This is a genomic window from Citrobacter sp. ANG330 (genome assembly GCF_047467925.1).
In the GTDB taxonomy this organism is placed as follows: Bacteria; Pseudomonadota; Gammaproteobacteria; order Enterobacterales; family Enterobacteriaceae; genus Citrobacter_A; species Citrobacter_A amalonaticus_G.
Window position 1 is genome coordinate 913,324 of record NZ_JASJUI010000001.1, and the last position, 115,343, is coordinate 1,028,666.

Genomic DNA, 115,343 nt, shown 5'->3' on the forward strand with positions numbered 1-115,343 from the left:
TTCTCTCGACCAGTGAACCCTGCCCGATGTGTGCTTTTGCCATTGCCTGGTCTGGTATCAAAGAAATAGCCTATGGCTACTCGATTCAGGATGCGCTGGCTCAGGGACGCAGGCGTATTTTATTCCTCTGTACCGAGGCTTTTGATAAAGCAGGAATGGATATTACCGTGCATAAAGGTGTTCTGCAGCGGGAATGTTCAATTCTCTATCGCGCGGATGTTCGACATGAAATCAACAATCTTCGCGCCGCGACCGATGACGATCTCAGGGCGCTGAATGCGGATTCGATTGCCCGTCGAACGGCCTGGTACAGTGAAAATGGCGCGATACTGCATACTGAACAATGCACTCTGTTAGAGGCGGCCCACCATTTGCTGGTAACCCGATTTCACGCCGCGGAGGAGGAGATGCCGGTTGTGGCGAAAAGTGAAAAACAGATTACGTTCCATTCCATGAATTTTTGCCCTACGCTTGAAGCATGCAAAATATTACGTCTGGACACACGGCACGTGTGCAAACTTCTTAATGAGGATTCCACAAACAGACTGGTCAAAAATATAGATCGCAGACTTCGCTTCTCGCGAAATTACGCCAGTCTGCGCCCCTATACGCCTTTTTGCGAAGAATTTATCTCAATTGAAGATTGATAGTTAAGTGGTTCCATAGTGTGGTAGACAAAAAAACATCACGGTAAAATATCTTCTCACTGTTTTCGATCGCCAGTTTTAGACGCCCGCCTTGCTGGCCGGGCGTCGTCTGGCTTAACGTACTATTTCTCGGCGCATTTTCCGGGTCGCGTAAAACGCATCCGCACTCATCCAAAGCTCATAAGTCGTATCATGATTTTTGCGATTTTTGAGCTCGCGTAGCGTAATACCGCGAATCTTCCCTTCGTTTACCAACCGGGTTACCTCCCCCGTACTGAGTCGTAACTGCTTTTTCATCACCGACATCAGACTGACCTGAAAGGCCATCGTTAACCTGATACTCACCTTTACCTGCTGATGCCGGACAAGCGTTATCCGCCACTGTTCACGAACGTTAAAATCCGGAACCCCGGAGAGCTCGGCGTTATTTCGCTTCAGGATTTGGCGATCGTGGGCGAAAAGCTGGATCGCTCTTGCGTCATTGGCAACGATCCGCGCATAAAGCTCGCGGTCAATGCGGCTGACAGGAAGACGTGAGAACAGGCTGATGTTCCAGGTGTAATCGCAATACAGGCATTTGTAGATGCTCCAGACATCCAGCTGCTTCTTTTGCGAATTCATTCTGAAAGCCCCGGAAGGGACGAAATCGCGCTTAATATTGCAGGCAGGACAGCGCTTTGCGATGCGCTGATAGCCCACGGGACTGACGGTCCATGTGACGTGCATGTTGACCCTTTTTTAACCCATACAAAAACGGGTTCGTCCTGAACGAACCATGAATTTTGCTATGCGAAAAATATTTGACGATATTTTTCAGTGGGTTAACAAAAGATTTCCAGCACAACCATCCCTTGGGTTATCGATGAGACAGTAAGACTAGCAGACCTTTATTTTCTCAATACATAAGTCAAATCAATATTTGTGACACAACTGTCAGGGTTATTTGATCTGACATCGGATTCTTCTCGAAAAATAGCCGTATATTCATTCATCACCCCCAGAGATAAGGAGCGCCAGATGTCACAGCAAGAACAGTTCTGCCACGCATGCGGAATGCCGCTTTCCGCGCCCGACGCCAAAGGCGCGAGCGATAAATACTGCGCCTATTGCAGTGATGCCGAAGGGAATCTGAAGCCCTGGGATGAAGCCGTTTCCGGTCTGGCGGGATTTCTGGATTCCTGGCAAAAAGTGGGCCCCGAGGAGTCACGTAAGCGCGCGATCCGTTACCTGACGTCGATGCCCGCCTGGGCACACAAAGCGGAAGACTAAACCGCTGATGCCAACCCAACGGTCGGATGCCGTCGTCATTCTGCATGAAATCTACGGCATCAATGCGCATATACATCGCACCAGGGAGATGTGGCGGGCGCGGGGTTTCGACGTCTACGCCCCCGCACTTTTTCCACATGACGCGCCGTACAGCTATACGCAGCAGGATGAGGCGTATCGCAATTTTTCAAATCACGTCGGTTTTGATCCGCAACCGGTTTTAAAATTGCTTGCCACACTGCGCACGCAACATCGCAAACTGATTGTCATCGGCTACAGCACCGGAGCAACGCTGGCATGGCGAGTCGCCGGAAGCGGTTTGTGTGATGGGGTTATCTGTCATTATGGCTCACGCATTCGTCAGTACAGCGATGAGTTACCACACTGCCCAGCGCTGATGATCCTGGCCCGCCACGAGCCGTCATTCGATCCTACGGCGCTTCAACAGAAGCTGGAAACATTGCCCCTGGTGCAATGCCATATGTTCGATGCGCAGCACGGCTTTTGTGATGCAGACAGTCCCGGATACCTTGCGTGGCAGGCACGCCATGCTGTCGCCGATGCCATCGCTTTTGTCGACGCGGTCTGCGGGTAGTCGGTTGGATAGAATTCAGTAAGATACAAACCATCGGTTCCACGTTGTACTGTGAGTTCAATGGTTCGCGTGACGGGCGTATCGCTGCAGTAAAACAAGAAAAGCGTCGATCTGATTGTTAGCGGAAATAGCCAGATCGGCAAATACCGATCCGGCCCTTTATATCAGAGAACTTTACTTAAAAATTCAGCCGTACGTGGATTCGCTGGCGACGTAAACAGCACCTCAGGCGTTCCCTCTTCCTGGATAATGCCGTGATCGATAAAGATGACCCGATCGGCCACTTCACGGGCGAACCCCATTTCATGGGTGACGATCGCCATAGTCATTCCTTCATTGGCCAGGTTCTTCATGACTTCCAGCACATCTCCGACTAACTCCGGATCCAGCGCCGAGGTTGGCTCGTCAAACAGCATGATAGAGGGGTTCATTGCCAGCGCACGGGCAATCGCCACGCGTTGCTGTTGACCACCCGACAGGCGTGAAGGCCAGGCGTCGCGTTTATCGCTTAATCCAACTTTTTCCAGCAGCATTTCTGCCCGGCAGATCGCATCGCGACGCGAGAGTCCCAACAACATTTGCGGCGCCATCATCAGGTTGTCCAGCACCGTCATGTGCGGAAACAGATTAAAACGCTGGAATACCATCCCCACGCTTTCGCGCATTTTATTGAGATCGGTTTTGCGATCGTGAACGGCAAAACCGTTCACCAGCACCTCGCCTTCAGTGACCGTTTCAAGCGCGTTCATGCAGCGCAAAAAGGTACTTTTGCCGGACCCAGACGGACCGATGATACACACCACCTCCTGCGGTTTGATATCACAGTCAATCCCGCGCAGAACGTGGTTATCACCAAAATGTTTATGTAAGTTTTTAATGTGGATCACTTTTACCAAACCTTTTTTCCAGACGGTTAACCAGCTGCGCCAGCAGGAAGGTGAGTACCCAGTACACCAGTGAAATGGTCAGGTAGGGTTCCCAGTAGGTGGCATAAGCCCCCGAAACCGTTCGCGCGGCGTAGGCCAGATCGGCAAGTCCGATCGCCGAGGCGAGTGAAGAGTCTTTGACAATGGCAATGGCGTTGTTGCCCAGCGGTGGAAGAATCCGGCGGAAAGCCTGTGGCAGGATAACTTTGCGCATGGTTTTCCACCATGGCATTCCCAGCGCCCGCGAGGCCTCCATCTGACCGGGATCAATCGACTGGATCCCCGCCCGGAAGATCTCGGAAACATAGGCCCCGGCATTCAACGTGATCGCCACAATACAGGATAAGAAAGCCCCGTAGCCCGAGCGCAATTCGCGGGCAAAATCGGCGCTCATCAGCCCGCTGGTGACCAGCATTCCGTCACGGGGATTGATGAACAGCGGCACCAGCGCAAAATGGACGACCATGATCTGGACAAACAGCGGCGTTCCGCGAAAGGCGCTGACATAGAAACGAACGGGATATTGAACACAATAGCGGAGCGCGTATTTCCAGAAACCGTGCTCGGCTTTCGCCATGCGGCCCAGTCCCAGCGTCAGCCCCCAGAGTGTGCCAAGACAGACACAGATGATGGTGCATTTTATGGTCATCCACGCGCCTTCCATAAATAATGGCGCATACTCCTGGATGATTTCCCAACGAAATCCCGTCATGGTTTTCCCCTGCAAAAAAGCTGACACAGACCGCGTGTCAGCCTAAAAATAAATGAATAACGCAAATTACTCTGACGGAAGCGTCGGGACTTCGCTGTCAAACCAGGTTTTATAAATTTTATCGTAAGTACCGTCAGCGATGATTTTCTTCAATCCTGCGTTAATCTTCTGCTGTAATTCGGTATTCCCTTTAGCGACCGCAATACCAAAATACTGACGCTCAAACTTGGCATCCGGAACGAGCTTGAACTGTTTTTCCGGATGCTGCTTGATGTAGTATTTCACCACGCCGACATCGCCCACTGCCGCGCTGACGCCATCTTCAAACAACTCCTGCAGCATTAACGGCGTATTGTCGAAACGCTTAATCGCAGTGCTGTTTTTCCCCAGAACGCCGGAAACCACAATGTCACCGGTGCTGGAGTTAACGACGCCCACTTTTTCCGTTTTCAGCGAATCCAGAGAACTCACTTTTGAATCAGCCGGAACGACGATCGACTGTTCGGCCGGGAAGTAAGGGAGAGAAAAATCAACCATCTGCTTACGTTTATCCGTGATGGTGATCCCCGAAATAATGATGTCACGATCCCCGGAGCCCAGCGTCGCGAAGATCCCTTCCCACGGCGTATTGACCAGTTTGACATCAAAATTTTCTGCTTTAGCGATGGCTTTAATAATATCGATATCAAAGCCTTCCAGTTCCTTCTGGCTGTTTTCAAACTCAAACGGACGATAAGTGCCGCCCGCGCCGACCACGTAGGTTTCTTGTGCTGCAAAAGCGGCCCCGGTCAACGCTATCATTAAACATCCTGCTTTTATCCACTGACTGAACATTCCCTTCTCCTGTTATTTTTATGCACATTTACTGCATAAAAATACCCAAACTGATTTCCTTATGCAATCACTATCTGATCCACGGTTTGCCTTGCGGGATCCCCGCTTAGCTCACCGCATTCACGGTCTTTGCGCCTTCCTGCGCCATCGCCGCAAACGCCCTGGCGGCAGCGGTTCGCCAGGCTCCCTTGCGCTGCATTAATACGGCCGTGCGTTCGAGCAGTTGTGGGGTCAGTGAAATAGCCCGCAGATCGTTGCTTTGCCCGGCGACAGGCGCAGGCAACAACGTGGATAATCCGGTCCGGCGCACCAGCTCCAGTACGGCGCTGATGGAGTTGACCTCCATGAGGATCTGCGGTCGCAAACCTGCCTGACGGCAATACCGGTCAATCTGTTCCCGGGTCGCAAATTCCGCGCTCAATAAAATCAACTTTTCACTATTGAGCACGTGCAAATCCACCGACGCCTGCGCCGCCAGCGGGTGATTTTCTGCCACGACCAGGGCCAGGTTTTCAGTCAGCAATGGCTGTACATCGATATCCGCAGAGTGGACTTCCTCAAACGCAATACCGACATCCAGTTCATCGTTGACCAGCATCTCTTCGATTTTGTCCTGCGAGCGTTCCTGTAGCTGTAAAGTTACATTGGGATAGCGGGTATAAAATTCAGCCAGTAGCGGGCCGATAAACCAGGCGGTGAAGGTGGGCGTGACCGCTACGCGCAGAGAACCCCGGCTCAGATCCTCCACATCATGCATGGCGCGTTTGCCCTCTTCCAGCGCCCGTAGCGCGCTACGCGCATAGCGCAGATAAACCTCTCCCGCATCGGTCAACCGGGTCTTACGCCCGCTGCGATCAAACAACTGCACGCCCAGCATTTCCTCCAGTTGCCGGATTTGCTGCGAAAGCGCCGGTTGCGAAACATGCAGCGCCGCCGCGGCACGGGTGAATCCGTGATGCTCCGCCACGGCAAGAAAGTAGTAGGTATGTCGATCCAGCATCGCTCTGACTCATAAGATTATCCAATGGACTTTATTATAAATGAGTCTTTTATCTTATGAAACGAAGCGCGTAGCCTGTGTTCATCGCATAGCGAGACAGAGGATTATTCGTGAAAGAGATTATTGATGGCTTCCTGAAGTTTCAGCGTACAGTATTTCCTGAACGTGCCGCACTATTCAGACGCCTTGCCACTTCGCAAAACCCCCGTGCGTTATTCATCTCCTGTTCGGACAGTCGTCTGGTTCCGGAACTGGTTACGCAGCGCGAACCAGGCGATTTGTTCGTGATCCGCAACGCCGGCAATATTGTGCCGTCATACGGTCCGGAACCCGGCGGGGTAACCGCCTCGGTGGAGTACGCCGTCTTGGCGCTTCGCGTCACCGACATTGTTATCTGTGGTCATTCCGACTGCGGCGCGATGACCGCGATTGCCGGTTGTCACTGCCTGGACGCTATGCCCGCCGTCGACCACTGGTTGCGCTACGCGGACTCCGCTCGCGTGGTTAACGAGTCCCGTGAACACGCCTCTTTGGCCGAGAAAACGGCCTCAATGATACGTGAAAACGTCATTGCACAACTCGCCAATATTCAGACCCATCCCTCCGTACGCCTCGCGCTTGAAGAAGGGCGCATTGCACTCCACGGCTGGGTCTATGATATCGAAAGCGCAGACATTGCCGCTTACGACGGTGCCAGCGGACGGTTCGTTTCACTGGCAGAAAAGCCGAATACCTGCGCCATGCCTTACCGCCAGTCATCTGCAGCCTGAGCTATTTTTAACGTATCAATGAGGTTCTATTATGATTCAGTCACAAATTAACCGTGATATTCGCCTGGCCCTGGCCGACCAGATCCTGCTGAGCAAAGCCAAAAAAGACCTTACGTTTGCCCAACTTGCGGACGGCACGGGGTTATCCGAAGCCTTTGTCACCGCCGCGTTGCTTGGTCAACATGCCCTTCCAGGCGATGCTGCGCGCCTCGTCGGCGAGAAACTGGCGCTGGATAGCGATGCGGTACTGTTGCTACAAACTATCCCACTGCGCGGCAGTATTGACGATCGCGTACCGACAGACCCGACGATGTACCGTTTCTATGAGATGTTGCAGGTTTACGGCACCACGCTAAAAGCGCTGGTTCATGAAAAATTTGGCGATGGCATTATCAGCGCGATTAATTTCAGGCTGGATGTAAAAAAAGTGGCGGACCCGGAAGGCGGCGAACGCGCTGTGATTACTCTGGATGGTAAGTATTTACCGACGAAGCCTTTTTAATCCAACAGCACGGTACGCGCAGGCGTATCGTTCTTCTTTTCTCTGCTCACAGGAGTAAAGCATGTCTGTACATGATAACTATCTGCAACAGGCGCTGGCTCTGGCTGCCCGTAACGTTGAACAGGGTGGACGCCCGTTTGGCGCGGTCATTGTCCGCAACGGCGACACGGTCGCCGAAGCTGTCAATACACTGCACCTGGATGATGATCCCACCGGACATGCGGAGCTTAATGCCATTCGTGCGATTGCTGCCCATTCCGGCAGCGCGGCCCTTCGGGAATGCGTGGTTTACGCCAGCGGACAACCGTGCCCGATGTGCCTTAGCGCAATGTATCTCACAGGCGTGAAAGAAGTCTGGTTCGCTAACAGCAATGATGATGGCGAAATGTTCCGTCTCTCTACGGCCGCCATTTATCAGCAGCTACAGCAGCCTCTCGATCAGCAAACCCTGCCCGTTCATCATCTTCCGCAGCCCGATGGGCTGACAGTTTATCAACGCTGGGCTGAAAAACAGTCATGAACAAAACTCCCCGCATTGGCCTGATGCTGATGATTCTGGTTCTGATTGGCCTGAATATGCGTCCGCTGCTGACCTCTGTCGGCCCACTTCTGCCCCAGCTGCGCGCCGCCAGCGGCATGAGCTTTGCCATGGCGTCGCTGCTCACGGCGCTACCGATGATCGCTATGGGCGCGCTGGCACTGGCCGGAGGAGTGATCACTCGTCATATCAGCGAGCGTTTCAGCGTCGCCCTAAGTTTGCTGATGGTAATGGTCGGCGCATTGCTTCGTGAGCTGGCCCCGCACAGCGTGGTACTGCTCAGCAGCGCCCTGCTGGGCGGTATTGGTATTGGGATCATTCAGGTCGTCATGCCCACGGTGATTAAGCGTCTTTTTCATCGTCGCATGCCGCAAGTGATGGGACTCTGGTCGGCGGCACTGATGGGCGGAGGAGGACTCGGCGCCGCACTGACGCCGTGGATCGCGCAGTACAGCGAACTCTGGCATCGCTCGCTGGCATGGTGGGCTCTACCCGCGCTGATAGCCCTGGTCGGCTGGCTGGCACAAGGTCGATCGACCCGGATGCCCTCACCTGATCCGAAAAGTGCTGCCGTGCGTGTTGTACTCAACCCGCGCGCCTGGACGCTGGGGCTTTATTTTGGCGTGATTAATGGCGGTTATGGCAGTCTGATTGCCTGGCTGCCGCCGTACTATATTCAGTTAGGCGAAAGTGCACAGTTCAGCGGTACATTGCTGGCACTGATGACCGTCGGTCAGACTGCGGGAGCGTTGATATTGCCGATGCTCGCGCATCACCAGGATCGCCGTAAACTGTTGCTTTTCACGCTCGCCTTACAGATGCTCGGCTTTTGTGGTTTTATCCTCTTGCCTATGCAACTGCCGATTCTCTGGGCCGTGGTTTGTGGTATCGGCCTGGGTGGCGCATTTCCTTTATGTCTGGTGCTGGCGCTCGACCACGCCCGACATCCGGCGGTATCCGGTAAATTGGTCGCTTTTATGCAGGGTATTGGGTTTATTATCGCCGGCCTCTCTCCCTGGCTCTCCGGACTCTTGCGAAGCCTGAGCGGTAATTTTCTACTCGACTGGACGTTCCACGCCCTTTGTGTGGCTGGACTGATGACGCTGACGCTGCGTTTTGCGCCCGCGCGCTATCCACAGGAGTGGTCAGTTGCTGAATAAGACGGAAAGGAAAACAGAGGGATACTCCGGGTCGTTTTCATGGGTTCTGACGACGAAAGTGCCAGTCAACTGGCACTTACCTCTCGGATGCGATAACCCAACATAAAAAAGCAATAAGTGAAATTAATGATTTATGCCGGACCCATTAACGCTTACCGTAACCCACCATAAAACGAATGATCAGCCCGCAGGCAGGTGAAAGAAAAAGAAACAATCCTGTGACCATTTCATCACCTGCAGTCAACCACATCGTGGTGTAGTATATCAGCACCGCCAGAATGGCCATGCCGACAAACGCGCTAATCGCTGATACCCAACCCAAAACCTGGGCAATATAACCACTGACGCCCAGCATACTTGCGAGCAGAAAGGCTAAAAAAAAGATCATCGCCGTACCTCCTTTTTGCATGAGCTTCTTACGTAAACCCTTACTCTCCTTATACTTTTAATCATAAACTAAAGCGCCACCCCCGGCAAATATCACAACCTTTTTATAACAAACGTAATTATACGAATATTCCGCATTGTGCTTTTCTAACCTTATTGAAAACAAATAATTAAAAAACACGTTATTATTTTTTATACACGATGCAAATATTTACGCTTCTTGATTAATTATTTGTGGCTGACATTAATCTCCTGGTGGTACATTATATATCCAGCATTCATGCCCCACGTGGTTTTATCCTGACGCAGCTTTACACTCTTTGCAGGAACCATTGTCGTACATGATGGCCTAATACATTGAGTGTACCGCGTGGATAAAACGTCTTCTGCGATACAACCATGCGTATCAAAAGAAGGTGTTTATGTTCCCTAAATGCAAATTCTCTCGCGCGTTCCTGCATCCGCGCTACTGGCTCACCTGGTTTGGTCTCGGTGTGCTCTGGTTACTGGTGCAACTTCCTTACCCTGTGCTGTGCTTTCTCGGCACCCGTACGGGTATGCTGGCGCGCCCTTTACTGAAGCGTCGCGAATCCATCGCCCGTAAAAACCTCGAGCTCTGCTTCCCGTCTTATTCTCAGGAGCAGCGAGAAAAGATGATTGAAGAGAATTTCCGTTCTCTCGGCATGGCGCTGCTGGAAACCGGCATGGCCTGGTTCTGGCCTGACCGTCGCGTACGTAAATGGTTTGATGTTGAAGGACTGGATAACCTGCAACGCGCGCAGGCGCAAAACCGCGGCGTGATGGTAGTCGGTGTTCACTTTATGTCACTGGAACTGGGTGGCCGGGTAATGGGCCTTTGTCAGCCGATGATGGCGACCTATCGTCCACATAACAATCCATTGATGGAGTGGGTACAGACCCGCGGACGTATGCGTTCAAATAAAGCGATGATCGGCAGAAACAATCTGCGCGGCATCGTCGGCGCCCTGAAAAAAGGGGAAGCCGTCTGGTTTGCCCCCGATCAGGATTACGGTCCGAAAGGCAGTTCTTTCGCGCCGTTCTTCGCCGTTAAGAACGTGGCAACCACTAACGGCACCTATGTGTTGTCGCGCCTTTCAGGGTCAGCCATGCTCACAGTGACGATGGTCAGAAAAGCCGGTAACAGTGGTTATCGCCTGTATATCTCGCCTGAGATGAAAGGCTACCCGACAGATGAAAACCAGGCCGCCGCCTATATGAACAGAATTATCGAGAAAGAGATCATGCGCGCGCCCGAGCAGTACCTCTGGATCCACCGCCGCTTTAAAACCCGTCCACTGGGTGAAGCTTCGCTTTACATTTAAAAAGGCCGTAAGGCCTTTTTTATTGTCTGCCATCCACCAATAACCTTGATTACATGGCGGTTTTTATCTTTCCTTTTTTCACTGCCCGTCGCGTCGCTCAATATTGATTTATTCCCCTCTGAAATTATACTGTCGCCGAATCACGACACCTGTAAGTTACTAAAAGTAAATAAGAAAATGCCTCTTGTCTCGCCTGATTTTTAGGCGTACATTAGCGCCGTCTGGAGCAATCAACGCACAGAATTCTGAGGTGATGCCGCAAACGAAATGAGGAATATTCCGGGTTTCGTTTTTACCGGTATCAGCTCTCTATAATCAGATGAGATGAAATTCATTCAGGCGTATCAGTCATTACGCGGAGAGATGAAAGTGAAATATTTCTTTATGGGCATTTCTTTTATGGTCATCGTTTGGGCCGGTACGTTTGCCCTGATGATCTAAAGACAATAATGCAGCAAAAACAGGAGCCATCGGCTCCTGTTTGCGTTTAGATGGGCAATGCTTTTACTCGAGGGTTTCAGAGGCTGACTTCGTTCCTGCAGGCAGCAAACCATCGGCGCGAAACATTGCTTTAATCCCTCTGATCGCCTGCCGGATACGATCGCGGTTTTCAATCAGGGCGAAACGCACGTGGGTATCACCGTAATCACCAAAACCAATTCCGGGCGACACACACACTTTAGCCTCGTTCAGTAGCTTTTTCGCAAAATCCAGCGACCCCATTCCGGCATACTGTTCCGGGATCTTCGCCCATACGTACATCGAAGCCTTCGGCATTTCGACCATCCATCCGGCCTCATGCAGCCCTTTCACCAGCACATCCCGGCGACGCTTATACTGCTCAGCAATATCGCGTACGCACTGCTGATCGCCTTCCAGCGCCGCAATAGCGGCTACCTGCAGCGGGGTAAATGTGCCGTAGTCATGATAGCTCTTGATCCGCGCCAGGGCATTTACCAGCGTTTTGTTGCCAACCATGAAGCCAATACGCCAGCCAGCCATATTGTAGCTTTTCGACAGGGTGAAAAACTCCACCGCCACGTCGCGGGCGCCTGGCACCTGCATGATGGACGGTGCTTTCCAGCCGTCGTAAACGATATCGGCGTAAGCCAGATCGTGCACCACCAGCACATCGTAACGCTTCGCCAGTGCGACCACTTTCTCGAAAAACGCTAACTCAACGCACTGCGCTGTCGGGTTAGACGGGAAACCGAGGATCATCATCTTCGGCTTCGGATAACTTTCGCGAATCGCGCGTTCCAGCTCATTGAAAAAATCGATACCTTCCACCAGCGGAACAGATCGCACCTGAGCGCCAGCGATCACCGCGCCGTAAATATGGATGGGATAGCTGGGGTTTGGCACCAGCACCGTATCACCATGATCGAGCGTCGCCAGCATCAGGTGTGCCAGCCCCTCTTTTGAGCCGATGGTGACAATCGCTTCAGATTCAGGATCGATGTCGACGTCATAACGTTCCTGATACCAACGGGAGATAGCCCGACGCAAACGCGGAATACCGCGAGAAGTGGAATAACCGTGCGTATCCGGGCGCTGCGCCACGGTGCACAGTTTTTCAACGATGTGAGGCGGCGTTGCGCCGTCCGGGTTCCCCATGCTGAAATCGATAATATCTTCGCCGCGCCGACGCGCAGCCATCTTCAGTTCAGCGGTGATGTTAAAAACGTAAGGGGGGAGACGATCAATACGCGTAAAGCGACGTTCAGGGCGAGAGTCAGCCATAGTTTCCTCAGATTCACGTTAGCGCCCGGACCGTCCGAGCGACGCTGCCACGGTGTGGCATGTCTAGAAAATAGCCTGATTAAAATCCTTCTGTCGAGAGGGAAAGGAAAATATTTTTTCGTTTCACAAAAGAGGCAAATTATTTTTAAAAGAGGAAGTGATTCATTTTCATCATCGTTAAATATCACTTTTTCATAACAGTCTGTTGTTATGATTGTAACCATGAAAGCTGATGTTTTATGAGATGTATTGTAAATACACCAATCGCCAGGCAATCCCCTTTTAAAAACAGGGTTTTTCCTCATTAGCGGAACGACCTCAGCAGACTGGTCATCCGCCCTGCGGTTACCTATCATAGTACTTTCACTTTTTGGCAAGAGTCCCCTCGTGCACGAAATATTTTCCATGCTGCTGGCCGTATTTGACCGGGCAGCGCTGATGCTTTTTTGCCTGTTTTTTCTCATCCGCATCCGCCTGTTCCGCGAGCTGCTGCATAAGTCTGCCCATACGCCAAAAGAGCTGCTCGCTGTTACCGCCATTTTTTCGATGTTTGCGTTGTTCAGCACCTGGTCTGGCGTTCCGGTTGAGGGTTCGCTGGTGAACGTGCGAATTATTGCCGTGATGTCAGGCGGGATCCTGTTTGGCCCGTGGGTGGGGATTATTACGGGGGTGATTGCCGGGACACACCGCTATCTGATCGACATTGGCGGCGTGACGGCGATCCCCTGCTTTATCACCAGCATTCTGGCAGGTTGCCTTGCCGGCTGGATTAACCGCAGGATCCCGAAAGCGCAGCACTGGCGCGCCGGGATTTTAGGCGGCATGCTTTGCGAAACGCTGACGATGATCCTGGTTGTCCTCTGGGCGCCAACCACTGAACTGGGGCTGGATATTGTCTCGAAAATCGGTATTCCGATGATTCTGGGCAGCGTCTGTATCGGGTTTATCGTGTTGCTGGTACAAAGCGTTGAAGGAGAAAAAGAAGCAAGCGCCGCACGGCAGGCTAAGCTGGCGCTGGATATCGCCAATAAAACCCTGCCCCTGTTTCGCCACGTTAACAGCGAATCGCTACGCCAGATCTGCGAAATCATTCGTCATGATATCCACGCCGATGCGGTTGCCATCACCAATACCCGGCATGTGCTGGCTTACGTCGGCGTCGGTGAAGTGAACTACCGCAACCATGATGATGTTGTCAGTCCGACCACCCAGCAGGCGATCAATTCCGGTAAAATTATTATTAAAAACAATGATGAAGCGCATCGCACGCCGGAGATCCACTCCATGCTGGTCATTCCCTTATGGGAAAAAGGCGTGGTGACCGGCACGCTGAAAATTTACTACTGTCACGCCCATCAGATCACCTCGTCATTACAGGAGATGGCCATCGGCCTGTCGCAAATTATCTCAACCCAGCTCGAGGTATCCCGTGCCGAGCAATTACGGGAAATGGCAAATAAGGCAGAGCTACGTGCACTGCAAAGTAAAATTAATCCTCATTTCCTCTTTAACGCCCTGAACGCGATTTCGTCATCGATTCGGCTTAATCCGGACACTGCCCGTCAGCTCATTTTTAATTTGTCGCGTTATCTGCGCTATAACATTGAGTTAAACGATGACGAGCAGATCAACATTAAAAAAGAGCTGTACCAAATCAAAGATTACATCGCCATTGAACAGGCCCGCTTTGGCGACAAGCTGACCGTTATTTATGATATTGATGAAGAGGTCAACTGCGTCATCCCCAGCCTGTTAATACAACCGTTAGTGGAAAACGCGATTGTTCACGGCATTCAGCCCTGCAAAGGGAAAGGTGTGGTGACCATTAGCGTCGCCGAGTGCGGCAACCGGGTGCGCATTGCCGTAAGGGATACGGGTCACGGTATCGATCCGAAAGTGATTGAGCGCGTGGAATCCAACGAAATGCCTGGCAATAAAATTGGTCTGCTTAATGTCCATCATCGCGTTAAGTTGCTGTATGGTGAAGGTCTGCATATTCGCCGCCTGGAACCCGGCACCGAGATCGCTTTTTATGTACCCAACCAGCATACGGCGACCACTACGCCCGCCACGTTATTGCTATAAGCCGGAGTAACACTGTGAAAGTCATCATCGTTGAAGATGAATTCCTTGCCCAACAGGAACTCAGTTGGCTGATAAAAGAACATAGCCAGATGGAAATTGTCGGGACGTTTGACGACGGGCTGGATGTGCTGAAGTTTTTGCAGCATCAGCGCGTCGACGCTATTTTTCTCGATATCAATATCCCGTCTCTGGACGGCGTTCTGCTGGCGCAAAATATCAGTCAGTTTGCTCACAAACCGTTTATTGTTTTTATTACCGCGTGGAAAGAACATGCGGTTGAAGCGTTTGAACTGGAAGCGTTTGACTATATTCTTAAACCGTATCAGGAATCACGGATCGTCGGGATGCTGCAAAAACTGGAGGCGGCCTGGCAGCAGCAACAGTCTGGCACCACAGCGGTTGGGCCCGTGACGCGTGAAAACGACACGATTAATCTCATCAAGGATGAGCGGATCATCGTCACACCGATCAACGATATTTATTACGCCGAAGCGCATGAGAAAATGACGTTTGTCTATACGCGGCGGGAATCGTACGTGATGCCCATAAATATCACCGAGTTCTGCAATAAACTGCCGCCCTCGCATTTCTTCCGCTGCCACCGCTCGTTCTGCGTCAACCTGAATAAAATTCGCGAGATCGAGCCGTGGTTTAACAATACCTATATTCTACGCCTCAAGGATCTGGAATTTGAAATTCCCGTCAGCCGCAGCAAGGTGAAAGAGTTCCGGCAGTTAATGCATTTATAGTGCGCTGCCGGGCAGCGCAAAAATCAGACTTTGAGCATTTTGACCGTAGACTCGATATCAATCTCATCCTCCGAGAAGATTAACGTCGTGCCCTGGAAGGTGGTGATCGCCAGTTTTTTTACCGTGCGCATTTCACCCGGTTTCACGGTAGTTTTCGGCCTGATGCTGCTCATCAGCAGCCCGACAGAGAGCACCGCATTCTCTTTATCAATCGGCGTGTCGGCCGGGACCTCTTCGCTGAACACCACGAAGGATTTAATCGAGGTAAGTTTCAGGCGTTCGCCCGCGATATAGATATATTTGCTGTCCGGTACGACCTTTACCGCATAGGCAGAAAGCCCTTTATTGTTAGTGGTCGGTTCAAAGGTTACCGCCGCATCTTTTTTGATCAGTTCAGGGTTGGCAACCTTAATCACATGAAAATAGCGGTTATCGCCGTTCTCATCTTTGATAAATCCAAAACCTTTATCTTTAAACCACGTTGTGATTGTTCCGTTCATCGCCATTACCGTCTGGTTAATCCACTCAAATTTTTGCAGCGCGCAGTGTAAAGCACAATGCCTGCGCAGGCCACGTCTTTGGCTTAAGTCTGGATGATAAATGTCAGCGACGCGAGGGAAAGTGACGTCGCCATCATTCGCCGGTCGGCTGGAAATGGGTTATCATCCGTCCCCACTTTCTCGCCGGGCAGCCTGATGTCTACGATTATTGATACCTTTATCGCCCCACCGTGTAACGACAAGATAGAGACGCTCTATCAGGACGATCACCTGGTGTTGATCAATAAACCTGCCGGGCTGCTCAGTCTTTCTGGGAAGAATCCGCAAAATCTCGATTCGGTACACTATCGGCTGGTTCAGCAATATCCTGGCTGCACGCTGGTCCACCGTCTGGATTTCGGTACGTCCGGACTGATGGTCGTGGCGCGTAATAAGGCGGTCAATGTCGCCCTCTGCCACCAGTTCAGCCAGCGCACCGTCCGTAAGGTCTATAGCGCATTGCTCTGCGGACATCTGAACACTGACGAAGGGGTGATTGATGCGCCGATAGCCAAAGATCCAGCGCGGTTTCCGCTCATGTCGATTTGCCCGAACAATGGCAAACCCGCGCGATCGCGCTATCAGGTGGTTGAGCGCGTTAATCAATCCCTCGCCGACGGGGCCACACTGCCGTTGACGCGGGTCCAGCTCACGCCGGAGACCGGACGCACGCATCAGTTACGCATTCACTGCCAGCTATTGGGACACCCTATTCTGGGCTGCGACCTGTATGGCGGTCGCCTGCTACCCGGTACAGAACAAACCACACGGCTGATGCTACACGCCTGCGAATTACACTTTACTCACCCCATTAGCGGAGAGTGTATTAACGTGCATCACAGCGCGCCGTTCTGAACACGACTTACCACATCAAATCATCAGGCACTTTAAAATCAGCATACGGATCGTCTTCATCCTGCTCTTCCTTACTCAACGCACTGTGCAATACGATGCTGGTTGCGTCGCGCTGCGCAATTTTATCGGCGACGCTGGCCGGGATAATCGCGTATTCGCTCTCGCCGCTGTTATCGGTAGATAAACGCGCAATGGCCAGACGTCCGTTGATCAACTGCGTCTGGGTCAGCTTATCGACGTAGATTTTCTTGATGAGATTGTTATCGGTGAAGTTAAAGCCAATATCGCCTTTTGCGACAGTGATGCGATTCATTTCAATAAGTTGCTTCACCTGGGCTTTAAATTCTTTCGCCAGCGTCGCCTGCCTTTGCTGCTCACTGAGCTGTTTATCACGCTCAAGCTGCGCCTTTTTATTTTCTTCGACCGCCTCTCTTGCCTCACGGGCCTGTACGCGTGATTTTTTGGCCGTTCTCTGCACTTTCGCCATTTTTTTGCTGGTTACTAAACCCGCTTTTAGCATCTGCTCTTGTAAGGTAAGTTTCGTCATTGTCGCTTCTGAGTCTGATGAATGATAAGTGGGATTATACCTGTAATTGACCAAACCGCGTGAGGCTCGCGGTTTGGTCGTTTAATGTGGCTTAAAGAATCTGGCCTAAGGTCTGGCGCAAATGCGCGCCGGAGCCGAGCAGACCGGGGTTGTCGTGAACAATCAGATAGACGGGAATGTCCTGAACGTAGGCCTTGAAGCGACCTTTATCTTCAAAACCGCCGCGGAAACCCGAGGCTTTGAAGAACTCCAGGAAGCGCGGCACGATGCCACCGGCAATGTAGACGCCGCCAAAGGTGCCAAGCGTTAACGCCAGATCGCCGCCAAAACGTCCCATGATGACGCAGAACAGCGATAACGCACGACGACAATCCGTGCAACTGTCGGCCAGCGCGCGTTCGGTAATGTCTTTTGGTTGCAAATTCTCTGGCAGACGTCCGTCAGATTTGACGATCGCACGATACAAATTCACCAGCCCCGGACCAGAAAGTACGCGTTCCGCAGAGACGTGACCAATCTCGGCACGCAGTACCTCCAGGATGATCGCCTCTTCTTCGCTGTTCGGCGCGAAATCTACGTGACCGCCCTCGCCCGGCAGGCTGACCCAACGTTTATCGACGTGGACCAGATGCGAAACCCCCAGCCCCGTGCCCGCACCGTAAACCGCAATAGGTTTCCCCTCAACCGGTTCCGCGCCGCCAAACTGGATCAAATGCTCTTTTTTCAGCATCGGGATCGCCATCGACACGGCAGTGAAATCATTGATGATTTCCAGATGACTGAAACCAAGATTCTTTTTCATCTCTGCAATAGAAAACGCCCAGGTGTGGTTGGTCATGGCGACCCAGTCACCCGTAATCGGGCAGGCAATTGCGATACAGCCCGCGTCCACTTTCACCTTGTGTTCATCGAGATAAACACGCACAACAGCCTCCAGGCTGGGATAGTCCAGACCAGAATAGGTTTTGGCCTGCGAGATTTCTCCGCTGTCGATATCGCACAGAGCAAGACGGGCATTGGTGCCGCCGACATCACCCACTAAAGCATACTTTGTCATTCTTCTACTGCTCCGCTAAAGTCAAAATAAGTCTTTGCCACACTGTAAATATACGGGGGCATAACAACAATCTCAGAAAAGCGAGTCCCCTGAAAATATCGATCCAGGTCACACAATAACTTTATCGTTTCAGCACCATTTGCAGCGATGCCATCCGGTTGACGCGGCAAACTAACGCAAGCCACGGCCTTAAGGAAAAAAAACATGCTCCATCCGCGAGCCAGAACCATGTTGTTATTGTCGCTTCCCGCTCTGATCCTGGGAGTTGCCTCCAGTTTAGTCCTGATTGTGGTCATGAAGTTTGCCTCCATTTTGCAGGGCGTACTCTGGCAACACCTGCCGGGCAGTCTGGGGATCGCTGCCGATTCTCCCCTCTGGATCATACTTATCCTGACGCTAACCGGGGTGCTGGTCGGTCTGGTGATTCGTTACAGCAGCGGACATGCGGGTCCTGATCCGGCCACTGAACCGCTGATCGGCGCGCCAATTTCACCCGCTGCGTTGCCGGGTTTAATCATCGCGCTGGTGCTGGGTCTGGCGGGGGGCGTCAGCCTAGGTCCCGAACATCCGATTATGGCTGTTAACATCGCGTTAGCCGTGGCGCTGGGTCGTCGGTTTTTCCCACGAATTGGCGCCCTCGACTGGACCATTCTGGCTTCCGCCGGCACCATCGGCGCACTGTTTGGCACACCGGTCGCCGCCGCGCTGATTTTCTCGCAAACCCTGAGCGGCTCTAACGATACGCCGCTGTGGGATCGCCTCTTTGCGCCGTTAATGGCGGCAGCGGCAGGTTCACTGACCACCAGCCTGTTTTTTCACCCGCATTTCTCGCTCCCGATCGCCCACTACACCCAAATGCGCATTGTGGATATTTTCTCCGGGGCCGTGGTAGCGGCGATTGCTATTGCGGCCGGGATGGTGGCGGTCTGGTGCTTACCCCGATTGCACGCTTTACTGCACCGCCTGAAAAATCCGGTGCTGATCCTCGGCGCCGGGGGATTCCTGTTAGGGCTACTCGGCGTAGTGGGTGGGCCGTTAACACTGTTTAAAGGCCTGGACGAAATGCAGCAAATGGCGTTCAGCCAGACGCTTGGCACAATGGATTTCTTTATGCTCGCGGTGATTAAGCTCGCCGCGCTGGTCATTGCTGCAGCCAGCGGTTTTCGCGGAGGACGGATCTTCCCGGTGGTATTCGTCGGCGTGGCGTTAGGGTTGATGCTGCACGCCCACGTTGATGCTGTTCCGGCGGCGATTACCGTCTCCTGCGCGATTCTGGGTCTGGTTCTGGTTGTCACCCGGGACGGCTGGCTCAGCCTGTTTATGGCTGCAGTAGTGGTGCCGGACACCACCCTGCTACCGCTGCTGTGTATTGTGATGCTTCCGGCCTGGCTGCTGCTGGCGGGCAAACCGATGATGATCGCCAACCGGGAGGATAAATAGTCAACCGCTGTTACGTGACTCCAGCGCCTGGGTGACTTTACATAACAGGACGGGTAAGTCGGCTTTCGGCAGCACGACCTCAATCAGCGAGAGCCGTTGTGGACGCGCCAGCCGGGCCAGCACCTCCTCGAGCTGAACGGCCTGCGTCACCCGCCAGCATTCGGCCTGATCCGCAAGGCTGAATGCCCGAGGGATCTGCGTCCAGTTCCACGAAGCAATATCGTTGTATCGCTGTTTCTCTCCGTGGATCGCACGCTCGACGGTATATCCGTCGTTATTGAGCACCAGAATCACCGGCGTTTGCCCGTCGCGCAACATGGAGCCGATTTCCTGGATGGTCAATTGCGCCGCACCATCGCCGCTTATCAGGATAACCCGACGCTCAGGCGCCGCCGTCTGCGCGCCAAACGCGGCGGGCAGCGAGTAGCCTATCGAACCCCAGAGCGGTTGAACCATCAGTTCCGCCCCCGTGGGCAACGACAGAGACGCCGCCCCAAATGCCGCCGTTCCCTGATCGGCGATGATCAGATCGCCGGGTGCCAGCGCCTGCTGCACGGTATACCAGAAGTTCTCCTGAGTCAGTGGTCCTCGTTCGATGTGCGAGGGTACGGTCGCAGGTTTAGCGGGCGGCGACGCAAAAGAGAGTTCCAGACACAGCTCACGCAACGTGGTGACCGCCTGCTCCATAGACAGACCGCTGAACCAGGTTTCCCCCACCCGCGATGCCTGCGGCTGCACCTCAATTGTGCGTTCCAGCGCCAGTTGCTGGGTAAAGCCAGCCGTCAGCGTGTCGACAAATCGGGTTCCCACGCAAATCGTGATATCCGCCTCTTCTATCGCCTGACGGACTTCGTCGCTGCTGGCCCCCCCGCTGTAGGTGCCGACAAAACCCGGTTGCTGTTCGTCGAAAAGTCCTTTCCCCATCAACAGGGTGGCATGGGCTAAGGGCGTCTCGGCCATCCAGCGTTGCAGGACTGGTTGTAGACCAAAACGATGGGCGAGAAAATCTGCCAGCAGCGCCACGCGCGGACTGCTGATCAGCTTTTGTCGGGCATGGTAACGAAATGCCGTGACTACATTCGCCTGAGATTCCGGCACTGAAATATCCAGCGCTGTCGAAGGAGGCGATGCCGGACGTTTCGCCACATCCGCAGGCAGCATCAGGTAACCCGGACGATGGGCGGTCAACATCGTGTACAGTACACGGTCGATCTCATGACAGGCATTTTGCTCATCCAGCAGCGCGCTGGCCGCACAGAGGGGCTGGCTCATCCGGTAGAAGTGCTGGAAGTCGCCATCACCCAGCGTGTGGTGCATCAGTTCCCCACGACGTTGCGCCCCGCGACACGGAGCACCAACGATATGCAAGACGGGAACATATTCCGCATAACTGCCCGCCAGGCCATTCATGGCACTCAGCTCTCCTACGCCGAAAGTGGTCAGCAACGCGCCGGTTCCGGCGACCCGGGCATAACCGTCCGCTGCATAGGCGGCGTTAAGCTCGTTCGCACACCCGACCCAGCGCACCTGTGGATGGCCGATGACATGGTCAAGAAACTGCAAATTGTAATCGCCCGGCACGCCAAACAGATGCCCGATACCACACCCAGCCATTCTGTCGAGCAGGTAATCCGCAACGGTATAAGGGGTTTGCATGACAGCTTTCCTTCTGACGATAACCTCATGTTGAGTATTGAAGAAGCATCCGGGCTGTCCAGAAAGAGGCGGCAATGAGGGTGGAAAGCAGAATTTACAGCGTCCGGAGTGAAAATGGCATTGATAAATGACGAGTGTAAACGTATACACTGGAGAGCTGAATTCACTGCGAGGGAAGACAATGGTTTACCAGCCTGATGAAAATCGCTATCAGAAAATGGTGTATCGCCGCTGCGGTCAGAGCGGCCTGAAGCTACCCGCTATTTCGCTTGGCCTGTGGCATAACTTCGGCGATACCACCCAGGTAGAAAACAGCCGGGCCCTGCTTCATCGCGCGTTTGATCTGGGGATCACTCATTTCGATCTCGCCAATAACTATGGCCCTCCGCCGGGTTCAGCGGAACGTCACTTTGGCCGCCTCCTTCAGGAAGATTTTTTGCCCTGGCGCGACGAACTGATCATCTCCACCAAAGCGGGTTATACCATGTGGGATGGCCCTTACGGCGACTGGGGATCCCGCAAGTATCTGATTGCCAGTCTGGATCAAAGTCTGAAGCGGATGGGGCTGGAGTACGTGGATATTTTCTATCACCACCGTCCCGATCCTGACACGCCTCTGCAAGAGACAATGAAAGCGCTGGATCACATCGTGCGTCAGGGAAAAGCGCTGTATGTCGGGATTTCCAATTACCCGGCTGATCGCGCCCGTGACGCTGTCGATATTCTCAACGACCTGGGCACACCGTGTCTGATTCACCAGCCCAAATATTCAATGTTTGAACGCTGGGTAGAGGACGGATTGCTGACGATGTTGCAGGAAAAAGGAGTCGGCAGTATCGCGTTTTCACCGCTGGCAGGAGGACAACTCACCGATCGCTACCTGAATGGGATCCCTGCAGACTCCAGGGCCGCAAGCGGAAGCCGTTTTCTGAATCCGGATCAGCTTACCGCCGGGAAGCTGGAGACCGTGCGCCAGCTCAATGCGCTGGCTGAAAAGCGGGGACAAAAACTGTCGCAGATGGCGCTTGCTTGGGTACTGCGTAACGACAACGTCACCTCAGTGCTGATTGGCGCCAGTAAAACCGCGCAGATTGATGATGCGGTCGGCATGCTGGCAAATCAACATTTCACCGACCAGGAGTGCGCCGACATCGACAACATTCTGAACGGCATGCGCTAAGCGTTTTTTTAGCAATTCGTGCTCTCATTCATGATTTAAGAGTTAAGGCGATGAAATGGGGCTTTACGGCCCCGTAATATTACGTTAACAGGCCGATTACGGCTTCGATCGTGAAGGAGATAAAGAATGTTCAGGTCACTGATTCTTGCGGCAGCCCTACTGGCTTTTACACCGCTTGCCGCAAATGCGGGCGAAATCACCCTGTTGCCATCGATAAAATTACAAATTGGCGATCGCGATAATTACGGTAACTACTGGGACGGCGGACACTGGCGTGACCGTGACTACTGGCATCGCAATTATGAATGGCGTAAAAATCGCTGGTGGCGACATGACAATGGCTATCACCGTGGCTGGGATAAGCGTAATGCTTACGAGCGCGGATACCGCGAAGGCTGGCGCGATCGCGACGACCATCGCGGGCGCGGAAAAAAAGGCCACGGTCACCATCATTAAAAAAAGAGCCTCCGGGCTCTTTTTTTATGGTCAAATCCTGCGCTTTTTATCCTGCACCATTTGCCCTTGAGCAAAAAACTCCTGAACGTATCTTATCCTCATGAAAGTTCACGTCAGGATTAACTTATGAATGCTAATTTTAAGAATGAAATTCAGACATTCGGTCGATCGCTGTTATTGCCGATTGCCGTACTGGCGCCCGTGGGAATGGTCATGGGAATTAGCTCTGCGTTAGGCCAGAGCTATATGATAGAAAAACTCCCGTTTCTGGGGAACGAACTATTTAAAGCCATCCTTTCTTCGCTGGGATTAATCAGTAGCGTGGTATTCAGCAATATCCCATTATTATTCGCGATGGGTGTGGCATACGGCATGTCTAAAAAAGAGAAAGGAATTGCGGTTTTTGCTTCCGTGGTTGCTTATCTGACGCTACTTATCGCTATGCACGTTCACCTTAAACTGGCCGGTACGCTGGCGAAAGATGATCTGGCATTCGTTGGGCAAGGAATGGTACTCGGTATTCAGACGCTGAAAATCGAAGCGCTGGGCGGTATTATTGCCGGATTGCTGGCAGCCAAAATCACTGACCGATTTTACCGACTACAACTTCCTCTCGCCTTTGCTTTTTTTAGCGGTAAGAAATCCGTTGCGATTTTAGCCATCGCCTTTGCCATCCCCGTGGGATTAATTATTCCCTTTATCTGGGATCTGTTTACTGCCGGTATGCGTGCTATTTCTACTATTATGATGGCGCCCAATATTGGAGCCGGAATTTACATGACGCTCAACCGTCTGTTAATTCCCTTTGGTTTGCACCATGTACTGAGTTCTACCGTCCGCTTTACCGCGGCTGGCGGCACCTATCTCATTGACGGACAAACGTACGTCGGCATTTTGCCAGCGATTAATAAGATCCTGTTTGAGCTTGGCCCTTCTCATCCGGCCTGGAAGGAATATATGCCGACGCTCACCAGTTATCTGGCGTCATCACAAATGCTCACCACGCTGTTCCGCGTGCCGGCGATTGGTCTGGCGATGTACCACATGGCCTATTTTAAGAATAAGAAATTTGCCAAGGGGATGATTCTTACCGTGGTGCTCACCGCGATGCTGGGGAATATCACCGAACCGCTGGAGTTTTCCTTCCTGTTTATTGCTCCACAACTGTTTATTGTTTATGCCCTACTCTGCGGCTTACTGACTATTCCACTGCAAATGCTGGACGTGTCTATCGGCTATATTCGCGGCACGATCTTCGACTTCGGTATTTTTGGTCTGATGTATGAACATACGCACTGGGTGAATTTACTGCTCCTCGGCGCCATTAACTTTGTCGTTTTCTACGTGGTTTTCCGCTTCGCTATCGCTCGCTTTGATATAAAAACACCGGGACGCGAAAGTGAAACGTCAGACAGTACCTTGCTGAATAATAAAGAGTACGACAAGGTCGCTGAACTGGTCATTCAAGGATTGGGCGGAAGCGATAATATCAAACACGTTGAAAACTGCGTGTCGCGTTTACGTGTCGATGTAAAGGATCAGAAAAAAATGGATATGACCGTGCTGAAAGAATCGGGATCGCTGGGCACCTTTATCCCCTCCAGCAACCATGTCCATGTGGTCTTTGGTCCACACGTCGAATTTGTCCGCAACGCGGTAGATGACCGCCTTGTCGGCGCGAAATAAGCTTAAGGAGACAGGAATGCGCGCACTGTATGATTCAAAAAGTAAAACCATCGACGATCGGGGAATGAAAACGCTGCTCGCTCAACCCGCGCGAGTCCAGTCCTGGCTGGATGTCGAAGCTGCCCTGGCGCTGTCTCAGGCCGAATACGGGATGATTCCCACCCGTGCGGCAGAAAATATTGCCGCCAACTGTCGCGTCGATAAAATCGACCTGACAGAAATGGAACGCCTGCTCCGTGAGATTGGGCACGGCTTTGTCCCGGTGATCAAAGTGCTGGTGAAAGCCTGCGACAGCGAAAGCGGGAAGTATGTGCACTATGGCGTCACCACCCAGAATATCCAGCAAACTGCGCAGCTTTATCTGGCAAAGCAATTCGACGACATTCTGCAGGGGTTTTTGAACGATATTCTGCGCAACCTGGCGAAGATGGCCGCCGATCATCAGGCGACCCTGATGCCAGGGCGCACCCACGGTAAGCATGCCTTACCCATTACCTGGGGCTATAAGGCTGCCGTATGGATTGACGAACTGTTGAGTGCTCAACAGCGCATGCAGGAAGCTGAAAAACGCGTTTTCACGGTGATGATGGGGGGCGCGGTCGGGGCATTTCACGCCACCGGCGAAACAGGACGTCGGGTGCAGGATCGTGTCGCACAGCGGTTGGGAATGCACTCCATGGCGATCCCTTCGCGTAACTCCCGCGTTTATCGTACGGAATACATCAGCAATTTGTGCCTGCTCGCCACCACGCTGCATAAAATCGCCGAAGAGGTGTATCAGACCTCCAGCGAAGAGTTCGCTGAAGTCTCTGAAGCATTCACCAAAGGAACGGTTGGCAGCAGCACTATGCCGCAAAAAGTGAACCCAAAACTGGCTAAAGGGATTATCGCCAATGCGCAGAAATTGTATTCCGTGCTCACCTCCTGCCTGTATGTCAGCCCTCGCCCGTTTGAAGCGGACAGTTCCGCCTACTTTATCTTCGATGGCAATATTCAGGAGAGCATGGAGCTCATGGCGGAAATCGTGATGCGCGCGGAAGAGCTGACCCGCTCGCTGGTGATTAACCCTGAACGTATGCGACAAAACGTCCATTTAACCCACGGGTTGATCAATAGCGAAAAAATCATGATGCAACTGGTGGAGCGACTGGGCAAAGACGTCGCGCACGAGCGCGTGTATCAACTGGCGATGCGCAGCACTCATGAGGGATTGCCCTATGCCGACGTGCTGCGTGCAGACGCCCTGATTCGCCAGAATTTTAACGATGAAGAAATTGACGCGCTGCTCGACCCTGCCCACTACATCGGTTTATGTGCAGAAATCGCTGCCGAAACCGCAGCGCGCGTGTGGGAGAAAGAAGATGGCTAATCCCCTGCTCTCTCTGGCAAGTGACCGTATTGTCACCCCCGATGGTGTAAAACGCGGCTATCTTCACATCGAGCGGGGAAAAATTGTTGGCCTGGATAATACCCCCCGCGGCCAGGTGGTTGATTACCAACATGCGATGCTAATGCCGGGTTTTGTCGATATCCACGTCCACGGTTGGGGAAGAGGCTCATTTGCCTGGAAGGGGGAGCGTCACTCTTTACAGGCGATGAGCCGGGATCTGGTTAATGCCGGCGTCACTGCCTGGCTCGCCACATCCGCAACCCAGCCAGAAGCGTTCTTACTGGAGAGCCTGTCCACGGCCGCAGACTGGATTACGCAAGCAAAAGCAGAAGACGGTGCTGAAGCCGTGGGCATTCATATGGAAGGACCGTTTATCAATGCCAAATATAGCGGAATGCAGCGCAAGGAAGCGATCCAGCCCCCCAGTATCGAGGGCTTTGAACGCTATCAGCAAGCTGCTCAGGGGCATATTCGCTTAATGACTCTGGCGCCAGAATTGCCGGATGCGCTGCCGCTGATCCGTCATTTGCGCCAGGCTGGCGTCATGGTATCCGCAGGGCATACCGATGCGACGTTTGACGAAACCACCCGAGCAATTGAAGCAGGATTAAGCCACTTTACCCATGCCTTTAGCGCCATGCGTGGATTACACCATCGCGAGCCTGGCGTGGTCGGCGCGCTGATGTATCACCAGGACACCTTCGCCGAAGTAGCGAAACAAAGCGGCATCACCCTGCGCCCGGAAGTGTTCGATATTCTCTATCGGCTGAAAAAAGATCGTCGTCTGGTCATGGTCAGCGATTGTCTGGGGTATGTGGATTTCCCGGAAGGGTTTGAATTTCACCATTACCTGCGTCAGGAGACGTTTCGTATTCGCCATCATCTTCTGGAAATTACCGATCGCGACGGGAATAGCCGCACGGTGTCGCCCGATGACTGGGCGGACGTCTGTACACTGGAGATGAGCTTTCTGGATTCCGTGAAAAATGTGGTTGATCGCCTGGAGAATAGCTGGGTTTCCGTGGCGCAGATTGCCTGCCTGAACCCGGCGATTCTCGCTGGTGTTGAACAGCGTAAAGGCAGCCTGACGCCCGGAAAAGATGCCGATATTCTGGTCCTGAATGAAACAGTAAATCTGGAGGCCGTCTGGTGTCGCGGCGTCTTACAGCCACTGGCTAAATAAACACGTCACCATAATGGCGTTCGAGGAAATCTCTGAGCGCCTCAGGACTCATGCCCTGTACCTGCTGAACAAACTGCTCAGCGGGTATTTTTTTGCGCGTAGAAGGAAGCCCGCGTTCACGTAACAGTAAGAAATCATCCTGCGTCAGCCAGAAATTGACTTTCACGTAATCCAGCCCGGCGTACTTCAGATGGCTGGAAATTTTATTGGTAAAGGTAATCAGCAGGTCAAATTCCAGATGCTGCAACTGTTCAATTTCATTGATGTTAATACAGACCGGGATATCAATATGAAAACGTGACAGCAGGACTTCCTTAAAGTACCCCACCTTACTTTCCGATGAGTTAGTAACGATGATGACCCGTTTTTTAGGTTCACTCACCACCCGATTTTTAAGCTCATATTTTTTCGTGATCAACACCAGCGTCGCCAGATGAATGGGGGAAAACGCGGTTTGCCAGCTTTTTTCGATTTCGCTTATTGCATGCTGTACATCAGCCCAAAGCGCCGGGTAGCGATTCTCAACGTTGTGAAGCTTTTTATCATCAAACCAGAGATGAAATTTATTCTGAATGATGGCGGCATAGATGAAGTTATACATCTCCGCAAACCAGGCGCGTTGATTGTAAATGGGGTTTTTCAGGCAACGGGATAAACGTTCACAGGTACGTTTAACATGTACAACGAGTCGGGCATCGTAGAGAGTAAACGGGCGATGCGTAAATGTCAGCGAAGCGATCAGCAGATCCAGACAGCGATTTTCCTGCGGGTCAGTCATGACCTCAAAAGGAAACGTCGTTAGCATCTGTGTCGCCGTACTCGCTTTGATCACATGTCCCCGGCGGATACGGTGTAACGCGAGGCTCAGATACACCAACAGATATTTTCGCCCATTGTATCCCAGGGTGTTAACTGGCCGAATCACATCCTCATAATAGCGTGCCGCCTGGGTAATATCCGTAGCGCATTCGTGCAAAAACTGTTCGGCAATCGAACGGCTGATCGGCTCATTCGCCTGATGGGCGATCAATTGATGATTTTCACCAATCTCAACGGTTTTGAGAATCGACATGCAGACGGCCAGTCGCAACGAGAATTCATCGCCGACCAGCCGGGAACCGATTCGTGGAATGCTTTGTACCGCCAGACCATGCGCCTGAACCAGGCGCAGCATCACCGGGTTATCATTTTTTACCGTCCCGGCGCTGACATAAAACTTTTTGTAGTACTCGTTTTTATTCACCACATCATGCAAACAGAGCGTGACCAGGAGATCCCTCACCCGCTCTTCCGCCGTGGTGATATAGCGATTAAAACGCACGCATGCTAAAAATTGCCGGTATTCGCTATAGCCAATACGGGTCGTAATAAACTGATTATCCTGATGGAGCTGAACAGGTTCCGGTAACAGCTCATTGAGCTCTTTCATCGTACGTTTTAGCGTAGAGAGCGTTTTACCAAAACGCTGAACCGCCTCGTCAATTGACAGCGGGCTGTTATCCTGCAGATATTTGAGGAAAGAGAGATCAAAGTGATTCATGAACGCTCGCCGGTGATGAATGCAGGTGACAGCATAGCGGAAATGGAAACGTGAAACCGTGAGCTGCTGCGGGTCGCGACCGGCAGATTACAGTCCTAGCGCTGTCCCAACCAGCAGCCACAGGTTCAACGCCACCACCAGCGCCACGATCATCCAGCCGATATGTTTTACCCAGCGGGTATTGACCAGCTCGCCCATCAGAGTGCGATCGCTGGTGAAAATCAGCAGCGGCACCAGCGCCAGGGCGATACCAAAACTCAGTAATACCTGGCTCATCACCAGGATGCGTGTCGGATCCAGCCCCAGCAGAATCACAATAAATGAAGGCATCATCGTGATGGTACGGCGGACCCATAACGGAATATGAAAACGGACAAATCCCTGCATCACAACTTGACCCGCCAGCGTCCCCACCACCGTTGATGACAACCCGGCCGCGACCAGGCTCAGGCCGAATACCGTCGCCGCCGCGTGGCTCAATAACGGTTCGAGCGTCAGATAAGCCTGATCCAAATCGGCAACGCCGGTGTGACCACTAAAGTGAAACGCCGCCGCGGCAGTCGCCATCATCGCCAGATTGACAAACCCCGCAATGGTCATGGCGATCGCCACATCCCATTTTGTTGCCGCGTAGCGCTGTTGACGGGTACCGCCGTGCAGATGTTGCGTTAACGACGAGTGCAGATAGATAACGTGCGGCATGATAGTAGCACCGAGTACCCCTGCGGCCAGAAACACCGCTTCAGAGTTGGGCAAACTGGGGATCATCATGCCCTTACTTAATTGCGCGAAGTTGGGCTGGGAAAAAATCAGCTCGACAATATAGGCCATGGCAACAAACAGTAGCAGCCCGCCGATCACTTTTTCCAGCGGCTTTTGTCCGCGCCGCTGGAGCATAAGGATCAGGAAGGTGGCGATCCCCGTCAGCACCGCCCCCTGCAATAACGAAACGCCAAGGATCAGTTTGAACCCTATCGCCGCACCGATAAATTCGGCGAGATCGGTCGCCATGGCGATGATCTCCGCCTGCACCCAGTAGAACCAGACCACCGGGCGCGGATAGCGATCGCGAATTTGTTCGGCGAGATTTTTGCCGGTGGCAATCCCAAGCTTGGCGGATAACACCTGGATCAGCATCGCCATCAGGTTTGCCCAGACCACCACCCACAGCAGCTTATAGCCAAAACTGGCGCCAGCCTGAATATTGGTCGCAAAGTTGCCGGGATCGATATAGCCGATAGCCGCGATGAACGCAGGTCCCATTAATGCGAGCCTCAACTTGCGCGCTGCTCTGCCACTGCTACTCTCAACGCGATCGTTTGTCATCTTCTGCCTCGGAAACATAGCCTTTGCTATGTTTTATGTTATGCCTGATGAGAATGGTTATCAAGTGCATGAAAAAGAGGTAACCTTGATTTCTCTTATAGGCGGGAACGATTAAAGAGTGTGGGTACAGGAAATGCGCGTGGCATGTTTAATAATTGTTATTATATTAGCACAATAAATTAACTATTTACTTTCGCATTAGGCATAACAGAAGTGTATGCCGGATCACTATTTTTGAATCTCGTCACAGGTCCTGATTATAGTGTGTGTTAGATCTCGTTTTCTTTGCACACGTTGCATAGAATGTGCACGAAAACTTAACCTGCCTCATATTTGGAGCAAATATGGACCGCGTCCTTCATTTTGTCCTGGCACTTGCCGTTGTTGCGATCCTCGCATTGCTGGTAAGCAGTGACCGTAAAAAAATTCGCATTCGTTATGTCGTTCAACTGCTTGTTATCGAAGTGTTACTGGCGTGGTTCTTCCTGAACTCTGACGTCGGCCTCGGCTTCGTGAGAGGCTTCTCCGAAATGTTTGAAAAACTACTCGGATTCGCCAATGAAGGGACGAACTTCGTCTTTGGCAGCATGAATGATAAAGGGTTGGCTTTCTTCTTCCTGAAAGTTCTCTGCCCTATCGTCTTCATTTCAGCCTTGATCGGTATTCTGCAGCATATTCGCGTGCTGCCGATTATCATCCGTGCCATTGGTTTCCTGTTATCCAAAGTTAACGGCATGGGCAAACTGGAATCCTTCAACGCCGTTAGCTCGCTGATCCTCGGTCAGTCCGAAAACTTTATCGCGTATAAAGATATTCTCGGCAAAATGTCCCGCAATCGCATGTACACTATGGCCGCGACGGCAATGTCCACCGTTTCCATGTCTATCGTCGGTGCGTACATGACCATGCTGGAACCTAAATACGTGGTTGCGGCGCTGGTACTGAACATGTTCAGTACCTTTATCGTGCTGTCGCTGATCAACCCATACCGCGTTGACGCCAGCGAAGAAAACATTCAAATGTCCAACCTGCACGAAGGCCAGAGCTTCTTCGAAATGCTGGGTGAATACATTCTGGCGGGCTTCAAAGTTGCGATTATCGTTGCGGCCATGCTGATCGGCTTCATCGCCCTGATCGCCGCGCTGAACGCCCTGTTCGCCACCGTAACCGGTTGGTTCGGTTACAGCATCTCCTTCCAGGGCATCCTGGGCTACATTTTCTACCCGATTGCCTGGGTGATGGGTGTGCCGTCCAGCGAAGCGTTGCAGGTAGGCAGTATCATGGCGACCAAACTGGTTTCCAACGAATTCGTGGCAATGATGGATCTACAGAAAATCGCCGCCACGCTCTCTCCGCGCGCGGAAGGTATTCTCTCTGTGTTCCTGGTTTCCTTCGCTAACTTCTCGTCTATCGGGATCATCGCAGGCGCGATTAAAGGCCTGAACGAAGAGCAAGGTAACGTCGTGTCCCGCTTCGGTCTGAAGCTGGTTTACGGCTCTACGCTGGTGAGCGTCCTGTCTGCATCGATCGCCGCACTGGTTCTGTAAGACAGTACTGACATAAAAACGGGGAGCACATCCCCGTTTTTTTATACCTGTGATTCCCCTAACGGCCTCGGTCGTCCAATCAGATACCCCTGCAGGTAGTTTACCCCCAGACTCAATAGCAACTCCCGCTGCGCAGGCGTTTCAACGTATTCCGCCACCACACTTAACGACTTCGCTTTTGCCAGATCGGTTATCGATTTAACAATCATCGCGTCCAGCGAATCGGTCAGAATATCTTTTACGAACACGCCGTCGATTTTGATGATGTCAGCCTGCAAACGCTTCAGGCGCTCGTAATTAGCATAGCCAGTACCAAAATCGTCAATCGCAATCCGGAAGCCGAATTTATGCAATTGTTCAATGTTCTGCATGCTGGTTTCCGAATTGGAAAATGCCTGCTCTTCGGTGATCTCAATGATCACCGTTTCCGGGGCGATACCATAGCGGGTGAACAGGCGAATAATGCGCGGCGCCGTCTCTTTTTGCAGCAAGGTCAACGGCATGAGATTCACTGAGAAAAGCGGTCCCGCCTCACCAGAAGGATGCGCAGATAGCCAGGTCAACAAGGCTTCCACCACCTGCAGATCAAAGCGGGCGCTGAGGTTAAATTGCGCGATAAGCGGGATGAACTGGTCCGGCGTCATAATACCTTCATCGCTTTTCAGCCGCGCCAGAATCTCGTCGTACCCTTTGCCGTGAGAGTCGCGGATAGGCTGCGCGTAAAGCAGGAGATCCCCGTTATCGAGCGCTTTACGAATTTTATTGAGCAGCAACACCCGTTCTGTCGTCTGACCCGTTGCCACTTCCTGACTTTGAGTCAGCGCCAGCACCCGGTGATTCGTGCAGGATTGTTCCGCCAGCCAGCTCAACTGCCCCAACAAAGGCTGCAGCGTCTCCTGCTTCCCATCCCATTGCCCCCAGGATGCGCCGTAGCCCATATCCAGCCCGGTGTTGTTCCAGTAAATTTTACGGCTGTTCAGCAGGTCGAGCATATGCTGCAGTCGGCCGTCCGTCTCTGGCCCGTTGAGCACCAGTAATAATTCACTACCAGGCAACTGGAAGATTTTCTCATCCTCGAGCATCAGCGGTTGCAGCATACGGTGCACCGTTCGTTTGCTATGTACCCGCATTAACATGCCGTAGTGACGGCTCAAAAACTCCAGATTCTCCAGTCGCAAGCAGCAGACACTCTGCCCGGACTCTTTTTGCAGGAACTGTTCCAGCGCGCGCAGATTCGGCAAACGCGTTAACGGATCGGTAAGCGCTTGCATATGCCAGCGGCGATTAAGCCATTCACTGCGCTGATAGATACGCATCATGTACAGCAGGCAGATACTGAACGACACAAGTACCGACAGGATGAACGCCAGCGAGTACTCCGATCCCACCCCTTGCAAGAAATTACGGTTGTAAGTCAGCAGGAACAGCGTCGAAATCGCCCAACTCAGATTCAAAAATGGATAGGTGAGTTTACCCACGCCGGTGGTGAAAATAATAAAGAAGACAGGAACCAAATACCCTGCAATGTAGTTGCTATCCAGCGGAGAACACATAATGACAAGAAGGGCCGAAATACATGCCAGCCAGCTGACGGTAAATAAGCGCTTTTCTTTATCGAAACACGGTGCAATGTCTCTGCGCCAGAACGTTCGGGCATACCGGGGATTCACAATCATCCGCAGCGGATAATAAAACAGCATGGTGAAGATCAGCGCCGCCGAGATCAGACTCAGAATATCGACAATCGTAAAGATGGCGACTGCCGCGCCAAAAAAGGTCGACACCGCAACCGGAAAGTCGAGATAGTTCCCGGCAAGATACATGCTGATCTTCATCCCGACGGGAGCCACAAAGCCAAACCAAATCACCCTGCGCCAGATATTGCGATCGGGCAAGCCGTAACGCCAGCGCGGTCCAATATGCCAGCGAGCAAGCGCGCTCGTTCCCAGTACGGCAAACATCTGACAAAAGAGCAATACGATACCTTGCGCAAACGGCAGATGAAGATTCCAGTGATTGGTCAGGTATAACGCCAGCACGATTGGCAGAACGGCGCGTCGGCCAAACAGCAGCATCATTGACAGCAGCACGCACAGCGGTAGCCACGAGAGATAGATATCGCTGGAATCCACAATGGTCCGGGGAGAAATCAAACGTGAAAACTGGATGGCTGCGATGGAGAGCACGATCGCAAGAGCGAATATTCTTATATTATTTATCAGGTTGCGCTTGGGTGGCATGAATTGACTGCTCTCACGGAACGAACTATTTGTCACACGAATGATAAGTTTATTCGCACCGCGAAGCAAACCTATACCCGCCAGATAAATCCACCGAACTTGTGAGCATAAACTCTGGCTTAATAGAAACTGTATTACAAAAATGAAAGGCGTGCAGGGATAAAAAAACCCCCGCTTCACAGCGAGGGTTCTGAATGTGGTGGAGCTAAGCGGGATCGAACCGCTGACCTCTTGCATGCCATGCAAGCGCTCTCCCAGCTGAGCTATAGCCCCACGATGCGTTTACGTTCCAAAATTGTTGGGTTCAATTTTTGGTGGAGCTAAGCGGGATCGAACCGCTGACCTCTTGCATGCCATGCAAGCGCTCTCCCAGCTGAGCTATAGCCCCATAACGTAAAGCTTGTCGAGTTGACGGGCGGCATCATATGAATTCCCTTCGCATGTGTCAACGGCAAATTGAAGACGCCGATTCTAATCGCTGAAAAAGCAGACAGATGAAGAACAATGCGCAACAACTCGCATTCAGTAGTTAAACACGTCACGGTTTCCACTAAAATGGTGCTATAAAATGAACCACTAATTAACCACACGACTATTCAGGGAATCTTTATGTTCAAGGAACGGATGACGCCAGAAGAACTCGCCAATCTGACGGGTTACAGCCGACAGACCATTAATAAATGGGTGCGTAAAGAGGGTTGGGCGACATCACCAAAACCAGGCGTCCAGGGCGGTAAAGCACGGCTGGTGCATGTTAACGAACAGGTTCGTGAATATATCCGCAGCGCAGAACGCTCGGCGGATGGGCTGTCTGACTCTTCATTCCAGCAAGGCGATGCTTCGCTGGAAGCACTCCTGATCAAGCTGGTGAAAGAGATGACGCCTGCTGAACAAAAACACTTTACCTCTTTGCTACTGCGGGAAGGGATTACCGGTTTATTACAACGCTTAGGCATCCGCGACAGCAAATAATATGAAAAGATTACGCAGCAAAATGACCACCGAAGAGCTGGCGGAATGTCTTGGGGTCGCTAAACAAACCGTGAATCGCTGGATCCGCGAACAAAAATGGGAAACGGAGAAATTTCCCGGTGTGAAGGGTGGACGAGCGAGACTTGTCCATATTGATTCACGCGTTCGGGAGTTTATCCTCAACATCCCCGCTTTTCGCAATCATTCTGCATTTTATCAGGCTGAAGAGTCGCTCGCGGAATATAACCCTGACGTGCGAAATCCTGCTTACCGGCAGATTATCAGTGCTGTTGAAAACATGTCCGTCGCAGAGCAGGAAAAGTTGGCGCTGTTTCTTTCGCGTGAAGGCATCCGGGGTTTCCTCAACCGTCTTGGTCTGAACGATCCCGAATAGCACGCATAAAAAACGGCAGGGTCTCCCCTGCCGCCCTGTTAATACATTACTCTCTTACTGTTGAGCTTCACGTTCCGCAATAAAAGCCAGTGCCTTATTGATACGCTCAATACTGCGAGTTTTACCAATCGCATGCACCGTCACGTCTAAGCCCGGAGACTGGCCCGCACCGGTTACCGCAACGCGCAGTGGCATACCGACTTTGCCCATCCCCACTTCCAGCTCATCGGCGGTCGCCTGAATGGCATGATGGACGTTTTCAGCCGTCCACTCAGTAATCGCAGCCAGTTTGTCACGCACCACTTCCAGCGGCTGGCGCGCAACCGGACGCAGGTGTTTTTTCGCGGCATCGGCATCAAACTCGGCAAAATCTTCATAGAAGTAACGGCAGCTCTGCGCCATCTCTTTCAGTGTTTTGCAACGCTCGCCCAGCAGTTTCACCAGTTCAGCCAGCTGTGGGCCGTTACGGGTGTCGATGTTTTCCTGCTCGATGTGCCACTGCAGATGTGTTGCCACATACTCCGGCGCCAGCGAATTAATGTAGTGATGGTTCAGCCACTGCAATTTTTCCGTGTTGAACGCACTGGCGGATTTGCTGACCGCACCAAGGGAGAACAGCTTGATCATCTCTTCACGCGTGAAGATCTCCTGATCGCCGCTGGACCAGCCCAGACGCACCAGGTAGTTCAGCAGCGCTTCCGGCAGATAGCCGTCATCACGGTATTGCATCACGCTCACCGCGCCGTGACGTTTGGACAGCTTTTTACCGTCGTCGCCGTTGATCATGGAGACATGGGCATATACCGGCACTGGCGCATTCAGCGCTTTCAGAATATTGATCTGGCGCGGGGTATTGTTGATATGGTCTTCACCACGAATGACGTGAGTAATCTCCATATCCCAGTCATCCACGACCACACAGAAGTTATAGGTCGGGGAACCGTCGGTGCGGCGGATAATCAGATCGTCCAGTTCTTGGTTGCTGAATTCGATCGGCCCACGGATCTGATCGTCAAAAATAACAGAACCTTCCTGCGGGTTGGCAAAACGGACAACGCAAGGCTCATCTTCAGCATGATGTTCGTGACCATGACGGCACCGCCCGTCATAGCGCGGCTTTTCGCCCTTCGCCATCTGCTCTTCACGCAGGGCCTCCAGGCGCTCTTTAGAGCAGTAGCACTTATAGGCCGTGCCCGCTTCCAGCATCTCATCAATCACGGCGTTATAACGATCGAAACGTTTAGTCTGGAAGTACGGACCTTCGTCCCATTCCAGGCTCAACCAGTTCATACCGTCCATAATAGCTTCGATAGCTTCCGGCGTGGAACGCTCGAGATCGGTGTCTTCAATACGCAGCACAAACTCACCGCCGTGATTACGTGCAAAAAGCCAGGAATAGAGAGCAGTACGCGCACCACCGACGTGCAGATAACCTGTCGGGCTTGGCGCGAAGCGGGTTTTGATTTTCATGAAATGGCCTTACGTTTATAAAGATGCCGACAACCGGCAAATCCGGGAAAAATGGAATGGCCGATATTCTATCACTGTGAGGTAAATCCTCAATCTTGTTACCGGGTAAACGCCGCGTATAGACGTTTTTGTTTAGAAATCATGCGTCAGAGACCGTTTCACGATCGTTTTGCTTAAAATTACGACGAACAAACAATTTCTTTAGAAAATGCGTTGACTCATTTTCAACTCTCCCTATAATGCGACTCCACACAGCGGGGGTGATTAGCTCAGCTGGGAGAGCACCTCCCTTACAAGGAGGGGGTCGGCGGTTCGATCCCGTCATCACCCACCAACTACTTATGTAGTCTCCGCCGTGTAGATAAGAAATTGAGAAGTGGGTGATTAGCTCAGCTGGGAGAGCACCTCCCTTACAAGGAGGGGGTCGGCGGTTCGATCCCGTCATCACCCACCACTTTCTCGCCAGCTAAATTTCTTATTGTGAAGTACCGAAGTGGGTGATTAGCTCAGCTGGGAGAGCACCTCCCTTACAAGGAGGGGGTCGGCGGTTCGATCCCGTCATCACCCACCACTTCGGGTCGTTAGCTCAGTTGGTAGAGCAGTTGACTTTTAATCAATTGGTCGCAGGTTCGAATCCTGCACGACCCACCAATGTAAAAAGGCGCCCTAAAGGCGCCTTTTTGCTATGCGCAGAATATAACGATTCGAACCTGCTGCAGATTTGGGGAAGTTCATGCCGAATCAAGCACGCGGTAAATTTTAAAAATAAAATAAATTCAGAATAAAAATAAGTTGCGCAAAATATAGCCTTCCTTGGGGAAATACTTTCCCTGTCTGTCCATTCCATTGATATCCATCAAAAAAAACAGCCCGGAAAGAGAGTATTCCGTTTCATACAATAACAGCTGTTATTATTCCATTCGGTATTGTGTCGCCAGGTTCGCTTTATCCTCCGCCGCACTATCGGTTCCCGCAGGATACTTTTATCTGCATCAGGGAGGTCATTGTGGCTTTAAAAGGACTGCGCTTTACGCTGGACGTGGACGGGTTGGGGCAAAAAACCTTCGCCGTGGTGAACTTTGTGCTCAAACAGCGCCACTCATTCCCTTTTGTACTGGATATTGACATCGCCAGCGACTCTTTCGGCGAAATGGCTGAAAAGCTACTGGAAAAGAAAGCCACTCTGACTATCTGGCAGGGTGATACCCCGCAGCGCCATGTCAGCGGAATCGTCACCCGCTTCGGGATGAAAGAGTACAACGGCTGGCAGATGTGCTACAGCCTGACCATTACTCCGCCCCTCTGGCGCAGCGGATTGCGACAGAATTTTCGCATCTTCCAGCAACAGGACATTCAGACCATTTCCGCCACACTGCTGGAGGAGAACGGCATTACTGACTGGAAGCCCTGGTTTTATGAGGACCACCCGACACGAGAATTCTGTGTCCAGTATGGCGAGACGGACCTTGCGTTTCTGACCCGGCTGTGGTCAGAGGAAGGTATTTTCTTTTTTGATCGTTTTGCTGCTGACAGCCCGGCGCAGACGCTGACGCTATGCGATAACGTTGCCGGATTATCCGATGTCGGTGAACTGCCGTTCAATCCAAACTGTTCATTAGAAATTACCATTCCGTGTGTCAGTACCTTCAGTTACCAGGCGCAAATCCGCCCCTCTTCCGTAGAAACCCAGGACTACACCTTTAAAGTGCCGCAGTGGCCTGGCTATTACGGGCATCCCGGTGAGAACCTGAACGGACAAGGGAAGCAGTATGAAGTCTTCGACTGGCCGGGTCGTTTTAAGGATGAGCAGCACGGGCAGGATTTCGCCCGCTATCAGATAGAGGGCTGGCGCAACAACGCGGAGACCGCCACCTGTATCAGCAACTCTCCCCTGCTGTGGCCGGGGGCAATCTTCAGCCTGACCGGACATCCGGTAAGCGCGCTTAACCAGAAATGGCAGGTTGTCAGCAGCGTTCTGACGGGAAAACAGCCACAGGCGATGAAAGGCGGACGGGGTATGGGTACCACGATGGATAATCACTTTGAAGTGATCCCTGCCGACAGAACCTGGCGACCGCAACCCTTGATGAAGCCAAAAGTGGACGGCCCGCAAAGCGCCATCGTCACCGGGCCGCCGGGCGAGGAAATCTTCTGCGATGAGCATGGCCGGGTGCGGGTGCGTTTTCACTGGGACCGTTATCACAGGAACAATGAGGACAGTTCCTGCTGGATAAGGGTGTCGCAGGCATGGGCGGGGGCCGGGTTCGGCAATCTGGCCATTCCGCGCGTGGGTCAGGAGGTCATCGTGGACTTCCTCAATGGCGACCCCGACCAGCCCATCATTATGGGTCGGACCTATCACGACGATAACCGCTCCCCCGGCAGCCTGCCCGGCACTAAAACACAGATGACCATTCGCTCAAAAACCTATAAGGGCGGCGGGTTTAATGAACTGCGTTTTGAGGATGCGACCGGGCAGGAGCAGGTGTATATCCATGCGCAGAAGGACATGGACACCGATGTACTGAATAACCGCACCACTGACGTGACGGCAAACCACCGGGAAACTATCGGCGGTAACCAGCTTATCACCGTGAAGCAAAACCAGATACAGACGGTAGTGCAGAACCAGAAAGAGATCGTGGGCCAGAATCAGAGCGTCACCGTGGGCATGAATCAGGCAGAAACGGTGGGGATTGTCCGCGCCCTGAGCGTGGGAGTGGCATACCAGACTACGGTGGGGGGAGTGATGAACACCTCGGTGGCGCTGATGCAATCCTCACAGGTCGGTATTCAGAAATCCCTGCTGGTGGGTAAGGGGTATGACGTCAGCGTGGGGGAAACCGTCAGCTTCACGGTAGGCAAAACCCGGACAGAAAGCGCCGGAAAGGTGGCTGTGTACTCAGCCGGAGAGCATCTGGAGTTACGCTGCGGACAGGCGCGGCTGGTGCTGACGCAGGACGGCAAAATCTTCCTGAACGGCACGGCAATTAATCTTCAGGGTGTACAGACCATCAGCGGCGACGGGCCGATGATTAACTGGAATTGCGGCGCGACGGAAGACCCGCCGAAAGCGCCGCAAGAAAGCAGCAGTCAGCCGCCGGATATACGGCAGTACTGAGTCAACGGCTGCGCATTTGCGTTTATGTAAAACGAAAACAGTAAATTCACCAATTCAGAAGGATTTGACTATGAGCGGAAAACCGGCCGCGCGTCAGGGCGACGGCACCATGAAGGGCGGCCCGATAATCCAGGGCTCGGCGGGCGTGATGATTGGCGCACCTACCGGTGTGGCCTGTTCGGTCTGCCCCGGCGGCATGACCTCCGGCAACCCGGTCAACCCGCTGCTGGGTGCCAAGGTACAGCCCGGCGAAATGGATTTTGCCCTACCCGGCCCGTTGCCGTTTGTGCTCTCAAGGACTTACAACAGCTACCGGACGAAAACGCCTGCGCCAGTGGGGGTTTTTGGCCCCGGCTGGAAAGCCCCCTTCGATATCCGCTTACAAATCCGCGATGAAGAACTGATACTCAACGACAACGGCGGCAGAAGCATTCACTTTGACCCGCTGTTTCCCGGAGAAACTGCCTTCAGCCGCAGCGAGTCGCTCTGGCTGGCGCGCGGCGGCGTTCCGGCGCTGCATGAAAGCAACCCGCTGCACAGACTCTGGCAGTCGTTGCCGGAAGACATCCGCACCAGTCCACACGTGTATCTGGCGACCAACAGCGTTCAGGGACCGTGGTGGATTCTGGGCTGGTCTGCACACGTTCCCGCGCCGGATGAAATCTTACCCGCCCCGCTGCCACCGTACCGGACGCTGACAGCACTGGTGGATAATTTCGGGCGTGCCATGGTTTTCCATCGGGCTGCGATCGGTGAGACCGTCGGAGAAATCACCGCCGTGACAGACGGCGCAGGTCGTCGCTTCCGCCTGATGCTGACCACACAGGCGCAGCGGGCGGCACAGTACCGGAAGCAGGCCGCCGCCAGTGGCACAAAACCCCTTCCCTTCCCGGACGTACTGCCCACCACAGCTTACGGCGCGGACAACGGCCTGCGCCTGGCGGAAGTATGGCTGACGCACGACCCGGCATATCCGGATAATCTGCCCGCCGCGCCGCTGGCGCGTTACGACTATTCCCCGCATGGCGAACTGGCAACGGTATACGACCGCAGCGGCACGGCAGTACGCCATTTTACGTATGACCCGCCGCATCCGGGACGCATGGTGGCACACCGTTATGCGGGCAGACCGGAGATACGCTATCGCTATGACATCGCCGGGCGGGTGACGGAACAGCGTAACCCGGAGGGATTAAGCTATACCTATGCGTATGAACAGAACCGCATCACCATTACCGACAGCCTGAACCGCCGGGAAGTGCTGCACACCGAAGGCGAAGGCGGGCTGAAGCGGGTAGTGAAACAGGAACGCGCTGATGGTAGCACCATTCACAGTGAATACGACCCGGCAGGGAGACTTATTGCGCAGACCGATGCAGCGGGCCGCAAAACGGAATACCGCCTGAGTCCCGGCTCTGGCCAGTTGAAGGAAATCATCAGGCCAGACGGCAGGCGTACTGAATTTTACTACAACAGCCAGCGCCAGTTGACGGACACCGTGTACCCGGACGGCCTGCAAAGCCAGCAGGAATACGATGCTCAGGGCAGGCTCACTGCCGAAACCCTGCGTGACGGCACCACCACCCGCTGGTTTTATGACAACTCTCACAGCAAATTACCGGTGGCCACCGAAGACGCCACCGGCAGCCGGAAACAGATGACGTGGAGCCGCTACGGGCAGCTGCTCACCTTCACCGACTGCTCCGGCTACCAGACCCGCTACGAATACAACCGCTTCGGGCAACTGACCGCCACACACCGGGAGGAAGGCCTGAGCCTGCATCAGGTTTATGATAATCGCGGCAGACAGGTCAGCCAGAAAGACGCGCAGGGCCGGGAAACGCGCTACGAATACAGCCTGGCAGGCGACCTGACAGCAGTCATCTCCCCGGACGGCAGCCGCAGCGACACCACCGTTGATTTATGGGGGAAGATCCTCAGCATCACGCAGGACGGTCTGACGCGCCGGGTGGAATATGATTCCGCAGGCCGCATAACCCAACTGACCAACGAAAACGATAGCCACACCACCTTCGCTTATGACCTGCTGGACCGGCTGGTGCAGGAAACGGGTTTCGACGGCAGGACGCAGCGTTATCAGTACAGTATTACCGGACAGCTTATCCGCAGCGAGGATGAAAGCCTCGTCACCCTCTGGCATTACGATGCATCCGACCGCCTGACGCACCGCACCGTCAATGATGAGCCGGCGGAACAGTGGACCTACAACGCGCGCGGCTGGCTGACCGAAGTCAGCCATCTCAGCGACGGCCACCGCGTCGCCGTGCAGTATGAGTACGATAAACAGGGCCGCCTTACCAACGAACGCCAGACGGTCCATAACCCTGAGACGAATGAACTGCTCTGGCAACACGAAACCCGGCACGATTACAGTGACAAGGGACTGCCGGACCGCGTGACGCCGGATACCCTCCCCCCGGTGGCGTGGCTGACGTACGGCAGCGGGTATCTGGCCGGGATGAAACTCGGCGACACGCCGCTGGTTGAGTTCACCCGCGACCACCTGCACCGCGAAACGCAGCGCCGCTTCGGCGACTATGAACTGACCACGGCATACACCCCGGGCGGTCAGCTACAGAGCCACCACCTCAGCATTCACCAGCTTAACCGCGACTACACCTGGAACAGCGGCGGACAGCTGGTCCGTATCAGCGGACAGCATGAGCAGCGGGATTATCAGTACGGCGACGCCGGGCGGTTGCTCGGCACACACATTCAGTCGCCCCACCACGACCTGGCGCAGTGGACGTTCACCGACCCGGCGGGCAACTGGACAACGGAACGGGATAAATACCCGATGCTGCCGGAACGCTTCCCGGATAACCGCATCAGCCAGGATGTGGAGAACTTTTATCATTATGACGAACACGGCAGGCTGACGGAGAAAAACGAGCGCCGGATACACCCGCACGGCAGCGTCGTACATCACTACCGCTACGATAACCAGCACCGACTGGTGCACTACCGCCGGATGCAGGCAGGCAACGTGCTGACGGAAAGCCGTTATCTTTACGACCCACTGGGCCGCCGCGTCAGTAAACGGGTGTGGGCATGTACGGTATATCACGATGGCTCGTGTTCACAGCCGGCGCTGCAGGAAACCGTGTGGTACGGCCAGGATGGCGATAAACTGACCACCACGCAGACGGACAAAACACGTATTCAGACGGTGTACCAGCCGGGGAGCTTTACGCCGCTCATCCGTATTGAAACGGCAACCGGAGAGCTGGCAAAAGCAGCTCGTCGCACGCTGGCGGAGAAATTTCAGCAGGAAGCAAACGTGACCTTCCCGCCGGAACTGGTGGCGATGGTGGATAATCTGGAAGCGGAGTTACAGCACGGGGAACTCAGCGAAGCCAGCCGGGCGTGGCTGGCACAGTGCGGCCTGACGCCGGCGCAGATACAAAACCAGACAGAGCCGGAATACACGCCGGAACGCAAAATCCACCTGTACCACTGCGACCACCGGGGCCTGCCGCTGGCACTGATTGACATTAAAGGACAGATTGCCTGGCGCGCAGAATTTGATGAATGGGGAAATATGCCGCGGGAAGATAATCCGCATAACCTGGAACAGCTCATCCGCCTGCCGGGGCAGCAGTATGATAAAGAGACAGGACTGTACTATAACCGACATCGTTATTACGACCCGTTACTGGGCCGGTATATCACTCAGGATCCGATAGGGTTACGAGGCGGGTGGAATCTTTATAAATATCCAGTGAATCCAGTATTAGCTATAGATCCCTATGGGTTAAATAACCTGGATGTTATTGTTAATAATAATGGGATAGGTCATGTTGGTTTGCATATGGGAAGTGGTGATAACGAGTTATTATATGATCCTGGTGGATCTTATATGACCCCCGAAGGAATACCATCGGGAAGTGGTGGTACTTTCTTGGGAAGTGACGCTAATTTGAATAATTTTTTAAAATATCAATTTGAAGATGGTTCGGATGTTAACGTTTATAGTTTCGAAATAACTCCAGATGAGGACAAGAAAATTAGAGAGGCTATAGATGAACAAGGTGGATGTTCACCATTTTTTTGTGCATCATGTTCCAGTAGTGTTTTAAATGGCATTGGCCCTTTTAAAAACCTAGGGAAAATTCAGACGCCGTGGGGAATGAAAGATGCTATGTCAAATATCCGTTACCCTAAGCCAAATAAACCATGGGGTTCATGGTTTATATCTCCAGCATATTAGTCGGTGTTAATTATGAGAATAGCACGCCTATCTTTACTTATTTCGTCAATAATTATTCATTTCTTTATTGTGAAGACATATGTGTTTAAAACATTAAATCATTACACTTACGATTACTTGACGGTATTTTATGTTTTGTTTTTGATTTCTGGAATTACGTTTTTTTTGAAGAAAACTATATTCATGGATGCGGTTTTCTGTGTTATCACTCCTTATGTTTCATCAGTGATAAGTTTTTTTTATGTTTCTATAAAAACATCACCTCATGTTGTAATAAATGATTTGTGGTCGAGTATTATAATTGGTTCATTATTGCCATATATTGCATTATATGCTTGGTTTTTGTCGGCAGTCTTGATTGTTGAGCGTTTGGGAATATACTATATGTGCAAATTCATTAAGAACTCCTGAATTCGAATTACAATGTACTCATGTGAACCGGACAACAAAATGAGAATACGGCTATACCTCCAATCCGTAGGTTGTGGGGAATCAACGTATCCAGATGATAACAATTTTTTACCAGGAGATATCGTTACTCTTGGAAGAGGTATGACCGGTGTTGTTGTATGTAATTTTGAGAGCAAAGAGTTTGCCAGAGGTTTCGATAAAGATGAATGGAGAGATTTCAAAACGGGGATAATGGTGAAATCTCCACAAGCTGGACTTGTATATTATGCAGAGGATTGTAATGATTTAAATCTTGTCAAAAGAGGTACAATACGCTCAGGCGGAGCCTGAGCCGTAGGAGTGATCCGTGCCATGTCTCCGCTGGTATTTATTAACTTGCAGTAGAACATTTTGGTAAGGATGCATATGATGCTGCGCAGCAAGAAGCTAAAGCAAGGGAGCAATAAAGATGATACCTATTAAAAGTATATTCTTAATATTTTTTCTATAACTGATAACAATCAGTTATCCATATAACTCACTTGAATATGAGAGAAATTTTTCTTTAAGTTCTGTTGCTAGTTTTCCTGTGACGATAAATGCACTGAAGGACAGATGGTTGTTTTGCGAAAAGAGTCTTAATGGATCTGCGTGTAAACAAGAATATATCTAAGAATGCAAAAATGTGACGCTTAAAGATCGAGGCGAAGCCCTTAGTTTAGCTGTAGGCAGGGCTAATAATGAGGCAGTCTATTTCTTGGTTAATGCAGCTAAAACTGATGTTAATGGGGTTACAGATGGAGAGTATCCCGCAACACCTTTAATGATTTCGGCCTATTGTGGTACTCATGAGCTTCAAGAAATAACTGGATTTTTAATTTCTCACGGTGCAGACATCAATAAAAAGACAACACCTACTCCATTTGGTACAGTTCTATTAACTGCTATCTGGAAAAATAAAATAGAATTCTCGAAATTTTACTCAGAATGGAACCGCTCCTCCAGTAACTATATATGGAAAGAAAGATGACTATGCGTGCAAATATGCTATACAAAAAAGCAGGCCGAGGTTGTTCCATATACTTCTAACTACTGTTCCATTACCGAACAAGATCCCAATTGGCTCCATGAGGCTGGACACCTCATAATTTGTTATAAAATATCAGCATATTATTGCGGGGAGTTAATGATAGCCAACAAGAATATATAAAATCACCTAAAACATTACACAATCCGAATATGCGCCCATAAAATAGATTCATATTTATCCAATAACTCCTTTCTTACATTAAATTTAAATTGCTCATGTTTTTTATAGCTGCTTAATTTTTCATACTCCATAAGATCATGTTTTTTCAGTAGCCAGTAGTCAGCAATCATTGCTGCCTGTTGCTCCATAGAGTAAAAAATAAAATGGGGTTCTTCAAGATCATATGAATCCCAGTGTGTTGATTCATAGGTATTATCATGAAAAGAAGAGTCATGCCGATAATATTGCCAGACAAAAGACATAGCAAATATAAATAAATGAGGATATTTTACAGAATCATGGTAGTCTGTATAATTAGCTGAAAAATCAGATTGATACTCGTTTATACTCAAAAGAATTTCACCATTTCGGGTATTGGTTATCACTTTAGATTGATACCTTGAATGATTGTGGTCACAGTATATTTTTACTCTGTCGTAGTTAATGATATTTTTAAATAGAGATTGCGCCAGCTTTAACTCTCCGGAGGTTAACGATCTGAATAATACAGGATCAGCCCCAGAAGATAATCCTGGCTCTGTAAATAGTTCCTGACAGTCTCTCAGAATAGCGTCTTTGTGATCAAAAGAAGAGTTTCTTAATATCCTTTCGCACATAATAACCTCCATTTAATTTACTTCAGCATACGCCCCGAACGGAAAAATTCAATAAAAAAGAACAGATTTAAGTTCCACCTGGCGCACCTAATTTACTACATTTTCGTTTAAAGAAATTGTGAGTAATCCTTGCGGACATTAGTTCAAGCATATATCCCCAGTCTCCCAGCATCACCATCAACAGCATCGGATCTCTCGGTGATGCTATACAACGATTGCTCCACTGCCAGATGTCCTGGCATCACAACCGGGATCATTTCGGGTACGTTGAAGCCAAAAAGTAGGCGATGTCCCCGTTACGCCGTTAAGGCATCAATCATGTGTTCCAGTGCAGGTGTCGCCTGTTGCTGGTCATACACAATGTACAAATCAGCCGGAATACGCTCTTCTAATGGACGGAATACCACACCAGGCCAGTTCATCTGCGCATAGCTGTCGGCAATCAGCGTAATGCCAATTCCCATACTGATCATCGCCAGTACCGTTTGTGGCTCCATTACTTCGCGAATAATCATCGGAGAGAATCCGGCGCTCTGGCAAACGCGTTGCAGGAATGCCCAGTCGGTATGAATGGAAGGCATGGTGACGAAATATTCGTTACGCAGGGCTTCTAATGGTACAGCCTCCCGCACAGTCAGTGGATGACCTTCCGGCATCGCAACCAGAAAAGAGGATTCATGCAGTCGCAGGCTGGTAAACCCAGGAGCCGGTTCCGTTGCCATTCGCCAGATGCCGGCGTCAAGCTCACGCCGCTCAAGCATAGCCATTTGCATCGCGGGCATATTCTCGCGGAACATCACCTCAACGTTGGGATTGTCCTTCAGGAATCGTCGCATTACCGGGCGCATTTTTCCCCACATCGCCGTACCGATCACCCCCAGTTCGATCCGCCCTGCCTCACCGCGCCCAATTTGTTCGACGCGTGCTAACACCTGGCTGGCGCTGGAAAGCAGACGCCGTGACTCTTCCATCAGGATTTTCCCCGCATGGGTCAACGCTACGCTGCGCGAATGGCGGATAAACAGCAACGTGCCGAGCTCCTGTTCCAGCTCCTTAATATGAATACTCAATGGAGGCTGCGACATATTCAGACGAGCAGCGGCGCGTCCAAAATGCAACTCTTCGGCAACAGCAAGAAAATAACGCAGTAACTTGAGATCGATACGAGGCGTGCGTTCCATGGGTAATGCGCTCCTGAGGGGAAAACGAATGCGCCAAATTACCACATTGCATTACAGAACAGGAACGGCGGGCAGCATACGCCCGCCGCAAAGGAGAATTAACGGGCCAGCGAGGGCTGCGCCTGCTTTTCAGGTTCATGCTTGTACTTAAAGCACAGCGCAAAAATCACCGCCAGCGCCAGGGCATACGCCGCAAAGACCAGCCAGATGGTTTGCCAGTCCTTCACGCCATCCACTGAGAAGTAATCCACTGCCATACCGCTCAGGATGGAGCCGACCCACGCGCCGACACCATTAACCATCGTCATGAACAGCCCCTGCGCACTGGCACGAATTTTCGAATCCACTTCCTGTTCAATGAAGACCGAGCCTGAAATGTTGAAGAAATCGAATGCGCAACCGTAGACAATCATCGACAGCAGAAGCAGGATAAAACCGAACGGCGACGGATCGCCAAAGGCGAAGAAACCGAAGCGCAGTGTCCACGCCAGCATGCTCATCAGCATGACCGTTTTGATGCCAAAACGTTTGAGGAAGAACGGGATAGTCAGGATAAAGCCCACTTCCGCCATCTGCGAGACGGACAGCAAGATGGACGGGTATTTCACCACAAAGCTTTCAGCAAACTGCGGATCACGGGCAAAGTCGTGCAGGAAGGGATTACCGAAAACGTTGGTAATTTGCAGCACCGCGCCCAGCATCATGGCAAACAGGAAGAAAATCGCCATCCGCGGATTTTTGAACAGGACAAACGCATCGAGCCCCAGTTTACTGGCAAACGACGCACTCGCTTTCTTCTCGGCGACCGGAATTTTCGGCAGCGTAAGTGCGTAGGCAGCCAGCAGCAGCGATGCGCCAGACGCAATGTACAGCTGCGCACTACTCAGCTCCAGCCCCATCAGACTGACGGTCCACATCGCGACGATAAAGCCAATTGTGCCAAAAACGCGAATAGGCGGAAATGCCGTCACCGGATCCTGCCCTGACTGCGCCAGACAGGAATAAGAGACACTGTTGGAAAGCGAAATAGTCGGCATGAAGGCCATTGCGTTGATCAACATTACCCAGAACATGGTGTCCGGGTCAGTTACCGTTGTCGCATAGAGCAGCGCGCCCGCGCAGAGCAGATGACAAAGCATATAAGCGCGCTCTGCACGTAGCCATTTATCGGCAATAATCCCCATGATGCCGGGCATAATAATCGCCGCCAGCCCTTTTGAGCTATACACCATGCCAACATTGGCACCGGTAAAATGAAGGGTGTTAATCATGTATGAGCCCAGGGTGACCAGCCAGCTTCCCCAGATAAAATATTGCATAAACGACATGATCTTTAATCGGGACGCAATACCCATTTTTTTCTTCCTTGCCGTAGAGTACGAACCCCGCCTGCTGGCGGGGTCATTATTATTATCTGTCTCAGGCCAGTTTGCGCAGGAACCCGCAAATCAGGTCGATAAAGTTCTGTCGTGAAAGTTCAGCCGCCGCCAGGGTTTGCGCGTGTGAGAGTTTCACATCCCCCAACCCTTCCGCCAGATTGGTGATCGCCGACACGGCAACCACTTTCAGTCCGCAATGGCGCGCGGTGATAACTTCTGGCACCACCGACATCCCCACCACATCGCCGCCAATAATCTGCATCATGCGGATCTCAGCGGCCGTCTCAAAGTTAGGGCCTGGATAAGAAACAAAAACGCCTTCATTCAGGGTGAAGCCTTCGTCAGCGGCAACGGTCTGCAAAACCGCACGATAATCAGCATCGTAAGCATTCGCCAGCGAGAAAAAACGCTCGCCAAAGCGCTCATCGTTCGGGCCAACCATCGGCGTCCCAGGCATGGTATTGATATGGTCACTCAGCGCCACCAGGCTCCCAGGCCCCACTTCCGGACGCAAAGACCCCGCCGCGTTGGTACAAAACAGCAGTTCGCAACCTAAAAGCTTCATGGTGCGAATGGCATCGGTCATAACGGTCATACCTCGTCCTTCATAGAAGTGTCCGCGCCCTTTCATACAGGCAACGGGAACCCCGGCAAGATGACCGAGCACTAACTCGCCCGCATGCCCATGAACGGTACTCACCGGAAAACCGGGCAGCTTCTCGTAGGAAATTGCCACCGCATCTTCTATTTGCTCAGCCAGCGCGCCTAAACCCGACCCAAGAATAAAGGCCACGCGCGGCGTAAAACCAGGTTTGTAGCCGCGGATAATATCAGCACTGTTCCAGGGATTCTGGGAAAAAGGGGTATCAGTCATAAGATGTCCTTAAAATCGGCGAGTTGATATGTAGGGGGTAAATAAGGGTTATAGCGAGAGTACGCAATCGATTACCAATACACTTTTTCCTGCCGATCGATAGCAAATTTATATTGATAGCGTTTTTCACAACTCAGGGAGAAGGTAAACATCACTGCCAGAAATGGCAGGGCGTACTCAAGGTCTGCAATTTTGTGCCGATATCCTGGTTTTCATGGCAAAAGGAAAACACGATGACGACCATCAACGTCTCAACCCCTTCCGTACAAAGCGGCGGTGGGGCCAAAGCCGCCTCCGGTAATAGTATTGCTGCCCAAATCGCGCAGATTGCGGAGAAAATTACCCAACTGACGCAAAAGCTCAAAGAAATACCAGACGGCAGCGGCAGTACGGAAGATAAGAAAAAGCAGCAAGAAATGATCCAGACACAGATCAAAGTGTTGCAGGCACAGCTTGCACAGTTACAGCGCCAGCAGGCCGAAGAGGCTCAGCAAAAGCAGGAGCAAGCCCAGGTTAACGTGCAAGGCGTTAATTATCCTTCCGACGACCATCAGATTGATATCTATATTTGATAAAGCGGATCCTGCGCACGTAAAGCGGTTAGTTCATTCGCCTGGGTGCGGACCACTTCCCACAGCGCCTGGGCGGCTGTTGACAGGGAGCGATTCTTGCGACGCGCCAGCATCAGTTGCCTCTCCACCACCGGCGTCAGTCGCTTCACCTGCAAGTGACTCCCCTGCGGCAGCGGTAACGCCAGCGCAGGCAAAATGCTAATGCCTATTCCTGCCTCCACCATCGGAAACAGCGTCGCCGGATGCCCAATCTCCTGCACAATATTGGCCTCTATTGCAAAATGCGCGAGCGCCGCGTCAATGAGCGGTCGACTCCCCGACGCGTAATCCTGTAAGACCAGCCGTTCCTGCCGGAGATCCTGCCAGTTCACCCATTCCCGTTTCGCCAGCGGGTGTGACTCATGGCAAAGCAGGAGAAAAGGCTCGGAGAGCACAGCTTCACATTGCAGATCGCTCACCGCGCCTGGATCAATCACAATGCCAAAATCCACTTCGCCCTGGCGGATACTTTCCAGCACCCACTGCTGCGGGCGATCGTGCAGGACAAAATCGATCGCCGGATAGCGCAAGTTACTTTGCGCTATGCATTGCGGAATGAGGTGAGCGGAGATCGTCTGGCTTGCCGCCACGCGGACCGTACCGGTGAGTTGCGTTCCCACCCTGCCCGCTTCCCGCAGCGTGATGTGCAGCTCATCCAGCAGTCGCTCCAGACGGCCCGCCAGTTGTTGACCGGCGTCCGTCAGCACCACTTCTCGCGTCGTGCGATCCAGCAGTTTGACGCCCGTCTGGCGTTCAAGCTCTTTAATACTGTGGCTCACTGCCGATTGACTCAGGCCAATACACTCCCCAGCACGGCTAAAACTTTTTTCCTGAGCTACAGTGACAAACACCCGAAGTTGACGCAGTGAATAATTCATCGATTCGATTCATATATAGATGCAATAAATCAATTTTATTTCTCAAAATGAAAAACGCAAAATGGTGGCACTGAATTGCTGGAGTTGTTATGAATATTTTTCGTATCCTCGATCCGTTTACCCTGACCCTGGTTACGGTCGTTCTGCTGGCGTCATTTTTTCCCGCTGAGGGAGATTTTGTGCCTGTTGTTGAAGGCATCACCACTGCCGCCATTGCGCTGCTGTTCTTTATGCACGGAGCGAAACTCTCGCGCGAAGCCATTATCGCGGGCGGTAGCCACTGGCGGTTGCACCTGTGGGTGATGTGCAGCACCTTCATTCTGTTCCCGGTGCTCGGCGTATTGTTTGCATGGTGGGCGCCGGTCAACGTTGATCCGATGCTGTACACCGGCTTTCTGTATCTGTGCATTTTGCCTGCCACCGTCCAGTCGGCGATTGCCTTTACGTCTCTGGCGGGCGGTAACGTTGCGGCGGCGGTCTGCTCAGCATCGGCCTCCAGCCTGTTGGGGATTTTCCTCTCGCCGCTGTTGGTTGGTCTGGTGATGAATATTCACGGCGCAGAAGGCAGCCTTGAGCAGGTCGGCAAAATCATGCTGCAACTGCTGCTGCCGTTTGTGCTCGGGCACCTTTCCCGCCCGTGGATCGGCAAGTGGGTCGCGCGAAATAAAAAATGGATTGCAAAAACCGATCAAACGTCGATTTTGTTGGTGGTCTATTCCGCCTTCAGCGAAGCCGTGGTTAACGGGATCTGGCACAAAGTGGGTTGGGGATCGCTGTTGTTTATCGTCGTGGTCAGCATCGTACTGCTTGCCATTGTGATAGCCGTGAATATTTTTGTGGCACGCAAATGCGGCTTTAACAAAGCGGACGAAATCACGATTGTCTTCTGCGGGTCGAAAAAGAGTCTGGCGAACGGCGTGCCGATGGCCAACATCCTTTTCCCTACGTCCGTCATTGGGATGATGGTCTTGCCGTTGATGATCTTCCACCAGATCCAGTTGATGGTCTGTGCGGTGCTGGCGCGTCGCTATAAGCGCCAGACCGAACAGTTACAGGCGCAACAGGACAGCCGCGCCGCAAAAGCTTAAAGCGGGCGTTTCAAGGGCTGAACCAGTTGGCTCAGCCCTTCGGTTTTGATTAGCAGCGTAATTTGCATCAGCTCGCCCAGTTTGCCCGCCGGGAACTCTTCCTTACGGGCAAACCACAGCAGATACTCTTCCGGCACGTCTATCAGCCGACGCCCTTTATATTTACCAAACGGCATCACCGTGTTGGCAATTTCAACGAGCTGCTCTTTTTCCATCTCAGACACCCAGCAGGCGGAGCATTTCCGCTTCGTCAATCACTGCAATCCCCAGCTCCTGCGCTTTTGCCAGTTTGGAACCGGCCGCTTCGCCGGCGATGACCAGATCGGTCTTCTTCGAGACGCTGCCCGCCACCTTCGCGCCAAGTTCGACCAGCCGCGCTTTGGCGTCATCCCGTGACATCTGGCTCAGGCTACCGGTCAGTACAATCGTCTTTCCGGCGAAAGGACTGTCAATCTCATCAGCATTGATTACCACCGGTGCAGGCCAGTGAATGCCTTCAGCCAGCAGTTGCGCAATGACATCGCGATTGCTCTCTTCAGCAAAGAAATTGAACACATGGGTGGCGACCACAATGCCCACATCCGGGACTTTTTGCAGCTCTTCAATGGAGGCGGCTTCCAGCGCCTCCAGAGTACCGAAGTAAGCGGCCAGACCGGCGGCCGTGGCCTCTCCAACTTCACGGATACCGAGTGCATACAGGAAACGGGCAAAGGTGGTGGATTTCGATTTTTCCAGCGCATCCACCACGTTTTGTGCCGACTTTGGTCCCATCCGGTCAAGGCCGGTCAGTTTACCGGCAGTCAGCCGAAACAGATCCGCCGGCGTATGGACATACTCTTTCTCAACCAACTGGTCGATAATTTTGTCGCCCATCCCGTCCACATCCATCGCGCGACGAGACACAAAATGCTTGAGAGATTCTTTACGCTGCGCGCCGCAAATGAGTCCGCCAGTACAACGGGCCACTGCCTCGCCTTCCACGCGCTCAACGTCTGAACCGCATATCGGGCAATGCGTCGGAAATTCTACTGGCCGCGTATTTTCCGGACGTTCGGAAAGCACCACGTTAACCACCTGCGGAATAACATCGCCGGCACGGCGAATCACCACCTTATCGCCAATGCGCAGGCCAAGACGCTCAATTTCATCGGCATTGTGCAGCGTGGCGTTACTCACCAGCACGCCCGCGACCTGTACCGGTTCAAGACGCGCAACGGGGGTAATCGCCCCGGTACGCCCGACCTGGAACTCCACGTCACGAACAAAGGTCATCTGTTCCTGCGCCGGGAATTTAAAGGCCACCGCCCAGCGCGGTGCACGCGCGACATAACCCAGTTGCTCCTGCAGCGCCAATGAATTGACCTTAATCACCACGCCGTCAATATCAAAGCCCAGCGTTGGGCGATCCGCTTCCACCTTGTGGTAAAACGCCAGCACCGCCTCCGGTGAATCACACAGGGTTACGCGGTCGCTGACCGGCAGCCCCCATGCTTTGAACTGCAGCAGGCGACCGAGATGAGTATCCGGCAATTCGCCGCCTTCCAGCACGCCAACGCCATAGCAGAAGAAAGTGAGCGGTCGCTTCGCGGTAATGCGCGGATCGAGCTGGCGCAGCGAGCCTGCCGCCGCGTTGCGCGGGTTAGCAAACAGCTTACCGCCCGTACGGCGAGCATCTTCATTGATCTTCTCAAAACCCGCCTGCGGCAGAAACACTTCGCCACGCACTTCCAGGCGTGCCGGAATGTTATCGCCGTGAAGTTTCAACGGAATGGCGCGGATAGTGCGCACATTAGACGTAATATCTTCACCGGTCGTACCGTCGCCGCGGGTTGCCGCGCTTACCAGTACGCCATTTTCGTACAGGATGCTGACCGCAAGGCCGTCCAGTTTCAGCTCGCAGCACCAGGTGAGCTTATCGCTGCTCTTTAAACGGTCCTGCACACGCTTGTTAAACGCCAGAAAACTCTCTTCATCAAAGACGTTGTCCAGCGACAACATCGGAACTTCATGACGAATCTGGCTAAAAGAGGCCAGCGGTGCGGCACCCACACGCTGCGTCGGAGAGTCGGGGGTGATCAGCTCCGGGTGTTGCGCTTCCAGTTCACGCAGTTCGCGCATCAGGCGGTCATATTCTGCATCGGGGATTTCTGGCGCATCCATCACATGGTAAAGATACTCATGATGGCGAAGCGTGGTTCGCAGTTCGGTCAGTTGTTGTTCGATTGATTCCATATCGCACCATCAATGATAAAAAACCCCCGACAGGCGGGGGTTCAGAAAGAAAGTTGTCGTGCATTGAGTGTATCAGGCGTTCGCTTCTTTCACTTCGCGGATGCGATCCTGATATTCTCTCAGTTTTTGCGGCGTCATCATCCGACGCTGATCGTCAAGCACCACGCCGCCCACTTCATCGGCAATATGCTGTGCGGATTGCAGCATCAGTTTAAAGTTTTGCAGTTCGTCGCCGTAAGACGGCACCTGCATGAAGATGGTCACGCCCGGCGTGGTGAAGTCGACCATTTCTGGATCAAACGTACCCGGGTTAACCATATTCGCCAGGCTGAATAACGCCGGGCCGCTGCCGTCCGGGCTCAAATGACGATGGAAAATACTCATATCACCAAATTTGAAACCGGCCTGCTGAATGCTGTTAAGCAGCACTTCACCATTCAACTCGCTGCCATGATGGGCAGCGACGTTCATGATGATCACCGCTTCTTTACGCTGCGGTTTTTCCGGGGCAGGCGCTTCTTCAACGACGGGTTCAGGCTGCGGCTCGACAACCGGTTCTGCGGGCTGGAAAGCCTGCTGCGTCGGCTGTGGTGCAGTCGGCTGAACGGGCTGAACCTGCGGCGCGACGGGTTGTTGCTGAACCGGCTGCGGCTGAGGCACAGGTTGCTGTGGCGCAGGCTGATGCACCGGTTGCGGCTGAGCGGATTGCTGCGGCTGGTGTACCGGCTGCTGCGGCGGACGTTGGGCATGCTGCGGCTGTACCGGCGCTTCAGACGATGGCTGAACCGGCTGACGCGGCTGTGCCGACGCGTACGGCGGCTGGTACTGGTGTTGCGGCGACTGGCGAGGAGCTTCATGCTCCTGCGGGTTGCCAGGGGCATGATTCACGCGGTGAACACGAACTTCACCCACGCCTTCGTCTGCTTCAACATCCTCGTCATACAAGTCGTCGTCGCGTTTTGATTTCATGCGTTTCAGTGGACGATCGCGGAACATAGAAGATCGTTCTTTACGGCTGGTCCAGAAACCATGTACCAGTAAAGCGATTATGGCGATCGCGCCAACAATGATTAATATCAGACGCAAATCCTGCATCATTATATTCTCTGTTGTTCTAACACCTTGCCACCACGGCAAACATTTACTCACTAAGAGTATTTGCCGATTACGTCAAGTGCAAGTGTACTCTTAGCTTTCACCGCATAAAGATGAACGAAATCGTGCTTTTTGCTGTTTTTTCGAACATTTCCGAACTGTTCTGTGTGCGATAACCCGGTAAGATACCCGTGTTCGCTTAGGACTTATACGAAAAGGAGCATGTCCTGACTATGGTGTCATCATCTGTCACTGCACCACGCAGCGGTTTTTACTACTTCGCTCAGGGATGGAAACTGGTTTCGCAACCGGGGATCCGTCGCTATGTCATTTTACCGCTACTGGTCAACATTCTGCTAATGGGCAGTGCGTTCTGGTGGCTGTTCACACAGCTGGATGTCTGGATCCCGTCGCTCATGAGCCACGTCCCGGACTGGCTGCAATGGCTGAGCTATCTGCTGTGGCCCGTCGCGGTCATTTCTGTGCTGCTGGTGTTTGGCTATTTTTTCTCGACCCTGGCCAACTGGATTGCCGCGCCGTTTAATGGGCTACTGGCGGAGCAACTGGAAGCGCGACTCACCGGTGCAACGCCGCCGGACACGGGCGTTCTGGGGATCATGAAAGATGTGCCGCGGATTATGAAACGCGAATGGCAAAAGCTGGCCTGGTATCTGCCTCGTGCCATCGTACTGCTGATCCTTTACTTTATTCCCGGCATTGGGCAAACCGTCGCCCCCGTACTGTGGTTCTTGTTCAGCGCCTGGATGCTGGCCATTCAGTATTGCGATTATCCGTTTGATAACCACAAAGTGCCCTTTAAAGAGATGCGCACCGCCCTGCGCTCCCGTAAAGTGACCAATATGCAGTTTGGTGCGCTCACCAGCCTGTTTACTCTGATCCCAGTGCTAAACCTTTTCATCATGCCGGTGGCGGTATGTGGCGCCACGGCGATGTGGGTGGATTGCTATCGTGCTAAGCACGCGTTATGGAAATAACGAAAGTTTGTGTAAATAAGAGGTTGTTTATAACGCCTCTTATTCCATACTGATACCCATTATTTCTTCATAGCATATAGATATGCGAAATCCTTACTTCCCCATATTCGTCTGAAGGGTATGCTGGGAAGGTATCCCAATTTCATACAGTTAAGGACAGGCCATGAGTAAGATTTTTGAAGACAACTCGCTGACTATCGGTCATACGCCGCTGGTTCGACTGAACCGTATCGGTAACGGACGCATTCTGGCGAAGGTGGAATCACGTAACCCAAGCTTCAGCGTGAAATGCCGTATTGGTGCCAATATGATTTGGGATGCTGAAAAACGCGGCGTGCTGAAACCGGGCGTCGAACTGGTTGAACCCACCAGCGGCAACACCGGTATCGCGCTGGCCTATGTCGCTGCGGCACGTGGCTACAAGCTGACGCTGACCATGCCGGAAACCATGAGTATCGAACGTCGCAAGCTGCTGAAAGCGCTGGGCGCGAATCTGGTGCTGACCGAAGGCGCGAAAGGCATGAAAGGCGCGATTCAAAAGGCGGAAGAAATTGTCGCCAGCGATCCGGAAAAATATCTGTTGCTTCAGCAGTTCAGCAACCCGGCTAACCCGGAAATTCACGAAAAAACCACGGGTCCGGAAATCTGGGAAGACACTGACGGCCAGGTTGACGTTTTTATCTCCGGCGTGGGCACTGGCGGTACGCTGACCGGCGTCACCCGCTACATCAAAGGCACTAAAGGCAAAACGGACCTGATTACCGTTGCAGTAGAACCCACAGATTCACCGGTTATCGCCCAGGCACTGGCTGGCGAAGAGCTGAAGCCTGGTCCGCACAAAATCCAGGGCATCGGCGCCGGTTTCATTCCGGGCAACCTGGATCTGAAACTGATCGATAAAGTCGTGGCGATCACGAATGAAGAAGCGATCTCCACCGCTCGTCGCCTGATGGAAGAAGAAGGTATCCTGGCTGGGATCTCCTCCGGTGCCGCGGTTGCTGCCGCGCTTAAGCTGCAGGAAGATGAAACCTTTACCAACAAGAATATTGTGGTTATCCTACCGTCATCGGGTGAGCGTTATCTGAGCACCGCACTGTTTGCCGATCTCTTCACAGAGAAAGAACTGCAACAGTAATGCCAGCATGTTAATAACGCGTAAAAAAGCACCTTTTCAGGTGCTTTTTTGTGGCCTGCTTCAAATTTTCACCCCACCTGCCATTGCTTCACCCCGCCAGGTCTGGTATTTAACCTGATTAATTATTTTGAAGCGCGAAATTAATCGTTACAGGAAAACTGCTGGCTGAATCGATTTTATGATTTGGTTCAAGTATTGATTTAGCGGCATAATGTTTAATGACGAGCGAAACGTCAGCGGCCAGAGGTTGCCTGCAACGGATTGCGTCAAACACCTGGTGTGTCGCGCCCGTTTACGCCGGCGCTAACAATACAGGCTAAAGTCAAACCGCCAGGCTAGACTTTAGTTCCACAACACTAAACCTATAAGTTGGGGAAATACAATGTTCCAGCAAGAAGTTACCATTACCGCTCCGAACGGTCTGCACACCCGCCCTGCTGCTCAGTTTGTTAAAGAAGCGAAAGGCTTCACTTCTGAGATTACTGTGACTTCCAACGGCAAAAGCGCCAGCGCGAAAAGCCTGTTTAAACTGCAAACTCTGGGTCTGACTCAGGGAACTGTCGTCACCATCTCTGCAGAAGGTGAAGATGAGCAGAAAGCCGTAGAACATCTGGTCAAGCTGATGGCGGAACTGGAATAAGTTTTTCCGGGTCCTTTTAAAAATCAGTCACAAGTAAGGTAGGGTTATGATTTCAGGCATTTTAGCATCCCCGGGTATCGCTTTCGGCAAAGCACTTTTGCTGAAAGAAGACGAAATCGTCATTGACCGGAAAAAAATTTCTGCCGACAAGGTTGATCAGGAAGTTGAACGTTTTCTGAGCGGTCGTGCCAAGGCATCTGCACAGTTAGAAGCGATCAAAACGAAAGCTGGTGAAACGTTCGGTGAAGAAAAAGAAGCCATTTTCGAAGGGCATATTATGCTGCTCGAAGATGAGGAGCTGGAGCAGGAAATCATAGCCCTGATTAAAGATAAACACATGACGGCTGACGCAGCTGCGCATGAAGTTATCGAAGGTCAGGCCACTGCCCTGGAAGAACTGGATGATGAATACCTGAAAGAACGTGCGGCTGACGTACGTGACATCGGTAAGCGCCTGCTGCGCAATATCCTGGGGCTGGCAATTATCGACCTGAGCGCAATCAAGGACGAAGTAATCCTGGTTGCCGCTGACCTGACCCCGTCCGAAACCGCACAGTTGAACCTGAACAAGGTACTGGGTTTCATTACCGACGCGGGCGGCCGGACTTCCCACACCTCTATCATGGCGCGTTCTCTGGAACTGCCAGCCATCGTGGGAACCGGTAGCGTCACCTCTCAGGTGAAGAACGATGACTATCTGATTCTGGATGCCGTAAACAACCAGGTTTACGTCAACCCGACCAACGAAGAAATTGAAAAACTGCGTGCCGTTCAGGAGCAAGTTGCCACTGAGAAAGCGGAACTGGCGAAACTGAAAGATCTGCCGGCCATCACCCTGGATGGTCATCAGGTTGAAGTGTGCGCTAATATCGGTACCGTGCGTGACGTCGAAGGCGCAGAGCGCAACGGTGCGGAAGGCGTGGGTCTGTATCGTACTGAATTCCTGTTTATGGATCGCGACGCGCTGCCGACTGAAGAAGAACAGTTTGCAGCGTACAAAGCCGTGGCTGAAGCCTGTGGCTCTCAGGCGGTGATCGTGCGTACCATGGACATCGGCGGCGACAAAGAGCTGCCGTACATGAACTTCCCGAAAGAAGAGAACCCGTTCCTGGGCTGGCGTGCCGTGCGTATCGCGATGGATCGTAAAGAGATCCTGCGCGATCAGGTTCGTGCCATCCTGCGTGCGTCTGCTTTCGGTAAACTGCGCATTATGTTCCCGATGATCATCTCTGTTGAAGAAGTTCGCGCGCTGCGCAAAGAGATCGAAATTTACAAGCAGGAACTGCGTGACGAAGGTAAAGCCTTTGACGAAACCATCGAGATTGGTGTGATGGTGGAAACACCGGCTGCGGCGACTATCGCGCGTCATTTAGCCAAAGAAGTGGATTTCTTTAGTATCGGCACCAATGATTTAACGCAGTACACTCTGGCAGTTGACCGTGGTAATGATATGATTTCACATCTTTACCAGCCAATGTCGCCATCTGTCCTGACGCTTATCAAGCAAGTTATTGATGCTTCTCATGCTGAAGGTAAATGGACTGGCATGTGTGGTGAGCTTGCAGGCGACGAACGTGCTACACTTCTGTTGCTGGGGATGGGTCTGGACGAATTCTCTATGAGCGCCATTTCTATCCCGCGCATTAAGAAGATTATCCGTAACACGAACTTCGAAGATGCGAAGGTGTTAGCAGAGCAGGCTCTTGCTCAACCGACAACGGACGAGTTAATGACGCTGGTTAACAAGTTCATTGAAGAAAAAACAATCTGCTAATCCACGAGATGCGGCCCAATTTACTGCTTAGGAGAAGATCATGGGTTTGTTCGATAAACTGAAGTCTCTGGTTTCTGATGATAAGAAAGACACCGGAACTATTGAGATTGTTGCACCGCTCTCTGGTGAGATCGTCAACATCGAAGACGTACCGGATGTCGTTTTTGCTGAAAAAATCGTGGGTGATGGCATTGCTATCAAACCAACTGGTAACAAGATGGTTGCACCGGTTGACGGTACGATCGGCAAAATCTTTGAGACCAACCATGCGTTCTCTATCGAATCCGATAGCGGTATCGAACTGTTTGTTCACTTCGGTATCGACACCGTTGAGCTGAAAGGCGAAGGCTTCAAGCGCATCGCTGAAGAAGGCCAGCGTGTGAAAGTGGGTGACCCGGTTATTGAATTCGATCTGCCGCTGCTGGAAGAAAAAGCCAAGTCAACCCTGACTCCGGTTGTTATCTCCAACATGGACGAAATCAAAGAACTGATCAAACTGTCCGGTAGCGTGACTGTGGGTGAAACCCCGGTTATCCGCATCAAGAAATAATTCTTGCCGCAGAGAAAAATGGCGCCTTCCGGCGCCGTTTTTTTATCTACCGGATGGCAAAACCCGCCTGATGGCGCTGCGCTTATCAGGCCGACGAGATATCGGCCCCGTAGGCCGGATAAGGCGCTTACGCCGCCATCCGGCATCAGTTTGCGGTTACAGCGGTGAGGTCACCGGGCGATAACACTTTTCACGCATCAGAATTTTCATCCCTTCCGGCCCGCTCTCCAGCATCCGCTTCTCTGAATCAGAAACCTGCAGTTCACACTGATAGCCGCCCGTGATGCCAAACATCGCGCGCGCCACGCAGATATCTTCCAGCGCATTCAGTCCGCTGGTTTCAAAATGCCCCACGATACGTCCCTGCTGGCGAACCACTAATCGATAACTCTTCATCGCGCCTCCCCTGCCGGAGGCAGTATCAGTTCGTCACAACCGCATTGCTGCGTCCAGGTCATCACTTCCAGCACGCGTTCCGCAGCCTGCTGTGTTGCCTGCGTCAATGATTTCCCCAGCACGATGCCACTGATCAGTTCGGCACAAAACAGATCGCCGGTCCCTTTCAGATCGGTTTCCACCCGCGGGTGCTCAATCACATCCCGCGTTTGGGCCGTGACCACCGCTACATTGATGGTTTCACTGTCCTGTCCTGGCGCGCTGGTGATGACAATCCACTTCAGCGTGTCGGTCAGCAGCGATCTCGCCGCGATAACAGCCTCCTCCAGCGTGCGACACGGCATACCGCTGAGCATCTCCAGCTCAAAAACATTCGGCGTCAGCCCCTGCGCCAGCGGCAGCAGGTGATGTCGATAGGCATCCGGTATCTCAGCTTTTACATACATTCCGCTGTCGGTATCGCCAATCACCGGATCGACCAGAACAGGAATATCCGGATGGGTTTGACGAACGTTTTGCAACCATTGCGCCAGTAGCGCGATTTGTTCAGCGCTGCCCATATAACCGGTGGTCACGGCCTTTAGCTCGCGCAGCGCATCACGCTCGCTTAACGCCAGCAAATAGCCACGGAACCAGTCTGCCGGAATGACACCCCCATAAAACGTGTCATAGTGCGGAGTATTACTGAACAGGACGGTAGGCACCGCCGTCACCCGCAAACCCTTTGCTTTGATGGCTGGCACAGCGATGCTGTTGCCGACGCTGCCATACACCACCTGTGACTGAACGGCGACAATATCGGTCTGTAACGCCCGATGCTTATCGTCGAAGAGCACTGACTGAATATCACTCTCCTGCCCCATAGTCTTCTCCTCTCACTGGACAGCGGGCGGGTGCCTCACTATTATCGTCATATGCTAAAATTCATTTTGTCATAGGTCAATAATGATCGACGGAAAAACCGCCAGCGAAATCTTTGACAGTATACGTCGGCACGTCACCAGCGGCGTGTTGCCTGCAGGTGAAACATTGCCGCCCGTGCGGGAACTGGCGGCACAGCTCAACGTGAATCGCAATACCGTCGCGGCGGCCTACAAACGGCTGGTTACTTTTGGACTAGCGCAAAGTCGTGGCCGCAATGGTACGGTCATAAAAAGCGCCTCTCCTCCCATCGCGCGCGAAGGCGGCGACCCACATACGCCATTGCGCGATCTCTCCAGCGGAAATCCTGATCCCGCTCGCCTGCCGGACCTGAGCCGTTATTTTGCAAAATGTCATCACGGCCACCGCCTGTACGGTGACGTGCCGGTTTCCCCGGAGCTAAAGCGCTGGGCCACACAGTGGATGCAGGATGCCGTTCCCGCTGCGGGTGAAATTGATATCACCAGCGGCGCGATTGACGCCATTGAACGCCTGTTGAGCGCGCATCTGCTGCCCGGCGACAGCGTGGTGGTTGAAGACCCCTGTTTTCTGAGCAGCATCAGTATGCTGCGCTATGCCGGTTTCAGCGCCAGCCCGGTGAGCGTCGACAGCGAAGGAATGTTACCTGAAGGGCTCGAACAGGCGTTGAGTAATGGCGCACGGGCGGTGATCGTCACGCCTCGGGCGCACAACCCGACGGGATGCAGTTTAAGCGCCACACGCGCTGGCGCATTACAGGCAATCCTTGCGCGATATCCCCAGGTACTGGTGATCGTTGACGACCACTTTGCGCTACTTTCCGCCTCCGCATGGCATCCGGTGATTGCGGCGGAAACGCTCCACTGGTCGATCGTTCGGTCAATGTCGAAAACGCTGGGTCCGGATCTGCGCCTTGCTATTGTCGCCAGCGATCCCGCGACCTCGGCAAAGTTACGCCTGCGCCTTAACTCCGGTAGTCAATGGGTCAGCCACATTTTGCAGGATCTGGTTTACGCTTGTCTGACGGATCCTGTCTGGCAGAAGACCCTGACGGAATCCCGCCAGTTTTATGCCGATCAGCAGCGCAAACTGGCGCAGGCACTGCGCACGCAAGGCATCCACAACTTTTTCCCCGGCGATGGCCTGAACCTGTGGTTAGCGCTTGCCGAAGCCAGCCAGAACGTTGCATTTGCGCTGGCGAAATCCGGCTGGCTGGTGCGTGAAGGCGACGCTTTCGGCGTTAACGCGCCCGCGCAGGGTCTGCGTATTACCCTTTCCACACTCAATGACAGCGATATCAACCGCCTGGCCGCCCATATTTATCAGGCGCTGAGTCAATAACAGGAGAGCATCCGTGCACGTCCATTTTATTATTCACGAATCATTTGAATCGGCAGGCGCTTATTTGCCGTGGGCTGAAACACGCGGTCACCACATCACCTGGACCCGCGTCTACGACAGCGAACCGGTTCCGGCCAACGCCGATGGCTTTGATATGCTGGTCGTATTTGGCGGCCCGCAGTCACCGCGCACCACGCTTGCAGAGTGCCCTTATTTTGACTCAAAGGCTGAACAACATCTGATCAACCAGGCCATCTCGGCGGGTCGGATCGTGGTCGGGATCTGTCTGGGTTCGCAGTTAATTGGCGAAGCGCTGGGAGCAAAGGTCTGCCAGAGTCCGGAAAAAGAGATTGGTCACTATCCCATTACGCTGACCGAAGCAGGAAAACAGCACCCGTTGCTTGCCCACTTCGGCTCTCCGCTGACGGTCGGCCACTGGCATAACGACATGCCAGGGCTTACCGATCAGGCCACGGTGCTTGCCACAAGCGTCGGCTGTCCACGGCAGATCGTGCAATATGGCAACTTTGTCTACGGCTTCCAGTGCCACATGGAATTTACCGCCGGGGCGGTGGAAGGGCTGATTCAACACTCTGAGCCAGAGCTGGCGGAAGCCAAAGGGAAGCGCTTTATTCGCTCAAAGGCGGAAATGCGCGAATGGGATTATAAGGAAATGAATGAAAAACTCTGGCAGTTTCTGGATCTGCTGGTGAAAAAACGTCAGGGTTAATCCATATGCCCGGTCATCGCCGGGCAATGTGGTTAAATTCCCGCGCCCTGGCTGAAGTGCTCTTCGCCAAACACGCCGGTGGAGAGATAACGATCGCCGCGATCGCAGATTATCGCCACCACCACCGCGCCCGGATTCGCTTTCGCAATCTGTATCGCACCGGCGACGGCACCGCCTGAGCTGACGCCACAGAAGATCCCTTCACGTACCGCCAGCTCGCGCATGGTGTTCTCCGCGTCTCGCTGGTGAATATCCACGACCTGATCGACAAGCTGAGCATTAAAAATGCCCGGCATGTATTCCGCAGGCCAGCGGCGGATCCCCGGAATACTGCTGCCCTCTTCCGGTTGCAGACCCACAATAGTGACCGCGCTGGCCTGCTCACGCAGAAAACGCGATACGCCTGTGATGGTGCCGGTGGTGCCCATGCTGGAAACAAAATGGGTGAGACGTCCGGCCGTTTGCCGCCAGATTTCCGGCCCCGTAGTGGTGTAATGCGCGTACGGGTTATCAGGGTTATTGAACTGGTCCAGCAGCTTGCCTTCGCCGCGTTGCGCCATCTCCAGCGCTAAATCGCGCGCCCCTTCCATCCCCTGCTCTTTGGTCACCAGAATCAGTTCGGCGCCATAGGCGCGCATCGCGGCGCGGCGTTCCTGACTCATGTTGTCAGGCATCAGCAGCTTCATACGATAGCCTTTCAGCGCGGCAATCATCGCCAGCGCAATGCCGGTATTACCGCTGGTGGCTTCGATTAACACGTCACCCGGTTTAATCTCGCCGCGTTTTTCTGCTTCAACAATCATCGATAACGCGGCGCGATCTTTCACCGATCCCGCCGGATTGTTACCTTCCAGTTTGACCCAAATTTCACTGCCATTATCCGGTGTCAACCGTTGCAGCTTCACCAGAGGCGTATTACCAATTGTTTGTTCTAATGTGTTCACAATGTCAGTCCAGAACCCAGGCCTGATAAACCCAGCGCCATCAGGCAAATGTGTATTGCCGGATGGTGGCATAACTGCCTTATCCGGCCTACATAAAAAACGCCCTGAGCTTACGCTATTTCTGCAAAAACGACATCATCATGACGTTCAATACGCTGATTGCCGTTATACAACCGGGCATTTTGCAGCCCGACAAACAGACGTTCACCGCGCACCGGGACATCATCGCCCTGCATGACGACCGTCAGCGGTTCGTGATACCACCCGAGCGGCTGCACAACTAATTGGGTGTAATGGCCTTTCGGACTGGCTTCGATGACCTGCACCGGCAGCGGAGAATCCAGACTGGTACGACGGCTGATATCCACTTCCCAGGGACGCAGGAACAGATCGACCGGTCCCTGATATCCCGGCGTATAGCCCAGCGGCCAGCGGTGTGCGCCGACATGGAACTGTCCGCCGCGGATCGTGCCCTGCAGACGGTTAACTTCCCCCATAAACTCCAGCACGAAGCGGGTCGCCGGTTCACGCCACACCTGATCCGGCGCATCGGCCTGTTCAATATTGCCCTGGCTCATCACCACCACGCGGTCCGCCACTTCGGTGGCCTCTTCCTGATCGTGCGTGACAAAGACGCTGGTGAATTTCAGCTCTTCATGCAGTTGACGCAGCCAGCGCCTGAGCTCTTTACGCACCTGGGCGTCAAGGGCGCCGAACGGCTCATCCAGCAGCAGAATTTGCGGCTCTACGGCTAAGGCGCGGGCCAGCGCGACACGCTGCTTTTGCCCTCCCGACAGCTGTGCCGGGAAGCGATCCGCCAGGTGAGCCAGTTGCACCATCTCCAGCAGTTTCATCACTTTGGCTTTAATCGCAGACGCATTTGGGCGCTCGCGACGCGGCAGTACGCTCAGGCCAAAAGCGATATTGTCAAATACCGTCATGTGGCGAAACAGCGCATAATGCTGAAAAACGAATCCCACTTTACGATCGCGCGCATGCAGGCGGCTCACGTCAGTGCCGTGAAAGCGAATATGCCCGCTGGACTGGTGTTCCAGCCCGGCGATAATGCGCAGCAGCGTGGTTTTACCTGAGCCGGACGGCCCCAGCAGAGCGACCATTTGACCGGAAGGAATATCCAGTGAGATATCGTTCAGCACCTGGGTGCGACCAAAAGACTTCTTAATATTGGCAATCTCAATACTCATGATTTTCCTCCTGTTGCGCGCGTTTTTCCTGGTTCTCCAGGCGCCATTGCAACATGCTCTTCAAAAACAGGGTAACAATCGCCATCAGCGTCAGCAGCGCCGCAGCGGTAAAGGAGCCGACGGCATTGTAGTCCTGCTCCAGTAATTCAATCTGTAGCGGCAGCGACAGGGTTTCACCGCGAATCGAGCCGGAAACCACCGACACCGCGCCAAACTCGCCAATCGCACGGGCGTTAGTTAAGACGACGCCGTACAACAGCGCCCAGCGGATGTTCGGCAGCGTTACGCGGCGGAACATTTGCCAGCCGGAAGCCCCCAGCAAAATCGCCGCCTCATCCTCGTGGCTGCCCTGACTGAGCATCACCGGCACCAGTTCGCGCACGACAAACGGACAGGTCACGAAGATGGTGACCAGCACCATCCCCGGCCAGGAGAACATAATTTGCAGGTTATGTTCATCCAGCCAGCCGCCCAGCGGCCCGTTAGAGCCGTAGAACAACAGATAAACCAGCCCCGCCACGACCGGCGACACGGCAAAGGGGATATCCAGCAGCGTCAGCAAAAGTTGCCGCCCCGGAAAGTTAAAACGGGTGACCAGCCAGGCGAGTAAAATGCCAAACACCAGGTTCACCGGTACCGCAATCAGGGCTATCAGCACCGTCAGCCAGATAGCGTGCAACATATCCGGATCGGCCAGATTTTGCAGCACAGGCATCAGCCCCTTGCTGAACGCCTGGATGAAGATATAAATCATCGGCACCAGCAGAATGAGCACGGAGACGATCATGCCGGTGCCAATCAGAAACCATTTTCCCCAGTTGATACGGGGCGCGTCATAGCGCTTCAAGTGAGTAACGTCCGCCATTAGTGACCTACCACACGCCGGCCAAAGCGACTTTGCAGGGTATTAATTGAAAACAGCAGTAACAACGATGCCGCGAGGATCACCGAGGCAATCGCGCTGGCGGCAGGATAATCAAACTCCTGCAAACGGATAAAAATCATCAGCGAGGTGACTTCCGTTTTCCAGGCAATGTTACCGGCGATGAAAATGACCGCGCCGAACTCGCCAAGGCTGCGGGTAAACGACAGCGCGACACCGGCCACCAGCGCAGGCGACAGTTCCGGCAGCACCACTTTGCGAAAGCTTTGCAGGCGCGTGGCGCCCAGCGTTTCCGCCGCTTCTTCGTATTCTGGCCCAAGCTCTTCAAGCACCGGCTGAACGGTGCGCACCACAAACGGAATGCTGGTAAACGCCATAGCCACGGCGATGCCAAGCCAGGTGTAAGTGACTTTAATATCAAACTTCGCCAGCCATTCGCCGTAGAGACCGTTAACGGAAAACAATGAAGCCAGCGTCAGGCCTGCCACCGCCGTGGGCAACGCAAACGGCAGATCCATCAGCGCGTCCAGCAGCGTCCGGCCCGGAAAGCGGTAACGGGTTAAGATCCACGCCATCAGCAGGCCAAACACGCCGTTAAAAATTGACGCCACAAACGCCGACAGCAGCGTCACCTTGTACGCGGCGACCACCTGCGGATTGGTGATCACATCCCAGTATTGCGCCCAGCTCATCTCAGAAAGCTGTACCACCAGCGCGCTGAGCGGCAGCAGCAAAATCAGGCAAACGAACAGCAGGCTGGTGCCCAGGCTTAAAGTAAAGCCGGGCAACACACGCCGGGAGGAGACGGCAAACATTACTTACGCCCCGCCGCCAACAGTTTGTCCAGCTCACCACCGCTGGTGAAATGGGTTTTCATCACCTCAGGCCAGGAGCCAAATTTCTCTTCCACGCGGAACAGTTCGGTCTGTGGGAATTTATCTTTCAGCTTGTCCATCACCTCCGGGTTGTTCACACGGTAGTAGTAGTCTGTGATGATGGTTTGCGCCTGCGGGCTGTACAGCCAGTTCAGATAGGCTTTTGCCGCTTTTTCGGTGCCGTTGGCCTGCACATTTTTATCCACCCAGGCAACCGGGAACTCAGCCAGAATATTGGTTTTCGGGATAACAACTTCAAAACCCTGCGCTTCATACTGTTTGCGAATGTTGTTCACTTCAGATTCGAAGCTGATCAGCACATCGCCTAGTCCACGTTCAGCAAACGTCGTGGTCGCACCGCGACCGCCGGTATCAAACACTTCGACGTTCTTCAGGAACTGAGTCATGAACTGTTCAGTTTTGGCTTTATCGCCGCCATCCGCTTTATCCGCTGCGCCCCACGCCGCAAGATAGGTATAACGCGCATTGCCGGAGGTTTTCGGGTTCGGGAAAATCAGCTTTACATCAGAACGGACCAGATCGCTCCAGTCATGAATGTTCTTCGGGTTGCCTTTACGTACCAGGAATCCCATCGTGGAGTAAAACGGTGAGCTGTTGTTCGGCAGACGGATTTGCCAGTCAGCCGGGAGAAGCTTTCCTTTGTCATGCAGGATCTGTACATCGGTCACCTGGTTGTAGGTCACCACGTCGGCTTTCAGGCCCTGTAAAATCGCCAGCGCCTGCTTTGAGGAACCCGCATGCGATTGTTTGATGGTCAGCTTATCGCCGTTGTTATCTTTCGCCCATTGCTGTTCAAACGGCGGATTCAGGGCGGCAAACAGCTCGCGAGAGACGTCGTAGGAGCTGTTTAACAACTCCGTCGCCTGCGCCTGACCGACCAGTAACAGCGACGCCATCAGCGTCAGATATCTTTTTTTCAGTAAGTTAACGGCCATTGCGCACCCTTATAAATTTGATGACTTTCTATTAGCCATAATATTTATAACGAGTGTGAAAGGAGTAACGGTTTTATATACCGTTTGATGATTTGTAAGTTGAAAAGGGAATAAGAGAAAACCCCTTCTGATGGCCAGAAGGGGTTATGCGGTCGTCAGATACCGACGCTGACGGTCTCCGGCAGGGTACTGCCACCGTCAATCACGTTTTGCGTGCCCGTGAGGTAGCTGGACTCATCCGACGCCAGGAAGGCGGCCAGTTCACCCACTTCCAGCGGGCAGGCCAGTCGACGCAGCGGGATCGCCTTCGCCATTTCGGTCAGCACCGCTTCCGGATCGTCCGGGTTAGACTGTTGTGCAATGCTTTCCGCCATCGGGGTGCGCACGTAGCCCGGACAAATCGCATTCACGCGGATCCCCGACTGAGCATACTCCACCGCCAGCGATTTGGTCAGCCCGACAATCGCCGCCTTTGACAGCGCGTAAGCCGTTTCACCTGGATCGGCCACCATATCGCCGGTCACCGATGACATCATCACGATGCGCCCGTCCTTACGCTTAATCATCTCCGGCAGAACGGCTTTCGTCACGTTCCAGACGCCTTTAATGTTCACATCAATGTGGAAGTCGCGATCTTCGTCGCTCATGTCGAGGAAACTTCCCAGACGGCAGACGCCCGCATTGTTGACCAGAATGTCGATGCGGCCTTCCACCTCTTTCGCTTTCTTCAGCGCCGCGGCGACAGAAGCGGGATCGGTGACATCCGCAATCACCGCCGTACAGCGATGCCCGCGGCCACCCAGTTCGTCCGCCAGCTTTTCAATCTCATCGGAGATATCCAGCAAGATTAAGTTCGCCCCATGCCGGGCAAACACTTTGGCGATGCCTTCGCCAATGCCCTGTGATGCGCCCGTAATCAATGCTGTTTTGCCCGTGAGTTTACCCATTTCAATGCTCTCCTTGTGAATATGAAGTCTCACACTCCATTAACATTGAAAATACAGCAAAAAAGGATACGTGCTGAGGAACAGCTCACTAATTAAGGTAAATCTTAGATAAAAATAATCCCCGCCGGGGCGGGGACGGTATTTTTATGCTGGTCGTATCGACGTGCGTACGCAGAAAATTACAGCGCCAGCAGGCGATCCAGCGACGGTGCAAAGTAATACCCGCCGGTCACCGGTTTGGTGAAACGCAGCATGGCGTCGCGTTTTCCGTCGGTGTCGCCAAACATGCTCAGCAGTTGCTGTTCAATGTTGTGCAGACGCGCGCAGTAGGCGCAGAAATAGAGACCGTGCGTACCGCTGGCGGTGCCGTATGGCAGGCTCTGGCGAACAATTTTCAGCCCTTTGCCGTCTTCTTTCAGATCCACACGGCTCAGGTGCGACGTTACCGGGCGATCGTCGCCATCGATCTCTTCGTTGGCTTCCTTGGTACGCCCGATCATCATCTCCTGATCGTGGATACTCATACGGTTAAGCTGCTTCAGGTTATGTTCCCAGCGCTGCACAAAGACGTAGCTGCCGCCGGCGTCCACGCCGTCTTTGATGACCGCCACTTCGCGGCGCGTCTCTTCCCCTGCCGGGTTTTCCGTACCGTCGACAAAGCCGCTGAGATCACGTTCTTCCACCCAACGGAAACCGTGGATCTCTTCCTGGACCTCAATGCAGTCACCGAAGGCTTCCATCGCCGCCTGAGCGACAGAGAAGTTCACATCGTGACGCAGAGAAAGAATGTGGATCAACACGTCGTACTGTGTGGCAGGTGCCAGGCCTTTACCGTAAGGGATGAAATCCTTCAGCTCTTCGGCTCCAATCCCGCCGCTCAGGGTGCGCCAGGTATTGTTGCCGAAGGCCACAACCGCGCCCAGATGGGCGTCAGGGAATTTCGCTTCGAAAGTCGCCAGTTTATCGGCGAACGCTTTGCTGGCGCCACGCAGGGCATCAACGTCGCCTTTCACATTCGCTTCAATCCAAATCGCTGCACGGCAATGCTCTGGCAAAATGCCACTTTGAACCTGAGACATCATTCCTCCTGAAAAATGAGAATGCCACGCAATCGTGGCATTGATGGGGGCTATTTTACCCTGTTTTTCAGCGCAGCGGTTTGTTCAGACGCAAATTAACGACGCCAGATAATTTTGCTCACTTTCCAGGTTTTCAGCGTATCGTCGGAGGGCATTAACCCTTCAGGCCCCTTCCATTCACCGGTGAAAAGGTAGCTGATATGTTGGCTACCTTCCGCTTTGCACTCCACCGCGTTTTGCTCATCGCTGCCGGCAGGCTGACAATTGCCAAACGCTTTACTGTAAAGATCGCTAAACGGGGTCCCCACTTCGACGCCGGATTCAGAAGGGATATCGCTATCCAGCACCTCTATATGGCTGATGGTGCCCTGTTCGCCGTTAATCACCATCGCCACCTTGTCGCCATTCAGCGCTTCGAAAAAGCGCACCACGTTGCCGTTAGCAGTTTTCATACCGCTACGCAGTCGATAGTCGCCATCCAGCGCATCGTTGATGGCCTGCTCATTGAGCGGCGTTGATGCCGTCAGTGCGCCTACACCCTGCTCGGTCACTTCAGTCGATGAGCCAAACCAGTTCCAGGGATTAGCGGCGGACCAGTTCACAGACGAGAGCGTCGAACAGCCGGTCAGCGCCAGCGGCATCACACATAACCATAAACGCAGCGATTTCATCTCACTTCCTTTCTTTAAGAGTCAACGTTACCTGGAGTCCGGCTTCGCCAAAAAGTTCCGTTATTCTTTTTCGTTCGCAAAGCAGGCACGCAGTCGCGGGTTGGTCAGCAGCCAGAGAAGCGCCACACCGTCCATCACCACCAGCGTCAGGCCAATACCGTTAACAGGGGAGCCATTGAACCACAGAACCGGCTGCCAGCAGAGCAGAACTACCTGAGCCGCAATCAGCAGCGCGTACAGCGTATGCCATATCCCGGGAAACGCGTTGCGTCGTCCGCTCAGCAAAAACGCCAACACTGCCGGTATGCCCGGCAGCAGCCCCTGCCAAAAATTGTCGTGATCGGGATAAAACAGATTCAACAGCGCCGTGCCCTGTTCGCGCGAAGCACCAGCAATCACAAACAGCACCCAGGTCCGCGCCTGGAGCAAGAGCACAAGCCAGAATAAAAAGGGCAGACGCAAATGGCCGTGGCCGTCGTAATCTGCAGGATGAAACTCAATATTCTTCATCTTCGATCAGGCGTTTTCCCAGACACAGCACGTCGGCATGCTCATAGCCGAGTCGCTCATACATCCCCAGCACCACGTCGTTATCTTCACGCACCATGATCTGAATTTTTGGACAACCGCGTGCAATGAGCTTTTTCTCAAGCCGGTTAAGCAGCGCATTGGCGATGCCACGGCCGCGAAACTCAGGATGTACGCCCAGATAATAGGCCGACCCGCGATGCCCGTCGTAACCACCCATCACCGTCCCCACCACTTCCCCGTTCACTTCCGCAACGAGAAACAGGCTGACGTCGTGGTTCACCTTCCGCTCGATATCCATTTCAGGGTCATTCCACGGCCGCAGCAAATCGCAGCGCTCCCAGAGGGTAATCACCTCTTCGAAATCTTCCTGGCGAAAAACGCGTATCTCCATGGTATTGAGACCCTTTTCAAGGTTAAAACTCCGATTATGGCGTGAACGGCTGATTTAGCCAATATCTGACGCGAAACGGCGGAAAAAATGGCATAATGCCACCTTGTCACGTATTGAAATGAAAAGTAAAACAATTCTCAACATCAAGCGTCGTAACGGATTACGCGATACGATATAACATCAGGACTCTTTTTTTTACAACTCAGGCCGTATGAGCACTTTTAAACCACTAAAAACTCTCACATCGCGCCGCCAGGTGCTGAAAGCCGGACTGGCGGCGCTGACATTAACAGGGATGTCGACCGCCGCAGCCAAAGAAGCCCCACTGAAAACCAGTAATGGTCATAGTCAGCCTGCCACGAAAAAATCGGGCGGCAAGCGCATTGTCGTGCTGGACCCGGGCCACGGCGGTATCGACACCGGCGCCATTGGCCGCAACGGCTCCAAAGAGAAACATGTCGTGCTGGCGATTGCCAAAAATGTGCGTTCCATTTTACGCAGTCAGGGGATCGACTGCCGCCTGACGCGTTCAGGCGACACCTTTATTCCTCTGTACGATCGCGTCGAAATCGCCCACAAGCACGGCGCGGATCTGTTTATGTCCATTCACGCAGATGGTTTTACCAACCCCAGCGCCGCGGGCGCGTCGGTGTTTGCACTGTCCAATCGCGGGGCCAGTAGCGCGATGGCGAAATACCTCTCCGACCGTGAAAACCGTGCCGACGAAGTGGCCGGGAAGAAAATGACCGACAAAGACCATCTGTTACAGCAGGTTTTGTTCGATCTGGTACAAACGGATACCATTAAAAACAGCCTGACGCTGGGCTCGCATATCCTCAAGAAGATCAAACCGGTGCATAAACTGCACAGCAGGAATACGGAACAGGCGGCGTTTGTGGTGCTAAAATCACCGTCAATCCCGTCGGTCCTGGTGGAAACCTCGTTCATCACCAATCCGGAAGAGGAGCGACTGCTGGGCACCACGGCATTTCGTCAGAAGATTGCCACCGCCATCGCTAATGGTGTGATCAGCTATTTCCACTGGTTTGATAATCAGAAAGCCCATTCGAAGAAACGGTAATCATGAAACCCGATGCTCTACGCGTAAAACAGTTCCTGCTGAACCTGCAGGATGCCATTTGTCAGCGACTCACCGCTATTGACGGCGCGGAGTTTGTTGAGGATAGCTGGCAACGTGACGCGGGCGGTGGCGGACGCAGTCGGGTGCTGCGTAACGGCGGCATATTCGAACAGGCTGGCGTTAATTTTTCTCACGTACACGGTGACGCCATGCCCGCATCGGCCACAGCCCATCGCCCGGAACTGGCAGGACGCAGTTTTGAAGCGATGGGTGTGTCGCTGGTGGTCCATCCGCTCAATCCGTATATTCCCACCAGCCATGCCAACGTGCGATTTTTTATTGCTGAAAAGCCGGGTGCCGACCCGGTCTGGTGGTTTGGCGGCGGCTTCGACTTAACGCCCTGCTACGGTTTTGAAGAAGACGCCGTTCACTGGCATCGCACCGCGCGCGATCTGTGTCAGCCGTTCGGCGACGATGTCTATCCGCGTTACAAAAAGTGGTGCGATGATTATTTCTTCCTCAGGCATCGCAACGAACAGCGCGGCATCGGTGGCCTTTTCTTTGACGATCTGAACACGCCGGATTTTGACACCTGCTTCGCTTTTATGCAGGCGGTCGGTAACGGCTATACCGAGGCATATCTGCCAATCGTCGAGCGGCGTAAAACCCTGAACTGGGGTGAACGTGAGCGTAACTTCCAGCTCTATCGCCGTGGGCGTTACGTGGAGTTTAACCTGGTGTGGGATCGTGGCACCCTGTTCGGCTTACAGACCGGCGGGCGCACGGAGTCCATCCTGATGTCGATGCCGCCGCTGGTGCGCTGGGAATACGACTGGCAGCCGGAAGCCGGTAGCCCGGAAGCCGCCATCCGGCACGCCGTCGCGACGTTACATCCACTGGCGCATGCGCTGGTGCAACGTCAGCGACGGCTTCTCAGCAAACAGTTGCTGGTAGTCGGTAGCAAACTGCCCTAAATGCCAGAACCCCCACTGCATCGCCGCATCTTTGACCGTGGTACTCTGCGACCATGGGCTGATTAATTCTCTGCGTACCGCATTCAGACGGATCCGCTTCAGCCAGGCGTTCGGCCCAATCCCCAAAATAGCGTGAAACGCATTCTGCAATGTACGACGGCTGACGTGCAGTTGATTGCAAAGGTCGAGTACCGTCAGCGGTTCCGACATATTTTCCAGCACATACTCACGCGCCCTGGAGAGCAATTTGCGGTAGCCCTGATGGCTGATGCTCTCCGCCGAGTGAATAGGGTGCGCATCCTCAAGCATCATCCCCATCGCCAGCAGCAGATTATCCCCCAGTACTTTACGTACGGCGGGTTGATGAAGATTCTCCGGGTTCTCGCTAAAGGTCGCCAGCGCCTGCTGGACAAAGCCCCACAGCGCCGCTTTGTGCTGTTCTTTGACCTCCAGCGCCGACTGGTTGCGCAGCATATGCAGCACCCTTTCCGGATTATGTAAAAACTGTGCCTGGCGAGAAATCACCTCTTCCGAAATCACCACCCCGAGAATGGTGTAGTCATCCGGCGTACTCAGCTCGAATTCAGTACCGCCCGGGCGCGTCGCAATCTCGGCGCTGCCCAGACACTGTGCGCCAATAAATCCCTGTTCGCCGCGCGTGGCCGGAATGCCAAACCAGAAGGAGTTCGGCCATACAAGGCAAGACTGACGCAACGCCAGTCCGGTGTATTCACGAAAAACCTGAATATCATCAAGCAGGATTTCCGTAAATTCGCCATGAAATTTACCCGGATGCAGTTGATCGTAAATCTGCTGCCAGGCGGTGATGGTCAGGGCGTGTTCATAAACATCGGTGGTCCGCCGCTGGTGTACGTTATCCACTTCGACCTTTGGCGTGAGTTTAACGTCTTCGGGTAACGCTTCATGATAAAGATGGTGCAAACTGGCTGAACGGGTCTTTTTCATGATCTTTTATGCCGGACGCCTGGTAAGACGCCCGGCCCTCCGACAGGTTAATTTTTTAAGCGATAGCGACTACTGCGTTTACGCAACGCCCCGTCAGTAAAGAGCTGCTCCAGCGCGTTTCTGGCCTCTTCAAGCGGCCAGCCGAAGTGCGCGGCGACCTCTCCTGCCGTCATGCCCTGACGCACTGTGGCGAGCTGCGCCAGCAACGCGTCAGCGTATTCAGTCCGTACAGGTGCTTCAGGCTTCGGCGCTGTCTTCTGCTCAGGGGATTTCGACGCGCGCTTAAATCCGCCGATCAGCCACTGGGTGTCGTCTTCTGGCCGACCAATTTCTTTGCGGCTGATGACGCGGCCTGTCCGCTGTGCTGCGGCGCTTCCGGCATCCAGCGCCGCACGGCAGGCCGCCAGATCGCCTTCCACCACCAGCGTCACTTTGCCCGGATCGAGCACTTCATGACTCAGCAGGTTGACATTGGCCGCCTTCAGCATGGCATCAGACGCGTCCACAGCGGCAACCATGCCCTCCACTTCCAGTAACCCCAGTGCATTGATCATTGTTGACCTCCGTTACGCTCGCTGCACAGGGTTACGGGCGATGTCCAGAACCGCATCGGCAAAGGCATTACAGGCGGCTTTACAGGCAGCCTGGCTGCCGGTCAGAAATGCCGCCGAATAGTTGGTTTCTGACGGAGGCGGTACGTAGGTGACCAGTTGAACATCGGCGGATTTCATTGCCGCATCAATGCCATAGGTTGCTTCCAGCGGCGGCGCCACCAGATAAGCCAGCGGATCGCCCAGCGCGATCCCTGCCGTTGACGACAGATAAGAGCCGGTACGCGACACCACATGCGCCAGGAACGCGGTGTTTTCCGCATCGTTCGCCCACTGGAACGCCGCGCCGCCTTCGATATGGGCCACCATCGCATCCAGCCCGGCACGCACTTCCGCCGGGTTTGGACCGCCCAGCATGATCAATACCTCACCCGCCGTCGGCGACGGTCCGTGAGCCGCCCCGGCATACAGCGAGCGGCCGTACACCACCTCAACCATTGCCTGCTTTGTCGCTTCGTCTGCGGCAATATACGTGACGTCATCAGAATCTGCCGTGATGAGACCGAGGCTACGTATATGCGGCGGTAATTTAAGTTCACGTGCAAACCCGTCGTTCACCGAAGCAATCACGCGCATCGCGCTGACCGAGGGTCGAATCAAATCTAATGCTGGCATGCTGCCTCCTTAACGGGTCATGTTGATGCCGGATGCCTTCTGCTCCAGCATGCGTTTGGCTAAATCCACGATCACCGCTGCCGCTTCGACCGGCGGTGTACCGCCCTGGTGGATGTTGGAAATACAGGTGCGATCGGCCTCAACGGTAGTCGCCACGCGTGGGGAATAGACCGCATAACAGGAGAGACTTTCCGACTGCCCCAGTCCCGGACGCTCACCAACCAGCAGAATCACCACTTTCGCCCCGAGGATCTCACCGATCTGGTCTTCAATCTTCACGCGGCCATAGCGGACAAAGAACGGCGTGCCGACTTTTAGCCCGGCCTGCTTCAGACCGGACAGCAGCGGTGGCAGGATCTCTTCATAGTTGGCGGTGATCGCATCGGTCGAGAGACCGTCGGACACCACCACCTGCACATCCGGGCTCATCACACACTGCGATTTCAGTGCATCAATGGCTTCCTGACTCAAACGGCGGCCCATATCCGGGCGCGTCAGGTAGAGATTCTTGTCACTGATTTCCGAACGCACTTCCAGCAGTCCCTGCGCTTTCACCCACTCTTCCGGTACCTCTTTCAGTACGGTGTCTTTCGAGCGTGAGTGGTCTGCGAGAAAACGCAGTAGCGCCTGGGTACGCGGGCGCGGACCGGCACGTCCGGTGCAAACGCGTGCCGCGGTGCTACGCCGCAGTTCGGTCAGTACGTCAGCGCGATGCGGGTTCTCCACCCCAATCCAGGCTTTCGCTTCCACGGAGCCTAAATCCAGCGCGCAGCTCTCCGCTGTGGACGGCGCCGCGCACGCTGTCTGGTTGCAGGACTGCGGCGACGGGGCGGCGGTCTGCGGCTGCGTCTGTCCCATTGACGCCATTACGCTGCGTACAATTTCTTCAATCTGTTTTTGATCCATGATTTGTTATCCCCGCGTCATCAGAAGAACAGTGACGGATCGCCCGCCCGTTTGGTCAGGCGACCATTTGCCATAATGCCCATCGTTTCCAGCCAGCGTTCAAACTCCGGCGACGGACGCAGATTCAGCAACTGGCGTACGGTCGCCGTATCGTGGAACGCGGTGGTCTGGTAGTTGAGCATGATGTCGTCGCCCAGCGGTATCCCCATGATGTAGTTACAGCCCGCCGTCGCGAGCAGAATCATCAGGTTTTCGTTGAGGTTCTGATCGGCATCGGCGTGGTTGGTGTAGCAGCAGTCACAGCCCATCGAGATGCCGCTCAGCTTGCCCATAAAGTGGTCTTCCAGACCGGCGCGAATAATCTGTCGGTCGTTGTAGAGATACTCCGGCCCGATAAAGCCCACCACGGTATTCACCAGGAATGGATCGTAGTGACGCGCCAGGCCGTAATTACGTGCTTCCATCGTCACCTGGTCCGCCCCGAAGTTCGCCCCGGCGGAAAGCGCCGAGCCCTGTCCGGTTTCAAAATAGAGGCAGTTTTCCCCGGCGATCCGGTTAAACTCCGCCCCTACCGCGCGCGCTTCGTCCAGCATTGCCAGCTCTACGCCGAACTCTTTTAAGCCCTTTTCACTGCCGCAGATACTCTGGAAGATCAGTCCACCCGGCGCACCGCGACGGATCGCTTCAATCTGAGTGGTAACGTGCGCCAGCACACAGCCCTGGGTCGGGATGTTGAACTTGTCGATCACCCCATAAACCGTGTCCAGCACGCGGCTTAAGTTCTCCACGTCGTCGGTCACCGGGTTGACGCCAATCACCGCATCACCCGCACCGAATGAAAGTCCTTCGTAGATTTGCGCGGCAATACTCTGCACATCGTCACGGGTATCGTTCGGCTGCAGACGACAGCTAAAGGTGCCCGGAATACCGATCGTGGTGTTAGCCTTTTTGATTACCGGCATTTTCTTGCCACCGTAGATCAGATCTGCGTTAGAACAGATCTTCGCCACTGCCGCCACCACTTCCGAGGTCAGTCCTTTACGCGTAAAGGCAATATCATCCACCGAGGTTTCATCGCTCAGCACATACTCACGCAGCTCGCTGATGCTCCAGTTTTTGATGCGGTTATAGGCCGTTTCGTTGACGTCGTCCTGAATCAGGCGCGTGACGCAGTCCTCTTCATAGGAAATCACCGGGTTGTTGCGAATATCCGCCACCGTCATTTCCGACAACACCTGTTTCGCCGCGACACGCTCCTGCGAACTTTGCGCCGCGACGCCGGCCAGCACATCCCCCGAACGCAGTTCGTTGGCTTTTGCCAGCACCTCTTTTACATCCTTAAACTGATAAACATTGCCGAACAATGTGGTCTTTAGTTTCATAAGTCGTTCCCTCAGGAAGGAAATGCGAGTGATTTCACCGTCACCGGCACAACCGATCCGCCAAACAAAGGCGTACCAATGTCGATATAGTCGCCCGCCCGGACAATCACTTCGTCAATGACCGCCAGCGGGAGTTGCTGTAACTGTGGGCGCAACAGCATGCCCAGCGCTTTACCAAAGTCCTGCTCGGCCACCACCAGCAGGGGATGCGGATTCGGGTAACGCGCGATGAAGGCCAGCAGCGCGTCGATGACCGTAAGTAATGCGGCGTAACGCACCGGCAACGAGGCGGGAAGCGCCAGTACGTATGCGTCAGTCTGTGGATCCAGATCGAGCTGCATCAGCGCCAGTTGCCACGCGCCAACCAGATCGGCGTCATCCATCGGGATCGCCACCGGCAAATTGCGCAGCGGCAACTGAACCCCTTCCAGCCAGATGGTGCTGCCCGAAAGCGACAGCGTGTGCGCCCCCGCGCCAATCACCGTGGCGCGCACGGTCTGCGCCGGAAACTGCACGTTCATCGCACGCAGACGCGGATGCTCATGCAGCGCCGTCGCCAGCAGCGGCCCAATATCAGAAAAGCAGAACGGATCGGCAGGCAGATTGCGATAGCACTCTCCCACGCCGCCGGACAAGGTGATGACCGCCGGCTTTGCCCCCGCCGGTAATAGCCCGGTTTGCATCAGCGTTTGCGCCAGCGGCGATAACGCGCCGTCGATCACTTCGACGATCAGACTTGCCATCCGCTGCGCCACCTGCCCTAACTGCGCGACGGTCAGTGAATGGGCATCGGTACCCACACCGAACACCTCGTCAACAATCTGCTGACCGGGCTGATGGGCATGCACGACGCGCCCCTGACCATCAGTCTCCAGCAGACGTCCTCCGACGTTCAGACAGGCGGTGCCGCTCACCTTTCCGGCATCAAACAGCGCGTAGTTTGAAGTGCCACCGCCGATGTCGATGTTCAACACCCGGCACATCCGCTGTTCAGACAGGGTTTGCGCCCCAGCGCCATGACCGGCAATCACCGATTCCAGATGCGGTCCGGCACTGGCGACCACAAAGTCGCCAAGCGACTGGGAGAGCGCCATCACCGCCGGGCGCGCGTTGCGGGTCTTCGCACTCTCGCCGGTGATGATGATGGCTCCTGAATCAACCGATTCTGGCGCGATCCCCGCCGCCTGATACTGCGCGAGGATCAGCGCTTTAAGTTCGTCCTCCCGTAACCCGCCCTGCTTATCAACAGGAGTAAAGAAGACCGGGCTTTGCCAGCTAATGTCGCGTTTGATGAATTCGTAACGGGGCACCTGCGACACTGCCGCACGGTTAACCAGTTCCAGGCGCGAGAAGATCACCTGAGTGGTGGTGGTGCCGATATCGATACCGACGCTCAGTAGCTGGCGCGTGTTCACGATTGCGCCTCCACTTCCGTTTCTGCCGGAACGTTTTCATCTTTTGGCACCAGCATCATGGCCACGCCAATCGCCGTTACACCGCCAATCAATTTGCCGACAATCATCGGGAAGATCATGGCGTTCATGTTGGCCGCCGCGAAACCTAAGTGGTCACCCAGCGCGAAGGCTGCGGAGACGGCGAAGGCGCAGTTGATCACTTTGCCGCGGGTATCCATCTGCTTCATCATGCCGAACATCGGGATGTTATTCGCCAGTGTCGCCACCATGCCGCCTGCTGCCATATTGTTGATTTTCAACAGGCTACCGACGCGCATCAGCGGTTTCTCAAACCAGCGGGTCAGCAACAGCACCATCGGATAGGCCCCGAGCAGCACGCAGGAGATAGAACCGATCACTTCAATGGCGCGCATCACTTCACCGGGGGTGTCGCCTGGCGCCATGAAGATAGGGTCGAGACCGGGGATTAAGTCCCAGCCCAGCAGGAATTTAATGACCGCCGCAGCGAGACCAATGGTGATCAGCGCGACGAGGAATTTGGCGAAGATCTGGAAGCCGTTGATCATTTTTTCCGGGATGAATTTCAGCCCAAGCGCCACCAGTACGGCGACGATGATCACCGGGATCATGTTCATCAGGATCAGCGCAAAGGTAAACTCGACCGGTTGTCCGTTGATCTCAACGCCCGAGTACATGGCGACCAGACCACCGGCAATACAGCCGATAGGGATCGTGACAATGCCTGCCAGCACGCCAAGCGCCAGATAACGGCGGTCTGAAGGTTCGATAATGCCCAGCGCAACGGGGATGGAGAACACGATGGTGGGTCCCATCATTGCCCCCAGAATCAGCCCGGAATAAAGCCACGCCGCCACATCGCCGCCCGCCAGCTCTTTGGCGAGGAAGAAGCCGCCCATATCGCACGCCAGCAGCGTTCCGGCGAACATGGATGGGTTCGCGCCAAGCATTTCATACAGCGGAATAATCACCGGCCCAAGCAGTTTGGCTAACACCGGCGCCAGCGCGGTCATACCAACCATCGCCAGTCCCAGTGCGCCCATCGCCATAAACCCTTCTTCGAACTGACCGCCGGATCCCTCAATACTTTTGCCGAACTTCCCGAGGAAACGCGCCGACCCGCCGAACTGCGACAGGATCCTGTCCACGGCGGCAATCAGCATAAAGAACATCATGATGTACATGATGATTTCGTTAATTCCCATAGCCCCTACTCCCTGTCATTTGTGATTTGTAGGCCGGATAAGACGTTTACGTCGCCTCCGGCATTAACGCCGTGTTATTGCCGGATGGCGGTGCGAGCACCTTATCCGGCCTACAGGCATTACCCGGCCGCCGCGTACAACTCGATAATGTCGCGCTGCGTGGCGGTGCGTGGATTGCTGCGTATACAAATATCCTCCAGCGCGGCTTGCGCCCAGACGCTGTAGTGTTCTGGTTTTGCGCCAACATCAGCGAGCCGTTTGTTCAGGCCCACTTCCGCAATCAGTTCGCTGACGGCGGCGATAGCGTCGCGATCGTCTGCTTTCTTGTTGGTTAAAGCGCGCCCGATATGGCTGAAGCGTTCGCGACATACCATACGGTTAAAGCCCATCACCGTTGGCAGCAGCATGGCGTTCGCCTGGCCGTGCGGAATGTGCAATGTGGCGCCTGGCTGGTGCGCCATCGCATGACACAGCCCCAGCCCGGCGCTGGAAAACGCCATCCCAGCCATACAGGAAGCGAGTAGCATGCTCTCCCGCGCGGCGAGGTCATGACCGTAGCCCACCGCTTTCGGCAGCGATTTGCCAATCATTGCAATTGCGCCAATCGCCAGGCTGTCGGTAAACGGCGAGGCATTCAGCGCGCTGTATGCCTCAACTGCGTGGGTCAGCGCATCAATTCCGGTCATTGCCGTCACATGTGGCGGTACGCCTTCAGTCAGCGCGGCATCAAGGATTGCCACGTCCGGCATCAACGTAGCGTGTGCCAGCACCTGTTTGCGTCCCGTCGCCGCGTCGATAATCACCGTTACGTTAGTGGTTTCCGATCCGGTTCCGGCTGTGGTGGGGACGGCAATCAACGGCAGGCGCGGACGTAAGCTGCTGTATTCCGTCATCTGGGCCAGCGTCTGATGTGGATTGGTCACCAGCAGAGCAACCGCTTTTGCCGCGTCCAGCACCGAACCGCCACCGAAAGCCACCACGCCGTCGCATTTTGACTCGCGCAGTTGGGCGACCGCCGCGCAGACGTCGGTGATGCACGGCTCACCCATCGGACACGGCCAGACCGTCATCGCCACGCCTTTCATCGCCAGACTGCGCTCTAACGACGCGGTCATTCCCGCCTGATGCAGGAAACTGTCCACCATCACGAACAGATGGCTTAAGCCCCGCGATTGCGCTTCCTGTCCACAGGCGCTGAGCGCCCCCAGCCCGCACAGCGTGACCGGCGGTACGCTAAACGTTTTCACGCGTTGCAGATTCAGGGTATCGAATGCCTGAAAGAGCGCCGTCTGCAATTCAGCTTGCATAGATTCCCTCCGCTTTCTCTCTCCCGCTGTTAGCGATCGCCAGCGGTGTCATAAACAGACTGTGCCGGGGCAGATGTACCCGGAGTTCAGGGAAACGCTGGCGAAACAACGCCTCCACGCCAGGTTGCATACAGGAGCCACCCGCCAGCCATAAATCGGCTACCCCTTGTCCTTCGATATGACGAGCAACGATTTCCGCCATTTTTTCGTAGACCGGTTTCACCACCGGCCAGATCGCCTGGGCGTTACTGCGCTTGGTCTGCTCAGCCTCTTCCAGCGAAATACGCCGGTTGCCTGCCAGCGTCAGGGAGATGTGATGCCCTCCGGTGGCTTCGTCAGCGGAGTACGTCACCTTGCCCTGTTTGACGATGGCGATCCCGGTCGTGCCGCCACCGATATCTACGACACCGGCGTTATCCAGTTGCAGCAGATCGGCGACCGCGGTGGGTTCATCCAGCACATGACTGACCTCCAGCCCGGCAGATTCCAGCACGTTGATGGAGATGCGCGGGTCGGTGCCGGGCGGGAACGACGTCGCCGCATGGGTAAACCGACAGCCGAGCTGTTGTTCGAGCGTATCGAGATGGCGGCGCACGATAGTGACCGCACCGAAGAAATCCCAGACGATGCCGTCACGCACCACATCAGCCCAGTCAAGACACACCGCAACCGGCTGTCCGTCGCCGTCGACCGCCATCGACACCACGTCGCAGGTGCCGAGATCAACCCCCAGCCACAGCGCGGAATCACTCGCGGCAGGCGCCTGATTACACAGGTCGGCGGCTTTTTGCAGTCTTGGCGTGAGCCAGCTTTCTTCGTCGTGCGCCATCATTCATCCCTTATACAATTCGAAACGCATCCACCAAAACACAGCGACGCAGACGCACAAAGGTGCGCGCGCTGGTCACCCCTTCCCCGGTTGGCGTGGTGATGGTCATGGTGGTCCAGCCTTCACCGCCCAGCCCCAGCCCGGCAATGCACGGTCCGTTCTTGACAAAAATGCTGGTATCAATGGCGTTCGCCATCTGGTTCATGTTGTCGATATTGCGTGAGTGCATCGCGGCGGTATGGTGGCAGCCACCTTCCAGTTGTACCGCCAGCGCAATTGCCTCGTCGACGTTTGCCGCCCGTACCACCGGCAGAACCGGCATCATCAGTTCCGTGACGGCAAAGGGATGCGTGGCGGGCGTTTCCACAAACAGCAGTCGGGTTTGCGCCGGCACCTGCAGGCCAATGGCGGCGGCGATTTTTGCCGCGTCGCGTCCGACCCAGTCCCGGCTGACGGTGCCTTTGCCGCGTTCATCGATATTTTTCAGCAGTACCGACTGGAGCTGTTCGGCCTGCGCGGCGCTCAGTTTCACCGCCTGCTGGCCTTCCATCAGGCGCATCAGCTCATCCGCCACGCTGTCAACGACAATCAGTACCTTCTCATCCGCGCAAATGATGTTGTTATCAAAGGAGGCGCCTTTGACGATGGATTGTGCAGCCCGCGCCAGATCCGCCGTCTCATCGACGACCACCGGCGGGTTACCCGCTCCGGCGGCAATCAAACGTTTATTGGTATGTTTGCGGGCAGCGTCGACCACCGCTTCGCCGCCGGTGACGACCAGCAGACCAATGCCCGGGTACTTAAACAACCGCTGCGCGGTTTCGATATCCGGATTCGCGACGGTCACCAGCAGGTTTTTCGGGCCACCCGCCGCCACTACCGCCTGGTTAAGCAGCGTGATGGCGCGTTGGGAAACACGCTTCGCCGCCGGATGCGGGGCAAACACGACGCTGTTGCCCGCGGCAATCAGGCTGATGGCGTTATTTATCACCGTCGCCGCCGGGTTGGTGGAAGGGGTCACTGAGGCGACCACGCCCCACGGCGCATTTTCGATCAGCGTCAGGCCGTTATCGCCGGTCAGTACCTGCGGCGATAAACACTCGACGCCCGGTGTCCCGCGCGCCTGCGCTACGTTTTTGGCATACTTATCTTCAATGCGGCCCATGCCGGTCTCTGAGACGGCAAGCTCCGCTAATTCCTGGGCATGTTTTTCGCCCGCTTCACGAATGGCGTGAATGGCAAGCTGGCGCATCGCCACGCTCTTCAGCCCCTGCTGAGCGACTTTTGCTGCCGCCACCGCATCATCCAGGGAGGCAAAGACGCCCATTTCATGAACGGCAGTCGCGGGTTGACTGCTGTCTTTCATTTTCAGCAGTACCGCTTTCACCACCTGTTCAATATCCTGTTGATTCATGATGTTCAGTCCTATTTGTGGAATATCACCTGACCGCCAGCCACCACTTCATCGACGATACCAATCACGCACAGATCGACAGGGGACGCTTCGCTGCGATGCGCCTGGCGAGCAGAACTGCCACTAACCAGCAGCACCCACTCCCCGGTTCCCGCCCCGATGCTGTCAATGGCGACGGCACACTGCCCGTCGGGATTTCCCTGGGCATCAATCATCTCCACCATCAGCAATTTGTCGTGTGCCAGTCCCTGATGGCGTACGGTACAAACGATTTGTCCTGTGACGACTGCCAGTTTCATACCCGCCTCCGTGGGTTACATTTTTCCGGATGACGCTTCGCTTATCCGGCCTACGAGCACGAAGCAGACGTAGGCCGGATAAGGCGCGAATGCGTCGCCATCCGGCATTCAACGATTACATATTGCTGCTGTCGCCTTTGAAGCTGATCGGGAAGACTTCTTCCAGATCGCCATGCGGACGCGGGATCACGTGAACGGAGACCAGTTCGCCGATACGCTGTGCCGCTGCGGCACCGGCATCGGTTGCTGCTTTGCAGGCCGCGACATCGCCACGTACCATCGCAGTCACCAGACCGCCACCAATCTGTTTCACACCAACCAGCTTCACGCGTGCGGCTTTTACCATCGCATCAGAGGCCTCAATCAGTGCAACCAGGCCCCGGGTTTCAATCATTCCTAAAGCTTCCATTGTGTTTTCCTCTCATGGGGTCCAGAACGGGACCATTTATACAACCAGGGTTTGTGAGTCACGTTCGCGTCTCACGTCAGTCTGGCGCGGCACGGCTGCCACCAACGCCAGTTCGATAATTTCCTGTACGCTACAGCCTCGCGAAAGGTCATGAAGCGGTGCGGCAAGCCCCTGAATCAGCGGCCCGACGGCGCGATATCCACCCAGACGCTGGGCGATTTTGTAACCAATATTGCCGGCCTCCAGCGATGGAAAAACCATCACGTTGGCGTTACCGCGCAAAGGGCTGGCGGGCGCTTTTTGCGCAGCGACCTCCGGCACAAAGGCAGCGTCAAACTGCAGTTCGCCATCCACCAGTAGCGTGGGCGCACGTTCGCGAACAATCTCCGTTGCCTGCTGCACGTTAGCCACACACGGGTGACGCGCGCTGCCATTGCTTGAAAAGGACAACATCGCCACGCGCGGCTCTTCACCGGTGATGGCGCGCCAGGTATCGGCGCTGGCGATAGCAATATCCGCCAGTTGCGCCGCCGTCGGCTGCGGCACCACGCTGCAATCGGCAAACCCTAGCGCCGGTCCGACGTACTGCGGCAGCATCAGGAAAATGGACGACAGCGTTTTACAGCCCGGTTGCAGACCAATAATGCGTAAACCGGCGCGCAATACGTTGGCGGTAGAAGAGAGATTGCCGGCGATGCAGACATCCGCCTGGCCTGCGCTGACCATCGCCGCAGCAAACATCAGCGGGTCATTGAGTTTCTCAAGGGCATCCGGCGGCGTTTTCTCTCCGGCACGAGCGAGCCAGCGCTGGGCGAACGCTTCACGCATTGCCAGGTTGCTGTACGGATCGATAACCTGAATACCGTCCAGTGGCACCCGTTGTGTGAGGGCAAACTGACGCAGCGCGAACGGACTGGCCACCAGAATGGGGCGCGCCAGACCCTGCTGTTGCAGGTAGTGCGCCGCTTTCAGCACGCGTTCGTCTAACGCATCCGGGAAGACCACCCGGGCCGGGTCCTGCTGAGCGCGTTCACGGGCGCGTTCAATGATCATTGTTCACCTCCCAGTCGCTGTTGGATCTGGCTGACGGTGAGCGGATGTCTGGTGACGCACAGAATCATCATCACGTAGACCGCGCTGGAGAGACGGTTCAGCGCCTGTAAAATATCCGGGCGCAGGACGTCAAAACCGCGGGTGATGAAGACCTGGGCGGCGAGCGTTTCCGTCTCGCGAACTTTGGTGCGCAGCAAGTTGAGCAGTGCGGACTCGCGCCCGTGGCTGGCTTCCGGCACCAGGTGATCGTGGTCCAGATAGCGCAACGGCTGATGGGAAAGTCGGTGCAGATCATCTTCGTTCAGCCCAACGATGGACTGTGCCGCCAGGGGTTCATCCATCGCATCGGCGCGCATAATGTTGCCCAATCGCGAACGAATATCCGCCAGCCAGGGCTGCCACGGCTCCGCAAGTTCGATTTGCAGCCACACCGCCAGCGCGATGGTGCTGTCCAGCGCGGCGCGAAAGGCCAGACGCGGGGAACTTTTGGCAACCATTTTGTCCGCTGTCAGGTGGGTCAAGGTGTCAGGCTTTTTCGCCACCGGCTGACGACACAGCTCACAGCAGGCCTGGGGATGCGTATCGCTGCTGGTTAATCCGTGCACCGGTTGCGGCTGCTGTTGCTCATCGTCGACAAACAGACGCCCCTGCTCATCCAGAAACTTGATGCGCAGATGACGGCCTTCCAACAGTTCGCGGGCAGAGGGCGTCAGGCGCGCGTCAGCGGGGAGATGGATTTCCGCCCCTTCGCTGAGCGTATGGTTCGCTCTGAGCCATGCTTCGGTGATGAAATCTTTCATACCGATTGCCAGTTCGCAGGCCACGCAACGTACAGGAAGCGCACGGTTGACGGCGTGCCAAATTCAATGCTCGAACCTTTCGGGATAAACATGACGTCCCCGGCTTTAGCGATCATCGTTTCGCCTTCGTGGCGCACATGCAGTTCGCCATCGAGCACCATGTCAATTTCGTCGTAGTTCAGCGTCCACGGGAAGAATGCGTTATCCCACTGCATGAACCCGGCGGCCATACTGCTGCCGTCCTGCCCGGTGACGAGATCGGTCAGGCCTACGCAGTGCGGTTCTGCACCGTCGAAGCGGCCGAACTTGACGCTACTGCCGTCGATCACTTTGATGCCGCCTTTGCCGGTCACCGAGGTAAATCCCGGTTGCATCCCGCCCTGTTCAAGCGACTGTTTTTCCTTCAGCACTTTGTCCATCAACTGCGAGACCAGACTCTCAGTAAACTGCCCTTCTGGTAATTGCGCGATGATGGTTTCTCGAATGCGTTGGGTCTCAGATTTGGCCTCGTCCACATTGCACGCTGCCGTTGGCGCGGATCCCTCGCACTCCACAATCGTGACGCCCAGTAACTCCGCAACTTCTCGCGCTTCCGGAGTGATAATGCTGGCACGCAGCACCACCGACATCTCTTGTTCGCCTCGTGCGTGCGCCGCACGAATATCGTTAGCTGTGATAAGTTTTTTCACCTGCCCCTTCCTCCTTTTGGCTGAGCTCAGTCAGATAGTCCACCAGGTGCTGCACGCTTTGCGGGTCATGGCTGTTGAGCTCGAAAATCGGCTCCTGGAACCCAATCCCGCGCAGTAATTCCCGCGTCGCGGTCACGTCGGCATCCGGCATATCCGTTTTGCTGATCACGGCGATGTGTCGTTTACTGGCACCGATATCTAACAGCCCGGCAGGTAAGCGACTTTCTTTGTCATTGGCCGCATGGACGTAAATCAACGTATCAACATCCTGCAGCGTGGTAATTAAGGCGTGATACCAGCGGGGGTGACTAAAATATTCCCCCGGTGTATCGATATCGCCATTTTGATTAAATTCCACGGCCTGCGTTTTTCTGGCGAGGGAATAATTTCCCTGTAGCGCATTAAACAGCGTTGTTTTTCCCGCGCCGACAGTGCCAACAAACGCAATACGTTTCATGAGCACCTCAAATTAGCTTTTCGTCAGATCGCAGAGGGTGAAATGTAATAATCGCCCCAGCCCACTGACCGTTTGTAATAAGGCTTCTTCAACCGCGCCAACCGAGCCGTAGATCACCAGCGCGCCGCTGAATCTGTCGAGAAAACCGATATGTACGTCGGCCGCCTTCATCGCCAGATCGCCGGCAATCATGGCGGTTTCCCCCGGCGTCAGGGTCATAATGCCGATAGCGCCCGCTTCGGGAACGCCGATCTTTTTCGCCAGTTCTTCGCCCGGGTGCGCAATGAGATGCGCCAGCGTGACCTGTTTACCCGGCACAAATTCCTGAATGATGCGTTCTTTATCCATTGCTCACCGCCTGTGTTGAGACTGGGCTTATCGTGGCAATTTTTTGTCAGGGTAAATAACAAAATTCGGCAAGGTGATTTAAAAGGTGAAGTGGATCACTAATACGCAGAAAATAAAAAAGCGCGGGAGAAACCCGCGCCGAAATTAATTAAAGTGAAATTACAGCGGCTGTGTTTGTGCTTCAACTACCGCCAGCGCGACCATATTAACGATTCGGCGGACGGAGGCGATCGGCGTTAATACGTGAACCGGTTTTGCCACACCCATCAGTACCGGCCCAACAGTCACCCCTTCCGAACTGGAAACACGCAACAGGTTGTAACTAATACGCGCCGCTTCCATATTCGGCATCACCAGAATATTGGCCGAGCCTTTCAGCGGGCTGTCCGGCATCCGGTCATTACGAATGCTTTCCACCAGCGCGGCATCGCCATGCATTTCCCCGTCAATCATCAGGTCGGGCGCACGCGTTTTAATCAGCTCCAGCGCGGCGCGCATTTTGCCGGCAGACGGCCCGTTGGACGAACCAAAGTTGGAGTGGGACAGCAGCGCCACTTTCGGTTCAATACCGAAACGGCGCACGGTTTCCGCCGCCATCACGGCGATTTCCGCCAGTTCTTCCGGCGTTGGGTCATCATTCACGTACGTATCGGCGATAAAGGTGTTACCACTCGGCAGCAACAAGGCATTCATTGCGCCGGCGGTGTGTACGCCGTCACGGTAGCCAAAGACCTCTTTCACCACACTGAAATGCTCATGGTAATCGCCGATGGTGCCGCAGATCATTGCATCCGCTTCGCCACGCTGCACCATGATGGCGCCAATCACCGTGGTGTTAGCGATCACTGCACGTTGCGCCTGCTCCTGCGTTATGCCACGACGCTTCATGATCTGGTAATACTCGCTCCAGTACTCTTTGAAACGCGGATCGGATTCGTTATTCACGATCTCAAAATCGACACCCGCTTTGATCTGCAGTCCCAGCTTCTGAATGCGCATTTCAATGACGCTCGGGCGACCAATCAGGATCGGCTTCGCCAGCCCCAGCGTAATCAATTCCTGGGTCGCATGCAGAACACGCGCCTCTTCCCCTTCCGGCAGCACCACACGCTTCGGTGCTTTGCGGGCCAGCGAGAAAATCGGCTTCATGAACAGGTTGGTTTTGTAAACAAACTCGGTCAGTTTGTCGATATAGGCGTCAAAATCGCCAATCGGGCGCGTCGCCACGCCGGAATCCATCGCCGCTTTAGCGACCGCTGGCGCGATTTTAACAATCAGACGCGGGTCGAACGGTTTTGGAATGATGTATTCCGGGCCGAAGCTCAGATCCTGATCGCCATAGGCTGACGCGACCACTTCGCTCTGCTCGGCATGCGCCAGTTCGGCAATCGCGTGGACTGCTGCCAGCTTCATCTCTTCGTTGATCGCCGTCGCGCCGACATCCAGTGCGCCACGGAAAATGAACGGGAAGCACAGCACGTTGTTGACCTGGTTCGGGTAGTCGGAACGGCCGGTACAGATGATGGCGTCCGGGCGCACCGCTTTTGCCAGCGGCGGAAGAATTTCCGGTTCCGGGTTAGCCAGCGCCAGAATCATCGGCGCGCGGGCCATTTTCTTGACCATCTCCTGGGTCAGCACTTTCGGGCCGGAGCAGCCGAGGAAAATATCCGCGCCGTCAATGACGTCATCCAGCGTCCGTTTACCGTCATCGTCTACCGCGTAGGCCGCTTTGGTTTCAGCCATATTCGGCTCGCGACCTTTGTAGATAACGCCTTTGGAGTCGCAGACCACGATATTGTGCTTCTGCATTCCCAGTGCCACCAGCAGGTTCATACAGGCGATCGCCGCCGCGCCCGCGCCGGATACCACCATCCGCACGTCGGAGATATTTTTTTCCACCACCCGCAAGCCGTTGAGAATGGCGGCAGTACTGATGATCGCGGTACCGTGCTGATCGTCGTGGAACACCGGAATATTCATGCGCTCGCGCAGTTTCTGCTCAATGTAGAAACATTCCGGCGCTTTGATGTCTTCCAGGTTGATCCCGCCAAATGTCGGTTCGAGTGCGGCAACGACATTAATAAATTTGTCCGGATCGAGTTCATCGACTTCAATATCGAAGACATCAATTCCGGCAAATTTCTTAAACAGAACGCCTTTTCCTTCCATCACCGGCTTACCGGCCAGCGCGCCAATGTTGCCTAAACCCAACACCGCCGTACCGTTTGAAATCACCGCAACCAGATTGCCACGCGCCGTGTATTTGTACGCTGCCAGCGGGTCTTTTTCGATTTCAAGACAAGGTGCAGCAACGCCGGGCGAATAGGCCAGCGCCAGATCGCGCTGAGTGGCAAGAGGCTTGGTCGGAGAAACCTGGATTTTACCGGGGACCGGGAATTCGTGGAAATCAAGAGCGCTTTGTTTTAACTGGTCATCCATCTTGTTGTTCCTTTCACGTATCGATCAAAAAAGTGACGCGCAGTCTGGTGCGTCGCACATTATCACCGCACTGCGGGACGCAAACTTTGAAGGCCCCCAAACTATCACGACTTAAATAAAGAATTTGTAATCAACTCATAACAACCATGTTACCTGCTTAAGCCAGCAATACCATGCCTGTCTGCTATGCTTTTTTGTGGTGCACCTCATGAATTCCTCAGAAGTGTGAATTAAAGCACTCATCTAACACTTTACTTTTCAAGGAGTATTTCCTATGAACCAGTTAGACGGCATCAAACAATTCACCACTGTCGTGGCGGACAGCGGCGATATTGAGTCCATTCGTCATTATCAACCCCAGGATGCCACCACCAATCCTTCTCTGTTGCTGAAAGCCGCGGCGCTTGACCACTACAGCCATTTAATCGATGACGCGCTGGAATGGGGGAAAAAGCGGGGTACCACTCAGGAGCAGCAGGTCGCTGAAGCTTGCGATAAACTGGCGGTCAATTTTGGTGCGGAAATTCTGAAAAGCATTCCGGGCCGCGTGTCGACCGAAGTGGATGCCCGCCTCTCCTTCGATAAACAAAAAAGTATCGATAAAGCCCGCCACCTGGTCGACCTGTATCAACAGCAGGGCATCGAAAAATCACGTATTTTGATCAAACTCGCCTCCACCTGGGAAGGCATTCGCGCGGCACAAGAGCTCGAGAAAGAGGGAATCAACTGCAACCTGACGCTGCTGTTCTCCTTCGCTCAGGCCCGCGCCTGCGCCGAAGCGGGCGTCTTTTTGATCTCCCCGTTCGTTGGTCGCATTTACGACTGGTACCAGGCGCGCAGCCCCATGGACCCGTACGTGGTGGAAGAAGATCCGGGCGTGAAGTCGGTGCGCAATATCTACGATTACTACAAACGTCATCGCTATGACACCATCGTTATGGGCGCCAGCTTCCGCCGTACCGAACAGATCCTCGCGCTGACCGGCTGCGATCGCCTGACCATAGCCCCGAACCTGCTGAAAGAGCTGCAGGACAGCGAAGAACCGGTAATTCGCAAACTGGTGCCCTCTTCGCAGACCTTCCACCGTCCCACGCCAATGACCGAAGCCGAATTCCGCTGGGAACATAACCAGGACCCGATGGCGGTCGAAAAACTCTCTGACGGCATCCGTCAGTTCGCCGTCGACCAACGCAAACTGGAAGACCTGCTTGCCGCCAAACTCTAAATCTTGCCACGGAGAGATCTATGTCCCGTAAAGACCTTGCCAATGCCATTCGCGCGCTCAGTATGGACGCTGTTCAGAAAGCCAATTCCGGTCACCCGGGCGCACCAATGGGGATGGCAGATATTGCCGAAGTGTTATGGAACGATTTCCTTAAGCACAACCCGACCGATCCGACCTGGTACGATCGCGATCGTTTTATTCTTTCAAACGGTCACGCCTCTATGCTGCTCTATAGTCTGCTGCATCTGTCAGGCTATGACCTGCCGCTTGAGGAGTTGAAAAACTTTCGTCAGTTACACTCCAGAACGCCCGGTCACCCGGAAATCGGCTATACGCCGGGGGTGGAAACCACCACCGGACCGTTGGGCCAGGGGCTGGCGAACGCTGTCGGTCTCGCCATTGCGGAACGCACACTGGCCGCACAGTTCAACCAACCGGATCACGAGATTGTCGATCACTTCACCTATGTGTTCATGGGCGATGGCTGCCTGATGGAAGGCATTTCGCATGAGGTGTGTTCGCTGGCGGGAACGTTGGGGCTGGGCAAGCTGATTGGTTTTTACGATCACAACGGCATCTCCATTGACGGGGAAACCGAAGGCTGGTTCACCGATGATACCGCGAAACGTTTTGAAGCCTACCACTGGCATGTGGTGCATGAAATCGATGGCCACGATCCGGAAGCGGTGAAAAAAGCGATCCAGGAAGCACAAAGCGTGAAGGATAAACCGTCGTTGATCATCTGTCGTACGGTGATTGGCTTCGGTTCGCCGAACAAAGCAGGCAAAGAGGAGTCTCACGGCGCGGCGCTGGGGGAAGAAGAAGTGGCGCTGACCCGCCAGAAACTTGGCTGGCACCATCCGGCATTTGAGATCCCGAAAGAGATTTATCGCGCCTGGGACGCCCGCGAAAAAGGCGAAAAAGCGCAGCAGCAATGGAAAGAGAAGTTCGCCGCGTATAAGAAAGCACATCCGGAACTGGCTGGCGAATTTACGCGCCGCATGAGCGGTGGTCTGCCTGAAGCATGGGAAGAAACCACGCAAAAATACATTAACGAGCTACAGGCGAATCCCGCGAAAATCGCCACCCGCAAGGCATCGCAAAATACCCTTAACGTCTACGGTCCGCTCTTGCCGGAGCTGTTAGGCGGTTCGGCAGATCTGGCGCCGAGCAACCTGACAATCTGGAAAGGCTCTACCTCATTGAAAGAAGATCTGGCGGGCAATTACATTCACTACGGCGTGCGCGAATTTGGCATGACCGCCATCGCCAATGGCATCGCCCATCACGGCGGCTTCGTGCCCTATACCGCCACCTTCCTGATGTTCGTTGAATATGCGCGTAATGCGGCGCGTATGGCGGCGCTGATGAAGGCGCGACAAATCATGGTCTATACCCATGACTCCATCGGTCTGGGGGAAGATGGTCCGACCCACCAGGCGGTGGAACAGCTCGCCAGCCTGCGTCTGACGCCCAATTTCAGCACCTGGCGACCGTGCGATCAGGTTGAAGCGGCGGTGGGCTGGAAGCTGGCGGTGGAGCGACACAATGGTCCCACGGCGCTGATCCTCTCACGCCAAAATCTGGCGCAGGTTGAACGCACGCCAGAGCAGGTGAAAGAGATTGCCCGCGGCGGTTATATCCTCAAAGACAGCGGCGGCAAGCCGGATATCATCCTGATCGCCACGGGTTCCGAAATGGAAATTACCCTGCAGGCCGCGGAAAAACTAACCGGTGAAGGGCGTAACGTCCGCGTGGTATCGCTGCCCTCAACGGATATTTTCGATGCTCAGGATGAAGCGTACCGCGAATCCGTACTGCCGTCGAACGTCAGCGCTCGCGTGGCCGTCGAAGCGGGGATTGCCGATTACTGGTACAAATATGTGGGCTTAAAAGGGGCAATTGTCGGCATGACCGGATACGGTGAATCGGCGCCAGCAGAGAAGCTGTTCCCTTATTTCGGTTTTACGGTCGAGAACATTGTTGAGAAAGCCCATAAGGTTTTGAAAGTCTGATGCAGGCAACGCCGGATGACGACGCTAATGCGTCTTATCCGGCCTACAGGATAGCCTTTCGTGGGCCGGATTAGACGCAGTCGTTATCCGAAAAAATCAACGCGTGATCCACAGCGTGGGCCAGGCATCTGGCCCATGCCAGCCATCACAGCTCGGCTCTTCGGCATAACGCACCAGACGAAAACGCTGGCCGTCAAACCGCCAGCGCGTCTGGATCCCACAGTCCGTTAATCCCCGGCCTTTGGCCAGCGTAATTAACTCACGCGACTTCTCGTCAAATTCTGCGTTCATCAACTCCATATCGTTACTTTCCGCGCCGCTGTTAAACGGCAAACGCAGCCGCACCGGGTGTGAGGCGAGCGGTTTTTTGCGCGAAACGATCCACGCCAGATCGATGGTGTTGTATGCCCCGGCTTCGCAGGCAATCATCATCAGGGCTTTGTCATCAGTGAGCGCGGTCACCCGGACCTCGCGGCGTGAAGGATCGAGTGAACACTTAATACCGTTCATTCGCCAGTTGCCGTAATCCAGGAGGTCGTTGCGTTCGTCGAGGGAGAGCGGTGTGGGGGTCGGGTTCACGACGGCCACGCCTTTAAGTGCAGGCGCTGGCGGCACGCTGAGCGGCGGATCGTCACCTTTTTCAATCCACGCCGTTTCACTGCCGACTCGCTTTTGCTGCGCGTCAATAAACAGCAGCGCCGCTTTCAGCCCGGCCAGCGAAATCGTCTGATTCCCCTTTTGCAGGGTGATCGCTTTCCCGTCCTGAATCGTCGCCAGGAAGTCTGCGATGGTTGCCGTGTCGTCCGTCATCAGGTGCCACGGCGTTATGCGCCAGCGCTCGGTACTCAGCGCCAGTGACTTGCCGTCCAGCAACAGTCGCGGCGCAATGTCCGCTTCGTTGGTGGGCGCGGTCAATCCGCCGAGATCGATGCGCAACACCGCGTCAGTATGCGCCCCGGCACTGCGACTCAAGGTCATCACCAGTCCGCCGTGTTCACCGGTATTACGTGCAACGCAAAAATTCTGGTTATTACAGGTCACCTGCCAGTCAGAAAAAGCCTGTTGGGCAGGGGCTGCCCACAGCAAGCGGGTCGGCATCAGGCCGAGCAGGAAAAGGAAAATAACGCGATAGCGCATGGACGGTAATAACCCCGGAAATCAAACGAACAACACCGGTGTATCTTCGTTGTGCTGTTGACCATGCTCAATCGGATTTGTCGGATAGAACCAATAATTCGTAAAGAAATATAATTCTTATTTATCAATCCATTAAATGTGAGGATTGCAAATAGTTGAGCAATAACACGGTCTTACCGTCTCGTATTTCACCGGTTTGAATCATCTCCAGCGTCTGGGTAAACGGTAATTCCAGCACCTCGATGTCTTCGTCTTCCACACCCCCACCCGCGTTAGCGCGCTGACTGTCGCTGTACTGTGCGATAAAAAAATGAATCAGCTCCGTCACGCCGCCCGGAGACATGTACAGTTCAAAAAGCTTACGCACCTCGCCCACTTCATAGCCCGTCTCTTCAATGGCTTCTTTGCGAATGCACGCTTCCGGTTCGTCGTTGTCGAGTAATCCGGCGCAGGTCTCAATCAACTGCCCACTTTCGTTACCATTCACCCACGTCGCCACGCGGAACTGGCGAATCAGTACCACGGTCTTTTTCTCTGCGTTATACAACAGGATCGTTGCCCCGTTGCCGCGATCGAACACTTCGCGTTTGTGACGAATGACTTCGCCATTCGAGCGGGTTAAATCGTAAGTGATATTGCGCAGGATAAAATAGTTATCAGAAAGGACTTTGTCTTTAACGAGGGTGATTTTTTGCGACATACCGGCTCCACAGCGTAAGAAGAGAAATTATACTACGCCGTGAAACCAGTTTTGTCTGTGTAAGATAAGGCTGAATTATGCCGGACAGCGGTGAATTGTAGACCTGATAAGCGCAGCGCTATCAAACCGGATGTCGGCTACGCCTTATCCGGCCTATGGGATAGTCAAACGTTTATCGCCCCAGCCAGTCGATGATCCCCTGCGCAGCGTGGCGTCCTTCCGCCATTGCGGTGACTACCAGATCGGCACCGCGTACGGCGTCGCCACCGGCAAAGATCTTCGGATTACTGGTCTGGTAACGATAAGTGCTCTCAACGTTCGCCGCGATGCGCCCCCAGCTATCCACCTTCACACCGTGGGTCTCCAGCCACGGCATCCCGTGCGGATGGAAACCAAACGCCATGATCACGGCGTCTGCCGGCATCACAAACTCGCTGCCGGCGATCGGCACCGGACGGCGTCGTCCCTGAGCATCAGGTTCGCCCAGTTGCGTACGCAGGAAACGAACGCCGCAGACGCGCCCTTCTGCGTTCAGCTCCAGATCGACGGGTTGTACGTTGAACTCGAAGCTGGCTCCTTCCTCGCGGGCGTTTTTCACCTCTTTCTTCGAACCCGGCATATTGGCCTCGTCACGGCGGTAGGCGCAGGTGACCTGACTTGCACCATGACGCAGCGCGGTACGTACGCAGTCCATCGCGGTATCACCACCGCCGAGCACCACCACGTTGAGTCCGGCGGTGTCAATGTACGGTTCTTCAGGATCGTCATGCAGCCCCATCACCTGTTTGGTATTCGCGATCAGGAACGGTAGCGCGTCGTAAACGCCCGGCGCATCTTCGTTGGGCAGGTCAGCCTTCATCGAACGATAGGTTCCCACGCCGACAAATACGGCGTCGTAATCTTCCAGCAGCGCCTCCATTTTCACGTCCCTGCCCACTTCGCAGTTCAGCTCAAAATGGATACCCATCGCGCTGAAGATTTCCCGGCGACGCGCCAGCAGGGATTTATCCAGTTTGAAAGCAGGAATACCAAAAGTCAGCAGCCCGCCAATTTCAGGGTGACGGTCAAAAACCGTGGCGCTGACGCCGTGACGCGCCAGCACGTCGGCACAGGCAAGCCCTGCCGGACCGGCGCCAATAATCGCCACGCGCTTATCAACTTTCTGGACATGGCTCAGATCCGGTCGCCAGCCTTTACCCAGCGCACGGTCAGAGATATAGCGTTCGATGTTACCGATCGTCACCGCCCCGTGTTCATCGCGCACCGTACAGGCGCCTTCGCAAAGGCGATCCTGCGGGCAGACGCGCCCGGTAATCTCCGGCAAACAGTTTGTCTGGTGCGACAACTCTACCGCCGCATCAATATTTCCGGCTTTCACCAGTTCAATCCACTGGGGGATATGGTTATGCAGCGGGCAGGTCCATTCGCAAATACTGTGCTCACCACACTTCAGGCAGCGTGAGGCCTCCTGCTCCGCCTGAGCGGTGCGAAAAGGCAGATAGATTTCGTCAAAGCTGGTTTTTCGCGCCTCAATCGCCAGCTTGTCCGGCTCGCCGCGTGCAGGCGTCGCGTGCATTTGCTCAATTTTACTTTTCACTCTGACGGACGGCGGCGTTACCTCCGCGTGCCAGGGCTGGTTTTCCTGGCGGGCCGTACGCAAACGGCGCGCTTTCGCCAGATGCGTGAGCGAAGCTTCCGTCACCAGTTGCAGCGCATCCGCAGGACAGTTCTCCACACAGGCCGGCCCCTTTTCCCGCCCCTGACAGAGGTCGCATTTATGTGCTGTGGCTTTGACCTGATCGTTAGCGACAGGGGTCAGGACGATTTGCATGGTGCCAAACGGGCAGGCCACCACGCAGGATTTACAGCCGATACACTTTTGCTGATTCACCTGCACACTGTCGTTGAAGTGGCTTATCGCCCCGTTCGGACAACTTCGCGCGCAGGGCGCATCTTCGCAATGGTGGCAGGTCACTGCACTACGCTGATGCTGATGCTTAATAACCGTGATCCGGGGCTGGTAGTGACGTTGGCTAAGGACATGTTGCTCTTCATTGTGGGCCAAAACGCAAGCGACTTCACAGGCATGGCATCCCAGGCACTGTTGGCTGTTGGCCATAATAAAACGGTTCATGGCGACCTTCTTTTTTGGTTGTAAAAACCTTATTCTTTATATAAGTGTTGTTATTAACCGACTGGCCACACGTCGGCAATGTTCATTTGCCCAGGAAGCACAACTATTTCTACTGAACCTGTGGCAGATCAATTTATTTCAGCCCAGGTGAAATTACGTTTCAGTTCTGCGAGAGATTTTTCATCGTAAGCACTTTTAAAGGAAATTACGCGTGTGATCGTCAAACGCCCCGTCTCGGCCAGTCTGGCCCGGGCTTTTTTTTACATTGTCCTGCTCTCGATTCTCTCAACCGGCGTGGCGTTACTGACGCTGGCAAGTAGCCTGCGGGATGCCGAAGCCATTAACGTGGCGGGTTCGTTGCGCATGCAGAGCTATCGTCTGGGTTACGATCTGCAAAGCCACAGCCCGCAATTAAACGCCCATCGCCTGCTCTTTCAGCAGGCTCTCAATTCACCGGCGTTAAACAATCTGAATGCATGGTATGTGCCCCAGGCGGTAAAAGGCCGCTACGCGCAGCTACACGCTAACTGGCTGGAAATGAATACCCGCCTGGTGGATGGCGACCTGCAGTGGTATCAGAACAACATTAACGCCTACGTTGATAAGATCGATCTCTTCGTGCTGGCATTGCAGCACTACGCCGAACGCAAAGTGATGCTGGTTGTGGGGATCTCACTGGCGGGCGGTATTGGCATTTTTACGCTTGTCTTTTTCACCCTGCGACGAATTCGTCATCAGGTTGTGCGTCCGCTGAATCAACTGGTGATGGCCAGCCAGCGGATTGAACATGGTCAGTTTGACTCGCCACCACTGGACACGCACCTTCCCAATGAGCTGGGGCTGCTGGCGAAGACCTTTAATCAGATGTCGAGCGAACTGCATAAGCTGTATCGCTCGCTGGAAGCGAAGGTCGAAGAAAAGACCCACGATCTCCATGAAGCCAAACGCCGTCTGGAGGTGCTGTACCAGTGCTCTCAGGCGCTGAATACCAGTCAGATTGATGTGCACTGCTTCCGCCATATTTTGCAGATTGTCCGGGATAACGAAGCGGCACAATTCCTCGAGCTTACCGTTGGGGAGAACTGGCGTATCAGTGAAGGTGAAAAACAGGCCGACCTGCCGATGCAAATCCTGCCGGTGACCATGCAGGAGACGGTCTACGGCGAACTACACTGGCAAAGTCAGCATGTCGCCAGCGCCATCCCGCTGTTAAACAGCGTATCGACAATGCTGGGGCGCGGTCTGTACTTCAATCACGCGCAGAAACACTTCCAGCAACTGTTGCTCATGGAAGAACGCGCCACTATTGCCCGCGAGTTGCATGATTCGCTGGCGCAGGTGCTCTCGTATCTGCGCATTCAGTTGACGCTGCTCAAGCGTTCCATTCCAGAGGATAACGCCCCTGCGCAGGCCATTATGGATGACTTCTCGCGGGCGCTGAACGATGCGTATCGCCAGCTACGTGAACTGTTAACCACCTTCCGCCTGACATTACAACAGGCCGATTTACCCTCCGCACTGCATGAGATGCTCGAAACGCTGCAAGGGCAGACCACGGCTAAACTCACTCTGGACTGCCGATTGCCGACGCTCGCGCTCGATGCACAAATGCAGGTCCATTTATTACAGATTGTCCGTGAAGCGGTGCTCAACGCGATGAAACACGCTAATGGCAGCGAGATTGCTGTCAGTTGTGTGACGGCGCCGGATGGTAATCATACGGTATATATTCGTGATAATGGCGTGGGCATCGGCGAGCCTAACGAACCGGCGGGGCATTATGGTCTGAATATTATGCGCGAGCGTGCGGAGCGTCTTGGCGGCACGTTAAGTTTCTCGCAGCCTTCGGGCGGCGGGACGTTAGTGAGCATTAGCTTTCGCTCGACAGACGCAGAAGAGGACGCAAGTCATCTGACATAAATTCGCACCAAACTGGACGTGAACATGCGGGAAGCTGACAAACACTGTAATCAGGCATGATAATTTACATTATCTCCTTTTTTTCTCCACGTTTGACTCGTACCTTCCCGCTACAGTGAAGCAAGTTATACCTATAAAGATATACAGAATAATGAGGTCCTCTTTCTGATGGCGAATTTCTTTATCGATCGCCCCATCTTTGCCTGGGTGCTGGCTATCCTGTTGTGTCTGACAGGTACCCTGGCTATTTTTTCTTTGCCGGTGGAGCAATATCCGGATCTGGCACCGCCAAACGTGCGCATCACGGCGAACTATCCCGGCGCCTCTGCGCAAACGCTGGAAAACACCGTCACGCAGGTCATTGAACAGAACATGACCGGCCTTGATAATCTGATGTACATGTCTTCGCAAAGCAGCGGAACCGGGCAAGCGTCGGTAACGCTAAGCTTCGTGGCCGGCACCGATCCGGATGAAGCGGTACAGCAGGTCCAGAACCAGTTGCAGTCGGCGATGCGTAAGCTGCCGCAGGCGGTACAAAACCAGGGTGTCACGGTACGTAAGACCGGGGATACCAATATCCTGACAATTGCTTTCGTCTCTACCGACGGTTCGATGGATAAACAGGATATTGCAGACTACGTCGCCAGTAATATTCAGGATCCCCTCAGCCGGGTGAACGGCGTCGGCGATATTGATGCTTACGGCTCGCAATATTCCATGCGCATCTGGCTGGATCCGGCAAAGCTCAATAGTTTTCAGATGACCGCGAAAGATGTCACCGACGCCATTGAGTCGCAGAACGCGCAGATCGCCGTCGGACAGCTTGGCGGAACCCCTTCCATTGATACTCAGGCGCTGAACGCCACCATCAACGCCCAATCACTACTGCAAACGCCGGAACAATTTCGCGCCATTACCCTGCGCGTCAATCAGGATGGTTCAGAAGTGACCTTAGGCGATGTCGCCACCGTCGAAATGGGGGCAGAGAAGTATGACTATCTCAGCCGCTTCAATGGCAATGCAGCGTCCGGACTTGGGGTTAAACTGGCGTCAGGGGCCAATGAAATGGCGACCGCGACACAGGTAATTAAACGCCTGGATGAGCTGGCACAATACTTTCCGCACGGTCTGGAGTACAAGGTGGCCTATGAAACCACCTCCTTCGTTAAAGCCTCTATTGAAGATGTGGTGAAAACGCTGCTGGAAGCGATTGCGCTGGTGTTCCTCGTGATGTATCTGTTCCTGCAGAATTTCCGCGCCACGTTAATCCCCACCATTGCCGTGCCGGTAGTGCTGATGGGCACCTTCTCGGTGCTTTATGCCTTCGGTTACAGCATTAACACGCTGACCATGTTTGCGATGGTACTGGCGATAGGCCTGCTGGTGGATGACGCCATCGTGGTGGTGGAAAACGTCGAGCGTATTATGAGTGAGGAAGGTCTCACGCCGCGCGAGGCGACGCGAAAATCGATGGGACAAATTCAGGGCGCGCTGGTCGGTATCGCGATGGTGCTGTCAGCTGTTTTTGTGCCGATGGCCTTCTTTGGCGGAACCACCGGGGCAATCTACCGTCAGTTCTCGATTACGATCGTGGCGGCAATGGTGCTTTCTGTTCTGGTGGCGATGATCCTAACCCCTGCCCTGTGCGCCACTTTGCTTAAACCGCTGCATAAAGGTGAACACCACGGACAAACCGGTTTCTTCGGCTGGTTTAACCGTACCTTCAACCGTAACGCCGAGCGTTACGAAAAAGGCGTCGCCAGGATTCTGCATCGCAGCCTGCGCTGGATACTGATTTACGTGCTACTGCTTGGCGCGATGGTGGTGCTGTTTTTGCGTCTGCCGACCTCGTTCCTGCCGCTGGAAGACCGCGGCATGTTTACCACGTCAATACAGTTGCCGAGCGGTTCAACGCAGCAGCAAACCTTAAAAGTGGTGCAGGAAGTCGAAAAATATTACTTCACCCACGAAAAAGAGACCGTTCAATCCGTCTTTGCGACTGTCGGTTCCGGCCCGGGTGGCAACGGTCAGAACGTCGCACGTATGTTCGTGCGTCTGAAAGACTGGAGTGAACGCGACTCCACCACCGGCACCTCGTTTGCCATCATCGAACGTGCGACAAAGGCCTTTAACAAAATTAAAGAGGCGCGCGTGTTCGCCAGCAGTCCGCCAGCCATCAGCGGTCTCGGCAGCTCGGCAGGCTTTGATATGGAACTGCAGGATCACGCCGGCGCCGGTCATGACGCCTTAATGGCCGCACGTGACCAACTGATTCGTCTGGCGTCGCAGGATAGCGCGTTAACCCGTGTGCGCCACAACGGTCTGGACGACAGCCCTCAGCTACAAATCGATGTCGACCAACGCAAAGCGCAGGCGCTGGGCGTATCCATTGACGATATTAACGATACGTTACAAACCGCCTGGGGATCGAGTTACGTCAACGACTTTATGGATCGTGGCCGCGTGAAGAAAGTCTACGTCCAGGCGGCAGCGAAATACCGTATGCTGCCAGACGATATCAACCTGTGGTATGTGCGTAATAACAGCGGCGGCATGGTGCCTTTCTCGGCTTTTGCTACCTCTCGCTGGGAGACGGGTTCTCCACGCCTGGAGCGCTACAACGGCTATTCAGCGGTCGAAATTGTTGGTGAAGCCGCGCCAGGCGTAAGTACCGGGACGGCGATGGATGTGATGGAGTCGCTGGTGCGTCAGCTGCCGACCGGATTTGGTCTGGAATGGACCGCGATGTCCTACCAGGAGCGACTCTCCGGGGCGCAGGCACCTGCACTGTATGCCATTTCACTGCTGGTCGTATTCCTGTGCCTGGCCGCGCTGTATGAAAGCTGGTCGGTCCCGTTCTCGGTAATGCTGGTGGTGCCGTTGGGGGTTATCGGCGCGCTGCTCGCTACCTGGATGCGCGGTCTGGAAAACGACGTCTATTTCCAGGTGGGATTGTTGACGGTTATTGGGCTCTCGGCAAAAAACGCCATTTTGATCGTTGAATTTGCCAATGAGATGAACGAGAAAGGACACGATCTACTGGATGCGACGCTCCACGCCTGCCGGCAGCGCTTACGTCCAATTCTGATGACCTCTCTGGCGTTTATCTTTGGCGTACTGCCGATGACTATCAGCAGCGGCGCAGGATCCGGCGGTCAACATGCCGTCGGCACGGGCGTCATGGGGGGGATGATCTCGGCAACGGTGCTGGCTATCTACTTCGTGCCGCTGTTCTTCGTGCTGGTCCGTCGACGCTTCCCGCTGAAGCCACGCCCGGAATAAGAAATAAAAAGGCGACCTGTCAACGGGTCGCCCTTTCTGTGTGATGAGTCCCACACGGTATGCTTTGTTATTTGGCTATCCTTCCAGAAATTTATTTGCGAAGCATAACTTCGATAAAATCTTTCCAGTTCCCCAGTTCGCGTTCAATCATAACAACCTCTGCTTCTTATTATGCGTATTCTACAAAAACACTCTCGTCTGGTGAAGACAAATTAACCGATTGCTGTGATTACATCCTCCGGGGTGTGGTTGATGTGATTACTATGGCGCGGTCTCCATAAATTTTATGTGACTTACTGCAATAATTCGAAATAATCATACCTTATCTGGTACTCCTGCAATTTCGATTAAAAACAAGTAACTGCGTCGGAGAAAATTCCGAATTTTGCTTAGGGAGTCAATATCAGCGGATTCAGGAATTATTATTCACATTAGTTCAACAATGTTATATTTACCGATCACGATTAAATGACAAAATGTATTATCGGATGTAACGATATTGATGATTATATAATCAATTCACGTTAATAAGGATGCAAATGATTACCCTCTACGGTATTAAAAATTGTGACACGATTAAAAAGGCCCGCCGGTGGCTGGAAGCGCGTGGTATCGACTACCGATTTCACGATTACCGTGCCGATGGCCTGGACAACACACTTCTTACTTCATTTATCAATGAGTTAGGATGGGAACCGCTTCTCAACACCCGTGGAACGACGTGGCGTAAACTGGATGAAGCCACGCGCAGCCACATCACCGATGCTGCGTCTGCTGCCGCATTAATGACTGAAATGCCAGCGATCATCAAACGCCCATTGCTCTGCGCGCCCGGGAAGCCTATGCTGCTGGGTTTTAGTGAATCCAGTTATCAGCAGTTTTTTGACGAGGTGTAGTCTATGTCGTGCCCGGTTATTGAGCTGACACAACAGCTTATTCGCCGCCCTTCCCTGAGCCCGGATGATGCGGGTTGTCAGGCGTTGATGATTGAACGCCTGCGCGCGATCGGTTTTACCGTTGAGCGCATGGATTTTGCGGATACACAGAATTTTTGGGCATGGCGCGGGCAGGGTGAGACGCTGGCGTTTGCCGGTCACACCGACGTTGTCCCGGCAGGCGATGCCGATCGCTGGATCAACCCCCCTTTTGAACCCACCATTCGCGACGGGATGTTATTTGGTCGCGGCGCGGCAGATATGAAAGGTTCGCTGGCGGCTATGGTGGTGGCAGCAGAGCGCTTTGTCGCTCAGCATCCGAACCACAAAGGGCGTCTGGCGTTTTTGATTACCTCTGATGAAGAGGCCAGCGCGAAAAACGGCACCGTCAAGGTGGTCGAGGCGCTGATGGCGCGAAATGAACGACTGGATTACTGCCTGGTCGGCGAGCCCTCAAGCACCGAAGTCGTGGGTGACGTGGTGAAGAATGGCCGTCGCGGATCGTTGACCTGCAATCTGACTATTCATGGCGTGCAGGGCCACGTAGCTTATCCCCATCTGGCGGATAACCCGGTGCACCGCGCCGCGCCAATGCTCAATGAGCTGGTAAATATTGAGTGGGATCAGGGTAATGAATTTTTCCCGGCCACCAGTATGCAGATTGCCAACATCCAGGCGGGTACCGGCAGCAATAACGTCATTCCCGGTGAGCTGTTCGTCCAGTTCAACTTCCGTTTCAGTACCGAACTGACCGATGAGATGATCAAAGCGCGGGTGCACGCGCTGCTCGAGAAACATCAGTTGCGCTATACCGTTGACTGGTGGCTTTCCGGCCAACCGTTTTTAACCGATCGCGGGAAGCTGGTCGATGCTGTCGTGAACGCCATCGAGCACTATAATGAAATTAAACCGCAGTTGCTGACCACGGGCGGTACGTCTGATGGGCGGTTTATTGCTCGTATGGGGGCGCAGGTCGTGGAGTTGGGTCCGGTGAATGCCACAATTCATAAAATCAATGAATGCGTGAACGCTGCCGACCTGCAACTGCTTGCTCGTATGTATCAACGAATTATGGAACAACTCGTCGCCTGACGAGATTCCTGCAAGAGGTAACGCGCATGGACTGGCTGGCTAAATATTGGTGGATTCTGGTGCTGGTGTTTTTGGTAGGTGTGCTGCTGAATGTCATCAAGGATCTCAAACGCGTCGACCACAAAAAATTCCTCGCGAATAAACCGGAACTTCCCCCGCATCGCGACTTTAACGATAAATGGGATGACGACGACGATTGGCCGAAGAAAGACCAACCGAAGAAATAATCAAAGGCCGGAGGTTTTTTTCCCTCCGGCCTTATCGTTTAGATCATCTCAATCACGTCATCATCGTTCGGCGTACCGCCGCTGAGCGCTTCATCAAAGTAGTGCTTCGGTACGGTATAGCGCAAATGATCGAGGGCAAACTGCATGCTACGATCGTCAATCGCATGACCGAGATCTTCCACGATATCCAGCGTGACATCGCCCCCCGCAGTTAACAGCGCGTCCTGCGCGGCGACCGCATGCGAAAGTTCAATCACCCGATCTTCACCACCGTGAATCAGATGTATCGTGGTAGCAGTTGATGCCGTTTCCGGCAGGCTGGCGAAGCGTCCGTTAAACGCAATCACTCGCGAGGCAAGGCCTGGCTCGGCTTTGATACTCTCCAGCGCCATAATCGCCCCCTGAGAGAAACCAATCAGCGCCGTGGCATTCGCCCCTACGCCACTCTGTTTTTGCCAGTAACGTACGGTTTCGATAAACACCGGCATGATGGCATCAATCCGCGCCTGGCGGTTCTCTTCCGTCACCCCTTGCACGGAAAACCACTGACGCCCGGATGCCGGGCCGCTCGGCTCAACGCCGCCGATACTGACCACCAGCGCGTCGGGAAAGAGAGGAGCGAACCACGAACCGATCTCGCCCATTGCGACAGGGTTATCGCCCACGCCATGAAACAGCAGCAATAGCTGTTGAGCAGGTTGGGTCGGGCTTTGAACAACAAAATGGTCATGTTTCATGGCGATCTCCTTAACTGATGTCGTTCATTCTACGCGGCTCAATCGCAATGACCATGCCAGAAAATTGAAGGAGTTAGTGAAAAAATTGCCATTGCAGAATGCGATTGCGCGCATGCTCAGCACGCGAGGGTTCCAGAGCAGCAAGCGCCTGCGCCGCTTCTTCGCGCTGACGTTTCAGCAGCGCTTTACGCCCGGAAAGGCGCAATGTCACACAGAGTTCAGCATCGCTGCGTCGCTCTTGCAGACAACCCCGCAGCGCCGGGAGTGGCAGCGTACTGGTCAGTAACAGACGACTCATGCAGCCCAGTGATGTCAGCAACGGACGGTGCGCAAAGGCAAATCCCGCCAGCGTCTGCCAGTCGTCCTCATTAAGCGTAGTCGCTTTTAGTGGTTCAACCGGGATCGCTTCCCCATTCCATCGCGCAAGTATGTCGGCATCACGGCGTAAACGCTGATGTTCATACTCAGCCAGGCGTCTTCCCGCCGCGTTAAGCGGTAAGAGTGCCATTGCGGTATAGCAACCACTGCTGGCCTCTTTGTGATTGCCCATACGCACCAGGATGAAGCCGCAGCGCTGCCAGAAGCGCCACAACTCCGGCGTATAGCCAAAGCTCACAGAAAGGTAGTCGCAATTTGCCGCATGGGCCTGCGCGATTAGCTGTTGCCCAATGCCTTCGCGCTGACGCCCCGGATGGACGGCAATACGACTGATCCGACGACCGATCAGGGTAGCCGCCAGCGGGTACCCACCGTGTGCCGCCAGCGACTGCGCGACGAGGTTCCCCCGGGGCCGTCGAAAGCCCGCCCAGACAGCCTGGCTGAGGCCCGCGCTAAGGCCCCCCTCGTCCACCAGCCACAGCGCACCAGCCACTTCAGTGCCACAGGTGGCCTGCAAAAAATGCTGACCCGGCGCATCCATCATACGGCGTAGATCCAGCGGAGAGGTGCGATAATGCGCCCCGGAAAGCAGGCGATAGACCGCCAGAGGCATTTGTGGCTGCGTTCGCCACGCGCTCTGTTCAAAAGGGGACAGGGTGATATCGCCCCGCGGGACGCAGGCAAAGCTGTCATCATCAAACACCAGCGCCTCGTTGATCATCTTTTCCAGTGGGCAGCCCTGCGCCCAGCGAACAGGTTGCACAAGCTCATAGCGTTGCAGATGCGGGAAACGGGCGCAGAATTTCAGCAGAAAACCGCGTCCGGTTCCTTCGTAACCCTGTACGGTCGTTGTCAGTAGGGTACGCGGGAAGCGGGAAACCAGACGTTGCAGCAACGGCGCGGGGATCGCCGCGGCTTCATCGACGACCAGCCAGTCAGCGTCAACTTTCGCATTCAGCAGCGCATCCGGTGCCATAAAGCGGAAGCGGTCGCCGGCAAACTGTGCCAGCACATCGGTTGCCGCTTTTGCTGGCGCGGTGACGATGACATCGCCCTTGATACGCGAGATTAATAACCCCGCCAGAGCCGATTTCCCGCGCCCACGAGCCGCAATCACCGTGGCAATTCCTGCGGGCATCTGCAGAAGGGTCTGTAAGAGGATCGCCTGCTCCGGAAGCGGTTCACCGGTTGCGCAGTGCCACCCTGGACGTTTCGGAAAATGCGGAACGCAAAAAGGCTGATGCTGCTGCCAGCACAGCGTCTGCTCATCGGTCTCGATGATTCGCCGTAGGCGGTGGATAAAATGCGGCGTCGGGATAGGCTGAGAACAATCGCTCCAGCGTAGCGAATCGGCATCCGGGCAGGCAGGCCAGCGTGCAAGCGGTGGCGTGAGCAGCACCAGCCAACTGCCCGCCCGCAGCGTTCCGCTTAAGGCGGCAAAGGCCGCTGCATCAAATCCTGTCAGGGCATCGAATACGGCATGATGGAATTCACGGCCCAACAGCGTTTGCAGTGCCTGAGGCGTACAGCACGGTTCGGTGGAAGCCACAGGGGAAACCCGTAGCCAGTCGCCTGGCAATATGTCACGCAGACGTTGCGCCTGCTCATGACACCAGTCAGGCTCGCCGCTCAGCACCAGCAGGCGGCGAATCCCTTCCCGGGACATTTGCGCAGTGAGCGCACTCAGCATGGTTTGAACGGACATCCCTGCCTCAGAAGTTAAAAACCTTTGCCAAAAGTATTACATTGCGCCGGGTTGCCGCTATCAAAGCCACGTTTGAACCAGGTGTAGCGCTGCTCAGAGGTTCCATGCGTGAAACTGTCCGGCACTACGCGCCCCTGGCTTTGCTGCTGGAGACGATCGTCGCCTATTGCTTCAGCGGCATTCAGCGCCTCCTCCAGATCGCCGGACTCCAGAACCCCCTGCTGCTGCATGCTGTGACCCCAGACGCCAGCAAAGCAATCCGCCTGCAGTTCCATACGCACCGAGAGTTGGTTAACTTCCGCCTGTGAAGCGTTCTGTTGCATCTGACGCACCTTCGGTTCGATCCCCAGCAGTTTCTGGACGTGGTGCCCCACTTCGTGGGCAATGACGTAGCCCTGAGCGAAATCACCGTCCGCGCCCAGTTTGTCTTTCATGTCATCGTAAAAGGAGAGATCGATGTAAACCGTGCCATCCGCCGGGCAGTAAAACGGCCCCATGACGGATTGTCCAGTACCGCAACCGGTGCGCGTCGTCCCGCGATACATCACCAGCTTCGGCTGTTGATAGGTGCGGCCCATTTTTTCAAATTGTTGCCCCCAGGTGTCTTCTGTTGTCGCCAGAATGACCGAGGTGAATTTTGCCGCTTCATCTTCATTTGGGCTGATGGATCGCTGAGACGACTGCTGTGAGATCGGCTGTCCCGTCATCAATCCCGTTAAATCGACACCGTAATAGCCCGCCACCAGAACCACAATCAGCAGAACCAGCCCACCCTTTCCAGTCGGCAGACGAAACCCCGGCCCGCCCAGAGAAGGACCGCCGCCGGAGTTACTGCGCCTGTCTTCCACATTGTCACTTTCACGACGCCCTTGCCAGCGCATACTCACCTCAACACAATATTCATTATGATGATGATCGTAGGCGGTTCAGCGCAAGATTACCACAGGAAAGCGAGATTGAAGTGCGAAGAGCAGGCCGGAGAGCAGACCCCGGCCCGAGAGGCGAGTTAGTCGAGATCTACACCCAGACGACGAGCCACGGTTTCATAGGCTTCAATCAAGCCGCCCAGGCTCTGACGGAAACGGTCTTTGTCCATTTTCTCGAGGGTCTCTTTGTCCCACAGACGGCTACCGTCCGGAGAGAATTCATCGCCGAGCACCACTTCGCCTTTGTACAGACCGAATTCCAGTTTAAAGTCGACGAGAATAAGCCCTGCGTCATCGAACAGTTTTTTCAGCACGTCATTCGCTTTATAGGTAAGCTCTTTCATTCGTGCCAGATTCTCTTTGCTCACCCAGCCAAAGGTTTCGCAGTAGGAATCATTGACCATCGGGTCATGCATTGCATCGTTTTTCAGGAACAGGTCGAATAACGGTGGATTCAGTTCAATACCTTCTTCAATACCCAGACGTTTAACCAGAGAGCCTGCCGCACGGTTACGCACCACGCACTCGACCGGCACCATCTCCAGCTTTTTCACCAGGCATTCGGTATCGGAGAGCAGTCGCTCCATCTGCGTCGGGATACCCGCTTCGGCCAGTTTGGTCATGATGAAATAGTTGAACTTGTTATTCACCATGCCCTTACGATCAAACTGCTCAATGCGTGCGCCATCCCCTGCTGACGTATCATTGCGGAATTCGAGCACCAACAGGTCCGGGTTTTCCGTGCTGTATACGGTCTTCGCTTTACCACGATACAACTCAGCTTGCTTTTGCATCTTCATTACTCCTGGGTGTGATCATTTGTATTCAAAACGGGGAATATTATGCCACGCACACGTTTGCGTAGCACGGAAATAAAAAGGGCCGGATTTCTCCAGCCCTGTTTTTTACTTGCTAAACGCAGCCTGGAAGATGGCAACCAGCGCGTCGTTCTGGCTCTGCGTCAGGGTATGCCCCTTCGGATCGATAAACTGCAAGCTGCTGCGGTTATCTAAATCACCGACCTGCAGTTTGTAGTCACCGGAAGAGAGCCCCGGATCGCGAGCGCCCAGTTCCTGCCAACCGCTATCAGACAATGGTTTGTAGGTGACGGCCATGCTCCCCTGAGAACGGGTGCTGTCGGTCACTTTCATGCCGACTTTCTCCAGTGCTGCCGGGAGGCGCTGCCAGACGACGTTGAACGGACCACGCACCACCAGCATCGGTAAACCGGTGTCATCCGCGGCGCTCTGCACGTCCATTGTGGCGGCAGAACGGTTTTGCGCGGCATTCGCGGCGTCAGTGGCGGTCTTATCGAGGCCTGCTGAAATCACGTTCATCATCTCAGTGCTATAACGCTGCAGTGAAGCGGCATCCGCCACAGGCTTACCAGCCTGCTCAAGGTTAACCAGTTTCACCATCACCGCCTGCTGATAGCCCTGCGGTTTAACCGAGATTTGATAACGGCCACGGTACTGCTCGTCTTCGTCCAGACGGTTCCAGTCAACCCAACCGGTTGTCAGCGTCTGGCTGGCATCATCACGTTTTTCAATCGTGTAGTTTTTAGACTGAATCACGCTGACCACCTGCGGCCACAGCGTCGTTCCACGCCCATTTTCCACCAGCAGCGTTGCGGTATCGCCTGCAAACTGGGTCCGGGCACCGGAAACCAGCGCCAGCGGCTGTGCCGGCGGACGGATATCCAGCGCTTTCCCTACGGCACCGCTGCCGTTGGTCACCGGAATGTTGTAGTCGCTCGTGGTCACCGGCAGAATCATACCGGCAGGCGCATGAAGTTCAGCAAGCGGTGCGGCTTCCAGATAGGATTCATCACCACTCACCTGGCGCTTGTAGCGCGAGTCAGAACTACAGGCCGCGAGCAGCAAAACAAGCGAAACACCCGCAACCCTGGCCAGGCGCGACTTTTGTACTGAGTAAGCCATCAAATCTCCCTAAACTTTACAGCAAACCGGCATGCTTGAGCGCCGCTTTGACAATTTCACGACCACTGTCCGTGATCGGTGTCATTGGCAAGCGCAGCGTATCGGTCGCCACAAGGCCCAACGCCTTACATGCCCATTTCACCGGGATAGGGTTGGGTTCGACAAACAGTTTGTTATGTAACGGCATCAGACGCTGGTTAATGGTACGCGCCTCGGCAAAACGCCCTTCCGCCGCCAGTTTGCACATTTCTGCCATATCACGCGCCGCAACGTTAGACGTCACGGAGATCACGCCATGACCGCCTAACTGCATAAAGTCCATCGCGGTCGCGTCATCGCCGCTGAGCAGCAGAAAATCATCGGAAACCAGCTCTTTGAGCTGGTGAACCCGACTTAAGTTCCCTGTCGCCTCTTTAATTGCGACAATATTTTTTAATTCCGCCAGACGGCCAACGGTTTCCGGCAGCATATCGCAACCGGTACGGGATGGCACATTATACAGAATTTGTGGCAGGTCAGTATGCTCAGCGATGGCTTTGAAATGCTGGAACAGACCTTCCTGAGTCGGACGGTTGTAGTAAGGCGTCACCGTCAGACAGCCGACAATCCCGCTGTCATTGAAACGCTGCGTCAGACTAATGGCTTCTGCGGTCGCGTTCGCGCCCGTACCGGCAATCACCGGGATACGTCCATCAGCCAGCTCCAGCGTCATCATCACCACGTCGCCATGTTCATCATGACTCAGCGTGGCGGACTCACCGGTAGTGCCTACAGAAACGATCGCCGAGGTGCCGCTGGCGACATGATAATCAATCAGTTTTTTCAGGCTTGACCGGCAGACATTACCTTTTTCATCCATCGGTGTAACAAGCGCGACAATACTTCCCGTGAACATGGGCCATCCTCTGTGCAAACAAGTGCCTCAATGTTACGTTTGGTACGACAATAAAAGCAAGCGACGAGAGCCCTTCTGATTGTTGTATGCAGGTTTTTTTTATGCTTTCCTTATGATTACCCTACCTCTCAAAGGAAGAACAGGTTTGACACCTTCATCGCAACATTACCTGGTTATTACTGCGCTGGGTGCCGATCGCCCGGGAATTGTGAACACGATCACCCGTCATGTCAGCAGTTGCGGCTGTAATATCGAAGACAGTCGCCTGGCCATGTTGGGCGATGAGTTTACGTTTATCATGCTGCTGTCGGGTACCTGGAATGCCATTACCCTGATCGAATCGACCCTGCCGTTGAAAGGTGCAGAGCTGGATTTATTGATTGTGATGAAACGTACGACGGCGCATCCTCGCCCGCCAATGCCGGCAACGGTATGGGTTCAGGTCGATGTGCCGGATTCGCCACATTTGATTGAACGATTTACGGCCTTGTTTGATAACCATCGAATGAACATTGCGGAACTGATTTCGCGCACGCAACCTGCTGAAAACGATAAGGCGGCGCAGCTATATATCCAGATAACCGCCCACAGTCCGGCGTCGGATGATGCCGCAAATATTGAACAGGCCTTTAAAGCACTATGTACAGAACTCAATGCACAAGGCAGTATTAACGTTGTTAATTATTCACAACATGATGAACAGGATGGAGTTAAGTAATGAATCCACTGAAAGCCGGTGACATCGCACCGAAATTTAGCTTGCCGGACCAAGACGGAGAACAAGTAAATTTGACCGACTTCCAGGGACAGCGTGTTCTGGTCTATTTCTATCCGAAAGCCATGACGCCAGGCTGTACCGTTCAGGCCTGTGGCCTACGCGATAACATGGATGAGTTAAAAAAAGCGGGTGTGGATGTGCTGGGTATCAGCACTGACAAACCTGAAAAACTTTCCCGTTTTGCTGAAAAAGAGCTGCTGAACTTTACCCTGCTGTCTGATGAGGATCATCAGGTCTGCGAGCAATTTGGCGTCTGGGGCGAGAAATCGTTTATGGGGAAAACCTATGACGGGATCCATCGCATCAGCTTCCTGATTGACGCTGACGGCAAGGTTGAACACGTTTTCGATGATTTCAAAACCAGCAATCACCACGATGTGGTGCTGAACTGGCTGAAAGAAAACGCCTGATTTTCGCGCGGCCGGATGACGGCTGACATCCTGTCCGGCCTACCGTTTGTAGGCCGGATAATCGGCTGTCTGTTTAAGCGTCCTTTTTATCTCGCGCCACCTTCCCTGTTGCATAAACGCATCAGGACTCGTCAACGACCTGCGCATCCGGCCAGGCATGGACAACGGCCTTGATTAACGTCGCCAGCGGAATGGCGAAGAAAACGCCCCAGAATCCCCACAGACCGCCAAAGATCACCACCGACAGAATGATGACCAGCGGATGCAAATTCACTGCTTCAGAAAACAACACCGGTACCAGCAGGTTGCCGTCCAGCGCCTGGATAATCAGATAGACGGCGAAACAACTCCAGAACTCGGTCCCCAGACCAAACTGGAACAGCGCAACGCCTACCACAGGAATGGTCACCACAAAAGCGCCGATATAGGGAATGAGTACGGAGAATCCCACCAGTACGGCCAGCAGCAGCGAGTAATTCAGGCCAAACAGCAGGAAGCCAAGCCAGGTCGCCACGCCCACCACCATCATCTCCAGCACTTTACCGCGGATATAGTTGGTAATTTGCTGGTTCATCTCCTTCCAGACCTGCCCTGCCAGACCGCGATTGCGCGGCAGCACACGACGCACAGCGTTCAGCATCTGCTCTTTATCTTTGACGAGGAAAAACACCATCAGCGGCACCAGTACCAGATAGACCGCCAGCGTCAGCAGGCCCACCAGTGAGGCCAGCGAGTATTTCACCACCGAATCGCCCATGGTCAGCATGCGGGTACGCATGTTTTCCGCCATCGCATCAATGATGCCCGCATCCATTAAGGCCGGATAACGCCGCGGCAGCGTGGCGGCAAAATCCGACAGTTTGTTCAGCATCCCCGGCATGTCGCGAATCAGTAAGATCCCCTGCTGCCATGCCACCGGCATCACCACAAAGGCCATTAACAACAAAATGCCGACAAAGACGATCAACACAAGAGAGGTCGCCCAGCGGCGCGAACAGCCGATGGCTTCAAGACGAGCGGTTGGCCATTCCAACAGATAAGCCAGCACAATGGCGACCAGCAG

The 115,343-nt window shown here is 54.1% G+C and carries 109 protein-coding genes and 6 tRNA genes (2 of these 115 only partly in view); 49 read left to right on the plus strand and 66 right to left on the minus strand.

The window, feature by feature from the left end:
* Positions 1–647, plus strand: the 3' portion of a protein-coding gene (locus QNN88_RS04550) for a nucleoside deaminase (protein WP_414239140.1). The gene continues 232 nt to the left of window position 1, outside the view; only the last 647 of its 879 coding nucleotides appear in the window; its start codon lies beyond the left edge, outside the window; its stop codon occupies positions 645–647.
* A gap of 114 nt (positions 648–761) precedes the next feature.
* On the opposite strand, the gene QNN88_RS04555 is transcribed toward QNN88_RS04550, so the two are convergent.
* Complete coding sequence (locus QNN88_RS04555; RefSeq protein WP_414239141.1) at positions 762–1,373, minus strand: DUF1062 domain-containing protein; 612 nt, start codon at positions 1,371–1,373, stop codon at positions 762–764.
* Between the two features lie 291 nt (positions 1,374–1,664).
* On the opposite strand from QNN88_RS04555, the gene QNN88_RS04560 reads away from it, so the two are divergent.
* Positions 1,665–1,916: a zinc ribbon domain-containing protein gene (locus QNN88_RS04560; RefSeq protein WP_414239142.1), complete on the plus strand. Its 252-nt coding sequence runs from the start codon at positions 1,665–1,667 to the stop codon at positions 1,914–1,916.
* A 7-nt stretch (positions 1,917–1,923) separates the two neighbouring features.
* On the plus strand, positions 1,924–2,511 hold the full coding sequence (locus tag QNN88_RS04565; protein ID WP_414239143.1) for a dienelactone hydrolase family protein: 588 nt from the start codon (positions 1,924–1,926) through the stop codon (positions 2,509–2,511).
* Positions 2,512–2,675: 164 nt separating this feature from the next.
* Here the strand turns inward: QNN88_RS04565 and QNN88_RS04570 are convergent, their stop codons facing one another.
* From QNN88_RS04570 to cynR, 4 genes are all read right to left on the minus strand, one after another.
* Positions 2,676–3,398, minus strand: coding sequence for an amino acid ABC transporter ATP-binding protein (locus QNN88_RS04570; RefSeq protein WP_414239144.1), 723 nt, complete (start codon positions 3,396–3,398; stop codon positions 2,676–2,678).
* Positions 3,385–4,149, minus strand: a complete 765-nt coding sequence (locus tag QNN88_RS04575; protein WP_414239145.1) for an amino acid ABC transporter permease — start codon at positions 4,147–4,149, stop codon at positions 3,385–3,387. Before QNN88_RS04575 ends, QNN88_RS04570 begins: the two co-directional genes overlap by 14 nt.
* A 66-nt stretch (positions 4,150–4,215) precedes the next feature.
* A complete protein-coding gene (locus tag QNN88_RS04580; RefSeq protein WP_414239146.1) occupies positions 4,216–4,983 on the minus strand; it encodes a basic amino acid ABC transporter substrate-binding protein in 768 nt (255 codons plus the stop codon).
* Between the two features lie 106 nt (positions 4,984–5,089).
* The gene (cynR, locus tag QNN88_RS04585; protein WP_414239147.1) at positions 5,090–5,983 is read right to left on the minus strand and encodes a transcriptional regulator CynR; all 894 of its coding nucleotides are present in this window, start codon (positions 5,981–5,983) and stop codon (positions 5,090–5,092) included.
* Positions 5,984–6,093: 110 nt separating this feature from the next.
* On the opposite strand from cynR, the gene QNN88_RS04590 reads away from it, so the two are divergent.
* The 4 genes from QNN88_RS04590 (at position 6,094) to QNN88_RS04605 (ending at position 8,953) form a co-directional block, all read left to right on the plus strand.
* On the plus strand, positions 6,094–6,753 hold the full coding sequence (locus QNN88_RS04590) for a carbonic anhydrase (RefSeq protein ID WP_414239148.1): 660 nt from the start codon (positions 6,094–6,096) through the stop codon (positions 6,751–6,753).
* Between the two features lie 31 nt (positions 6,754–6,784).
* Positions 6,785–7,255 carry a cyanase gene (cynS, locus tag QNN88_RS04595; protein ID WP_414239149.1) on the plus strand — a complete coding sequence of 157 codons (471 nt, stop codon included), beginning with the start codon at positions 6,785–6,787 and terminating at the stop codon, positions 7,253–7,255.
* Between the two features lie 61 nt (positions 7,256–7,316).
* Positions 7,317–7,775 (plus strand): nucleoside deaminase, encoded by a 459-nt coding sequence (locus QNN88_RS04600; RefSeq protein WP_414239150.1) that lies wholly within the window; start codon positions 7,317–7,319, stop codon positions 7,773–7,775.
* A complete protein-coding gene (locus tag QNN88_RS04605; protein WP_414239151.1) occupies positions 7,772–8,953 on the plus strand; it encodes a cyanate transporter in 1,182 nt (393 codons plus the stop codon). Before QNN88_RS04600 ends, QNN88_RS04605 begins: the two co-directional genes overlap by 4 nt.
* A gap of 145 nt (positions 8,954–9,098) precedes the next feature.
* On the opposite strand, the gene QNN88_RS04610 is transcribed toward QNN88_RS04605, so the two are convergent.
* Entirely contained in the window at positions 9,099–9,341 is a 243-nt protein-coding gene (locus QNN88_RS04610; RefSeq protein ID WP_414239152.1) for a DUF2545 family protein, read from the minus strand.
* A 421-nt stretch (positions 9,342–9,762) separates the two neighbouring features.
* On the opposite strand from QNN88_RS04610, the gene lpxP reads away from it, so the two are divergent.
* Together lpxP and ypdK are read left to right on the plus strand one after the other, a co-directional pair.
* Complete coding sequence (gene lpxP / locus QNN88_RS04615; RefSeq protein WP_414239153.1) at positions 9,763–10,683, plus strand: kdo(2)-lipid IV(A) palmitoleoyltransferase; 921 nt, start codon at positions 9,763–9,765, stop codon at positions 10,681–10,683.
* 369 nt (positions 10,684–11,052) lie between these two features.
* On the plus strand, positions 11,053–11,124 hold the full coding sequence (gene ypdK, locus QNN88_RS04620; protein WP_010723117.1) for a membrane protein YpdK: 72 nt from the start codon (positions 11,053–11,055) through the stop codon (positions 11,122–11,124).
* A gap of 63 nt (positions 11,125–11,187) precedes the next feature.
* Here the strand turns inward: ypdK and alaC are convergent, their stop codons facing one another.
* Positions 11,188–12,426: an alanine transaminase gene (alaC, locus tag QNN88_RS04625; protein ID WP_414239154.1), complete on the minus strand. Its 1,239-nt coding sequence runs from the start codon at positions 12,424–12,426 to the stop codon at positions 11,188–11,190.
* Positions 12,427–12,813: 387 nt separating this feature from the next.
* Here alaC and QNN88_RS04630 point away from each other — a divergent pair, with 387 nt between their 5' ends.
* Complete coding sequence (locus QNN88_RS04630) at positions 12,814–14,511, plus strand: LytS/YhcK type 5TM receptor domain-containing protein (RefSeq protein ID WP_414239155.1); 1,698 nt, start codon at positions 12,814–12,816, stop codon at positions 14,509–14,511.
* A gap of 14 nt (positions 14,512–14,525) precedes the next feature.
* Positions 14,526–15,260: a two-component system response regulator YpdB gene (gene ypdB, locus QNN88_RS04635; protein ID WP_414239156.1), complete on the plus strand. Its 735-nt coding sequence runs from the start codon at positions 14,526–14,528 to the stop codon at positions 15,258–15,260.
* Between the two features lie 23 nt (positions 15,261–15,283).
* On the opposite strand, the gene QNN88_RS04640 is transcribed toward ypdB, so the two are convergent.
* Positions 15,284–15,766, minus strand: coding sequence for a cold-shock protein (locus tag QNN88_RS04640; RefSeq protein WP_414239157.1), 483 nt, complete (start codon positions 15,764–15,766; stop codon positions 15,284–15,286).
* A 189-nt stretch (positions 15,767–15,955) separates the two neighbouring features.
* Between QNN88_RS04640 and QNN88_RS04645 the strand changes: the two genes are divergently transcribed.
* The gene (locus tag QNN88_RS04645; protein ID WP_414239158.1) at positions 15,956–16,654 is read left to right on the plus strand and encodes an RluA family pseudouridine synthase; all 699 of its coding nucleotides are present in this window, start codon (positions 15,956–15,958) and stop codon (positions 16,652–16,654) included.
* 7 nt (positions 16,655–16,661) lie between these two features.
* Here the strand turns inward: QNN88_RS04645 and QNN88_RS04650 are convergent, their stop codons facing one another.
* Positions 16,662–17,201: a DUF2058 domain-containing protein gene (locus QNN88_RS04650; protein ID WP_414239159.1), complete on the minus strand. Its 540-nt coding sequence runs from the start codon at positions 17,199–17,201 to the stop codon at positions 16,662–16,664.
* A 91-nt stretch (positions 17,202–17,292) separates the two neighbouring features.
* Positions 17,293–18,258, minus strand: a complete 966-nt coding sequence (gene glk, locus QNN88_RS04655) for a glucokinase (protein WP_414239160.1) — start codon at positions 18,256–18,258, stop codon at positions 17,293–17,295.
* Between the two features lie 204 nt (positions 18,259–18,462).
* Here glk and QNN88_RS04660 point away from each other — a divergent pair, with 204 nt between their 5' ends.
* Positions 18,463–19,698 carry an ion channel protein gene (locus QNN88_RS04660; protein WP_414239161.1) on the plus strand — a complete coding sequence of 412 codons (1,236 nt, stop codon included), beginning with the start codon at positions 18,463–18,465 and terminating at the stop codon, positions 19,696–19,698.
* Here QNN88_RS04660 and QNN88_RS04665 read toward each other — a convergent pair whose 3' ends face one another.
* A complete protein-coding gene (locus QNN88_RS04665; RefSeq protein WP_414239162.1) occupies positions 19,699–21,354 on the minus strand; it encodes an alpha-keto acid decarboxylase family protein in 1,656 nt (551 codons plus the stop codon).
* 181 nt (positions 21,355–21,535) lie between these two features.
* On the opposite strand from QNN88_RS04665, the gene mgrA reads away from it, so the two are divergent.
* The 5 genes from mgrA to nagA all read left to right on the plus strand — a co-directional run bounded on the left by mgrA (position 21,536) and on the right by nagA (position 27,249).
* Complete coding sequence (gene mgrA / locus QNN88_RS04670; RefSeq protein WP_414239163.1) at positions 21,536–22,534, plus strand: L-glyceraldehyde 3-phosphate reductase; 999 nt, start codon at positions 21,536–21,538, stop codon at positions 22,532–22,534.
* Between the two features lie 126 nt (positions 22,535–22,660).
* Complete coding sequence (gene ypeC, locus QNN88_RS04675) at positions 22,661–22,990, plus strand: DUF2502 domain-containing protein YpeC (protein ID WP_042999931.1); 330 nt, start codon at positions 22,661–22,663, stop codon at positions 22,988–22,990.
* 126 nt (positions 22,991–23,116) lie between these two features.
* Entirely contained in the window at positions 23,117–24,676 is a 1,560-nt protein-coding gene (locus QNN88_RS04680) for a PTS transporter subunit EIIC (protein ID WP_414239164.1), read from the plus strand.
* A gap of 16 nt (positions 24,677–24,692) precedes the next feature.
* A complete protein-coding gene (locus tag QNN88_RS04685; protein ID WP_414239165.1) occupies positions 24,693–26,045 on the plus strand; it encodes an adenylosuccinate lyase family protein in 1,353 nt (450 codons plus the stop codon).
* Complete coding sequence (nagA, locus tag QNN88_RS04690; RefSeq protein ID WP_414239166.1) at positions 26,038–27,249, plus strand: N-acetylglucosamine-6-phosphate deacetylase; 1,212 nt, start codon at positions 26,038–26,040, stop codon at positions 27,247–27,249. Before QNN88_RS04685 ends, nagA begins: the two co-directional genes overlap by 8 nt.
* On the opposite strand, the gene QNN88_RS04695 is transcribed toward nagA, so the two are convergent.
* Positions 27,242–28,789 carry a hypothetical protein gene (locus tag QNN88_RS04695; protein WP_414239167.1) on the minus strand — a complete coding sequence of 516 codons (1,548 nt, stop codon included), beginning with the start codon at positions 28,787–28,789 and terminating at the stop codon, positions 27,242–27,244. The genes nagA and QNN88_RS04695 overlap by 8 nt on opposite strands.
* Before the next feature lie 87 nt (positions 28,790–28,876).
* Positions 28,877–30,115 (minus strand): Nramp family divalent metal transporter, encoded by a 1,239-nt coding sequence (locus tag QNN88_RS04700; protein ID WP_414239168.1) that lies wholly within the window; start codon positions 30,113–30,115, stop codon positions 28,877–28,879.
* Positions 30,116–30,459: 344 nt separating this feature from the next.
* Between QNN88_RS04700 and nupC the strand changes: the two genes are divergently transcribed.
* Positions 30,460–31,662, plus strand: a complete 1,203-nt coding sequence (nupC, locus tag QNN88_RS04705; RefSeq protein ID WP_042999925.1) for a nucleoside permease NupC — start codon at positions 30,460–30,462, stop codon at positions 31,660–31,662.
* Positions 31,663–31,703: 41 nt separating this feature from the next.
* Here nupC and QNN88_RS04710 read toward each other — a convergent pair whose 3' ends face one another.
* The 3 genes from QNN88_RS04710 to QNN88_RS04720 all read right to left on the minus strand — a co-directional run bounded on the left by QNN88_RS04710 (position 31,704) and on the right by QNN88_RS04720 (position 34,290).
* On the minus strand, positions 31,704–33,902 hold the full coding sequence (locus tag QNN88_RS04710; RefSeq protein WP_414239169.1) for an EAL domain-containing protein: 2,199 nt from the start codon (positions 33,900–33,902) through the stop codon (positions 31,704–31,706).
* 197 nt (positions 33,903–34,099) lie between these two features.
* Positions 34,100–34,175: transfer RNA gene (locus tag QNN88_RS04715), tRNA-Ala, on the minus strand.
* Between the two features lie 39 nt (positions 34,176–34,214).
* A tRNA-Ala gene (locus QNN88_RS04720) sits at positions 34,215–34,290 on the minus strand.
* A gap of 221 nt (positions 34,291–34,511) precedes the next feature.
* Between QNN88_RS04720 and QNN88_RS04725 the strand changes: the two genes are divergently transcribed.
* Entirely contained in the window at positions 34,512–34,874 is a 363-nt protein-coding gene (locus QNN88_RS04725) for a YfeC-like transcriptional regulator (RefSeq protein ID WP_414239170.1), read from the plus strand.
* 1 nt (position 34,875) lies between these two features.
* Positions 34,876–35,268 (plus strand): MerR family transcriptional regulator, encoded by a 393-nt coding sequence (locus tag QNN88_RS04730; protein ID WP_414239171.1) that lies wholly within the window; start codon positions 34,876–34,878, stop codon positions 35,266–35,268.
* Positions 35,269–35,322: 54 nt separating this feature from the next.
* Here QNN88_RS04730 and gltX read toward each other — a convergent pair whose 3' ends face one another.
* The gene (gene gltX, locus QNN88_RS04735; protein WP_414239172.1) at positions 35,323–36,738 is read right to left on the minus strand and encodes a glutamate--tRNA ligase; all 1,416 of its coding nucleotides are present in this window, start codon (positions 36,736–36,738) and stop codon (positions 35,323–35,325) included.
* A gap of 258 nt (positions 36,739–36,996) precedes the next feature.
* Here gltX and QNN88_RS04740 point away from each other — a divergent pair.
* From QNN88_RS04740 to QNN88_RS04775, 8 genes are all read left to right on the plus strand, one after another.
* Positions 36,997–37,072, plus strand: a tRNA-Val gene (locus QNN88_RS04740).
* 44 nt (positions 37,073–37,116) lie between these two features.
* Positions 37,117–37,192: transfer RNA gene (locus QNN88_RS04745), tRNA-Val, on the plus strand.
* A gap of 41 nt (positions 37,193–37,233) precedes the next feature.
* Positions 37,234–37,309, plus strand: a tRNA-Val gene (locus QNN88_RS04750).
* Positions 37,310–37,313: 4 nt separating this feature from the next.
* Positions 37,314–37,389: transfer RNA gene (locus tag QNN88_RS04755), tRNA-Lys, on the plus strand.
* Positions 37,390–37,744: 355 nt separating this feature from the next.
* Entirely contained in the window at positions 37,745–39,859 is a 2,115-nt protein-coding gene (locus tag QNN88_RS04760; protein ID WP_414239173.1) for a type VI secretion system Vgr family protein, read from the plus strand.
* A 70-nt stretch (positions 39,860–39,929) separates the two neighbouring features.
* Entirely contained in the window at positions 39,930–44,090 is a 4,161-nt protein-coding gene (locus tag QNN88_RS04765) for an RHS element core protein (protein WP_414239174.1), read from the plus strand.
* A gap of 552 nt (positions 44,091–44,642) precedes the next feature.
* Complete coding sequence (locus tag QNN88_RS04770) at positions 44,643–44,831, plus strand: hypothetical protein (protein ID WP_414239175.1); 189 nt, start codon at positions 44,643–44,645, stop codon at positions 44,829–44,831.
* A 334-nt stretch (positions 44,832–45,165) separates the two neighbouring features.
* Positions 45,166–45,510 carry a hypothetical protein gene (locus tag QNN88_RS04775; protein ID WP_414239176.1) on the plus strand — a complete coding sequence of 115 codons (345 nt, stop codon included), beginning with the start codon at positions 45,166–45,168 and terminating at the stop codon, positions 45,508–45,510.
* Positions 45,511–45,704: 194 nt separating this feature from the next.
* Here QNN88_RS04775 and QNN88_RS04780 read toward each other — a convergent pair whose 3' ends face one another.
* The 4 genes from QNN88_RS04780 to xapA form a co-directional block, all read right to left on the minus strand.
* Entirely contained in the window at positions 45,705–46,358 is a 654-nt protein-coding gene (locus tag QNN88_RS04780; protein ID WP_414239177.1) for a hypothetical protein, read from the minus strand.
* A 284-nt stretch (positions 46,359–46,642) separates the two neighbouring features.
* A complete protein-coding gene (locus tag QNN88_RS04785; RefSeq protein WP_414239178.1) occupies positions 46,643–47,527 on the minus strand; it encodes a LysR family transcriptional regulator in 885 nt (294 codons plus the stop codon).
* A gap of 98 nt (positions 47,528–47,625) precedes the next feature.
* Positions 47,626–48,882 (minus strand): nucleoside permease, encoded by a 1,257-nt coding sequence (locus QNN88_RS04790; RefSeq protein WP_414239179.1) that lies wholly within the window; start codon positions 48,880–48,882, stop codon positions 47,626–47,628.
* A 64-nt stretch (positions 48,883–48,946) separates the two neighbouring features.
* Complete coding sequence (gene xapA, locus QNN88_RS04795) at positions 48,947–49,780, minus strand: xanthosine phosphorylase (protein WP_414239180.1); 834 nt, start codon at positions 49,778–49,780, stop codon at positions 48,947–48,949.
* Positions 49,781–50,013: 233 nt separating this feature from the next.
* On the opposite strand from xapA, the gene QNN88_RS04800 reads away from it, so the two are divergent.
* Positions 50,014–50,352 (plus strand): FlxA-like family protein, encoded by a 339-nt coding sequence (locus tag QNN88_RS04800; RefSeq protein WP_414239181.1) that lies wholly within the window; start codon positions 50,014–50,016, stop codon positions 50,350–50,352.
* Here QNN88_RS04800 and QNN88_RS04805 read toward each other — a convergent pair.
* Positions 50,343–51,269 carry a LysR family transcriptional regulator gene (locus QNN88_RS04805; RefSeq protein ID WP_414239182.1) on the minus strand — a complete coding sequence of 309 codons (927 nt, stop codon included), beginning with the start codon at positions 51,267–51,269 and terminating at the stop codon, positions 50,343–50,345. The two genes, QNN88_RS04800 and QNN88_RS04805, sit on opposite strands and share 10 nt — an antisense overlap.
* Before the next feature lie 89 nt (positions 51,270–51,358).
* On the opposite strand from QNN88_RS04805, the gene QNN88_RS04810 reads away from it, so the two are divergent.
* On the plus strand, positions 51,359–52,357 hold the full coding sequence (locus tag QNN88_RS04810; RefSeq protein WP_414239183.1) for a bile acid:sodium symporter family protein: 999 nt from the start codon (positions 51,359–51,361) through the stop codon (positions 52,355–52,357).
* Here QNN88_RS04810 and QNN88_RS04815 read toward each other — a convergent pair.
* The 3 genes from QNN88_RS04815 to zipA all read right to left on the minus strand — a co-directional run bounded on the left by QNN88_RS04815 (position 52,354) and on the right by zipA (position 55,687).
* Positions 52,354–52,572 carry a DUF3820 family protein gene (locus QNN88_RS04815; protein ID WP_414239184.1) on the minus strand — a complete coding sequence of 73 codons (219 nt, stop codon included), beginning with the start codon at positions 52,570–52,572 and terminating at the stop codon, positions 52,354–52,356. The two genes, QNN88_RS04810 and QNN88_RS04815, sit on opposite strands and share 4 nt — an antisense overlap.
* 1 nt (position 52,573) lies before the next feature.
* The gene (gene ligA / locus QNN88_RS04820) at positions 52,574–54,589 is read right to left on the minus strand and encodes an NAD-dependent DNA ligase LigA (RefSeq protein WP_414239185.1); all 2,016 of its coding nucleotides are present in this window, start codon (positions 54,587–54,589) and stop codon (positions 52,574–52,576) included.
* Between the two features lie 72 nt (positions 54,590–54,661).
* Positions 54,662–55,687: a cell division protein ZipA gene (gene zipA / locus QNN88_RS04825; RefSeq protein ID WP_414239186.1), complete on the minus strand. Its 1,026-nt coding sequence runs from the start codon at positions 55,685–55,687 to the stop codon at positions 54,662–54,664.
* A gap of 230 nt (positions 55,688–55,917) precedes the next feature.
* Here zipA and cysZ point away from each other — a divergent pair, with 230 nt between their 5' ends.
* From cysZ to crr, 5 genes are all read left to right on the plus strand, one after another.
* Entirely contained in the window at positions 55,918–56,679 is a 762-nt protein-coding gene (gene cysZ, locus QNN88_RS04830; RefSeq protein WP_414239187.1) for a sulfate transporter CysZ, read from the plus strand.
* Between the two features lie 163 nt (positions 56,680–56,842).
* On the plus strand, positions 56,843–57,814 hold the full coding sequence (gene cysK / locus QNN88_RS04835; RefSeq protein ID WP_042317680.1) for a cysteine synthase A: 972 nt from the start codon (positions 56,843–56,845) through the stop codon (positions 57,812–57,814).
* A gap of 382 nt (positions 57,815–58,196) precedes the next feature.
* On the plus strand, positions 58,197–58,454 hold the full coding sequence (ptsH, locus tag QNN88_RS04840; RefSeq protein ID WP_000487600.1) for a phosphocarrier protein Hpr: 258 nt from the start codon (positions 58,197–58,199) through the stop codon (positions 58,452–58,454).
* Positions 58,455–58,500: 46 nt separating this feature from the next.
* Complete coding sequence (gene ptsI, locus QNN88_RS04845; RefSeq protein WP_414239188.1) at positions 58,501–60,228, plus strand: phosphoenolpyruvate-protein phosphotransferase PtsI; 1,728 nt, start codon at positions 58,501–58,503, stop codon at positions 60,226–60,228.
* 40 nt (positions 60,229–60,268) lie between these two features.
* On the plus strand, positions 60,269–60,778 hold the full coding sequence (gene crr / locus QNN88_RS04850; RefSeq protein ID WP_000522253.1) for a PTS glucose transporter subunit IIA: 510 nt from the start codon (positions 60,269–60,271) through the stop codon (positions 60,776–60,778).
* Between the two features lie 156 nt (positions 60,779–60,934).
* Here crr and QNN88_RS04855 read toward each other — a convergent pair whose 3' ends face one another.
* Entirely contained in the window at positions 60,935–61,174 is a 240-nt protein-coding gene (locus QNN88_RS04855; RefSeq protein ID WP_414239189.1) for a cytoplasmic protein, read from the minus strand.
* Positions 61,171–62,037: a pyridoxine/pyridoxal/pyridoxamine kinase gene (gene pdxK, locus QNN88_RS04860; protein ID WP_414239190.1), complete on the minus strand. Its 867-nt coding sequence runs from the start codon at positions 62,035–62,037 to the stop codon at positions 61,171–61,173. The genes QNN88_RS04855 and pdxK overlap by 4 nt, the downstream gene beginning before the upstream one ends.
* 82 nt (positions 62,038–62,119) lie before the next feature.
* Between pdxK and ptsJ the strand changes: the two genes are divergently transcribed.
* Together ptsJ and QNN88_RS04870 are read left to right on the plus strand one after the other, a co-directional pair.
* Positions 62,120–63,415, plus strand: coding sequence for a transcriptional regulator PtsJ (gene ptsJ / locus QNN88_RS04865; protein ID WP_414239191.1), 1,296 nt, complete (start codon positions 62,120–62,122; stop codon positions 63,413–63,415).
* 13 nt (positions 63,416–63,428) lie between these two features.
* On the plus strand, positions 63,429–64,145 hold the full coding sequence (locus QNN88_RS04870) for a type 1 glutamine amidotransferase (protein ID WP_414239192.1): 717 nt from the start codon (positions 63,429–63,431) through the stop codon (positions 64,143–64,145).
* A 32-nt stretch (positions 64,146–64,177) separates the two neighbouring features.
* Here the strand turns inward: QNN88_RS04870 and cysM are convergent, their stop codons facing one another.
* From cysM to QNN88_RS04920, 10 genes are all read right to left on the minus strand, one after another.
* Complete coding sequence (gene cysM, locus QNN88_RS04875) at positions 64,178–65,089, minus strand: cysteine synthase CysM (RefSeq protein WP_414239193.1); 912 nt, start codon at positions 65,087–65,089, stop codon at positions 64,178–64,180.
* 110 nt (positions 65,090–65,199) lie between these two features.
* Positions 65,200–66,294, minus strand: coding sequence for a sulfate/thiosulfate ABC transporter ATP-binding protein CysA (gene cysA, locus QNN88_RS04880; RefSeq protein ID WP_414239194.1), 1,095 nt, complete (start codon positions 66,292–66,294; stop codon positions 65,200–65,202).
* Positions 66,284–67,159, minus strand: a complete 876-nt coding sequence (gene cysW, locus QNN88_RS04885; protein WP_414239195.1) for a sulfate/thiosulfate ABC transporter permease CysW — start codon at positions 67,157–67,159, stop codon at positions 66,284–66,286. Before cysW ends, cysA begins: the two co-directional genes overlap by 11 nt.
* Complete coding sequence (gene cysT, locus QNN88_RS04890) at positions 67,159–67,992, minus strand: sulfate/thiosulfate ABC transporter permease CysT (RefSeq protein WP_414239196.1); 834 nt, start codon at positions 67,990–67,992, stop codon at positions 67,159–67,161. The genes cysW and cysT overlap by 1 nt, the downstream gene beginning before the upstream one ends.
* The gene (gene cysP / locus QNN88_RS04895) at positions 67,992–69,008 is read right to left on the minus strand and encodes a thiosulfate/sulfate ABC transporter substrate-binding protein CysP (RefSeq protein ID WP_414239197.1); all 1,017 of its coding nucleotides are present in this window, start codon (positions 69,006–69,008) and stop codon (positions 67,992–67,994) included. Before cysP ends, cysT begins: the two co-directional genes overlap by 1 nt.
* Before the next feature lie 155 nt (positions 69,009–69,163).
* Entirely contained in the window at positions 69,164–69,955 is a 792-nt protein-coding gene (gene ucpA, locus QNN88_RS04900; protein ID WP_044327215.1) for an SDR family oxidoreductase UcpA, read from the minus strand.
* Positions 69,956–70,134: 179 nt separating this feature from the next.
* Positions 70,135–71,034, minus strand: coding sequence for a porphyrinogen peroxidase (gene yfeX / locus QNN88_RS04905; RefSeq protein WP_414239198.1), 900 nt, complete (start codon positions 71,032–71,034; stop codon positions 70,135–70,137).
* Positions 71,035–71,129: 95 nt separating this feature from the next.
* Entirely contained in the window at positions 71,130–71,705 is a 576-nt protein-coding gene (locus QNN88_RS04910; RefSeq protein ID WP_414239199.1) for an RpoE-regulated lipoprotein, read from the minus strand.
* Between the two features lie 60 nt (positions 71,706–71,765).
* The gene (locus QNN88_RS04915; RefSeq protein WP_414239200.1) at positions 71,766–72,215 is read right to left on the minus strand and encodes a DUF2919 domain-containing protein; all 450 of its coding nucleotides are present in this window, start codon (positions 72,213–72,215) and stop codon (positions 71,766–71,768) included.
* Positions 72,202–72,627 carry a GNAT family acetyltransferase gene (locus tag QNN88_RS04920; RefSeq protein ID WP_043001859.1) on the minus strand — a complete coding sequence of 142 codons (426 nt, stop codon included), beginning with the start codon at positions 72,625–72,627 and terminating at the stop codon, positions 72,202–72,204. Before QNN88_RS04920 ends, QNN88_RS04915 begins: the two co-directional genes overlap by 14 nt.
* A gap of 211 nt (positions 72,628–72,838) precedes the next feature.
* Between QNN88_RS04920 and amiA the strand changes: the two genes are divergently transcribed.
* Complete coding sequence (amiA, locus tag QNN88_RS04925) at positions 72,839–73,708, plus strand: N-acetylmuramoyl-L-alanine amidase AmiA (protein WP_414239201.1); 870 nt, start codon at positions 72,839–72,841, stop codon at positions 73,706–73,708.
* 2 nt (positions 73,709–73,710) lie between these two features.
* Positions 73,711–74,682, plus strand: a complete 972-nt coding sequence (gene hemF, locus QNN88_RS04930) for an oxygen-dependent coproporphyrinogen oxidase (protein WP_414239202.1) — start codon at positions 73,711–73,713, stop codon at positions 74,680–74,682.
* Here the strand turns inward: hemF and eutR are convergent.
* From eutR to maeB, 18 genes are all read right to left on the minus strand, one after another.
* A complete protein-coding gene (eutR, locus tag QNN88_RS04935; protein WP_414239203.1) occupies positions 74,596–75,648 on the minus strand; it encodes an HTH-type transcriptional regulator EutR in 1,053 nt (350 codons plus the stop codon). The genes hemF and eutR overlap by 87 nt on opposite strands.
* Positions 75,649–75,695: 47 nt before the next feature.
* Positions 75,696–76,202: an ethanolamine utilization microcompartment protein EutK gene (eutK, locus tag QNN88_RS04940; protein WP_414239204.1), complete on the minus strand. Its 507-nt coding sequence runs from the start codon at positions 76,200–76,202 to the stop codon at positions 75,696–75,698.
* Positions 76,203–76,214: 12 nt separating this feature from the next.
* Entirely contained in the window at positions 76,215–76,874 is a 660-nt protein-coding gene (eutL, locus tag QNN88_RS04945) for an ethanolamine utilization microcompartment protein EutL (RefSeq protein ID WP_046484833.1), read from the minus strand.
* 9 nt (positions 76,875–76,883) lie between these two features.
* Positions 76,884–77,780, minus strand: coding sequence for an ethanolamine ammonia-lyase subunit EutC (gene eutC, locus QNN88_RS04950; RefSeq protein ID WP_414239205.1), 897 nt, complete (start codon positions 77,778–77,780; stop codon positions 76,884–76,886).
* A gap of 20 nt (positions 77,781–77,800) precedes the next feature.
* The gene (gene eutB, locus QNN88_RS04955) at positions 77,801–79,162 is read right to left on the minus strand and encodes an ethanolamine ammonia-lyase subunit alpha (protein ID WP_414239206.1); all 1,362 of its coding nucleotides are present in this window, start codon (positions 79,160–79,162) and stop codon (positions 77,801–77,803) included.
* A gap of 11 nt (positions 79,163–79,173) precedes the next feature.
* A complete protein-coding gene (gene eutA / locus QNN88_RS04960; protein WP_414239207.1) occupies positions 79,174–80,577 on the minus strand; it encodes an ethanolamine ammonia-lyase reactivating factor EutA in 1,404 nt (467 codons plus the stop codon).
* The gene (gene eutH, locus QNN88_RS04965) at positions 80,574–81,800 is read right to left on the minus strand and encodes an ethanolamine utilization protein EutH (RefSeq protein WP_414239208.1); all 1,227 of its coding nucleotides are present in this window, start codon (positions 81,798–81,800) and stop codon (positions 80,574–80,576) included. Before eutH ends, eutA begins: the two co-directional genes overlap by 4 nt.
* A 119-nt stretch (positions 81,801–81,919) precedes the next feature.
* Positions 81,920–83,107, minus strand: coding sequence for an ethanolamine utilization ethanol dehydrogenase EutG (eutG, locus tag QNN88_RS04970; RefSeq protein ID WP_414239209.1), 1,188 nt, complete (start codon positions 83,105–83,107; stop codon positions 81,920–81,922).
* On the minus strand, positions 83,097–83,936 hold the full coding sequence (gene eutJ, locus QNN88_RS04975) for an ethanolamine utilization protein EutJ (protein ID WP_414239354.1): 840 nt from the start codon (positions 83,934–83,936) through the stop codon (positions 83,097–83,099). The genes eutG and eutJ overlap by 11 nt, the downstream gene beginning before the upstream one ends.
* A gap of 10 nt (positions 83,937–83,946) precedes the next feature.
* Positions 83,947–85,350 (minus strand): aldehyde dehydrogenase family protein, encoded by a 1,404-nt coding sequence (locus tag QNN88_RS04980; RefSeq protein ID WP_414239210.1) that lies wholly within the window; start codon positions 85,348–85,350, stop codon positions 83,947–83,949.
* A gap of 11 nt (positions 85,351–85,361) precedes the next feature.
* Positions 85,362–85,649 carry an ethanolamine utilization microcompartment protein EutN gene (eutN, locus tag QNN88_RS04985; RefSeq protein WP_042317652.1) on the minus strand — a complete coding sequence of 96 codons (288 nt, stop codon included), beginning with the start codon at positions 85,647–85,649 and terminating at the stop codon, positions 85,362–85,364.
* A 115-nt stretch (positions 85,650–85,764) separates the two neighbouring features.
* Complete coding sequence (eutM, locus tag QNN88_RS04990) at positions 85,765–86,058, minus strand: ethanolamine utilization microcompartment protein EutM (RefSeq protein ID WP_013365323.1); 294 nt, start codon at positions 86,056–86,058, stop codon at positions 85,765–85,767.
* 36 nt (positions 86,059–86,094) lie between these two features.
* Positions 86,095–87,111 (minus strand): phosphate acetyltransferase, encoded by a 1,017-nt coding sequence (gene pta, locus QNN88_RS04995; RefSeq protein WP_414239211.1) that lies wholly within the window; start codon positions 87,109–87,111, stop codon positions 86,095–86,097.
* Complete coding sequence (gene eutT, locus QNN88_RS05000) at positions 87,108–87,911, minus strand: ethanolamine utilization cob(I)yrinic acid a,c-diamide adenosyltransferase EutT (RefSeq protein ID WP_414239212.1); 804 nt, start codon at positions 87,909–87,911, stop codon at positions 87,108–87,110. Before eutT ends, pta begins: the two co-directional genes overlap by 4 nt.
* The gene (gene eutQ, locus QNN88_RS05005; protein ID WP_414239213.1) at positions 87,908–88,600 is read right to left on the minus strand and encodes an ethanolamine utilization acetate kinase EutQ; all 693 of its coding nucleotides are present in this window, start codon (positions 88,598–88,600) and stop codon (positions 87,908–87,910) included. The genes eutT and eutQ overlap by 4 nt, the downstream gene beginning before the upstream one ends.
* On the minus strand, positions 88,578–89,057 hold the full coding sequence (eutP, locus tag QNN88_RS05010; protein WP_414239214.1) for an ethanolamine utilization acetate kinase EutP: 480 nt from the start codon (positions 89,055–89,057) through the stop codon (positions 88,578–88,580). Before eutP ends, eutQ begins: the two co-directional genes overlap by 23 nt.
* A 12-nt stretch (positions 89,058–89,069) precedes the next feature.
* Positions 89,070–89,405, minus strand: a complete 336-nt coding sequence (eutS, locus tag QNN88_RS05015; protein WP_042999878.1) for an ethanolamine utilization microcompartment protein EutS — start codon at positions 89,403–89,405, stop codon at positions 89,070–89,072.
* Positions 89,406–89,564: 159 nt separating this feature from the next.
* Entirely contained in the window at positions 89,565–91,844 is a 2,280-nt protein-coding gene (gene maeB / locus QNN88_RS05020) for an NADP-dependent oxaloacetate-decarboxylating malate dehydrogenase (RefSeq protein WP_414239215.1), read from the minus strand.
* Positions 91,845–92,118: 274 nt separating this feature from the next.
* On the opposite strand from maeB, the gene tal reads away from it, so the two are divergent.
* Positions 92,119–93,069, plus strand: a complete 951-nt coding sequence (gene tal / locus QNN88_RS05025) for a transaldolase (protein WP_414239216.1) — start codon at positions 92,119–92,121, stop codon at positions 93,067–93,069.
* Between the two features lie 20 nt (positions 93,070–93,089).
* Positions 93,090–95,084, plus strand: a complete 1,995-nt coding sequence (tkt, locus tag QNN88_RS05030) for a transketolase (protein WP_414239217.1) — start codon at positions 93,090–93,092, stop codon at positions 95,082–95,084.
* A gap of 96 nt (positions 95,085–95,180) precedes the next feature.
* On the opposite strand, the gene QNN88_RS05035 is transcribed toward tkt, so the two are convergent.
* The 3 genes from QNN88_RS05035 to aegA form a co-directional block, all read right to left on the minus strand.
* Entirely contained in the window at positions 95,181–96,221 is a 1,041-nt protein-coding gene (locus tag QNN88_RS05035; RefSeq protein ID WP_414239218.1) for a DUF1176 domain-containing protein, read from the minus strand.
* Between the two features lie 124 nt (positions 96,222–96,345).
* A complete protein-coding gene (gene nudK / locus QNN88_RS05040; protein ID WP_414239219.1) occupies positions 96,346–96,921 on the minus strand; it encodes a GDP-mannose pyrophosphatase NudK in 576 nt (191 codons plus the stop codon).
* A 172-nt stretch (positions 96,922–97,093) separates the two neighbouring features.
* A complete protein-coding gene (gene aegA / locus QNN88_RS05045) occupies positions 97,094–99,055 on the minus strand; it encodes a formate-dependent uric acid utilization protein AegA (protein WP_414239220.1) in 1,962 nt (653 codons plus the stop codon).
* 213 nt (positions 99,056–99,268) lie between these two features.
* Between aegA and narQ the strand changes: the two genes are divergently transcribed.
* Positions 99,269–100,975, plus strand: coding sequence for a nitrate/nitrite two-component system sensor histidine kinase NarQ (narQ, locus tag QNN88_RS05050; RefSeq protein ID WP_414239221.1), 1,707 nt, complete (start codon positions 99,269–99,271; stop codon positions 100,973–100,975).
* 168 nt (positions 100,976–101,143) lie between these two features.
* Positions 101,144–104,257 (plus strand): multidrug efflux RND transporter permease AcrD, encoded by a 3,114-nt coding sequence (gene acrD / locus QNN88_RS05055; RefSeq protein ID WP_414239222.1) that lies wholly within the window; start codon positions 101,144–101,146, stop codon positions 104,255–104,257.
* A gap of 91 nt (positions 104,258–104,348) precedes the next feature.
* Here the strand turns inward: acrD and ypfM are convergent, their stop codons facing one another.
* Entirely contained in the window at positions 104,349–104,408 is a 60-nt protein-coding gene (ypfM, locus tag QNN88_RS05060; RefSeq protein ID WP_001386977.1) for a protein YpfM, read from the minus strand.
* 388 nt (positions 104,409–104,796) lie between these two features.
* On the opposite strand from ypfM, the gene QNN88_RS05065 reads away from it, so the two are divergent.
* Genes QNN88_RS05065 through QNN88_RS05075 form a run of 3 tightly spaced genes read left to right on the plus strand, consistent with a single transcriptional unit; the run spans position 104,797 to position 106,511 of the window.
* Positions 104,797–105,153 carry an ArsC family reductase gene (locus QNN88_RS05065; RefSeq protein ID WP_414239223.1) on the plus strand — a complete coding sequence of 119 codons (357 nt, stop codon included), beginning with the start codon at positions 104,797–104,799 and terminating at the stop codon, positions 105,151–105,153.
* Positions 105,154–105,156: 3 nt separating this feature from the next.
* Complete coding sequence (dapE, locus tag QNN88_RS05070) at positions 105,157–106,284, plus strand: succinyl-diaminopimelate desuccinylase (RefSeq protein ID WP_414239224.1); 1,128 nt, start codon at positions 105,157–105,159, stop codon at positions 106,282–106,284.
* Positions 106,285–106,310: 26 nt separating this feature from the next.
* Positions 106,311–106,511 (plus strand): YpfN family protein, encoded by a 201-nt coding sequence (locus QNN88_RS05075; protein ID WP_012906607.1) that lies wholly within the window; start codon positions 106,311–106,313, stop codon positions 106,509–106,511.
* Positions 106,512–106,549: 38 nt separating this feature from the next.
* On the opposite strand, the gene ypfH is transcribed toward QNN88_RS05075, so the two are convergent.
* The 6 genes from ypfH to dapA form a co-directional block, all read right to left on the minus strand.
* The gene (ypfH, locus tag QNN88_RS05080) at positions 106,550–107,248 is read right to left on the minus strand and encodes an esterase (RefSeq protein ID WP_414239225.1); all 699 of its coding nucleotides are present in this window, start codon (positions 107,246–107,248) and stop codon (positions 106,550–106,552) included.
* Between the two features lie 73 nt (positions 107,249–107,321).
* A complete protein-coding gene (locus QNN88_RS05085; RefSeq protein WP_414239226.1) occupies positions 107,322–109,331 on the minus strand; it encodes a tRNA(Met) cytidine acetyltransferase TmcA in 2,010 nt (669 codons plus the stop codon).
* Between the two features lie 14 nt (positions 109,332–109,345).
* Positions 109,346–110,212: a neutral zinc metallopeptidase gene (locus QNN88_RS05090; protein ID WP_414239227.1), complete on the minus strand. Its 867-nt coding sequence runs from the start codon at positions 110,210–110,212 to the stop codon at positions 109,346–109,348.
* A 125-nt stretch (positions 110,213–110,337) separates the two neighbouring features.
* Positions 110,338–111,051 (minus strand): phosphoribosylaminoimidazolesuccinocarboxamide synthase, encoded by a 714-nt coding sequence (purC, locus tag QNN88_RS05095; protein ID WP_414239228.1) that lies wholly within the window; start codon positions 111,049–111,051, stop codon positions 110,338–110,340.
* A gap of 111 nt (positions 111,052–111,162) precedes the next feature.
* Positions 111,163–112,197: an outer membrane protein assembly factor BamC gene (bamC, locus tag QNN88_RS05100; RefSeq protein WP_414239229.1), complete on the minus strand. Its 1,035-nt coding sequence runs from the start codon at positions 112,195–112,197 to the stop codon at positions 111,163–111,165.
* A 16-nt stretch (positions 112,198–112,213) separates the two neighbouring features.
* Positions 112,214–113,092, minus strand: coding sequence for a 4-hydroxy-tetrahydrodipicolinate synthase (gene dapA, locus QNN88_RS05105; protein ID WP_414239230.1), 879 nt, complete (start codon positions 113,090–113,092; stop codon positions 112,214–112,216).
* A 145-nt stretch (positions 113,093–113,237) separates the two neighbouring features.
* Here dapA and QNN88_RS05110 point away from each other — a divergent pair, with 145 nt between their 5' ends.
* A complete protein-coding gene (locus tag QNN88_RS05110; RefSeq protein ID WP_414239231.1) occupies positions 113,238–113,810 on the plus strand; it encodes a glycine cleavage system transcriptional repressor in 573 nt (190 codons plus the stop codon).
* The gene (bcp, locus tag QNN88_RS05115; RefSeq protein ID WP_012906615.1) at positions 113,810–114,280 is read left to right on the plus strand and encodes a thioredoxin-dependent thiol peroxidase; all 471 of its coding nucleotides are present in this window, start codon (positions 113,810–113,812) and stop codon (positions 114,278–114,280) included. The genes QNN88_RS05110 and bcp overlap by 1 nt, the downstream gene beginning before the upstream one ends.
* A gap of 121 nt (positions 114,281–114,401) precedes the next feature.
* On the opposite strand, the gene QNN88_RS05120 is transcribed toward bcp, so the two are convergent.
* Positions 114,402–115,343, minus strand: the 3' portion of a protein-coding gene (locus QNN88_RS05120) for an AI-2E family transporter (RefSeq protein WP_195297184.1). 123 nt of this gene lie beyond the right edge of the window; 942 of the gene's 1,065 nt are visible here — the last part of the coding sequence; its start codon lies beyond the right edge, outside the window; the stop codon is at positions 114,402–114,404.

What these genes read in the sequence shown, in the direction of transcription:
- QNN88_RS04555 (WP_414239141.1), bottom strand. Translation starts at nt 1,373, where the DNA reads ATGCACGTCACATGGACCGTCAGTCCCGTGGGCTATCAGCGCATCGCA.
- QNN88_RS04560 (WP_414239142.1), top strand. Translation starts at nt 1,665, where the DNA reads ATGTCACAGCAAGAACAGTTCTGCCACGCATGCGGAATGCCGCTTTCC.
- QNN88_RS04565 (WP_414239143.1), top strand. Translation starts at nt 1,924, where the DNA reads ATGCCAACCCAACGGTCGGATGCCGTCGTCATTCTGCATGAAATCTAC.
- QNN88_RS04575 (WP_414239145.1), bottom strand. Translation starts at nt 4,149, where the DNA reads ATGACGGGATTTCGTTGGGAAATCATCCAGGAGTATGCGCCATTATTT.
- QNN88_RS04580 (WP_414239146.1), bottom strand. Translation starts at nt 4,983, where the DNA reads ATGTTCAGTCAGTGGATAAAAGCAGGATGTTTAATGATAGCGTTGACC.
- cynR (WP_414239147.1), bottom strand. Translation starts at nt 5,983, where the DNA reads ATGCTGGATCGACATACCTACTACTTTCTTGCCGTGGCGGAGCATCAC.
- cynS (WP_414239149.1), top strand. Translation starts at nt 6,785, where the DNA reads ATGATTCAGTCACAAATTAACCGTGATATTCGCCTGGCCCTGGCCGAC.
- QNN88_RS04600 (WP_414239150.1), top strand. Translation starts at nt 7,317, where the DNA reads ATGTCTGTACATGATAACTATCTGCAACAGGCGCTGGCTCTGGCTGCC.
- QNN88_RS04605 (WP_414239151.1), top strand. Translation starts at nt 7,772, where the DNA reads ATGAACAAAACTCCCCGCATTGGCCTGATGCTGATGATTCTGGTTCTG.
- QNN88_RS04610 (WP_414239152.1), bottom strand. Translation starts at nt 9,341, where the DNA reads ATGATCTTTTTTTTAGCCTTTCTGCTCGCAAGTATGCTGGGCGTCAGT.
- lpxP (WP_414239153.1), top strand. Translation starts at nt 9,763, where the DNA reads ATGTTCCCTAAATGCAAATTCTCTCGCGCGTTCCTGCATCCGCGCTAC.
- alaC (WP_414239154.1), bottom strand. Translation starts at nt 12,426, where the DNA reads ATGGCTGACTCTCGCCCTGAACGTCGCTTTACGCGTATTGATCGTCTC.
- QNN88_RS04640 (WP_414239157.1), bottom strand. Translation starts at nt 15,766, where the DNA reads ATGGCGATGAACGGAACAATCACAACGTGGTTTAAAGATAAAGGTTTT.
- QNN88_RS04645 (WP_414239158.1), top strand. Translation starts at nt 15,956, where the DNA reads ATGTCTACGATTATTGATACCTTTATCGCCCCACCGTGTAACGACAAG.
- QNN88_RS04650 (WP_414239159.1), bottom strand. Translation starts at nt 17,201, where the DNA reads ATGACGAAACTTACCTTACAAGAGCAGATGCTAAAAGCGGGTTTAGTA.
- glk (WP_414239160.1), bottom strand. Translation starts at nt 18,258, where the DNA reads ATGACAAAGTATGCTTTAGTGGGTGATGTCGGCGGCACCAATGCCCGT.
- QNN88_RS04660 (WP_414239161.1), top strand. Translation starts at nt 18,463, where the DNA reads ATGCTCCATCCGCGAGCCAGAACCATGTTGTTATTGTCGCTTCCCGCT.
- QNN88_RS04665 (WP_414239162.1), bottom strand. Translation starts at nt 21,354, where the DNA reads ATGCAAACCCCTTATACCGTTGCGGATTACCTGCTCGACAGAATGGCT.
- mgrA (WP_414239163.1), top strand. Translation starts at nt 21,536, where the DNA reads ATGGTTTACCAGCCTGATGAAAATCGCTATCAGAAAATGGTGTATCGC.
- ypeC (WP_042999931.1), top strand. Translation starts at nt 22,661, where the DNA reads ATGTTCAGGTCACTGATTCTTGCGGCAGCCCTACTGGCTTTTACACCG.
- QNN88_RS04680 (WP_414239164.1), top strand. Translation starts at nt 23,117, where the DNA reads ATGAATGCTAATTTTAAGAATGAAATTCAGACATTCGGTCGATCGCTG.
- QNN88_RS04685 (WP_414239165.1), top strand. Translation starts at nt 24,693, where the DNA reads ATGCGCGCACTGTATGATTCAAAAAGTAAAACCATCGACGATCGGGGA.
- nagA (WP_414239166.1), top strand. Translation starts at nt 26,038, where the DNA reads ATGGCTAATCCCCTGCTCTCTCTGGCAAGTGACCGTATTGTCACCCCC.
- QNN88_RS04695 (WP_414239167.1), bottom strand. Translation starts at nt 28,789, where the DNA reads ATGAATCACTTTGATCTCTCTTTCCTCAAATATCTGCAGGATAACAGC.
- QNN88_RS04700 (WP_414239168.1), bottom strand. Translation starts at nt 30,115, where the DNA reads ATGACAAACGATCGCGTTGAGAGTAGCAGTGGCAGAGCAGCGCGCAAG.
- nupC (WP_042999925.1), top strand. Translation starts at nt 30,460, where the DNA reads ATGGACCGCGTCCTTCATTTTGTCCTGGCACTTGCCGTTGTTGCGATC.
- QNN88_RS04710 (WP_414239169.1), bottom strand. Translation starts at nt 33,902, where the DNA reads ATGCCACCCAAGCGCAACCTGATAAATAATATAAGAATATTCGCTCTT.
- QNN88_RS04725 (WP_414239170.1), top strand. Translation starts at nt 34,512, where the DNA reads ATGTTCAAGGAACGGATGACGCCAGAAGAACTCGCCAATCTGACGGGT.
- QNN88_RS04730 (WP_414239171.1), top strand. Translation starts at nt 34,876, where the DNA reads ATGAAAAGATTACGCAGCAAAATGACCACCGAAGAGCTGGCGGAATGT.
- gltX (WP_414239172.1), bottom strand. Translation starts at nt 36,738, where the DNA reads ATGAAAATCAAAACCCGCTTCGCGCCAAGCCCGACAGGTTATCTGCAC.
- QNN88_RS04765 (WP_414239174.1), top strand. Translation starts at nt 39,930, where the DNA reads ATGAGCGGAAAACCGGCCGCGCGTCAGGGCGACGGCACCATGAAGGGC.
- QNN88_RS04770 (WP_414239175.1), top strand. Translation starts at nt 44,643, where the DNA reads ATGACCGGTGTTGTTGTATGTAATTTTGAGAGCAAAGAGTTTGCCAGA.
- QNN88_RS04780 (WP_414239177.1), bottom strand. Translation starts at nt 46,358, where the DNA reads ATGGAGGTTATTATGTGCGAAAGGATATTAAGAAACTCTTCTTTTGAT.
- QNN88_RS04785 (WP_414239178.1), bottom strand. Translation starts at nt 47,527, where the DNA reads ATGGAACGCACGCCTCGTATCGATCTCAAGTTACTGCGTTATTTTCTT.
- QNN88_RS04790 (WP_414239179.1), bottom strand. Translation starts at nt 48,882, where the DNA reads ATGGGTATTGCGTCCCGATTAAAGATCATGTCGTTTATGCAATATTTT.
- xapA (WP_414239180.1), bottom strand. Translation starts at nt 49,780, where the DNA reads ATGACTGATACCCCTTTTTCCCAGAATCCCTGGAACAGTGCTGATATT.
- QNN88_RS04800 (WP_414239181.1), top strand. Translation starts at nt 50,014, where the DNA reads ATGACGACCATCAACGTCTCAACCCCTTCCGTACAAAGCGGCGGTGGG.
- QNN88_RS04805 (WP_414239182.1), bottom strand. Translation starts at nt 51,269, where the DNA reads ATGAATTATTCACTGCGTCAACTTCGGGTGTTTGTCACTGTAGCTCAG.
- QNN88_RS04810 (WP_414239183.1), top strand. Translation starts at nt 51,359, where the DNA reads ATGAATATTTTTCGTATCCTCGATCCGTTTACCCTGACCCTGGTTACG.
- QNN88_RS04815 (WP_414239184.1), bottom strand. Translation starts at nt 52,572, where the DNA reads ATGGAAAAAGAGCAGCTCGTTGAAATTGCCAACACGGTGATGCCGTTT.
- ligA (WP_414239185.1), bottom strand. Translation starts at nt 54,589, where the DNA reads ATGGAATCAATCGAACAACAACTGACCGAACTGCGAACCACGCTTCGC.
- zipA (WP_414239186.1), bottom strand. Translation starts at nt 55,687, where the DNA reads ATGATGCAGGATTTGCGTCTGATATTAATCATTGTTGGCGCGATCGCC.
- cysZ (WP_414239187.1), top strand. Translation starts at nt 55,918, where the DNA reads ATGGTGTCATCATCTGTCACTGCACCACGCAGCGGTTTTTACTACTTC.
- cysK (WP_042317680.1), top strand. Translation starts at nt 56,843, where the DNA reads ATGAGTAAGATTTTTGAAGACAACTCGCTGACTATCGGTCATACGCCG.
- ptsH (WP_000487600.1), top strand. Translation starts at nt 58,197, where the DNA reads ATGTTCCAGCAAGAAGTTACCATTACCGCTCCGAACGGTCTGCACACC.
- ptsI (WP_414239188.1), top strand. Translation starts at nt 58,501, where the DNA reads ATGATTTCAGGCATTTTAGCATCCCCGGGTATCGCTTTCGGCAAAGCA.
- crr (WP_000522253.1), top strand. Translation starts at nt 60,269, where the DNA reads ATGGGTTTGTTCGATAAACTGAAGTCTCTGGTTTCTGATGATAAGAAA.
- QNN88_RS04855 (WP_414239189.1), bottom strand. Translation starts at nt 61,174, where the DNA reads ATGAAGAGTTATCGATTAGTGGTTCGCCAGCAGGGACGTATCGTGGGG.
- pdxK (WP_414239190.1), bottom strand. Translation starts at nt 62,037, where the DNA reads ATGGGGCAGGAGAGTGATATTCAGTCAGTGCTCTTCGACGATAAGCAT.
- ptsJ (WP_414239191.1), top strand. Translation starts at nt 62,120, where the DNA reads ATGATCGACGGAAAAACCGCCAGCGAAATCTTTGACAGTATACGTCGG.
- cysA (WP_414239194.1), bottom strand. Translation starts at nt 66,294, where the DNA reads ATGAGTATTGAGATTGCCAATATTAAGAAGTCTTTTGGTCGCACCCAG.
- cysW (WP_414239195.1), bottom strand. Translation starts at nt 67,159, where the DNA reads ATGGCGGACGTTACTCACTTGAAGCGCTATGACGCGCCCCGTATCAAC.
- cysT (WP_414239196.1), bottom strand. Translation starts at nt 67,992, where the DNA reads ATGTTTGCCGTCTCCTCCCGGCGTGTGTTGCCCGGCTTTACTTTAAGC.
- cysP (WP_414239197.1), bottom strand. Translation starts at nt 69,008, where the DNA reads ATGGCCGTTAACTTACTGAAAAAAAGATATCTGACGCTGATGGCGTCG.
- ucpA (WP_044327215.1), bottom strand. Translation starts at nt 69,955, where the DNA reads ATGGGTAAACTCACGGGCAAAACAGCATTGATTACGGGCGCATCACAG.
- yfeX (WP_414239198.1), bottom strand. Translation starts at nt 71,034, where the DNA reads ATGTCTCAGGTTCAAAGTGGCATTTTGCCAGAGCATTGCCGTGCAGCG.
- QNN88_RS04910 (WP_414239199.1), bottom strand. Translation starts at nt 71,705, where the DNA reads ATGAAATCGCTGCGTTTATGGTTATGTGTGATGCCGCTGGCGCTGACC.
- QNN88_RS04915 (WP_414239200.1), bottom strand. Translation starts at nt 72,215, where the DNA reads ATGAAGAATATTGAGTTTCATCCTGCAGATTACGACGGCCACGGCCAT.
- QNN88_RS04920 (WP_043001859.1), bottom strand. Translation starts at nt 72,627, where the DNA reads ATGGAGATACGCGTTTTTCGCCAGGAAGATTTCGAAGAGGTGATTACC.
- amiA (WP_414239201.1), top strand. Translation starts at nt 72,839, where the DNA reads ATGAGCACTTTTAAACCACTAAAAACTCTCACATCGCGCCGCCAGGTG.
- hemF (WP_414239202.1), top strand. Translation starts at nt 73,711, where the DNA reads ATGAAACCCGATGCTCTACGCGTAAAACAGTTCCTGCTGAACCTGCAG.
- eutR (WP_414239203.1), bottom strand. Translation starts at nt 75,648, where the DNA reads ATGAAAAAGACCCGTTCAGCCAGTTTGCACCATCTTTATCATGAAGCG.
- eutK (WP_414239204.1), bottom strand. Translation starts at nt 76,202, where the DNA reads ATGATCAATGCACTGGGGTTACTGGAAGTGGAGGGCATGGTTGCCGCT.
- eutL (WP_046484833.1), bottom strand. Translation starts at nt 76,874, where the DNA reads ATGCCAGCATTAGATTTGATTCGACCCTCGGTCAGCGCGATGCGCGTG.
- eutC (WP_414239205.1), bottom strand. Translation starts at nt 77,780, where the DNA reads ATGGATCAAAAACAGATTGAAGAAATTGTACGCAGCGTAATGGCGTCA.
- eutB (WP_414239206.1), bottom strand. Translation starts at nt 79,162, where the DNA reads ATGAAACTAAAGACCACATTGTTCGGCAATGTTTATCAGTTTAAGGAT.
- eutH (WP_414239208.1), bottom strand. Translation starts at nt 81,800, where the DNA reads ATGGGAATTAACGAAATCATCATGTACATCATGATGTTCTTTATGCTG.
- eutG (WP_414239209.1), bottom strand. Translation starts at nt 83,107, where the DNA reads ATGCAAGCTGAATTGCAGACGGCGCTCTTTCAGGCATTCGATACCCTG.
- eutJ (WP_414239354.1), bottom strand. Translation starts at nt 83,936, where the DNA reads ATGGCGCACGACGAAGAAAGCTGGCTCACGCCAAGACTGCAAAAAGCC.
- QNN88_RS04980 (WP_414239210.1), bottom strand. Translation starts at nt 85,350, where the DNA reads ATGAATCAACAGGATATTGAACAGGTGGTGAAAGCGGTACTGCTGAAA.
- eutN (WP_042317652.1), bottom strand. Translation starts at nt 85,649, where the DNA reads ATGAAACTGGCAGTCGTCACAGGACAAATCGTTTGTACCGTACGCCAT.
- eutM (WP_013365323.1), bottom strand. Translation starts at nt 86,058, where the DNA reads ATGGAAGCTTTAGGAATGATTGAAACCCGGGGCCTGGTTGCACTGATT.
- pta (WP_414239211.1), bottom strand. Translation starts at nt 87,111, where the DNA reads ATGATCATTGAACGCGCCCGTGAACGCGCTCAGCAGGACCCGGCCCGG.
- eutT (WP_414239212.1), bottom strand. Translation starts at nt 87,911, where the DNA reads ATGAAAGATTTCATCACCGAAGCATGGCTCAGAGCGAACCATACGCTC.
- eutP (WP_414239214.1), bottom strand. Translation starts at nt 89,057, where the DNA reads ATGAAACGTATTGCGTTTGTTGGCACTGTCGGCGCGGGAAAAACAACG.
- eutS (WP_042999878.1), bottom strand. Translation starts at nt 89,405, where the DNA reads ATGGATAAAGAACGCATCATTCAGGAATTTGTGCCGGGTAAACAGGTC.
- maeB (WP_414239215.1), bottom strand. Translation starts at nt 91,844, where the DNA reads ATGGATGACCAGTTAAAACAAAGCGCTCTTGATTTCCACGAATTCCCG.
- tal (WP_414239216.1), top strand. Translation starts at nt 92,119, where the DNA reads ATGAACCAGTTAGACGGCATCAAACAATTCACCACTGTCGTGGCGGAC.
- tkt (WP_414239217.1), top strand. Translation starts at nt 93,090, where the DNA reads ATGTCCCGTAAAGACCTTGCCAATGCCATTCGCGCGCTCAGTATGGAC.
- QNN88_RS05035 (WP_414239218.1), bottom strand. Translation starts at nt 96,221, where the DNA reads ATGCGCTATCGCGTTATTTTCCTTTTCCTGCTCGGCCTGATGCCGACC.
- nudK (WP_414239219.1), bottom strand. Translation starts at nt 96,921, where the DNA reads ATGTCGCAAAAAATCACCCTCGTTAAAGACAAAGTCCTTTCTGATAAC.
- aegA (WP_414239220.1), bottom strand. Translation starts at nt 99,055, where the DNA reads ATGAACCGTTTTATTATGGCCAACAGCCAACAGTGCCTGGGATGCCAT.
- acrD (WP_414239222.1), top strand. Translation starts at nt 101,144, where the DNA reads ATGGCGAATTTCTTTATCGATCGCCCCATCTTTGCCTGGGTGCTGGCT.
- QNN88_RS05065 (WP_414239223.1), top strand. Translation starts at nt 104,797, where the DNA reads ATGATTACCCTCTACGGTATTAAAAATTGTGACACGATTAAAAAGGCC.
- dapE (WP_414239224.1), top strand. Translation starts at nt 105,157, where the DNA reads ATGTCGTGCCCGGTTATTGAGCTGACACAACAGCTTATTCGCCGCCCT.
- QNN88_RS05075 (WP_012906607.1), top strand. Translation starts at nt 106,311, where the DNA reads ATGGACTGGCTGGCTAAATATTGGTGGATTCTGGTGCTGGTGTTTTTG.
- ypfH (WP_414239225.1), bottom strand. Translation starts at nt 107,248, where the DNA reads ATGAAACATGACCATTTTGTTGTTCAAAGCCCGACCCAACCTGCTCAA.
- QNN88_RS05085 (WP_414239226.1), bottom strand. Translation starts at nt 109,331, where the DNA reads ATGTCCGTTCAAACCATGCTGAGTGCGCTCACTGCGCAAATGTCCCGG.
- QNN88_RS05090 (WP_414239227.1), bottom strand. Translation starts at nt 110,212, where the DNA reads ATGCGCTGGCAAGGGCGTCGTGAAAGTGACAATGTGGAAGACAGGCGC.
- purC (WP_414239228.1), bottom strand. Translation starts at nt 111,051, where the DNA reads ATGCAAAAGCAAGCTGAGTTGTATCGTGGTAAAGCGAAGACCGTATAC.
- bamC (WP_414239229.1), bottom strand. Translation starts at nt 112,197, where the DNA reads ATGGCTTACTCAGTACAAAAGTCGCGCCTGGCCAGGGTTGCGGGTGTT.
- dapA (WP_414239230.1), bottom strand. Translation starts at nt 113,092, where the DNA reads ATGTTCACGGGAAGTATTGTCGCGCTTGTTACACCGATGGATGAAAAA.
- bcp (WP_012906615.1), top strand. Translation starts at nt 113,810, where the DNA reads ATGAATCCACTGAAAGCCGGTGACATCGCACCGAAATTTAGCTTGCCG.